This is a genomic window from Kaistella yananensis (genome assembly GCF_026107505.2).
GTDB lineage: Bacteria > Bacteroidota > Bacteroidia > Flavobacteriales > Weeksellaceae > Kaistella > Kaistella yananensis.
Genome location: NZ_JAPCHZ010000001.1, coordinates 57,672 through 173,014, shown reverse-complemented (window position 1 = coordinate 173,014; position 115,343 = coordinate 57,672). Strand labels below are relative to the sequence as shown.

93 protein-coding genes, 5 tRNA genes and 1 other RNA gene (2 of these 99 cut by a window edge) are annotated in these 115,343 nt (G+C 39.4%); 28 read left to right on the top strand and 71 right to left on the bottom strand.

From position 1 onward, the window contains the following. Positions 1-377: the 3' end of a TIGR03915 family putative DNA repair protein gene (locus OK344_RS00755; RefSeq protein WP_265142987.1), read on the top strand. The gene continues 388 nt to the left of window position 1, outside the view; 377 of the gene's 765 nt are visible here — the last part of the coding sequence; its start codon lies off the left edge, out of view; its stop codon occupies positions 375-377. A gap of 185 nt (positions 378-562) precedes the next feature. Here OK344_RS00755 and OK344_RS00750 read toward each other — a convergent pair whose 3' ends face one another. The 19 genes from OK344_RS00750 to rpsU form a co-directional block, all read right to left on the bottom strand. Next, positions 563-874 carry a DUF3467 domain-containing protein gene (locus OK344_RS00750; RefSeq protein WP_088468064.1) on the bottom strand — a complete coding sequence of 104 codons (312 nt, stop codon included), beginning with the start codon at positions 872-874 and terminating at the stop codon, positions 563-565. A gap of 96 nt (positions 875-970) precedes the next feature. Further along, positions 971-5,236 carry a DNA-directed RNA polymerase subunit beta' gene (rpoC, locus tag OK344_RS00745; RefSeq protein ID WP_265142986.1) on the bottom strand — a complete coding sequence of 1,422 codons (4,266 nt, stop codon included), beginning with the start codon at positions 5,234-5,236 and terminating at the stop codon, positions 971-973. A 109-nt stretch (positions 5,237-5,345) separates the two neighbouring features. Next, the gene (gene rpoB / locus OK344_RS00740; RefSeq protein ID WP_265142985.1) at positions 5,346-9,173 is read right to left on the bottom strand and encodes a DNA-directed RNA polymerase subunit beta; all 3,828 of its coding nucleotides are present in this window, start codon (positions 9,171-9,173) and stop codon (positions 5,346-5,348) included. Between the two features lie 703 nt (positions 9,174-9,876). Then, positions 9,877-11,100 (bottom strand): phage tail-like protein, encoded by a 1,224-nt coding sequence (locus tag OK344_RS00735; protein WP_265142984.1) that lies wholly within the window; start codon positions 11,098-11,100, stop codon positions 9,877-9,879. A 215-nt stretch (positions 11,101-11,315) separates the two neighbouring features. After that, on the bottom strand, positions 11,316-11,681 hold the full coding sequence (gene rplL / locus OK344_RS00730) for a 50S ribosomal protein L7/L12 (protein WP_123248719.1): 366 nt from the start codon (positions 11,679-11,681) through the stop codon (positions 11,316-11,318). Between the two features lie 53 nt (positions 11,682-11,734). Continuing rightward, on the bottom strand, positions 11,735-12,331 hold the full coding sequence (gene rplJ, locus OK344_RS00725) for a 50S ribosomal protein L10 (RefSeq protein ID WP_265142983.1): 597 nt from the start codon (positions 12,329-12,331) through the stop codon (positions 11,735-11,737). A gap of 13 nt (positions 12,332-12,344) precedes the next feature. Then, on the bottom strand, positions 12,345-13,037 hold the full coding sequence (gene rplA / locus OK344_RS00720; protein ID WP_253311839.1) for a 50S ribosomal protein L1: 693 nt from the start codon (positions 13,035-13,037) through the stop codon (positions 12,345-12,347). 11 nt (positions 13,038-13,048) lie between these two features. Next, on the bottom strand, positions 13,049-13,492 hold the full coding sequence (rplK, locus tag OK344_RS00715; protein WP_088468069.1) for a 50S ribosomal protein L11: 444 nt from the start codon (positions 13,490-13,492) through the stop codon (positions 13,049-13,051). A gap of 285 nt (positions 13,493-13,777) precedes the next feature. Beyond that, a complete protein-coding gene (nusG, locus tag OK344_RS00710; RefSeq protein WP_265142982.1) occupies positions 13,778-14,320 on the bottom strand; it encodes a transcription termination/antitermination protein NusG in 543 nt (180 codons plus the stop codon). Between the two features lie 14 nt (positions 14,321-14,334). Then, positions 14,335-14,538 carry a preprotein translocase subunit SecE gene (gene secE / locus OK344_RS00705; protein ID WP_088468072.1) on the bottom strand — a complete coding sequence of 68 codons (204 nt, stop codon included), beginning with the start codon at positions 14,536-14,538 and terminating at the stop codon, positions 14,335-14,337. Positions 14,539-14,551: 13 nt separating this feature from the next. Continuing rightward, positions 14,552-14,622 (bottom strand) — tRNA-Trp (locus OK344_RS00700). 53 nt (positions 14,623-14,675) lie between these two features. Further along, positions 14,676-15,863: an elongation factor Tu gene (gene tuf, locus OK344_RS00695; RefSeq protein WP_088468073.1), complete on the bottom strand. Its 1,188-nt coding sequence runs from the start codon at positions 15,861-15,863 to the stop codon at positions 14,676-14,678. Positions 15,864-16,180: 317 nt separating this feature from the next. Further along, a tRNA-Thr gene (locus tag OK344_RS00690) sits at positions 16,181-16,252 on the bottom strand. A gap of 48 nt (positions 16,253-16,300) precedes the next feature. Beyond that, a tRNA-Gly gene (locus tag OK344_RS00685) sits at positions 16,301-16,373 on the bottom strand. An 81-nt stretch (positions 16,374-16,454) separates the two neighbouring features. Next, positions 16,455-16,537: transfer RNA gene (locus tag OK344_RS00680), tRNA-Tyr, on the bottom strand. An 18-nt stretch (positions 16,538-16,555) separates the two neighbouring features. Next, positions 16,556-16,629, bottom strand: a tRNA-Thr gene (locus tag OK344_RS00675). A gap of 102 nt (positions 16,630-16,731) precedes the next feature. Continuing rightward, positions 16,732-17,022, bottom strand: a complete 291-nt coding sequence (locus OK344_RS00670) for an HPF/RaiA family ribosome-associated protein (RefSeq protein WP_088468074.1) — start codon at positions 17,020-17,022, stop codon at positions 16,732-16,734. Continuing rightward, positions 17,019-17,909, bottom strand: coding sequence for a tyrosine-type recombinase/integrase (locus tag OK344_RS00665; RefSeq protein ID WP_265142981.1), 891 nt, complete (start codon positions 17,907-17,909; stop codon positions 17,019-17,021). Before OK344_RS00665 ends, OK344_RS00670 begins: the two co-directional genes overlap by 4 nt. Positions 17,910-17,987: 78 nt before the next feature. After that, positions 17,988-18,185, bottom strand: coding sequence for a 30S ribosomal protein S21 (rpsU, locus tag OK344_RS00660; protein WP_088468076.1), 198 nt, complete (start codon positions 18,183-18,185; stop codon positions 17,988-17,990). Between the two features lie 86 nt (positions 18,186-18,271). Between rpsU and OK344_RS00655 the strand changes: the two genes are divergently transcribed. After that, positions 18,272-21,436, top strand: a complete 3,165-nt coding sequence (locus OK344_RS00655; RefSeq protein WP_265142980.1) for a UvrD-helicase domain-containing protein — start codon at positions 18,272-18,274, stop codon at positions 21,434-21,436. 49 nt (positions 21,437-21,485) lie between these two features. Here OK344_RS00655 and OK344_RS00650 read toward each other — a convergent pair whose 3' ends face one another. From OK344_RS00650 to OK344_RS00550, 21 genes are all read right to left on the bottom strand, one after another. Beyond that, positions 21,486-23,414, bottom strand: coding sequence for a DUF3858 domain-containing protein (locus OK344_RS00650; protein WP_265142979.1), 1,929 nt, complete (start codon positions 23,412-23,414; stop codon positions 21,486-21,488). Further along, entirely contained in the window at positions 23,414-25,300 is a 1,887-nt protein-coding gene (locus tag OK344_RS00645) for a DUF3858 domain-containing protein (RefSeq protein WP_265142978.1), read from the bottom strand. The genes OK344_RS00650 and OK344_RS00645 overlap by 1 nt, the downstream gene beginning before the upstream one ends. A gap of 17 nt (positions 25,301-25,317) precedes the next feature. Beyond that, complete coding sequence (locus OK344_RS00640; protein ID WP_088468080.1) at positions 25,318-25,827, bottom strand: ferritin; 510 nt, start codon at positions 25,825-25,827, stop codon at positions 25,318-25,320. A gap of 102 nt (positions 25,828-25,929) precedes the next feature. Next, positions 25,930-26,343 carry a hypothetical protein gene (locus tag OK344_RS00635; RefSeq protein ID WP_265142977.1) on the bottom strand — a complete coding sequence of 138 codons (414 nt, stop codon included), beginning with the start codon at positions 26,341-26,343 and terminating at the stop codon, positions 25,930-25,932. 66 nt (positions 26,344-26,409) lie between these two features. Further along, positions 26,410-27,414, bottom strand: coding sequence for a glycosyltransferase family protein (locus tag OK344_RS00630; RefSeq protein ID WP_265142976.1), 1,005 nt, complete (start codon positions 27,412-27,414; stop codon positions 26,410-26,412). Positions 27,415-27,545: 131 nt separating this feature from the next. Then, positions 27,546-28,082 carry a hypothetical protein gene (locus OK344_RS00625; protein ID WP_265142975.1) on the bottom strand — a complete coding sequence of 179 codons (537 nt, stop codon included), beginning with the start codon at positions 28,080-28,082 and terminating at the stop codon, positions 27,546-27,548. 117 nt (positions 28,083-28,199) lie between these two features. Then, a complete protein-coding gene (locus OK344_RS00620) occupies positions 28,200-29,144 on the bottom strand; it encodes a hypothetical protein (protein WP_265142974.1) in 945 nt (314 codons plus the stop codon). 252 nt (positions 29,145-29,396) lie between these two features. Further along, the gene (locus tag OK344_RS00615) at positions 29,397-32,054 is read right to left on the bottom strand and encodes a 4-alpha-glucanotransferase (protein ID WP_265142973.1); all 2,658 of its coding nucleotides are present in this window, start codon (positions 32,052-32,054) and stop codon (positions 29,397-29,399) included. 181 nt (positions 32,055-32,235) lie between these two features. Next, positions 32,236-33,702, bottom strand: a complete 1,467-nt coding sequence (gene cysS, locus OK344_RS00610) for a cysteine--tRNA ligase (RefSeq protein ID WP_265142972.1) — start codon at positions 33,700-33,702, stop codon at positions 32,236-32,238. A 37-nt stretch (positions 33,703-33,739) separates the two neighbouring features. Continuing rightward, on the bottom strand, positions 33,740-34,405 hold the full coding sequence (gene folE / locus OK344_RS00605; RefSeq protein WP_088468085.1) for a GTP cyclohydrolase I FolE: 666 nt from the start codon (positions 34,403-34,405) through the stop codon (positions 33,740-33,742). A 151-nt stretch (positions 34,406-34,556) separates the two neighbouring features. After that, complete coding sequence (sov, locus tag OK344_RS00600; RefSeq protein ID WP_265143593.1) at positions 34,557-41,582, bottom strand: T9SS outer membrane translocon Sov/SprA; 7,026 nt, start codon at positions 41,580-41,582, stop codon at positions 34,557-34,559. Between the two features lie 54 nt (positions 41,583-41,636). Continuing rightward, positions 41,637-42,221: a Holliday junction branch migration protein RuvA gene (gene ruvA, locus OK344_RS00595; RefSeq protein WP_265142971.1), complete on the bottom strand. Its 585-nt coding sequence runs from the start codon at positions 42,219-42,221 to the stop codon at positions 41,637-41,639. Between the two features lie 204 nt (positions 42,222-42,425). Continuing rightward, positions 42,426-44,717: an NADP-dependent malic enzyme gene (locus tag OK344_RS00590; protein WP_265142970.1), complete on the bottom strand. Its 2,292-nt coding sequence runs from the start codon at positions 44,715-44,717 to the stop codon at positions 42,426-42,428. Between the two features lie 92 nt (positions 44,718-44,809). Further along, the gene (locus OK344_RS00585) at positions 44,810-45,670 is read right to left on the bottom strand and encodes a BadF/BadG/BcrA/BcrD ATPase family protein (RefSeq protein ID WP_265142969.1); all 861 of its coding nucleotides are present in this window, start codon (positions 45,668-45,670) and stop codon (positions 44,810-44,812) included. 156 nt (positions 45,671-45,826) lie between these two features. Continuing rightward, positions 45,827-46,069, bottom strand: coding sequence for a NifU family protein (locus OK344_RS00580; RefSeq protein WP_265142968.1), 243 nt, complete (start codon positions 46,067-46,069; stop codon positions 45,827-45,829). A 65-nt stretch (positions 46,070-46,134) separates the two neighbouring features. After that, positions 46,135-47,238, bottom strand: a complete 1,104-nt coding sequence (locus OK344_RS00575; protein ID WP_265142967.1) for an Mrp/NBP35 family ATP-binding protein — start codon at positions 47,236-47,238, stop codon at positions 46,135-46,137. A gap of 82 nt (positions 47,239-47,320) precedes the next feature. After that, positions 47,321-48,637, bottom strand: coding sequence for a branched-chain amino acid transport system II carrier protein (gene brnQ, locus OK344_RS00570; protein ID WP_265142966.1), 1,317 nt, complete (start codon positions 48,635-48,637; stop codon positions 47,321-47,323). Between the two features lie 50 nt (positions 48,638-48,687). Further along, complete coding sequence (locus OK344_RS00565; protein WP_265142965.1) at positions 48,688-49,938, bottom strand: dicarboxylate/amino acid:cation symporter; 1,251 nt, start codon at positions 49,936-49,938, stop codon at positions 48,688-48,690. Positions 49,939-50,151: 213 nt separating this feature from the next. After that, positions 50,152-50,571 (bottom strand): SH3 domain-containing protein, encoded by a 420-nt coding sequence (locus OK344_RS00560; protein ID WP_265142964.1) that lies wholly within the window; start codon positions 50,569-50,571, stop codon positions 50,152-50,154. Positions 50,572-50,577: 6 nt separating this feature from the next. Beyond that, positions 50,578-51,057, bottom strand: coding sequence for a BON domain-containing protein (locus tag OK344_RS00555; RefSeq protein ID WP_088468095.1), 480 nt, complete (start codon positions 51,055-51,057; stop codon positions 50,578-50,580). A 177-nt stretch (positions 51,058-51,234) separates the two neighbouring features. Next, complete coding sequence (locus OK344_RS00550; protein WP_265143592.1) at positions 51,235-51,849, bottom strand: alpha-ketoglutarate-dependent dioxygenase AlkB family protein; 615 nt, start codon at positions 51,847-51,849, stop codon at positions 51,235-51,237. Between the two features lie 63 nt (positions 51,850-51,912). On the opposite strand from OK344_RS00550, the gene OK344_RS00545 reads away from it, so the two are divergent. Then, positions 51,913-53,769, top strand: coding sequence for a CocE/NonD family hydrolase (locus OK344_RS00545; protein ID WP_265142963.1), 1,857 nt, complete (start codon positions 51,913-51,915; stop codon positions 53,767-53,769). 136 nt (positions 53,770-53,905) lie between these two features. Here OK344_RS00545 and speB read toward each other — a convergent pair whose 3' ends face one another. Continuing rightward, complete coding sequence (gene speB, locus OK344_RS00540; protein WP_265142962.1) at positions 53,906-54,757, bottom strand: agmatinase; 852 nt, start codon at positions 54,755-54,757, stop codon at positions 53,906-53,908. A gap of 128 nt (positions 54,758-54,885) precedes the next feature. On the opposite strand from speB, the gene OK344_RS00535 reads away from it, so the two are divergent. The 3 genes from OK344_RS00535 (at position 54,886) to OK344_RS00525 (ending at position 57,267) form a co-directional block, all read left to right on the top strand. Beyond that, positions 54,886-55,095 carry a DUF5808 domain-containing protein gene (locus OK344_RS00535; RefSeq protein ID WP_265142961.1) on the top strand — a complete coding sequence of 70 codons (210 nt, stop codon included), beginning with the start codon at positions 54,886-54,888 and terminating at the stop codon, positions 55,093-55,095. A gap of 69 nt (positions 55,096-55,164) precedes the next feature. Continuing rightward, complete coding sequence (locus OK344_RS00530) at positions 55,165-56,550, top strand: alpha/beta hydrolase family protein (protein ID WP_265142960.1); 1,386 nt, start codon at positions 55,165-55,167, stop codon at positions 56,548-56,550. A gap of 57 nt (positions 56,551-56,607) precedes the next feature. Further along, on the top strand, positions 56,608-57,267 hold the full coding sequence (locus OK344_RS00525) for an HAD family hydrolase (protein ID WP_265142958.1): 660 nt from the start codon (positions 56,608-56,610) through the stop codon (positions 57,265-57,267). Between the two features lie 46 nt (positions 57,268-57,313). On the opposite strand, the gene OK344_RS00520 is transcribed toward OK344_RS00525, so the two are convergent. The 8 genes from OK344_RS00520 to OK344_RS00485 all read right to left on the bottom strand — a co-directional run bounded on the left by OK344_RS00520 (position 57,314) and on the right by OK344_RS00485 (position 65,498). Beyond that, a complete protein-coding gene (locus tag OK344_RS00520; RefSeq protein WP_265142957.1) occupies positions 57,314-58,705 on the bottom strand; it encodes a type III PLP-dependent enzyme domain-containing protein in 1,392 nt (463 codons plus the stop codon). 142 nt (positions 58,706-58,847) lie between these two features. After that, positions 58,848-59,495, bottom strand: coding sequence for a thiamine diphosphokinase (locus OK344_RS00515; RefSeq protein ID WP_265142956.1), 648 nt, complete (start codon positions 59,493-59,495; stop codon positions 58,848-58,850). After that, the gene (locus OK344_RS00510; RefSeq protein WP_088468102.1) at positions 59,458-60,027 is read right to left on the bottom strand and encodes a cob(I)yrinic acid a,c-diamide adenosyltransferase; all 570 of its coding nucleotides are present in this window, start codon (positions 60,025-60,027) and stop codon (positions 59,458-59,460) included. Before OK344_RS00510 ends, OK344_RS00515 begins: the two co-directional genes overlap by 38 nt. Before the next feature lie 40 nt (positions 60,028-60,067). After that, positions 60,068-60,208, bottom strand: coding sequence for a hypothetical protein (locus tag OK344_RS00505; protein ID WP_179285895.1), 141 nt, complete (start codon positions 60,206-60,208; stop codon positions 60,068-60,070). Positions 60,209-60,272: 64 nt separating this feature from the next. After that, positions 60,273-61,115: an alpha/beta hydrolase family protein gene (locus OK344_RS00500; RefSeq protein ID WP_265142955.1), complete on the bottom strand. Its 843-nt coding sequence runs from the start codon at positions 61,113-61,115 to the stop codon at positions 60,273-60,275. Positions 61,116-61,219: 104 nt separating this feature from the next. Next, positions 61,220-62,107: a ribokinase gene (locus OK344_RS00495; RefSeq protein ID WP_265142954.1), complete on the bottom strand. Its 888-nt coding sequence runs from the start codon at positions 62,105-62,107 to the stop codon at positions 61,220-61,222. Positions 62,108-62,225: 118 nt separating this feature from the next. Continuing rightward, on the bottom strand, positions 62,226-62,867 hold the full coding sequence (locus OK344_RS00490; RefSeq protein ID WP_265142953.1) for a DUF4241 domain-containing protein: 642 nt from the start codon (positions 62,865-62,867) through the stop codon (positions 62,226-62,228). Positions 62,868-62,879: 12 nt separating this feature from the next. Continuing rightward, positions 62,880-65,498, bottom strand: coding sequence for a valine--tRNA ligase (locus OK344_RS00485; RefSeq protein ID WP_265142952.1), 2,619 nt, complete (start codon positions 65,496-65,498; stop codon positions 62,880-62,882). 123 nt (positions 65,499-65,621) lie between these two features. On the opposite strand from OK344_RS00485, the gene OK344_RS00480 reads away from it, so the two are divergent. The 3 genes from OK344_RS00480 to OK344_RS13430 all read left to right on the top strand — a co-directional run bounded on the left by OK344_RS00480 (position 65,622) and on the right by OK344_RS13430 (position 67,832). After that, a complete protein-coding gene (locus OK344_RS00480; RefSeq protein WP_265142951.1) occupies positions 65,622-66,089 on the top strand; it encodes a DUF1573 domain-containing protein in 468 nt (155 codons plus the stop codon). A gap of 76 nt (positions 66,090-66,165) precedes the next feature. Continuing rightward, entirely contained in the window at positions 66,166-67,035 is an 870-nt protein-coding gene (locus OK344_RS00475) for a polyphosphate kinase 2 family protein (RefSeq protein ID WP_265142950.1), read from the top strand. A 2-nt stretch (positions 67,036-67,037) separates the two neighbouring features. Next, positions 67,038-67,832: a CPBP family intramembrane glutamic endopeptidase gene (locus tag OK344_RS13430; protein WP_407936692.1), complete on the top strand. Its 795-nt coding sequence runs from the start codon at positions 67,038-67,040 to the stop codon at positions 67,830-67,832. 27 nt (positions 67,833-67,859) lie between these two features. Here the strand turns inward: OK344_RS13430 and rnpB are convergent. Further along, positions 67,860-68,190, bottom strand: an RNA gene (rnpB, locus tag OK344_RS00470) — RNase P RNA component class A. Between the two features lie 96 nt (positions 68,191-68,286). On the opposite strand from rnpB, the gene OK344_RS00465 reads away from it, so the two are divergent. Then, positions 68,287-69,150 (top strand): mechanosensitive ion channel family protein, encoded by an 864-nt coding sequence (locus OK344_RS00465; RefSeq protein WP_265142949.1) that lies wholly within the window; start codon positions 68,287-68,289, stop codon positions 69,148-69,150. A 160-nt stretch (positions 69,151-69,310) separates the two neighbouring features. Here OK344_RS00465 and sucC read toward each other — a convergent pair whose 3' ends face one another. From sucC to OK344_RS00435, 6 genes are all read right to left on the bottom strand, one after another. After that, complete coding sequence (gene sucC, locus OK344_RS00460; RefSeq protein ID WP_265142948.1) at positions 69,311-70,504, bottom strand: ADP-forming succinate--CoA ligase subunit beta; 1,194 nt, start codon at positions 70,502-70,504, stop codon at positions 69,311-69,313. A 116-nt stretch (positions 70,505-70,620) separates the two neighbouring features. Beyond that, a complete protein-coding gene (locus tag OK344_RS00455) occupies positions 70,621-71,487 on the bottom strand; it encodes a DMT family transporter (protein WP_265142947.1) in 867 nt (288 codons plus the stop codon). Positions 71,488-71,489: 2 nt separating this feature from the next. Next, positions 71,490-71,750, bottom strand: a complete 261-nt coding sequence (locus OK344_RS00450; protein WP_265142946.1) for a hypothetical protein — start codon at positions 71,748-71,750, stop codon at positions 71,490-71,492. 9 nt (positions 71,751-71,759) lie between these two features. Continuing rightward, on the bottom strand, positions 71,760-72,302 hold the full coding sequence (locus OK344_RS00445) for a hypothetical protein (protein WP_265142944.1): 543 nt from the start codon (positions 72,300-72,302) through the stop codon (positions 71,760-71,762). Then, entirely contained in the window at positions 72,302-72,688 is a 387-nt protein-coding gene (locus tag OK344_RS00440) for a DUF423 domain-containing protein (protein WP_055042382.1), read from the bottom strand. The genes OK344_RS00445 and OK344_RS00440 overlap by 1 nt, the downstream gene beginning before the upstream one ends. A 179-nt stretch (positions 72,689-72,867) precedes the next feature. Further along, positions 72,868-74,196 carry a hydroxymethylglutaryl-CoA reductase, degradative gene (locus OK344_RS00435; RefSeq protein WP_265142943.1) on the bottom strand — a complete coding sequence of 443 codons (1,329 nt, stop codon included), beginning with the start codon at positions 74,194-74,196 and terminating at the stop codon, positions 72,868-72,870. A 93-nt stretch (positions 74,197-74,289) separates the two neighbouring features. On the opposite strand from OK344_RS00435, the gene OK344_RS00430 reads away from it, so the two are divergent. After that, on the top strand, positions 74,290-75,165 hold the full coding sequence (locus tag OK344_RS00430) for a DUF4846 domain-containing protein (protein ID WP_265142941.1): 876 nt from the start codon (positions 74,290-74,292) through the stop codon (positions 75,163-75,165). Between the two features lie 91 nt (positions 75,166-75,256). On the opposite strand, the gene OK344_RS00425 is transcribed toward OK344_RS00430, so the two are convergent. Then, positions 75,257-77,167, bottom strand: coding sequence for an ABC-F family ATP-binding cassette domain-containing protein (locus tag OK344_RS00425; protein ID WP_265142940.1), 1,911 nt, complete (start codon positions 77,165-77,167; stop codon positions 75,257-75,259). A gap of 145 nt (positions 77,168-77,312) precedes the next feature. On the opposite strand from OK344_RS00425, the gene OK344_RS00420 reads away from it, so the two are divergent. Beyond that, positions 77,313-78,143 (top strand): endonuclease/exonuclease/phosphatase family protein, encoded by an 831-nt coding sequence (locus tag OK344_RS00420; protein ID WP_265142938.1) that lies wholly within the window; start codon positions 77,313-77,315, stop codon positions 78,141-78,143. Between the two features lie 357 nt (positions 78,144-78,500). Here OK344_RS00420 and OK344_RS00415 read toward each other — a convergent pair whose 3' ends face one another. After that, positions 78,501-79,490 (bottom strand): zinc metalloprotease, encoded by a 990-nt coding sequence (locus tag OK344_RS00415; RefSeq protein ID WP_265142937.1) that lies wholly within the window; start codon positions 79,488-79,490, stop codon positions 78,501-78,503. A gap of 305 nt (positions 79,491-79,795) precedes the next feature. Beyond that, positions 79,796-82,387: an ATP-dependent chaperone ClpB gene (gene clpB / locus OK344_RS00410; RefSeq protein ID WP_265142936.1), complete on the bottom strand. Its 2,592-nt coding sequence runs from the start codon at positions 82,385-82,387 to the stop codon at positions 79,796-79,798. Positions 82,388-82,718: 331 nt separating this feature from the next. Here clpB and OK344_RS00405 point away from each other — a divergent pair, with 331 nt between their 5' ends. The 4 genes from OK344_RS00405 to hutG are packed head-to-tail and all read left to right on the top strand — an operon-like array spanning position 82,719 to position 86,018. Further along, positions 82,719-83,807 (top strand): 2Fe-2S iron-sulfur cluster-binding protein, encoded by a 1,089-nt coding sequence (locus OK344_RS00405; protein WP_265142935.1) that lies wholly within the window; start codon positions 82,719-82,721, stop codon positions 83,805-83,807. 51 nt (positions 83,808-83,858) lie between these two features. Then, entirely contained in the window at positions 83,859-84,116 is a 258-nt protein-coding gene (locus OK344_RS00400) for a hypothetical protein (RefSeq protein WP_088468122.1), read from the top strand. Between the two features lie 39 nt (positions 84,117-84,155). Beyond that, positions 84,156-85,097 carry a 1,2-phenylacetyl-CoA epoxidase subunit PaaA gene (gene paaA / locus OK344_RS00395; RefSeq protein WP_265142934.1) on the top strand — a complete coding sequence of 314 codons (942 nt, stop codon included), beginning with the start codon at positions 84,156-84,158 and terminating at the stop codon, positions 85,095-85,097. 9 nt (positions 85,098-85,106) lie between these two features. After that, a complete protein-coding gene (gene hutG, locus OK344_RS00390) occupies positions 85,107-86,018 on the top strand; it encodes a formimidoylglutamase (protein WP_265142933.1) in 912 nt (303 codons plus the stop codon). A gap of 68 nt (positions 86,019-86,086) precedes the next feature. On the opposite strand, the gene OK344_RS00385 is transcribed toward hutG, so the two are convergent. Next, a complete protein-coding gene (locus OK344_RS00385) occupies positions 86,087-86,740 on the bottom strand; it encodes a hypothetical protein (protein WP_265142932.1) in 654 nt (217 codons plus the stop codon). A 151-nt stretch (positions 86,741-86,891) separates the two neighbouring features. Between OK344_RS00385 and OK344_RS00380 the strand changes: the two genes are divergently transcribed. From OK344_RS00380 to OK344_RS00345, 8 genes are all read left to right on the top strand, one after another. Next, positions 86,892-88,805, top strand: a complete 1,914-nt coding sequence (locus OK344_RS00380; RefSeq protein WP_306400397.1) for a T9SS-dependent choice-of-anchor J family protein — start codon at positions 86,892-86,894, stop codon at positions 88,803-88,805. A gap of 301 nt (positions 88,806-89,106) precedes the next feature. Beyond that, positions 89,107-89,346, top strand: a complete 240-nt coding sequence (locus tag OK344_RS00375; protein WP_015807007.1) for an acyl carrier protein — start codon at positions 89,107-89,109, stop codon at positions 89,344-89,346. A 27-nt stretch (positions 89,347-89,373) separates the two neighbouring features. Further along, positions 89,374-90,618, top strand: a complete 1,245-nt coding sequence (gene fabF / locus OK344_RS00370; RefSeq protein WP_265142931.1) for a beta-ketoacyl-ACP synthase II — start codon at positions 89,374-89,376, stop codon at positions 90,616-90,618. 12 nt (positions 90,619-90,630) lie between these two features. Then, the gene (rnc, locus tag OK344_RS00365) at positions 90,631-91,395 is read left to right on the top strand and encodes a ribonuclease III (RefSeq protein WP_265142930.1); all 765 of its coding nucleotides are present in this window, start codon (positions 90,631-90,633) and stop codon (positions 91,393-91,395) included. Further along, entirely contained in the window at positions 91,364-91,837 is a 474-nt protein-coding gene (locus OK344_RS00360; RefSeq protein ID WP_265142929.1) for an IPExxxVDY family protein, read from the top strand. The genes rnc and OK344_RS00360 overlap by 32 nt, the downstream gene beginning before the upstream one ends. After that, the gene (pyk, locus tag OK344_RS00355; protein WP_265142928.1) at positions 91,830-93,275 is read left to right on the top strand and encodes a pyruvate kinase; all 1,446 of its coding nucleotides are present in this window, start codon (positions 91,830-91,832) and stop codon (positions 93,273-93,275) included. The genes OK344_RS00360 and pyk overlap by 8 nt, the downstream gene beginning before the upstream one ends. 99 nt (positions 93,276-93,374) lie before the next feature. Further along, positions 93,375-93,875, top strand: coding sequence for a hypothetical protein (locus OK344_RS00350; RefSeq protein ID WP_265142927.1), 501 nt, complete (start codon positions 93,375-93,377; stop codon positions 93,873-93,875). A gap of 393 nt (positions 93,876-94,268) precedes the next feature. Continuing rightward, the gene (locus OK344_RS00345; RefSeq protein ID WP_265142926.1) at positions 94,269-96,695 is read left to right on the top strand and encodes a hypothetical protein; all 2,427 of its coding nucleotides are present in this window, start codon (positions 94,269-94,271) and stop codon (positions 96,693-96,695) included. A 425-nt stretch (positions 96,696-97,120) separates the two neighbouring features. On the opposite strand, the gene groL is transcribed toward OK344_RS00345, so the two are convergent. The 6 genes from groL to OK344_RS00315 all read right to left on the bottom strand — a co-directional run bounded on the left by groL (position 97,121) and on the right by OK344_RS00315 (position 105,315). After that, positions 97,121-98,743, bottom strand: coding sequence for a chaperonin GroEL (gene groL, locus OK344_RS00340; RefSeq protein WP_265142925.1), 1,623 nt, complete (start codon positions 98,741-98,743; stop codon positions 97,121-97,123). 61 nt (positions 98,744-98,804) lie between these two features. After that, complete coding sequence (locus tag OK344_RS00335) at positions 98,805-99,158, bottom strand: four helix bundle protein (RefSeq protein ID WP_265142924.1); 354 nt, start codon at positions 99,156-99,158, stop codon at positions 98,805-98,807. A 28-nt stretch (positions 99,159-99,186) separates the two neighbouring features. Beyond that, entirely contained in the window at positions 99,187-99,465 is a 279-nt protein-coding gene (locus tag OK344_RS00330; RefSeq protein ID WP_265142923.1) for a co-chaperone GroES, read from the bottom strand. Positions 99,466-99,610: 145 nt separating this feature from the next. Further along, positions 99,611-102,184: a T9SS type B sorting domain-containing protein gene (locus OK344_RS00325; RefSeq protein WP_265142922.1), complete on the bottom strand. Its 2,574-nt coding sequence runs from the start codon at positions 102,182-102,184 to the stop codon at positions 99,611-99,613. Between the two features lie 99 nt (positions 102,185-102,283). Then, entirely contained in the window at positions 102,284-104,653 is a 2,370-nt protein-coding gene (locus tag OK344_RS00320) for a M1 family metallopeptidase (protein WP_265142921.1), read from the bottom strand. Positions 104,654-104,736: 83 nt separating this feature from the next. Further along, positions 104,737-105,315 carry a HupE/UreJ family protein gene (locus OK344_RS00315; RefSeq protein WP_265142920.1) on the bottom strand — a complete coding sequence of 193 codons (579 nt, stop codon included), beginning with the start codon at positions 105,313-105,315 and terminating at the stop codon, positions 104,737-104,739. 55 nt (positions 105,316-105,370) lie between these two features. On the opposite strand from OK344_RS00315, the gene OK344_RS00310 reads away from it, so the two are divergent. Then, positions 105,371-105,871, top strand: coding sequence for a DUF6702 family protein (locus OK344_RS00310; RefSeq protein WP_265142918.1), 501 nt, complete (start codon positions 105,371-105,373; stop codon positions 105,869-105,871). On the opposite strand, the gene OK344_RS00305 is transcribed toward OK344_RS00310, so the two are convergent. The 4 genes from OK344_RS00305 to OK344_RS00290 all read right to left on the bottom strand — a co-directional run bounded on the left by OK344_RS00305 (position 105,868) and on the right by OK344_RS00290 (position 108,947). Continuing rightward, positions 105,868-106,446, bottom strand: a complete 579-nt coding sequence (locus tag OK344_RS00305) for an acyl carrier protein phosphodiesterase (protein WP_265142917.1) — start codon at positions 106,444-106,446, stop codon at positions 105,868-105,870. The two genes, OK344_RS00310 and OK344_RS00305, sit on opposite strands and share 4 nt — an antisense overlap. A gap of 57 nt (positions 106,447-106,503) precedes the next feature. Continuing rightward, the gene (locus OK344_RS00300) at positions 106,504-106,857 is read right to left on the bottom strand and encodes a four helix bundle protein (protein ID WP_265142916.1); all 354 of its coding nucleotides are present in this window, start codon (positions 106,855-106,857) and stop codon (positions 106,504-106,506) included. A 121-nt stretch (positions 106,858-106,978) separates the two neighbouring features. Continuing rightward, positions 106,979-108,325: a DNA repair protein RadA gene (gene radA, locus OK344_RS00295; protein WP_265143590.1), complete on the bottom strand. Its 1,347-nt coding sequence runs from the start codon at positions 108,323-108,325 to the stop codon at positions 106,979-106,981. 94 nt (positions 108,326-108,419) lie between these two features. Beyond that, complete coding sequence (locus tag OK344_RS00290; RefSeq protein ID WP_265142915.1) at positions 108,420-108,947, bottom strand: YceI family protein; 528 nt, start codon at positions 108,945-108,947, stop codon at positions 108,420-108,422. Between the two features lie 240 nt (positions 108,948-109,187). Here OK344_RS00290 and pyrG point away from each other — a divergent pair, with 240 nt between their 5' ends. Further along, positions 109,188-110,795, top strand: coding sequence for a CTP synthase (gene pyrG / locus OK344_RS00285; protein ID WP_265142914.1), 1,608 nt, complete (start codon positions 109,188-109,190; stop codon positions 110,793-110,795). Between the two features lie 162 nt (positions 110,796-110,957). Then, complete coding sequence (gene yidC / locus OK344_RS00280) at positions 110,958-112,772, top strand: membrane protein insertase YidC (protein ID WP_265142913.1); 1,815 nt, start codon at positions 110,958-110,960, stop codon at positions 112,770-112,772. 267 nt (positions 112,773-113,039) lie between these two features. Here yidC and rnhB read toward each other — a convergent pair whose 3' ends face one another. After that, a complete protein-coding gene (gene rnhB / locus OK344_RS00275) occupies positions 113,040-113,651 on the bottom strand; it encodes a ribonuclease HII (RefSeq protein ID WP_265142912.1) in 612 nt (203 codons plus the stop codon). Positions 113,652-114,097: 446 nt separating this feature from the next. Between rnhB and OK344_RS00270 the strand changes: the two genes are divergently transcribed. Next, positions 114,098-115,343: the beginning of a SusC/RagA family TonB-linked outer membrane protein gene (locus tag OK344_RS00270; protein ID WP_265142911.1), read on the top strand. The gene runs 1,670 nt beyond the window's last position; the window shows 1,246 of its 2,916 coding nt (coding positions 1-1,246); it begins with the start codon at positions 114,098-114,100; its stop codon lies beyond the right edge, outside the window.

Here is a 115,343-nt window from a genome sequence, read left to right as displayed (position 1 = left end):
TGACAGCCTTTGTCCGTTTTGAAAAATTAAAGGATGATGTTTATTTTTCAAAAGTAGAGCCAGATTTTAATGTATTGCCTTTGGTATTGAATCATTTTAAAAACCGATATCAAGATCAAAAATGGATGATTTTCGATTTGAAAAGAAATTACGGAATCTTCTATGACTTGGTAAACGCAGATTTTTTCTATCCTGAAGAAGATCAAATTTTAATGATGAGAAATTCGCAAAACCTCCACCATGACGAAGAAAAGAAATACCAAAAATTATGGCAACGCTATTTTTTCAAAACCAATATTGTAGAAAGAAAAAACATAAAACTCCACGTTCAATGGTTGCCTAAACGCTACTGGAAGTATTTAACTGAAAAGTTCTGACGGTGAGATTTTTTTATCGCGATGGTAGCGCGTGCTAAATTTGAGAAGGTTTCTATTTCAAATTATTGACCATTTCCAACAGCGCCCTTTTACGAAAATTTAATTATTATCCATCACCATTTCAATGGGCAAAAAAAAATCCCAACCGTGAAGTTGGGATCTGTATTTTACAAAACGCCTTTGGCTTATGCCTGAACGTTATTTTGACCTACTACGAAAGGCTCAACCTCTTTAATTTCGCCAAATTGCTGCTCATAGTTCGCAACATTTTGTTGTAATGCATTCAATACTCTTTTTGCGTGCAAAGGTGCCAAGATTACTCTTGAACGAACGTTAGCTTGTTGCACACCCGGCATCAATTGAATAAAATCTACTACGAATTCTGAAGGTGAGTGGTTTACTAACGCAAGGTTACAGTAAACACCAGCAGCAATCATTTCGTTAAGGTTGATGTTGATGTTGTTTGGATCGTTGTTTTGGTTTTGGTTGTTGTCCATGTTTTTTTGAATATTTTAAATTATAAATTTTAGATTTTAAAAGGATTTTAGACTATGAATTCAATTTAAAATTCATAATCTAAAATCTATAATTACTTAATTGATGTCTTCGAATTCTTTCTTAGAGCCTACGATTACATTTTGGTAGTCTTTAAGTCCTGTACCCGCAGGAATTCTGTGACCTACAATTACGTTTTCTTTCAGACCGGTAAGATAATCAACTTTTCCGGAAACTGCTGCTTCGTTAAGAACTTTTGTAGTTTCCTGGAACGAAGCTGCCGACATGAAGGACTTGGTTTGAAGTGCTGCTCTTGTAATCCCCTGTAATACCGGTGTTGCGGTTGCAGGAAGTGCTTCGCGAACTTCTACCAAAGCTAAATCTTCACGCTTCAATTTAGAATTCTCGTCTCTCAATTCTCTTGCAGTAATCATCTGACCTGGTTTGAATACCTTGGAATCGCCAGCTTCAGTAACTACTTTCAGTCCGAATACTCTGTTGTTTTCTTCGAGGAAATCGAATTTATGTTCCAGCGCACCTTCCAGGAACTGTGTGTCGCCACCATCAACGATCGATACTTTCGTCATCATCTGTCTTACGATGATTTCGAAGTGCTTATCATCAATTTTTACCCCCTGAAGACGGTAAACTTCCTGAATTTCGTTTACCAGATATTCCTGAACGGCTGTTGGGCCTTTGATTTTAAGGATATCATCCGGAGTAATAGATCCGTCGGAAAGCGGCGCACCTGCTACAACGAAGTCATTTTCTTGAACAAGAATCTGGTTCGAAAGTTTTACTAAATATTTAGAGATTTCTCCGGTTTTCGCTTCTACGATCAATTCGCGGTTACCACGCTTGATTTTTCCGTAAGAAACTACACCGTCGATTTCTGTTACTACTGCTGGGTTTGAAGGGTTACGCGCTTCGAAAAGTTCGGTAACTCTTGGAAGACCACCCGTGATATCCCCGGATTTTGCAGATTTACGCGGGATCTTGATCAGGACTTTACCAGCCTTAATCTTTTCACCATCGTTCACCATCAAGTGGGCACCCACAGGAAGGTTATAAGATTTCTGCTCAACTCCTTTGGAATCTACTACTTTCAAAGTAGGTACGGCTTTTTTGTTTCTTGATTCAGAGATTACTTTCTCTTCGAAACCAGTCTGCTCATCGATTTCCAACTGGAATGAAATACCCTGGATGATATCCTCGTACTCTACCTTACCGGCAGATTCAGCAATAATTACCGCGTTATATGGATCCCATTTCGCAATAACATCACCTTTTTTCACTTTATCACCAGGTTTCACCAATAATTCGGAACCATAAGGAACGTTGGCAATCATCAATGGTGTACGTGCTGCATTGTCTGCAACCAAACGGAATTCCGTAGAACGTGATACCAGGATTTCTGCTTTTTTACCTTCGTCGTTTTCTGAAGTTACTGTTCTTACTTCATCCATTTCCACGATACCGTCGCGACGTGCAACAATCGATGGATTTTCTGAAATATTCCCTGCAGTACCCCCTTGGTGGAAGGTTCTCAGCGTAAGCTGGGTTCCAGGTTCACCAATAGACTGTGCTGCGATAACTCCAACTGCTTCACCCATGTGAATTGGTTTACCTGTTGCCAGGTTTCTACCATAACATTTCGCACAGATTCCTTTTTTGGTTTCACAGGTAAGCGGAGAACGTACTTCTACAGCTTCGATTCCTGCAGCTTCGATTTTCCTGGCTAATGCCTCGTTGATCAGTTCGTCTGCATTGGCGATCACTTCATCAGTATCCGGATCGTAAACGTTGTGAAGAGAAACTCTACCTAAAATTCTTTCGGAAAGTCTTTCTACGATTTCGTCGTTTTTCTTCAGCGGAGTAATTTCTGTTCCTCTTAAAGTTCCACAGTCGTTTTCGGTAATGATCACGTCCTGAGCAACGTCTACCAGTCTTCTGGTTAAGTAACCAGCATCGGCAGTTTTAAGAGCGGTATCCGCAAGACCTTTACGAGCACCGTGAGTGGAGATAAAGTACTCAAGGATCGAAAGACCTTCTTTAAAGTTTGCTACAATCGGGTTTTCGATAATTTCCGCTCCGGTAGAGCCTGCTTTTTGTGGTTTTGCCATCAAACCTCTCATCCCTGAAAGCTGACGGATCTGTTCTTTGGAACCCCTTGCACCGGAATCAAGCATCATATACACTGAATTGAACCCACCTTGGTCGGTTTTCATTCTGCTCATAATCATTTCGGTTAATCCTGCGTTGGTATTTGTCCAAACGTCGATTACCTGGTTATAACGTTCTGTATCGGTGATAAGACCCATGTTATAGTTCGCCTTGATCTCGTCAACGCTTTCTACCGCCTGAGCGATCATGGTTTTCTTCTCCGCCGGGATTACGATATCACCTAAACTAAATGATAAACCTCCTTTGAATGCGTTTGAATAACCTAAGTTCTTCATATCATCAAGGAACTTCACAGTCGTCGGGAAATCGGTATCCGCCAATACTCTACCAATAACATTTCGCAATGATTTCTTAGTTAAAAGTTCATTGATATATCCTGATTCTTTTGGTACAATCTGGTTGAACAGAATTCTACCCACCGTAGTTTCGGTAAGTTTTGTGGTGATTACGCCATCTTCTTTGATTGGCAATCTACATCTTACTTTAGCATTTAAAGAAACTTGTCCTTCTGCGTAAGCGATTTCTACTTCTTCCGGTGAATAGAAAGCTAAACCTTCGCCTTTCACCTTCATCGTATCTGTAGAATCCAATTGTTTGGTCATGAAATAGAGACCCAAAACCATGTCCTGAGATGGTACCGTAATTGGAGAACCATTTGCCGGGTTCAAGATGTTCTGAGAACCTAACATCAATAATTGAGCTTCCAAAATTGCTTCCGGTCCTAAAGGTAAGTGAACCGCCATCTGGTCACCATCGAAATCCGCGTTGAATGCCGTGGTAACCAATGGGTGAAGCTGAATCGCTTTACCTTCGATCATTTTCGGCTGGAACGCCTGAATACCCAATCTGTGCAAGGTAGGTGCCCTGTTTAATAAAACTGGGTGACCTTTCATCACATTTTCAAGGATATCATAAACAACAGGTTCTTTTCTGTCGATGATTCTTTTAGCTGATTTTACGGTTTTTACAATACCTCTCTCGATCAGTTTTCTGATGATGAACGGTTTGTAAAGTTCTGCAGCCATATCTTTCGGGATACCACATTCGTGAAGCTGTAAGTTTGGACCTACAACGATTACCGAACGCGCTGAATAATCCACACGCTTACCTAGTAAGTTCTGACGGAAACGACCCTGCTTACCTTTCAATGAATCTGAAAGTGATTTCAACGGTCTGTTAGATTCAGATTTAACAGCAGAAGATTTTCTTGTATTATCGAATAATGAATCTACAGATTCCTGAAGCATACGCTTCTCGTTTCTAAGGATTACTTCCGGAGCTTTGATCTCTAAAAGTCTCTTCAAACGGTTGTTTCTGATGATTACTCTTCGGTAAAGATCATTCAAATCTGAAGTTGCGAAGCGCCCTCCATCCAATGGAACCAATGGTCTTAGTTCTGGTGGAATAACAGGAAGAACGCGCATAATCATCCATTCCGGACGGTTGATCATTCTGGTGTTTGCACCACGGATGGCTTCAACAACATTTAATCTTTTTAGGGCTTCAGTTCTTCTTTGTTTTGAAGATTCGTTGTGCGCTTTGTGACGCAAATCGAAAGATAGAGTATCTAGGTCGATTCTTTTCAATAATTCTTCAACCGCTTCAGCTCCCATTTTGGCAACAAATTTATTCGGATCAGAATCATCAAGATATTGATTTTCAGCAGGAAGTGTATCTAAAATATCTAGATATTCTTCTTCTGTTAAAAATTCTTTGTCTTCGAAATCGGAACCGTCTGCTTTTTTAGCAATACCCGGCTGGATTACGACATATCTTTCGTAATAGATAATCATATCCAGTTTTTTGGAAGGTAAACCAAGAAGGTAACCGATTTTGTTTGGCAAAGAACGGAAATACCAAATGTGAGCCACAGGAACTACCAATCCTATGTGACCAATTCTTTCTCTACGAACTTTTTTCTCGGTAACTTCCACCCCACAACGGTCACAAACGATTCCTTTATAACGGATTCTTTTGTATTTACCACAAGCACATTCGTAATCCTTCACAGGACCGAATATTTTCTCGCAGAACAGACCGTCTCTTTCCGGTTTGTGGGTTCTATAGTTAATGGTTTCCGGTTTTAAAACTTCACCTCTTGAATCCTGAAGGATAGATTCGGGAGAAGCAAGACCGATCGTAATTTTACTAAAATTACTTGTTTTATTTTTATTTGACATTTTTTATTTTGATTAAAAGATTAAAAGATTGAAAGCTTTAAAAATAACTTTCGTTCTTATCGTCTTGGAGTTAATTAATGACTTAATTTTTTAATAATTAAATTTTAACTTACTCCTCCAATCTTATATCAAGGCCAAGACCTTGCAACTCGTGAAGTAATACGTTGAAAGATTCCGGAATACCTGGTTCAGGCATTGCCTCACCTTTCGCGATGGCTTCATAAGTTTTCGCTCTACCAATCACGTCATCCGATTTCACGGTAAGGATTTCTCTAAGGATATTGGATGCACCGAATGCTTCGAGTGCCCAAACCTCCATCTCACCGAATCTTTGTCCACCAAACTGCGCTTTACCACCCAAAGGTTGCTGCGTAATCAATGAATAAGGTCCGATAGAACGTGCGTGCATTTTGTCATCAACCATGTGACCGAGTTTCAGCATGTAAATTACCCCAACAGTTGCCGGTTGAGAGAATCTCTCGCCAGTTCCACCATCATAAAGATAAGTAGAACCGAATTCCGGAAGGCCTGCTTGGTTGGTGTACTCGGTAATTTGATCGATATTAGCCCCATCGAAGATCGGTGTAGCGAATTTCAATCCTAATTTCTGACCAGCCCATCCAAGAACAGTTTCGTAGATCTGCCCGATGTTCATACGTGAAGGTACCCCAAGTGGATTCAATACGATATCAACAGGAGTTCCGTCTTCCAGGAACGGCATATCTTCCTCGCGAACGATTCTTGATACGATACCTTTATTACCGTGACGTCCCGCCATTTTATCACCTACGTTCAGTTTACGTTTTTTTGCGATGTAAACTTTAGCTAGTTTAATGATACCTGCTGGAAGTTCATCACCAATTGAGATTGCAAATTTCTCACGGTTTTTAACACCCTGAATATCGTTGAACTTGATTTTGTAATTGTGAATCAACTGCTTAATTAATTCATTTTTATCAGAATCTACGGTCCAGTCTGCTCCACTTACGTTTACATAATCTTCAACACTTTGAAGTAATTTGGTCGTAAATTTCACTCCTTTTCCGATGATTTCTTCATCAAGATCGTTTTTCACACCTTGCGAAGTTTTACCGTTCACCAAAGTTCCTAATTTTTCGAGAAGGGTATTTCTTAATTCATCGAATTTCGCTTTGTACGTATTTTCGATTTCCTCAAGTTTCAGTTTCTCTTCGGATCTTTTCTTTTTGTCTTTGATGTTTCTTGAGAACAATTTCTTGTCAATTACAACTCCTCTTAATGATGAATCTGCTTTCAAAGAAGCATCTTTCACATCACCGGCTTTGTCACCGAAGATCGCTCTCAATAGTTTTTCTTCCGGAGTTGGATCAGATTCACCTTTTGGAGTGATTTTACCAATCATAATATCTCCAGGTTTCACGTCAGCTCCGATACGGATCATACCGTTTTCATCAAGATCTTTAGTAGCTTCTTCAGAAACGTTTGGAATATCAGCGGTCAATTCTTCCATACCTAATTTGGTATCACGAACTTCCAATGAATATTCATCCACGTGGATAGAAGTAAACCAGTCCTCACGAACTACTTTCTCGTTGATTACGATCGCATCCTCAAAGTTGTATCCTTTCCAAGGCATGAAGGCTACCACAAGGTTTCTACCTAATGCCAACTCTCCGTTTTCAGTTGCGTAACCGTCGCAAAGTACTTGCCCTTTCTGCACTTTATCACCTACTCTTACGTTTGGTCTCAAAGTGATGGTTGTACTTTGGTTGGTTTTTCTGAATTTGGTAAGTTTATAAGTTTTCGTCGCAGATTCGAATGATACTAAATCATCGTCTTCGCTTCTTTCGTATTTAATGGTGATCTTATCAGCATCTACGTACTCTACCGTACCGTTTCCTTCAGCATTAATCAAAATTCTGGAGTCTTTAGCAACTTGTTGTTCCAAGCCAGTACCTACGATTGGAGCTTGTGGCTTCAACAATGGAACTGCTTGACGCATCATGTTGGATCCCATCAATGCACGGTTCGCATCATCATGCTCCAAGAACGGAATTAATGAAGCGGAAATACCAGAAATCTGGTTCGGTGCCACATCGATCAAATCAACTTGTTGTGGCTCAACAACCGGATAATCACCATCAAGACGTGCAATAACTCTGTCGGTAGAAATAGTACCATCTTCGTTCATTTCCACGTTTGCTTGCGCGATTACTTTATCTTCCTCATCTTCAGCATTTAAGAAAACCGCAGGAGTTTTCAAATCTACTTTTCCGTTGCTTACTTTTCGATAAGGAGTTTCGATGAATCCTAAATTGTTGATTTTCGCATAAATTCCTAAAGAAGAAATCAAACCAATGTTTGGTCCTTCCGGAGTTTCGATCGGACAAATTCTTCCGTAGTGGGTATGGTGAACGTCACGAACCTCGAAACCTGCTCTTTCTCTCGATAAACCACCCGGTCCTAAAGCGGAAAGTCTTCTCTTGTGAGTGATTTCCGACAATGGATTGGTTTGATCCATGAATTGTGAAAGTTGGTTGGTTCCGAAAAACGAGTTGATTACCGATGTTAAAGTTTTTGCGTTTACCAAGTCGATCGGTGTGAAAATTTCGTTATCTCTAACGTTCATTCTCTCACGGATTGTTCTTGCAATTCTTGAAAGACCAACACCGAATTGTCCTGCCAATTGCTCACCAACAGTTTTAATTCTTCTGTTTGACAAATGGTCGATATCATCAACTTCCGCTTTGGAGTTTACCAATTCGATCAAGTGACGAACGATGGAAATGATGTCTTCTTTGGTTAAAACTTCCGTTTTTTCAGGAATATTTAAACCTAATTTTTTGTTCAATCTATAACGACCAACTTCTCCTAATGAATAACGCTGCTCGGAGAAGAATAATTTCTCGATAATTCCTCTTGCAGTTTCCTCATCTGGTGGATCTGCGTTACGCAACTGACGATAGATATACTCTACCGCTTCTTTTTCGGAGTTGGTAGGGTCTTTTTGTAAAGTATTCTGGATGATAGAGAATTCGTTTGAATTTTCTTTGTGAATCAAGATTGATTTCACACCAGCATCCAAAATAAGGTCTAAATGTTCTTTTTCAAGAATAGTTTCACGATCAAGGATGATCTCGTTTCTCTCGATAGAAACAACTTCACCAGTATCTTCATCCACGAAATCTTCGAACCAAGTGTTCAAAACTCTCGCAGCCAAAGTTCTTCCTTCTACTTTTTTCAACGCTGCTTTAGAAACTTTCACTTCTTCCGCAAGATCGAAAATTTGAAGGATATCTTTATCGGATTCGTACCCGATTGCTCTCAATAAAGTCGTCAACGGTAATTTTTTCTTACGGTCGATGTAAGCATACATTACGTTATTGATGTCAGTTGTAAATTCCATCCAAGATCCTTTGAACGGGATAATTCTGGAATAATACAACTTGGTTCCGTTGGCATGGTAAGTTTGACCAAAGAATACCCCCGGAGAACGGTGAAGCTGCGTTACGATAACACGTTCTGCACCATTGATGATGAAGGATCCCGAAGGAGTCATGTAAGGAACCGGACCTAAATACACATCTTGTACAACGGTCTGAAAATCTTCGTGTTCAGGGTCAGTACAATACAATTTAAGTCGGGCTTTCAAAGGAACTGAATAGGTCAGTCCTCTTTCCACACACTCGTCGATCGAGTAGCGCGGTGAATCAACCAAATAATCCAAAAACTCCAGTACAAACTGGTTTCTGGAATCGGTAATTGGGAAATTTTCTTCAAAGGTTTTGTAAAGAGTTTCGTTTACTCTCTGCTCCGGAAGGGTGTCCAACTGGAAAAATTCTTTGAAAGATTGGATCTGAATGTCCAAAAAGTCAGGAGTTTCAATTTTTCCTTTTGCTGCGGAGAAATTGATTCTTTCGTTTCCCTGAGTTTTAGCGACTGCTTTAGATTTACTCATAAAAATTTTAAAGAATGAGGGGTTTAAAAATATTTTGTTTTAAAAAATATCAGAAAAAAACCTATTAAGAGTAAGAGAAACAAGAAGATAGGCGCTAACAAATAGACTTGGCTCTTATCAAAAATGGGCTTATTCTAACTGCAACGCCGGTATATCTTTTCACGGAGTAGTGCAAAATATTTTTCTTGAATTTTGCTTTGGGCGGTAAAATGATATAAATACCTAAAACACGAAATCCCCTCCGGATCTACCGAAAGAGTTGAATTTCAATATTTTAGTGATTTATGTACAATGGTTAGCGCCAAAAGGAGTGCAAATTTACGAAAACCAATTCGATTTCACAAGTAAAAAACCATCTCCGAAGAGATGGTCTGTTATAAAGTTTAGGCTTACTGTTAAGATTATTTGCGCAAAAAAACTTAATTTTTTTTAAATATAAATCCATCTAATTAAGTTATGATGGACCTTTTAATTATATGGAAATAAGTATTTGTAACTATTATAACATTAAGTAATTACTACAGATTGCGGTCTAAATTTGTATGCTTCATAATAGCGCTAACATCAGTGCTGACAATCAATTTTTAAAAAATTAACTAATTTTTGCTAAACAATCATTTAACTTCGCTTTCGTTTTTACTGAAACATAGCAATTCATTTTATTGTGATAAGAATTTTTTATCAATGCTTTGTTCGTCTTTATTTAATATTTAGAGATAATATACCAGTTTGTTCCATTACTCTGCACGGTTATTCCACTGTTTCCAGCTGCACCGTTTAAAGGATAATTTGTAATGCTGGCACCGTTCAAAAAAATTGGAGAATAGATGGACATTGGAGTTCCGTCATAAACAATATGGTAGATTTTTCCAGGTGTATTAGCAGCGGGAGGCAGACTGATGTTGCCAGTTGCTAAAATAGTGTAGTCTGTAGATAAAAGCATTCCATTTTTAGACGCTATATTGTTATAAGAACCTGGCAAACCTCTAAAACTGCCAAGTACTCCATTATCATCTACTACTACCGTTTTAGTAGCTGTAAATGTTTGTGTTGGTTGAGGAACTACCGCCGTAGTAGCGGGCAAGGAAGATGCTCCGCCAGGAGTGGTATAGATACTGTTAGTGGCACCGGAAACTGGTAAATTTCTAATTCTGAGTGCTCCGCCAATATCTAATGTTTCTGAAGGATTTTTAACATTAAATCCGAAAAGGCCCTGATCTGTTATTTTAAACCCATAATATGTAGCTCCGCCGGCTCCGGAATGCGGAATGATATTAAAGGAATTACTCGTGAACATGTTGGGACTATTATCAACGCTAAAAATTAGACCCATATCACCACCATTAGAAATGGAACTGAAAGAACCACCTCCTAAATTTTCTGCAAATCCGAACCAGGGGTTAACACCATTAACAATATTGCGGTAAGAGCCGTAAATCATCATCCCGTTTGCGGATCCCACAGCGTCGTAGACTGATAAAATTCCATTGGTAGCGTTGCCGTTGACGCTCACTCTGCCCCTTTGATAAATATTCTGATTATTTGCCGTAGCCGGCTGTCCGGTATTCTGGTTATACCAAGGCTCCACATAATTAGCGGTAGAAGATAATTTTTGCCAAATAGTCCCGTCGAAATAATAATATCCTGCTGAAGTAACATTAATAGTTTGTCCAGCTGGAGAAGTATCCGGTAATGTGGCATACACAATGCTTCCGGTTTGAGCTCTTGTATAGTTTTTAGCGCGCAGTTGATTGCCCGTAATTCTTGGAGCTATGATACCATCAAGCTTCGCAGTATCAGCAGCAAATCCATTAACATCTAAAGTTGCAGCTGGAGTCGTAGTGTTGATTCCAACATTACCACTTTGCCCTTGCAGGAAGTGGATAGCCAGCGAAATAATTGAAATTGTGAATGTTTTTTTCATCATAAATTTTTCTTCAAAATTAATATTTTTTATAAAAGAAACAATGTAAAATATATGTAACCGCGCCTTAAAGTTTATAACTTTCAAAAATTCTTTTATCAACTGATCTGCGCTGCGTTCCATTTAAAACGTTACAGAGGTTTAATAGATAAAAGTTCAAGCAAAAAAAAAAGGAGATTGCATTGTAACAACCTCCTAATCTTCATCTAGTAAAAGAATTACTTCAATTCTACTTCTGCACCAGCTTCTTCTAATTGTTTTTTCAAAGCTTCAGCTTCGTCTTTAGAGATACCAGTTTTGATTGGAGCAGGAGCACCATCTACCATATCTTTAGCTTCTTTAAGACCAGCACCAGTTAAATCTTTTACCAATTTAACAACTGCTAATTTAGAAGCACCTGCTGATTTAAGGATTACATCGAATTCTGTTTTTTCTTCAGCAGCTTCACCACCACCTGCAGCAACAACTACAGCAGCAGCAGCTGGCTCGATTCCGTACTCATCCTTAAGGATAGCAGCTAATTCATTTACGTCTTTTACGGTTAGGTTTACTAGCGTTTCCGCTAAATTTTTTAAATCTGACATTTTGTAATGTTTTAATTTGTTGAACGATTTATTTTGATTTTTTTTGAGTCTAATTACTCTGCACTAGGTGCATCAGTAGCGTCAGCGCTAGCTTCTGGAGCCGCAGTTTCTTCTACTTTGGTTTCTTCAGCAGTTGGAGCAGCAGTTTCTTCGGCTTTTGCCTCTACAGTCTCCGGCTTGTTTTGAAGAGCAGAAAGTACGTTTCTGATTGGTGATTGAAGCAATCCGATGATCTCTCCGATCATTTCTTCTCTTGACTTGATGTTTACAAGCGTTGCTAAATTCTCGTCACCTACATAGAAATTTTCCTGCAGGTAAGCAGACTTTAATGCAGGGATTTCAGCTTTTTTTCTGAAGTTCTGGATCAGCTTAGCCGGAGCGTTTGCTGTTTCAGAAATCATCAGTGCAGAATTTCCTTTGAAAGTCTGGAACATTTCAGAGTAATCTACTCCTTCAATCTGCTCCATTGCTTTTTGCAAAAGGGTATTTTTTACAACTTTAAGGCTGATATTTTGTTTAAATGCCTGTCTTCTGAAATCTGAAGTTGCAGCAGCATTCATTCCTTCAAGACTTGCTACATAAACTACTTTCGCGTCCTGTAACAGATCTTTTAATTCTTGTATTACTAATACTTTATCTTCTTTTGTCATTGTCTTACAGATTTTAGTTTACAGATTTAGTATCAATTGCAATACCCGGGCTCATTGTAGAAGACATATAGATGCTTTTTACATACGTACCTTTAGCGGCAGTTGGCTTAAGCTTAATTAAAGTCTGCACTAATTCCTGAGCGTTCTCTTTAATTTTAGCAGCATCGAAAGATACTTTACCAATACCAGCGTGGATGATACCGTATTTATCAACTTTGAAATCGATTTTACCGGCTTTCACCTCTGCTACTGCTTTACCAATTTCCATGGTTACAGTACCAGATTTTGGGTTTGGCATTAATCCTCTTGGACCTAATACTCTACCTAATGGACCTAATTTACCCATTACTGCAGGCATGGTAACGATAACATCAACATCTGTCCAACCATCTTTAATTTTCTGTAAGTACTCATCAAGACCTACGTAATCTGCACCAGCTTCTTTAGCTTCTGCCTCCTTGTCTGGAGTTACAAGCGCCAAAACTTTTACATCTTTACCGGTACCGTGAGGAAGAGATACAACTCCTCTTACCATTTGGTTAGCTTTTCTTGGATCTACACCCAATCTAACTGCGATATCTACAGAAGCGTCAAATTTTGCAAAGTTTACTTCTTTGACCAAAGCAGAAGCTTCGTCAAGGCTGTAAATTTTGTTTTTTTCTATTTTGCTTAAAGCTTCTTTTTGCTTTTTAGTTAATTTTGCCATTTCTATTCGTATTAAGCGTTAGTTGGTTTAGTTCCTGTTACTCTCAATCCCATAGATCTTGCAGTTCCCGCGACCATAGATAGTGCAGAATCAACTGTAAAACAGTTAAGGTCTGCCATTTTATCTTCCGCTATTTTTTGAACCTGAGCCCAAGATACACTTCCTACTTTAGCTCTGTTGGGCTCGCCTGAACCTTTCTTCACTTTAGAAGCTTCCATCAACTGGATTGCAACGGGTGGAGTTTTAATTACGAATTCAAAAGATTTGTCTTCGTAAACTGTAATTACTACAGGTAAAACTTGTCCCGGCTTATCTTGCGTTCTTCCGTTAAATTGTTTACAAAACTCCATGATGTTCACACCTGCAGAACCCAAAGCTGGACCTACTGGTGGAGACGGGTTAGCAGCGCCACCCTTCACCTGAAGTTTAACCATTTTAAAGACTTTTTTAGCCATTTTTGTTTTTTAAAAAATTAAGAAATTTATGAATGTGGAAGCATTTATAAATCTGCAAAGCTGTAGTCTCACCATACAACTTTACATTTCGGACTGCAAAATTAAGAATTTATTTTGATTCTACAAGTGTAAGATGTTGATTTTTAGAAAGAATTTAAAAAAAGTAGCGTGTTACTCTTCTTAATTGCGTAATTATCCCTTCACACAGCAGCTTTAAGCATGATAATATCATAATTAAAAAAACCGCTCGTGATTGAGCGGTTTAAATTTATTATAATAATATTTTTACACTTTTTCTACCTGCATGTAGTTCAGTTCCATTGGTGTTTTTCTTCCGAAAATCATTACTGAAACTTCGATTTTCTTTTTGTCTTCGAAGATCTTCTCTACAGTTCCGTTGAATCCGTTAAAAGGTCCGTCGATTACTTTTACATTTTCACCAACCACGAACGGAATACTGGCTTCCACAGCAAATTCGGAGAGTTCATCCATTCTGCCAAGCATTCTGTTAACCTCAGATTTTCTCATCGGTACAGGATCGCCGCCTTTGGTTAAACTGAGAAATGAAATTACCCCGGGAATATTCTTAATGATGTGCGGAATTTCACCTACAAGATTCGCTTCAACCATTAAATAACCAGGATAATAAGGTTTTTCTTTCGGAACTTTTTTACCGTTCCTCATTTGGATTACTTTCTCCATTGGAATGACTACTTGGGTTACGTAATCTTCGAAACCAAGACGCTTCATTTCATTCTCAATATAGGCCTTCACCTTATTTTCCTGTCCGCTGATGGATTTCAGAACATACCACTTCAAGTCACTCATTTTGGAAAATAATTTTAATTGAACAGGTTGATGAAAATTGATATTACATTCGCAATAGATTTACTGAACAGTGAATCTATCCCAAAGGTAAACAAAGCCAAGATAATGGTTGCAATGGTAACCACAATTGTAGATGACTGTAAGTCTGGCCATTTTGGCCATTCTACTTTATCTTTGAATTCGGTATAAGAACCTTTTAAAAAATCAACTAAGCTCATTATTTATTTTTTGCACGGGCACAAGGATTCGAACCCTGATCAACGGTTTTGGAGACCGGTATCCTACCATTGGACGATGCCCGTAGATTAAAAAAGTCCCGTAAGTTTCCCTACGGAACTTTTATATTTATTAGATATTAATCTAAGATTTCAGTTACCTGACCTGCACCAACTGTTCTACCACCTTCTCTGATCGCAAATCTAAGACCTACGTTAAGAGCGATTGGCTGTAACAATTCTACAGTAATAGAGATGTTATCACCTGGCATTACCATTTCTACACCTTCTGGCAAGAAGATCTCACCTGTAACGTCTGTAGTTCTTACATAGAACTGAGGACGGTATTTGTTGTGGAATGGAGTGTGACGACCACCTTCTTCTTTAGAAAGGATATAAACCTCTGCTTTGAATTTTTTGTGTGGCTTAACAGAATCTTTCTTAGCGATTACCATACCTCTCTTGATGTCGGTTTTTTCAATACCTCTCAACAATAGACCTACGTTATCACCAGCTTCACCTCTGTCAAGGATTTTACGGAACATCTCAACTCCTGTAATAGTAGAAGTAAGTTTCTCATCACCCATACCTACGATATCAACTGGATCACCAGTGTTGATAACACCAGCCTCGATTCTACCAGTTGCTACAGTACCTCTACCTGTAATAGAGAATACGTCTTCGATTGGCATAAGGAATGGCTTATCCTGGTCTCTTACCGGAAGTTCGATCCAAGTATCAACAGCATCCATAAGTGCTTCTACCGTAGCAACCCATTTTGGTTCTCCGTTAAGAGCTCCAAGAGCTGAACCTTGAATTACTGGAGTGTTATCACCATCGTAATCGTAAGAAGAAAGAAGGTCTCTTACTTCTAATTCTACTAATTCTAACAATTCTGGATCATCAACCATATCCACTTTATTCATGAATACCAATACGTTAGGTACGTTTACCTGACGACAAAGAAGGATGTGCTCTCTTGTTTGAGGCATTGGTCCGTCAGTTGCAGCTACTACAAGGATAGCGCCGTCCATCTGTGCAGCACCAGTTACCATGTTCTTAACATAGTCGGCGTGACCTGGACAGTCTACGTGAGCGTAGTGTCTGTTAGCAGTTTCGTACTCAATGTGTGCAGTGTTGATAGTAATACCTCTTTCTTTTTCTTCTGGTGCAGAGTCGATAGAAGAGAAATCTCTTGCAGTACCGAATCCCTTATCAGATAATACTTTACTGATTGCTGCAGTAAGAGTAGTTTTACCATGGTCTACGTGACCGATGGTACCAATGTTCAAGTGTGGTTTGTTACGATTAAACGTTTCCTTTGCCATGATTTAATTATTTATTTAATTATTATTTAAATTTTCGGTGCGCAAATATAGTGAAATTTTGTATATTGAAAATCTTTTTTTAACAAAAATCCTCAACTTACAAATTTCGCAGCTTACGGCGCCATTTTCCAATTAAAATATTGGACTGCAAATTTAGGAAAAATTATTTATTTATAAAAGAGTGAATAATTAATTTACAGAATATTAACGCGGTGCACTCTTTTTTCAAATATAACATTGAATCAACATCAACACAAATTAACAAGCACAGCTTTAAAATAAAAAAAATCTCCTTTTTAGCAAGGAGATTTCAACAGAGCCAACTATGAGATTTGAACTCACGACCTCTTCCTTACCAAGGAAGCGCTCTACCCCTGAGCTAAGTCGGCAAAATTTTAAAAAAAAATCACAAGCCGTTGTTGGTTGTGATTTCTTTGAGCGGAAGACGAGGGTCGAACTCGCGACATTCAGCTTGGAAGGCTGACGCTCTACCAACTGAGCTACTTCCGCATTTTGTTTCCAAAATTGTTGGTAAACGGTTTGCAAATTTAAAACAAATTTTTAAACCAGCAAAACGTTTTTTATAAAATGTGGGGAGAGCAGGATTCGAACCTGCGAAGTCGTAAGACAGCAGAGTTACAGTCTGATCCATTTGGCCACTCTGGAATCTCCCCAATTTTACAAAAATAATGAGCCTCCAGAGGGACTCGAACCCACGACCTGCTGATTACAAATCAGCTGCTCTAGCCAACTGAGCTATGGAGGCAAATAGATTTCAAAAGAACGCTTATCTCTTTTTGCGAGTGCAAATATAAGGGAGTTTTTTTGAAATCTACAAATTATTTTGCTAAAATTTTGAATATTTTTTTTACGCCAATTCTTTTTTCTTGATTAGCAGCTTCTTAGCAACTTCAGCACATTGATCCAAACTTTCTTCAAAGCTCGCAGTTGTCTTCTTTACCACGATGTCGTCACCCGGAACCGCAAGAATGATCTCTGCAGTTTTATTTTCTTTGTCTGATTTGTTCTCAACTTTAAGGTAAACTTTGCATTCTACGATTTTATCATAATAGTTTTCTAGTTTGTTTAATTTCTTTTCAATATGTTCTTCGAGCGGTGCGTGTGGAGTCAATCCCATTGACTGTACTGAAATTTTCATAAATCTACATTTTTTTTGGCTCTAGGATGAGCACTGTTAAACACTTTTTTTAACTGTTCTATATTGGCACAGGTGTAAACCTGTGTGGAAGCTAATGATGAGTGCCCCATAATCATCTTCACTTTAGAAATTTCAGCCCCATATTCCAAAACGTGAGTTGCAAAACTGTGTCTTAAAATATGAGGGCTTTTTTTCTTCTTCGAAGTTACAAGACTAAGATAAGTATTAACTGTAGAATAAACAAATTTATCGTTCAGTTTTTTACCTTTCGTGTTGATGAAGAAGTATATCTTATCCGCCTCCAGCGGCTTTCTTATAAGCAAATATTCTGCCATCAGAGAGGAAAGTTTCTCCGAAATCGGAATCACTCTTGCCTTATTTCCTTTACCTATTACTTTCATTTCTCTCTTGCTGAAATCAACATTCTCCAACAAAAGATTTACGAGTTCTGCACGCCTGATTCCGGTTTGGTAAAGTGTTTCCACAATAAGTTCTTTCAACAGGCTTTTTTTCGCCGGTTTATTTGCTTCGAGCTGCTGATTAGCCATTTCCTCTTCAGAAAACGGAATCTGTTTTTCAGCATAAAATTTCAGTGACTGAATATTTTCGAGTGGCGAAGTTTTTATCTCGCCGACTTTCAGCAAAAAAAGATAGAAACTGCGCAGTGTAGAAAGTTTGCGATTAATTGACCGTTTGGCGATTTTCTTTTCACCCAGATGCACCATAAAATTGCGAATGATTTTTTTATCAACCATTACCAAATCCTCATGAGCCTCAGTCTGCAAAAGAAAAGCAGAGAAATCCTCCAGATCTTTTTTGTACGAGATGAGCGTGTTGGGAGAATACCGTTTTTCGACAGCAATATATTCTAGAAATCTTTCTAACATTATGGTATAAAACAAAAAATCACTTTCCAAATATAACTATTTGAAAAGTGATTTAGGTATTTCTTAAAGAAAAATTGTTTATGCCTGCTCTTCGCGGCTTGCATTTTTCTGCTTATAAGCAGCTTTCAGCTTTGCCTGTCTTGAAGTTACCGACGGTTTTAGGAACTGCTGTCTGCTTCTTAAAGCTCTTACAACTCCGGTTTTATCAAATTTTCTTTTGTATTTTTTTAACGCTCTGTCGATGGCTTCACCATCTTTTACTGGGATAATTAACATAATTTACATCTCATTTTGGACTGCAAAAGTAAGATTTTATTTTGGAATGACAAATTTTTTATTACTTTTAAAGATATTTATTTCTTATGCAGCAAAAAAATTACAGAGTCATCAATGCTTCCGCGGGTTCGGGCAAAACCTATGCATTGGTTCAGAATCTGCTGGCGATCTGTCTGAAACATCCTTCCCAGCCCGATAAAATAGGTAATATTCTGGCCCTGACCTTCACCAATAAAGCTGCAAATGAAATGAAACACCGGATTATTGACTGGTTGAAAAAATTTTCGATGCCGGGCTATGAAAGCAATCAGGACTTGATCAATATCCGGGAGAAACTGAAAAACGACGGTTATCATCTTACACTGGAAGATATTCATTTTCGTTCCAAAAAAATTCTGGATTATGTTCTGCATCACTACTCTACACTGAATATTGGCACTATTGATAAATTTAATTCACGGCTGGTAAGAAGTTTTTCTTATGAACTTGGATTGGCACAAAACTTTAACCTCGAAATCAATTCTGAACCTTTCCTGATAGAAGCCGTCGAGAAGATGCTCGAAGACATCGGAGCAGAAAATGAGATTTCTGAAGCCTTTATGGATTACGTAAACTACAGTCTGGACAATGATGAAAGGGTGAACCTGAATAAAACACTCTATACTTCCGCTAAAGAATATGTGCAGGATAAACATTATTTCCGGCTGGATCAAAACAAAGATTTCGATTGGCTTTCCTACGAAAAATCTAAGAAAAACCTCCGGGAAGACCTTAAAAACCTCAGAACGGATTCTATCAATATTATTGAAGAAGTCAACCAACTTTTAAAGGAAAAAAATCTTGAAGTTGCAGATTTTGCAGGCGGAAACAGCAACAGTATCGCAAAATTTTTCAATGAAGCCCGAAAGTATTATCATAAAGAAAGACCAGATTTCCCCATTCCTGCAAATGAGGAGGGCGCACTGATTAAATTTCAGGCCGGCGCCTCGGGTTCGGGCAAAAGCAGACAAAGCGATATTTTAGAGATTATTGATTATTTAATCAGTCAGCGGCGAAAACTCTTTCAAAACTATATTCTCACAAAGAAAAAAGAGAAAATACTGCAGGCAATTTTACCGCTGAAAGTGAACAAAGATATTCAGGATAAACTTGCGCAAATAGAAGAAGAAAATGATGTTGTACTTCTCTCAAAATTCAACATTCTGATTCATGAAAATCTTCGGGAAGAGCCTTCATCATTCATTTATGAAAAAGTAGGAACCAAATTCAGCCATTATTTCTTTGATGAATTTCAGGACACCTCATTTCTGCAGTGGCAAAATTTTATTCCGCTGCGCGATCACGCGACCTCTTCGCAGGACATGAGTTTTTCTTTGGTTGGCGACCCCAAACAGAGCATTTACCGTTTCCGGGGCGGAGATTCGCAACTCATGCTCGATATCATCAACAAAAAAGAAAAATCGCTTGTTCATGCGGAATTAGAAAATCTGGAAAACAATTGGCGAAGTGCCAAAAACATTGTTGATTTCAATAACCAACTGTATCTTTTCCTTTCCGGCAACACCCAGGCCGAGCATTGTGAGATCTTCGGAAGCGGATCCCAGCAGACTGCAAAATCTAAACTGGAAGGCAAAGTGCGGATCAACTTAATTGAAAACACTACGAAGAAAGTTTTCTACGAAGAAGTTGCCGAAAAAATGCGGGAAGACATACAACGTTGCATTGATAAAGGCTTCAAACTTTCGGATATTACCATTCTTTGCCGCGGAAATTTCGATATTTTCAGCTTTTCGCAGCTTTTAGGAAACGCAAAAATCACATATCAGGAAAAAGAAGATTACATAAAAACGATTTCAGAATCGGGCTTAACGCTTAATTTGTCATCAACTCTGCTGGCGCTGGCAGAATTTCTCAGATGGGAACAGAACCCTAAAAATTATCAGTTTCCGGTGAAAATGCTGTATTATCTGAAAGTTTTAGGAAGAATTGATGTTAAAGACTTCAGTGCTGAAATGATGGAAATGCTTACGCTGAAAAACAAAGCCGAAATGCAGGACTTCATCGCCAAAAAATATGATTTACAATTGAGCAGCAAAAACTTACTGCAGCTGAATCTTTATAATTTTGTCGAACATTTTCTGCAGGAATTTTCCGTAGAGAATAAGGAGACCGATTTTCTTTTCAATTATCTGGAAATGCTTTACGCCTATTCGCAAAACGCCGCTTCTACTCTGAAAGATTTTATCCGTTATTGGGACGAAGAGGCAAATGTCACCACAATTCAGGCTTCCGAAAATCTGGATGCAGTAAAGCTCATGACGATTCACAAAGCAAAAGGTTTGGAGTTTCCCGTAGTTTTTCTTCCAATGAAAAACGAACATAAAGATGCAAAATTCAGCAACTGGCTTGATATTGACGCTCAAAACGGCCTTTCGTCGGTAAATATCAATCCGTTCGGAAGAGAACTTGAAGCTTATGATGAAAACATGGCAAAGTTTAATCAGGAAAATATTTATCAGAATAAAATCGACCGCTACTGCCTGCAATATGTGGCTACAACGCGGGCGGTTGACGAACTGTTCTTTTATATCGAAAAGCCCAACAAGACAAGTAACAACCTTGAAATTTACGAATTTCTGGAGCCAAAAATCCCCAGGAATGAAAACGGCGAACCTCTTTCTTCTTTTGATTTATATAAAGTTGCTGACGAAAACCAACAAAGAAGGCAGAACGTTACAGTTAATGAAAACAGTACGAAACCCATTCTTTTTAAAAGCGGACAAAAAAGCAATCCGGACGCTATAAAAATTGCAACTCCCTCCAAGAATTACCAGAACAGGGTTGAAAAAGTGCGCACGGGGATTTTTACGCACGAAATTTTATCCAAAATTAATTCAGAACGAGACGTGGATCGCACCCTCGAATCCTATGTGTTGGAAGGAATTATTACCCTGGAAGAAAAAGAAGAGATTCATCACCGGATTTTAAGCATCATTAAAAACGAGAATTATTCGAAATACTTCACCGAAAATCAGGTTGTTATTAACGAAAAAGACATGATGATTTCTGAAAACGGCGAGTCGAAGATTTACCGGCCAGACCGGCTGATCGATACCGGGAACGGTTACATCATTATCGATTTTAAGACCGGCGCTGAACAGGAAAAACATCTTGTGCAAATAAACGAATACAAATCTATACTCGAAAAACTCGGTAAAAAAGTTTTGGAAACCCAACTGATTTATGTATAAAAAAATCCTGTCTCAGAAAGCGAGACAGGATTTTATTTACATCTAAAAATTACTTCTTTACCGCAGTTATCACCTGTGCTTCCTGTTTGGTGATATTATCGAAAATCTGCGTAAATGCTGGATAATATTCTTTCGGGAATACTGAATCGTCAACCTGAGTCGTGGTCTCAACTGTCAACTTATTTCCGTTTTGCGTAACCTGATACGTGTATTGGAGTGCATTATCCTCTGTACGAAATTTCTTCGATTTAGGCACATTTTCAAAAACATAGCCATCCGGGAGGGTAATCGTCACCTTTTTAATTTTGTCGTAAGCTGAATAAAATTCAAGCGGTGCAATTCGCGGCTCTTTTTGGTCGAAGTTATGTGTCTGGGAATAAAGAAAAAGCAAAGGATTAAATACCATTTTCCCACCCAACACATCAACAAAAGTATCTGAACTGAAATCGAAACTGGTTTCAAAATCGTTATTTTCCTGAAGGCCGTGTTTCAAATTCGTAAAATTGAAACGGTAATCGTCTTTATAGGATTTTGCAAATTTTTCTTTGTCCTCCGTAAATCTTTGGTTGGCCACCATTGAATACAGTTTTGTGTCACGGTCCGAAAATTTACCTTCAAAAGTGCCATCCGGTAAAAGTTTGGCATCAACAGTCAGCAAAGTTTTACTGGTTTCAGGGTAAAGGATATTAATTTGCTGTGCAGTTTTTTCACCCATAATGATGCCGTAATAATTGAGGGCTTTAGGTGCTACCATATTAATTTCGCTCTGTTTTACGGTACCATCGGCAAGGTAAATTTCATCTTTATCTTTAAATGAGGCCAAAACATAATTCAACTGTGCGATTGATGGGTTATAGGCAAGCAAAATCCCCTGATTTACTGTAGAAAGCACCACAGGATCTGCATTAATACCCGCATTTTGTAAAAGCATCGTTAACAGGAGATTGATTTCTGCGGTATTTCCAACTTTGGTATTGATCAGGTTTTTGATTCCTTTATCGCAGAATACTGCATCTTCTTTGTTCCATGTATAATTTTTATGAACAAATTTCAGGATTGCATTTGCGCGCTCCAGTGTTACCGGAATCGATTTTATTTCTTGCGGAAGCAGATCTTTCACCAAGTTGGTTTTCTTGAGTTCTGCACCAAAATCATCGTTTGCATAAAGTCTTTCCTGAATATCCTTCCATGTGTTTGCATAAGAATTATATACGTTATTAAAAAGCGTGGAATTAAGTTCTGCCTTAATGGAAGTTTTGTAATTGTCGTTATTTAAAACATATTTCTCTTCTTTATATGGCGCAACCTTCTCATAAGCAAATCTATACGTTTGATATTCATTACCATAAAGCGGTTTTTTCTCTACCAGCCTGTGAGTTGGGTTAAGACTTCCTTTGTAATTAATGGTATAACCTAGTGGGACAGGGGCATCCAGAACATATTCTACATACCGGATCGGGATTTCCTCCTCAATAATAATCCGGGGCATAGATCCCAGGAATGGAGTGATAATGCTGTAAGAATATTCAACAACAGACCCGTTTTTCACATTCGCAAAAGCAAATTTGGTAATATCGTAGTTTCGGTCTTCGGTGGATTTGTATTTTTCGTCCTTAGCGATTTTTGTGCTTACTGTTTTTCCATTTTCGTGGTTATAAGTATTTGCTTTGAGGTCGGCTAAAGTTTCGCGAGTACCTCGGCGGTCATCATAAATACTTACCTTGTGATCCAGATAATCTGAGGCATTGTCTTTATTATAAATTTTAATCCTGCTGAATACTTTTTGGTGCAGTGTTCCGTCGTAGTCAATCCGGAAATGTACGGACCGGTAAAGGATTTCTGCGGGCGCATCTGAAACTTGTGTAGATTTTTCGCTTTTCAGATCTTCATCTGAAAGTTTTGGATAAGTTAGGAATTTATGTTGTGCACCCAACAATCCTGTTACTGAGAATGCAAAACAAAGTAGAATTTTCTTCATTATTGTTTTGTTAGTAAGATTTTAGTATTGTCGCGGCTGGCTGTCTGTTTGCGGAACGCCAGGTATTCTTTGTATTTTTCTTTTGGATAGAGTCCTTTGTTGATCGTTAAAACTCTTTTTACAAGCAGTTTACCATCTTTCGTTGTGAAATCAATGGTGTAAGAGCCAAATTCAGTTGTAATTGAAGATGATTTTGGGATTTCAGCAAAAATATAGCCTGCCGGAATAATGTATTCTATTTCATAATCATCCTGGAAGGGAAATGAATTCTCGAAGGGAAGTTTCCTTTCATCATTTGAACTGAGCATTACCGCCTCATAAAACGGCATCACCGGAAAGAAAAGATCATTGCCAATTTTTTTTGAGAATCCGTTAGCTTTCAGGGAAAGGTCGTAACCGATTTTGCCTTCATCTCTGTCGTTTTTCAGGTTATTCACCTTCAGATCATCAATTTTTAAATTGTAATGACGATTTTTAAGAGCTTCCCGGATTTCATCGTTTTTTAAACCTAAAAGCCTCAGATTGCTGTCGTACTGTCCGCCGGAAAACTCAAACCTTGCATCCGAAGAAATCGCTCCATCATCTCCAAGTAAAATTTTGGCATTCAGTTTTTCCATGCTCTGTTCCGGTTTGTACACGGGCGTATCAACAATCTGAATTCCGTCTTCTTTTACTGCCAGAACATTGCGGTGATGAGAAGTAAAACTCAGGTGATTAAATGCATGCTGCTGCGAGGTATTTTCGAGCCAAATGGTTTCTTTCTCTGTTGGAACCATTAAAATGGCATGGTTACCCGACATTCTGGGAAAATCTTTATCGAAAGTAATGACAGAATAATCATCATAAATCACCGAAAAATAAGAATTAATTCCGGCAGCTGCAAGCAGCGTGCGCATATAATTGGTAAGTGCCTTGCAGTCGCCGTATCCTTTTTTGCTCACTTCCGCAGCCGGCATCGGTTGCCAACCGCCGATCCCCATCGCAATCAGAACATAACGGGTTTTGTTCTGCATATACTGATAAATGGTTTTTACTTTATCAGAAGTGGTTCCCGATAGATTCAAGGCCTGCACTTCTGCCCTGATTTCCGGTGTAATTTCTGATACTGGATTAATAAGCTGGGTATAGTACCATTTCCCAAAGCTGTTCCAGTCGGTCATATTACCCTCTTTACCTTCAAGTGTAAACTTTTCCGGAGAAAACTCCACCTGAGGAACTAAATAGCTTATGCTGGGTGCAAGATCTTCATGTTTAATGGCTGGGATATTCTCGTAAGAATATTTCATCACATTTCCTTCCGTGGAGTGTGTGAGTTTCGCCAGAGGCCGATCGGTAACCTTTGTACGTATATTGATTCCAGAAGTATTATGCACGGTGAATGTTGACTTTTCAACCGACATGTCGTACGAAGTAACCGGCCTGAAATAATTTAGATACACCGTATTGGAAGTTGTAGTTTCATAATACGATTTTACGGTATAAGGATATTGCGAAGACATGGGCCTTAAAATCAAAATCCTGTCATCAACATACAAAGCGGCGCTTGGATTATTGGTATAATCGTTGAAATCTTTTTTCGAATAGGTTTTGCTGAGTTTCCCTGCGGCATCATAAACCTCTACTTTTATACTCCCGACTTTAGTATTGGGATTGTATGGTATTAATACGGTGGAAAATTCGTCTCCGGCACTGTTGAGAATTGTAACAGCATGGGTTTGTTTAATATGCAGCTCTTTAACTGATTTCAGCACATAATCTTCAGCACTCTCGCGAACGACTGCATTAGCATTTTTTAGAAGATTTTCGGGAATTAGTGACGCATTATAATCCTGAGCAAGAAGGGTAACGTACAGCAGTGCACACCACAGTATGTAAAATTTTTTCATTAAAAATTATTTTGTGATTAATTCCCTGCATCCGGCACAAACACGCGCTGCTTAAGTTCCTGATCAAAAAGATACATCGCCGACGGATTATCGTACACCATTTTTATTTTGGTGACAAGCTGCGAGGCGTTTGCTTCTTCTTCTACCTGCTCATTTACAAACCACTGCAAAAAGGAAACGGTTGCAAAATCGCCTTCTTCATTCGCGTTTTTCAGAATATTGAAAATACTTTTGGTCACAATTTTTTCATGCTCCAGTGCTTTTTCGAAAATTTCTTTTGCATCGGTAAATTCATGCGGTGGTTTTGGTATTTCGCCCAACACAATTTCTGCACCTACATCAATCATATAATCGAACATTTTATCTGCATGCATGAGTTCTTCTTTGCTCTGAACGCGGAAATAATTTGCAATACCATCCAGATCCCGGGCAGAAAACCATGCCGACATGGATAAATAATATTGAGCAGCATACTGTTCCTTAGCAATTTGGTCGTTTATTAACGCACCAATTTTTGTACTTATCATAATAATGTCTTTTTACCAAATATAGATAATAAAAGGGTATGGACATAAAAAAAGCGAAAAAAAATAAATTTTTCCGCTTCCCTTAAAAATTAAAATTATGAACTATTTTGTAGCAGACATTTTTTTCATTTGATGCTGCTGCATTTTCTGTCTTTTATTCTGCATGTTCTGCTGTTTTTTAGTTTCCCACTTTTGGTATTGCTCCGGAGTTAAAATTTTCCTCATTTCAGCATTCGATTGTTCCTGTCGGGCTTTCATAGCCTCCATTTTTGCTTTTCTTTGTTCCTGCATCTGTGAAGCATTTTGTTTTCTCTCGGCCATTTTCTTATCCTGCAGCGCTTTAATCTGAGCTACCTGCGCACTGGTAAGATTAAGTTCAGCCTGCATCATCTTCAGTTTTTCCTGTCTTTTCTGCTCCATTTCTGCTGGATCTTTTTTATTCATCATCGGCGTTTGCTGGGCCATTGCAAAAGTTCCCATCACTACGAAAGCTGCACTAAAAACAATTTTTTTCATTTCGATATTTTTTGTTTGTTATTTGATGGTTTGATAAATTAAAACTGATCAGGTTAAAGATTTTAATCATAATTTTTTGTTAAAGCTTTCATAACCATACTTTTCTATTATATTTCTTATGATATATTCAGTTTCGTCAGGAAAGGAAATCTTTATAGGTTCAATGGAGGCTACCCAATTTTTTAATTTTTCCAGAAAGGTATTTTCTTTCCAAATAACGGGAATGCCGAGTTTCTCTAAAGCCAATGCATTGCACTGCTGCTCATATTGATGATACATCGGCACTACAAGTAACTTTTTAGCGAGATGCAGTGCTTCAGCCGGACCTTCGAAACCGCCACCGGTTAAGAGTCCTTCACAGCTGGCTAATGATTCCTGAAACAAATCATTATTTATTGGGAATACTTCCGCATTGTGCTTACGGTAGTGATGTTTTGAATGTTTTGAGAAAATCTGCCAGTTCGAACCTGGGACTTCTTTCACTTTATCGAGAATAAATTCATCGGAATAGGCGGGAAGATAAACGGTGTAATGACCTAAATTCTGTGGTTTCAGATTACGTATTTCAGTTCTGATGACAGGAGTGTGGATATAGTCATCGTACCTTTCAAAATGAAATCCAATATAGTCTGTGGCTGGCGCGTAATGATCCATAATTACTTTCCCCCAGTGAAAACCATTGATTTTCGGGGTTTTAGCTGATAAATACGCTGACTGATGGCTCATGCCCAAAGATTTTTTTCGGTAGAGTTTACAACTCCACGCACCTACCGGCTCAAAATCATTAATCACTAAATCGTATTCGCGTACCGGAAGATTTTTCACGTCTTTAAGAAACTGTTTTAAATTAAAACGTTTCCAAGTCTCCCGAAAGTCGACTCCGCCTTTGTTCCCGAAAACAAATCCAAATCCATCAAATCTGTATTTTACTTCGGCATCGACATCAACTTCTGCCTGGGTTCCACTGATGAGTATATCTACTTCACCGTATTTTTTAAGATAAGGTATAATCTCGCGCGCACGGGTTACATGACCGTTTCCTGTGCCCTGAATCGCATATAAAATCTTCATCTAACAAATTTACAAGTAAATGAAATCCACAATGTTGAAATATGGAAAGTTCACAAATATTTAAAACAAAAGAGAGAGCATCGGTTTGCTCTCTCAAAATATTCTATGATTATTCTGTCTTTAGTTTGACATTACTTTGACTTTCCTTTACCCTGCGAATTTCCTTTACCCTGCGAATTTCCTTTAACATAAAGGTGCGAACCGTCGTTTAACTTTTTTCTTCTCTCGTATTCCTGCATCGATTTGGTATTTACCCCATTATTTGTAACCGATTTTCTCGATTTAATAGTGTTGTACTTCTTAACCTGCGTGCTTTTATAATTGTTTTTATTTCTGTTATAAACCGCTACAGGATTCTGACCTTTATAGTATTTGTTCTTGAATTTTTCATATTTCGCCGGTCCCATAATTCGTTCGATGGATCTGTAACGGTCGACTCTCCATTGGTCAGGGTTACTACCGTACGCGCGGTTCCATGAGTTATAATCCGAGTACTGATTATTTAATGCAAATAAGTCTGCTTTTTGCTGCGGACTCAGCAATAAATTTGCTGCGACAGTCTGCCAGTTTATATCGTTAATACTTCTTCTGTAATCATTATAATAATTTGACTGCGAATAACCCAAACTGAAGATTCCTAAACTTAATATTGTGATTAGCTTTTTCATTTTAATGTTTTTGTTGTTATCTCTACAAATATTTCCATTACTGTGCCAAAAATAAAATAAAGAAAGCAGTTCCTTTTGAAACTGCTCTCCATCACTACTAACACTAAAAACTAAAAATTATAAAGAGGTAAGTCTCTGACCGGGGATTCGGGCTGTATTTCCCGGTGTTGCTGTTCCCGGAGTCTGATTTCTCAGACTTCCGGAATTACTTTCTATCTTTCTCTGTGGGTCTGTATTTCTTATTCCGGAGTTATTGTCTCTGAACCCACCGTTATTTCGAGGTGTTTCAGTCTGTGGCCGGATCTCATTATTTCTTGTTGTACCGTTGGAAATCAGTGGCGCAGTTCTCACCGGTGCCTCATTTCCGTTTCGGAAGCCGTTATTCTCTGTTCTTTTGTTTAAGTCTCCGTCATTTCTGAATCCTTCTTTCCTTTGCGCATTATTCCAGTTACCGTTTCCTGTTCGTGGGGAATTTTGGAAACCAATGTTCTGTCTCGGATTCGCCTGATGATATTTCACTTTGTTAATTCTATAACGATTTACGTTAATATTTCTGTACCGTGGGACTACATAAACATGCGTTACGTAATGCTGTCTTCTGTAGTTTTGCCAGTAATTCACCGGATTGTATCCGTTGTAATAATTATTCTGGTAGATGACATAAACTCTGGGACCTAAAATTCTTTCGAGTGCATAGAATCTGTCATAATACCATCGGTCCGGATTATAACGGTAATATGAATTCCAGGAAGCGAATGTCGGAAACTGGTCATTCAAAAACATGATTTGACGAATTTGCCATGGCGACAGGCGATACTGAGAGAAAAACCTGCTCCAGTTTACATCATAAATGCTTCGCTGGTAGTCTCTGTAATAACTCTGGTAGAGATCGTTTCTGTAATAATCAGATGGATATTCGTAATAATAATCTTCCGGAAAATAAAATTCGTCATCGTAATCGTCGTAATAACCATTATTGTTGTTTGGATAATAATCCGGATAATTCTGTGCGGAAATCAATGTTGCAAAAAACACCGAAAGTCCAAAAAGTATTTTTTTCATTTTTTTTAAACTGTCTTTAAGCTGTTCACTACAACCTATTAGAAAAGCATGCCAACTTTTATGTCCAAAATCCTTTCAAACGCCTTTAAACAGGGGTTTTACGGACTTTTCATATTCTTTTGATTAAAATAAAAAAAAGAAGTTAAAGCAAAAACTCCAACTTCTTTAATAAATATTATAAACTCCTGATTTTCAACAGATAAAAGTTTTATTTCTTTTCTGTCAAAAATTGTTATTTTTTTTATAAAAAATTTACGCCCGATTAGCATCAGAAATCCAATCTGCGATTTTTCGGTTGAAACCTTCCTTATTCAAAAGGCTTTCTAAACTCAAGTGCATTCTGTACCGCCAGTAATGCGGAAATACAGCAGGATTATTAATTCTTTCCTCATCCATATTCGCACTAGTCAACTCATGATCAGTCGCCAGAAATTCCTGAATCGGAAAAATCGCTAACATCGCATCGTTATAAAGATGCTGTTTCATAATGATTTCGGCCAGCTGTGGCTCAAGGTTCCATGGTGCAGTTCCCGGCTGACCCAACTGCTGGTTAAAATACTGTTGGGTTAAATTACGGTCTTCGTGCCACCACTGGCGAAGCGTAGAACTGTCGTGCGAACTCGCCGTTACCACATTAAGATAAGAAGCATCTTTAGGATTATACCAAGGGATATTATCCGATGGCATTCGCTGTACTTTGAGGGCTGTAATTCCCAGTCTGTCCATCACCTGAGGAACAGATTCCGGAACTAAACCTAAATCTTCACCGCAAATCAGCATATCGGTGGCATTAAGAATTACGGGTAATTTCTCCATTGCTTTTTCATACCACAGCCCATCCTGTCTTTTGAAGAAATAATCGATATAGAGATCATAAACCGCCTGTTTTTCCCAATTTGGAAGATGAGTAAATGACGAGGTTTTATCAATATTAAACCTCGGGTGATATACTGTTTCCCCGTAAGCATTTTCTTCAGGGAGGAAGAGCACGTTCGCACAGAGGGAAATCAATTTTTCTTCTGCCCAAGGATGCGGATTAGTTTTAAAATATTCTGTGAGTTTTCTTTGGGTATCAAATTCTTCCTTGAAAGAATAAGTCCCGTCGAAATGATTATTCATAAACTGGTTATGAATATTATCTCTTTCATCACCAAATTCATCCCAAAGAATTTGATCATTGATGAAAGGCTTACAATACCGGTCGTAATAAAAAGGCAGATGCCTGGCATTGAACTCCTCCATCCTTACCGGAACAGCCGGATAAAAATATCCTAAAATCCCCTGGGTTGCGCTCATCGGCATACGCCAGATTCTGAAAAACCCAAGGATATGATCAATCCTCATCGCATCAAAATACTGCTCCAGTGCTTTGAAACGGTTCTTCCACCAACGGTAACCGTCTGCTTTCATAGCTTCCCAGTTGTACGTCGGGAACTCCCAGTTCTGGCCCAGTTCGGTGAACTGATCTGGTGGTGCACCGGCCTGAAAATCCATTCCGAAAAGTTCCGGCTCGGTCCAGGCTTCCACAGAATATCTGTAGATTCCGATCGGTAAATCGCCTTTTACCGAAATACCGAGACTGTGAGTATAATCAATGGCATCTTTCAGCTGAAGATGCAACTGATACTGTACCCATGCATGCAGCATCGACGACTCGAAATCCTTACTTTTTGGACTGAAAAACGGAGCTATTTTGCCTGCGATATATTTCTTATGCGTTTTCCAGAGGTTGAAATTTGGCGTTTTATATTTGTCGCGCTGTACACAGAAAGCAGCGTAAGGCAAGAGCCAGTCCTCATTATCTTTTATAAATTTTTTGAAACTTCTGTCGTTCAGGATTTCAGTCTGATGAAGATTAAAAACTGCCTTAACAAACTTCCACTTCCCTGAAATCATTTTTTCATAATCGATGAGGCTTAATGAATTTAACTCTGTTTTCTCTTTCTCATATTCCTCAACGAGTTCTTTCGGCAAAGCATATTCTAAATTCTCGACAGAAAGATACTGCGGGTGGAGCGCGTAAACAGAGATCGCTGCGTAAGGATAAGAATCTGTCCACGAATAGTTTGCTGTGGTATCGTTGATCGGCAAAATCTGCAGAAGGGAAAGATTCGTTTTTTTCGCCCAGTCGGCAAGGTTTTTTAAATCCGGAAATTCGCCTACCCCGAAACCGTTTTCTGTTCTGAGCGCAAACACCGGAACGGCAACGCCGGCTGCGTGGTACATCTCGAATGATTTAAACCTGAAAAAATGATCGGCTTTAATCTGCAGAATATTTTTTTCCGGGTTTGGTACTGCCCATCGGTTATCTCCGTATTCCAGATCGAAAATCTCGCCGGAATGCCGGTCGCGGAGCCCGTATTTGTACTGAATCATCTGATCAGAAACAATTTCAACCGCTGCTTCCCAAATTCCGAAATCGGTTTGAGCCATGTTTACGGATCCATTTTTATCCCAATTTCCAAGCGCGTCACAATTTCCAAGAATTACAAGCTGCCAGCTCTGATGATAAATTGGAGCTTCTAACCGGAACAAATGGGTATGTCTTTTTAAAACTGCATTTTTTTCGGGTTTGAAACCGCTGAATGTATTTTTAAGAATTTTGTTGTTAAGATAATTCTCCGGAAAATTCTTCAAATTCCACACATCATAAATTACAAATTCGTCGTAGTTATGAGGTAAATTTAAACGGTGTAAAGAAAATTCTTCGTCCAGAACAGCCTGTGATTCATCTACAAGCGTATATTTATACGTAATACTTTTCGAAAAATAATCAACCTCTGCAATCCAGTTTCCGTTATCGGTGTATCTTAAAGGATAAATTTTATCTTCGGTTCCTTCTTCCATCACCAAAACCTGAAGATTTTCTCCCATTTTGGTGCGAAAATTAATATTGAAATACAGTTTCATAACATGGAATAATTTGATGACGCAATTTATGAAATTTCAATAATTTTTAAGGTCAAAATCTTAAATATTTTTAAAGGCTTATATACTGAAAATCAAATCAATACAAATCTAAATTTTCAAGACACAAAAAAACCTTTCCGGCGTTGAGCCAAAAAGGTTTTTAAACTGTATTTTTCTAGAATTAATTCAGAGAATACGTCGTTCCGTCTCTTCCGTCTTTCAGCTCAATACCTTCGGCCAACAAGCGGTCGCGAATCTGGTCCGAAAGTTCGAAATTTTTGGATTTTCTGGCCTGATTTCTAAGTTCAATTAAAATCTGCAAAGTTTGATCGAGTTTTTCATTGTTGTTTTCCTCAACATTCTGAAGTCCCAAAACATCAAGCACAAAGCCGTTCAACAGCTGTTGAAGTTCTTTTAAATCAGCTTCATTAATGGTTTCTTTCTCATCTTTAAGTTTAAAGATAAAGTTTACCGCTTCGAATAGATATGAAATAAGAATCGGGGAGTTAAAATCATCCGTCAACGCTGCGTAGCATTTTTCTTTCCAGGCAGATATGTCGAAACTTGAAGAATCTGACATTTTAAACGCAAATCCTGAAACAATTTTCATGGCTTCCATCAATCGTTGAAAACCTTTTTCGCTCGCCACCATGGCTTCGTTGGATATATCGAGAACGCTGCGGTAATGCGCCTGTAAAAAATTAAAACGTACAATCGCCGGATGGAAAGGCTTTTCGAAAAAATCGTTTTTACCGGAAACAAGTTCCATCGGGAGGATATAATTTCCTGTAGATTTACTCATCCGCTGTCCGTTCATTGTAAGCATATTCGCGTGTAACCAATAATTTACGGGTTCAGTACCGTTGCAGGCTTTGCCTTGTGCCACTTCACATTCGTGGTGAGGAAATTTAAGATCCATGCCACCTCCGTGAATGTCGAATTTTTCACCTAAATACTTCGTCGACATGGCAGTACATTCCAGATGCCAGCCAGGAAAGCCTTCGCCCCAGGGAGAGTTCCAGCGCATGATATGTGCAGGCGAAGCAGCTTTCCAAAGTGCGAAATCCTGAGGATTTTTCTTTTCGTTCTGTCCATCGAGATCGCGGGTATTTGCAAAAAGTTCTTCAATATTTCGTCGTGAAAGTTCGCCGTAATTCAAGCCGCGGCTGTTATACTCCAAAACATCAAAATAAACAGAACCGTTGCTTTCGTACGCAAAACCTTTGTCCAGTAACTTCTGGGTCAGCTCAATCTGTTCCAGGATATGTCCTGTTGCTGTAGGCTCAATTGTTGGCGGAAGCAGATTGAAGGTATCTAAAACTTTATGAAAATCTACAGTGTATTTCTGAACGATTTCCATCGGTTCCAGCTTTTCGAGACGCGACTGTTTCACAAAACGGTCGTTATCTACATCGCCGTCGTCGGTTAAATGTCCTGCATCGGTAATATTTCTTACATACCGAACTTTATAACCCAAATGAACAAGTGAGCGGTAAATAAAATCGAAAGACATAAAGGTACGCACATTTCCGAGGTGAACATTGCTGTAAACCGTAGGCCCGCAGACATACATCCCGACATTTTTATCGTGGATGGGTTTGAAGATTTCCTTTTCGCCGGAAAGCGAGTTGTATATTTTAAGTTCCATTTTAAGAATGTGGTTTAAAAGGTAATATTTGAATCTGTTAATCAAATTTTGCGTGACTGCCTACGTAATGCAGGAATTCCTGTCTCGTAATCGGATTGGTTCTGAAAATTCCGCTGAGTTCTGCTGTAATCGTAGAACTTGCAGTGTCTTTAATCCCGCGGCAATTCACACAAAGGTGTTTCGCGTCGATGATACAGGCTACATCCTTTGTTCCTAAAGCCGTTTTCAGGGCATCTACAATCTGCATTGTGAGTCGTTCCTGAACCTGCGGACGCTTGGAGTAATAATCTACAATCCTGTTGATTTTTGACAGACCGATTACTTCGCCGTTCGAAATATAGGCAACATGCGCTTTCCCGATGATTGGCAGAAAATGATGCTCACAGAATGAATACACCGTAATGTCTTTTTCAACCAACATCTGCCGGTATTTGTACTTATTAGAGAAGGTTGAAATACCCGGTTTGTTTTCCGGGAGCAGTCCACCGAAAATCTCATTCACGTACATTTTGGCCACCCTTTTCGGGGAATCCTTCAGTGAATCGTCGTTCATATCCATTCCTAAAGTTTCCATGATCTGATGAAAATGGTGCTGAATGATTTCTATTTTTTCCTGTGGGGATTTTTCGAAAGCATCTGGCCGCAACGGCGTGTGATCTTTGCCCGTAAACAGGTCGTCGTCGTTATCTATATCGTGATTCATAACTTTTAATGAAACCACAAAATTAGGGATTTAATTTTTGATTTTTGTAATTAGTTTAACACCAGGCGCCACACCGATTTTCAATTATAGCTGATGATTTAGATTTCTTTAAATAAAAAACTCAGAACCGTAATTCTGAGTTTTAATCTTTTTAGAAACCCCCACCGCTTCCGGCAAAGGTAAATGTCGCCGTTAAACCGGCCCGTACCGTAGACAGCGGGAAGGCTGTAGAGATTTTGTATTTGGTCAACAACTGGTCATAGAAGAATCTGATGTTGAAATTCTGCGACATGTTGTAATCCGCCGAAAGTTTGATACTCATCATCCGTTGACCGCCTGTTACCTGCGAATCGTTCTGAAGGATATTGGTGATTCTGGTCTGGCTATCTCTGAGGGAGAAATCTCCGCGGATGTTCAGGTCGCTTTTCAGGGTTCTTTCTTTTCCTTTAAAGTTCATCTTCATTTTAAGGTCTTTCAGGATATATCCAAATCCAAAAATATATTCGTTGCCCGCATCTTCTGTAAGCGTATGGTTCACAAGACCCAACATAAACATACGGTCGCGGTTATACTGCGCACGGAACTGCATGTTGTTTCTCATGGTAACATCGGCTCCGATCAGCGGTGCGAAAGCTTCTACATAACCAACCTGCGAGAATGTATACGGGTTGAACTCGTTTCCGAAAGCATCAGTCTGCGGTGCTGTGGGATTATTCTGAACATTATAATAATCCACACTCGACTGGATTCCTGAAGCCGTGTACGTAGAACTATAACCGTGAAGGATATCGAATTTCGAGAACTGGCTGTTTACGAAAGGAATATTCTTCAGTCCGGAATACGTTACACGCCAGTTCGGCAGCGGGAAGCCAGATTTTTTTGGATCCGTAAGTTCTCCGTTCACCGTTTTGCCTTCTACGGCAGCCTGGAATGCAGGAATCAAAATATAGGCATCACCTAAACCTTTTCCGCTGGCAAAATCAACCGGATTGTATACGCCTCCCGACTGCAAATAAATCTGTCTGGCGTTTTCGTACATGGTATCGTAAATACTTTTCCCGTCGGTAAATGCAGTTTTGAATGTCCACGCAGTTCTTGAATATGAAATCATATCGGTACCGAACGAGAACTGGAATCCGTTCGCTGGGTTAGAATCTGCATCAACGTTATAACCGCCCTGGATGAAGTTGCTGTTATAATTCTTCAGGAAATTCACATCAATTCTGAAATCATTCACCGGCATAATCTGAACATTGGCAAGGAAATTTCGGTTCTTCAGCTGCGTGTACGGATCATTCATGTAAGGCGAATTCGAAAGCCAGCCGTTTTCAATCACTGTTCTGCGGATATCTGCCTGCGACCCAAGAAGGAAACCATAAGTCGGTCCACCCAAAGTCTGCCCGTAACCGTACCAGTTTGGTGCTGAAAGCAAGCCCGGAAGCACGGTTCCGTTGTTTTCGTTATAGGAAACATCAAGCTGCTTGATCGAAGTTAAAGCATACGCAATGCTCTGAACCGGATTCAGTTTATTCTTGAATTTATAAGACTTAAAGTTTCTTTTCGCGTTTTTCTTTTGCCATGCCAAATTGTAAACATTGTTCAGGGAATCGATTTCCTGTTTACGTTTCTGCATTTTGGTATTGATGTTCTGGAAATACTTGAACTTACCGAAGAATTTAGGAATATCAACGCTCGAAGTTGCTACAATATTATTGGTGTTCTGGCCAATACTTCCCAAACTTTCGGCAACATTGGTTTCTGGGTTCACAAATCCTGTCATCACGGTACTTCTCGCATTCCAGTTATAGGTAAATCCGTAACCAAGCTCCGCGTTAATAAAGTCGAGATAAGGCAAATACTCGAACGGGAAACGGTAATTCAGCTGAACACGGTGGTTGTAAAGTACCGGTCTTCCTGCACGGAATGGGTCTGCGAAAATCGATTTGGTGTTCATGTCATTTACACTCAAATTGTCATTCAGCGTACGCATTGCTGAATTGATTTCCAGTTTTAAAGATTTGGTGAAATTAAATCCTAAACCGTATTGCCAGCCGAAATAGAAGTTTCTGTTTCTGATCACATCAAAATCCTGACCTGTATTTCCGTTAAGAATCGCTTCAATATTACGGAATTCAAGTTCGTTATAATTTCTGTCGATTTCAGTTCTGAACGAAAGTCTTGTAGGAACCGGATTGAAGTTCACTTCTTTTATAAATCTCAAATATTTATACGATTTCGCAGTGTCGCTCACTATTTTATTAAACGGTCTCAGCACCCATGGTTTGAAGTTATAATTGTAATCAATATAGCCTCTTAAATACTGGCGGTAATTTTTCTTCGTGTAAACATCTCGGTAATAATCATCGTTGTACACCGTAGTTAATGAAAGGTTTTCCACATCGTAAAACTTAGGTTTTTTGTTGGAATCCATTCTTTCTTTGCGCATGTTTACCACACCGATGCTTCTCTGCTGGGTATAAGTTCTCGCTACTTTCTTCAACTGATCTTTGTTTGGTGCCTCTTCGAAAGTTACGTCATTATCCAACGGATTGTATTTCGGATCTTCGATGGTTTGGGTGTAAGAATAATTTACAGGAATCTTCATTCCCACTTTTTCAGGCAGGAATTTATCTACATTCACCGTCGTATTTACATTAAATGCTGACAGTGTAGACTGTGCCCTTTCGGCCGGTTTTTGTGAAATTCCGCCAAAACCGATTGTAGAGTACGACGCATTTGCATTTACTAAAGCAAAATCCCCCAGGTTAAAGTTAACACTTGCATTCCCGGCATAACCGCCTTTGTTCTCGATTTCAGAAAGACGGATCTCATTCACCCAAAGTACAAGGTCTTTAGAATTCACCTCATCCTTGTTCCGCACACCGAGCATGATGGTGGTGACATTACCCAGACTTGGGCGACCTTTAATGAAGATTTTCTTATTAGGATCAAGGGTTGAATATTCTACATCCTCTGTTCTGTCATCAATCTGAATCTGCGAATTGCCATCACGGCGAAGTTTCGCATCCACAAAATTCTGAATCAAAAGATCCACTGAATTTTCTGCAGGCCAGATTTCCATTGGCGAAGTGGCATTTTTCGGCGTGTAAGTTAAAGAGGTTTCGTATTCGTAATAGTTATCTGTCGCATCGCTACCGAAACGGATGAAGAATTTCGCATTCGGATCCAGTCCGTTACTTTGCGCACCTGCCCTCACATCTTCAGCGTGTACAAAAAGTTCAAGGTTTTTGTAACGTCTCATATCCAAAGCCACATTTTTGAAAACCCCGCGCGATGTTTTAGGCTCAATAGGCGCAGTTTTCATGTAAAGTGAAGCTTCGTTCTGTCTCTGTGCACCAGCATTTCCGCTTAAAACCTGTCTTTCGATCCCGGGAGGAAGAACATAGGGAGGCTGGTTCAGGCCGTTTTCTTCCAGGTTTACACTACCCACATCGAGGTTTTTGTTGTCTACAGGATTTACACCTTCAGTATCTGTAGTATTGGTTGCAATATCTTTGGTGTATTTTCTCCAGTCGCTTCTTACCAAATCCAAAGTTCCGAAACGGAGTGTTGCAGTTTGGTCAAATCCTGTTAAAAGCATTCTTGCAAAACGGACATTGTTGAGGATTGAAAGGTCTTTTACGCCTCCTTCATTGGCTCCCTGATCAAACTGAGAAACCGGTACTCGGAAAAGATACCATTTATTGGATCCGGTTTGCCCGTTCTGGAATTTTACTTCCACCTCCTTTTCATCCACGATAAATTTCTGTCCTACAGCAAGGCTGGATTTGTCGAGGTTAATGGTGTATTGGGTATAATTTTCGTTCTGATCTAAATTGTAATCGCGGTTTACATCTTCTGCATCAGGAGTCTGTGTGGCCACTTCCAAGGTGTTGCTCTGGGAGTTTCCTTCCGGATTACGGAAATATTTATAACGTTCCGTAAGCGAAGAAGCCTGCGTTCCCTGAAATTTATCGGAAAGGTAAAACACAAAATCATCGGAAGCCGGATCCGGAGTATTAAGTACAGGATTAAAGAAGGTGGTTCCGAATTTCGCTGCTTCACCCTGGGCATCCAAACCGTCGTAACCTAAATCCTGAGCGGTTCTTTCTTCATTTTCCGTAGAAAAAGCGTACAGAATCGGGAATTGGTTCGGTTGGCTACCCCAGTTTGTTGTCGTTGTATTTGCCGGAACATTCGGAGTCGGCAAGCCGTTTTCGTACTGCAGTTTTCCGTCTTTCAGTACATCTTCTGACACGTTTCCTAACTGAAGCAAAAGTTTAGGATTTGCACCCAGATTGTTTCCGTCCGCATAAGGATCCATCATCCAGAATTCAACGTATTCAATGTTTGAGTTGATAAAATTGGATACCGAAATCGGACGCATCAATCCCGCCCATCGTTCCTGTGTGCTTTCGCTGTTCGGGTTTAAGTTATAAGGTCCTCTCTCGGTCGGGAAATAAGTAATATCGAACGTGTTGGTATAAAGCTGCTCGCCCGCAACGAAATCCCGCGAATTGTATAATTCCTGAGTCTGAACCCTTCTTGAAGCATGATTTGAAACCGCCTGAGCATTGATTCCGTTTGGTGCTTTGCCACCAATTCCGTAAAATCTTGGGTCGATGTTGTACCAAGTCATTAAACCTCTTCCGTTGCCATGTGCCAGGTTATCGTTTAAAGTTGAATTCGAAAAATATGGCTCCGGATTTTTCTCAGGCTTAGATGCCAAACTCCACATGGCAGGTTCCTTTAAAGATATCTTGGATGTTGTCTGTTCGAAATCATCGATGTAAGACTGGTCGCCAATGCCTTTGTTCTGCCCCGGAATCAGGTAAGCGCCTTCCGCCAAAAAACTGAAGTTTGATGGAGCTTCGGTATTTACAAACGGTATTTTATCGGTAAGCCGAGTAAGGAAAGGCAGCTCATTATTATATAAAACATTGAAGCCTGCCATGGTATTGTTCACGGCTTCCTGACCGAAGTTTACCTTTTGGGTTAAAGGAGTTTCGGAGTAATTTACCACGGTTCCGCCGATCGTTAAATGTTCATTGAACTTTCGCTCCAGATTAAGGCCTAAAAATCTTTTCCTCTGGGTATTGAAAGTCAGTTGGTTTTCCAGGGAAATATTAATCGCCTGGCCAGACTGTTTCACGGTTTCATTAATTATATTCACCGTTCCGAGCATATAATCTACCGTATAATCAATCCCTTCCTGAAGCTGTACTCCGTTTGCCGTAACTTTCACCGATCCCTGCGGCACATTAATCGCGCCTAAAGAAATCCCGGTACCCTGCGAACCTTTATAACGGCCTTCGAGCGTATATCCTAAAGCCAGGCGGTTTTCGGATGCAACATTTTTGAACTGGTTATAAAGTTCGTTGAAGACAAATTTCGGGTCACTGCTTCCTAAGACACTCTGTAAATACGCACCGAAAGGTTTCGCCTTCGTAAAAATAATTTTTCCGTTTTCCGGATCTACGGTAATTCCCGGAACAAAATCGAAAATTCCGTCTCCGGTTGTTGTTCCGTTCTCCTGAAGGTCATTGTTCATATTGAGACGGTCCCAATTCAAGAGTTTCAGAAGATTGGTATCCTGCACCGGAGTATTGGGCAGGTAATTTACTTTTCCGTTTTGTGGATCCCTCAAATAAACATTCAGTAAAAATCCGTCCTGACTGATGTCGTTTGAATTTAATGCGTAGATATTCTTCATCATCAAATCCCACATCGGTGTCGTGGTTGTGGTTTTTATATTCGATTTCAGAAGCTTGGTGATGAGAACGGGACTTTCTTCTGAAAACTCCCCGACTTTATACACTTTATTGTCTCCGTTGAGCGTATAGGTATAGGCAACCGTTAAAAGCTGATTATCATTAAGCCTTTGGTTAAGTGATAAATAGCCTAACTGCGGGTGATATCTGAATTCGTTCTGGTTAAGCTTTCTGGCTTTTCTGTTGAAGATAAACTGCTCCCCATCGGTATAAGTCTCCGGAGAGCCGTTGGCGTTAGGAAAAGACTGTCCGTTGATGGCATTGTAAGCAGTATTTACATCGCGGATTCCGGCTCCGAGACTTACGATTCCCTGATAAAGATTATTCTGCGAGTTGTCGGGAAAACCCGAAACCCCTTCACCCAAATCACGGATCCCTAAAATTCCCTTCTGATCCTGAAGATTACCCGAACCCTGATCCAAAACCCAGGCTTCAATCCTTGTAATACTGATTCTGGAATTGATCTGAGGATAATTAAGCAATGCATTATCGTAAGAATTAAGGAAATAATGCCCAAGATAGTAATGCTGATTATCTTCATAATCGATTGCGTTGAGTTTGAACGTATTCATTACACCACCGCCCTGCGCGATAATGTTACGTGCTTCTCCCTGTTGCTGGGAAAACACAACTGTTCCGGTAGTTTTACCCAACTGAAATTCAGTCTTTAAACCAAACAGTGATTCGGAACCACGAATAAGGCTTGTAGAAAGCGGCATATTGACGTTACCGAATTCTACTCTTTTAATAATTTTATCTTCCCCGCCGGTTGTTTTATCATTTAAGCCTTTGCTTTGCAGATCCTTCCAGGTTCCTTTTGCCTGCCAAACCAGATTCATCCGGTTTTCGAAAGCGAACCCACTTTGAGTGTCGTAATTAGCTTTAAGCTGCAGATTTTCACCTACTTTACCTAATAATCCCAACTGAATCCGTTGCTGAATATCAATCGCAAAATTGGTTCTGTTCTGAGGTAAAATTAAAGGATTGTCAATTTTCTGGTAAAGCCCACCAATATCGAAAGACGCGAAACCCTGTGGAATAATTTCGATTTTATTTCCGCCGAATATGGATTCGAAAAGTCTGTTCTTGATATTCAGACTAGGAAGGAGTCCTTTTTTCTCTGCATCGGTTTGGTCTTTTCGGTACCCAAGATTGTTAACCGACGATTTTTCTTTGTAATACTCACTCAGCTGATTATTGAGCATGTACTGGTAATACTCCGCCGAAGTCATTGAAACGGGATTACCAACCACCATATTCCCGATTTTGGGATAGAGAAAATACATGCCGCTGGGAACATCATAAAATGCTTCGTAACGGATAGGGTTTGGCAATGAAAAATCCTGTCTTACTGAACTGCTGTCCGATGGTTTTACCTGTGCGAAAGTGTTCGCAAAAGAGACCATCAGAAATAATAACAGAAAAAACTTATGCTGAAAAAAATTATTCTTCTCCAAATGTTAAATGTTTTTTAAGATTTGCTTTACAAGATCCTCGACTGACAGATCCGGATTTTGCTTCAGGAAACGATCGGCAATCTTCTCGCTCATTTTTTTGGAAATACCCAAAACCTCTACTGCAGATAACGCTTCTTCTTTTACTTTATTATTTACAAATGTAGAAATATTTTCCTCAGAAACCCTGAATTTTTGGACTTTATCACGCAAATCCACAATGATTCTCTCGGCAGTCTTCGTACCGATTCCCTTTACTTTTTGAAGCAGCAAACTGTTATTATTCATAATTGCGGCAGCGATTTCTTCCAGGCTCAGTGAAGACAGCATGATGATGGCAGAAACTGGCCCTACTCCGTTAACAGAAATTAACAGGTTGAATAAATCTTTTTCTAAAATACTGTTAAATCCGAAGAGCAAATGGGCATCTTCACGGATAATCTGCTGTATATGCAGAAATGTAGGCTGCCCTAAAACCAGTTTTTCGGAAGTCTGCAGACTGATCCCGACAAAATAACCAACACCATTTACATCGATAACGACTGAGGTAGGATTATGTTCCTGTACAATACCCTTGAGCGTATAAATCATTATTTATGTTTTGAAGAAGCCAAATATAAGATTTTTAAAATTTTAAACCCTATTGATTTCAGCTTTCCAACAAAAGACATATTTTTTTGCCGGCTTTTATTAAATGAAGAGTAAAACCATGGATGTTTTACAATAATGAAATAAAAAAAACCGCGGAAAGTCAAGATTTTCCGCAGTTGTTCAATACAATTATGTAATCCTTTATTACTTTTTCATTTCCTCTCTTTTCTGAGCATCCAGAACGGCGATTGTCGCAAGGTTTACGATTTCATCTACGCTTGCACGCATTTGAAGAACGTGAACCGGCTGTTTCAGACCCATTAAAATTGGCCCAACAACCTGCGCCACCTTCATCCCGCGGATGATTTTGTAAGAAAGGTTCGCACTTTCCAGATTCGGGAAGACAAAAACGTTTGCCGGTGTAGTACCGAGTTTGGAGAAGGGATAATCAGAAAGATGGTCTGAATTCATCGCGAAATCCGGCTGTATTTCACCATCTACAATCATTTTCGGATATTTCTCATGAAGTATGGCTACCGCCTCAGCTACTTTTTTCGAAGTTTCAGAAATTCCGGCGAAATTCTCAAACGATAGCATAGCAATTCGTGGCTCGATAGCGAAAGATTTCACGACGATTTCAGACATTCTTGCGATGCCTACCAGGTCCTGAGCAGTCGGGTTCTGAACAACTGAAGTATCCGCAAAGAAAATCGGTTTTTTCTCCGTTAAAATCATCATCATGGAAGAAACTTTATCTACCCCTTTTTCTTTTTCAATGATCTCAAGAACAGGTCTTAAAGTAGAAGAATAGTTTTTGGAGAAACCAACGATCAGTGCATCCGTATCACCGTTTCTCAACATCAGTGGGCCGAAATAATCACGCTGGCGAACAAATCTTTTCGCTTTGTATTCGTTCATGCCTTTGCGCTGGCGAAGCTTCCAAAGATCTTCTCTGTATTTTTTACGGTTTTCTTCCTGATCATCGTCTGCAGGATCCACAATCGGAACATCGATTTCGATCCCGAATTTCTTCATCTGCTCTTTGATGTATTTTTTCTCACCCAAAAGTATCGGTTGTGCAATACCTTCTTCGTAAAGAATTTGTGCAGCTTTCAATACATTGTATTCTTCAGCGTTTCCGAGGGTAACTCTTTTCGGGTTCGATCGCGCGCGGTTCTGCATCATTCGGATGAGTTTTTCGTCGCGGCCCATTCTGTCGAGAAGACTATTCTCGTAATCTTCGAAATTTTCAATCGGCTTACCGGCGATCCCGCTTTCCATCGCAGCTTCGGCTACTGCCATCGATACTTTGGTAATCAGTCGGTTATCGAAGGGTTTAGGAATAAAATATTCTCTTCCGAAACTTAAATTTTTTAAGTTATAAGCTAAAATAACCGCTTCCGGAACTGGCTCTTTTGCTAAGTTTGCAATTGCATGAACTGCCGCAAGCTTCATTTCTTCATTAATTCCCCGCGCCTGCACATCGAGCGCGCCACGGAAGATGTAAGGAAAACCAAGAACATTGTTTACTTGGTTAGGATAATCGCTTCGGCCGGTGGCCATGATGGTATCTTTTCTGGTTTCCATTGCCAGGTCGTACTCGATCTCGGGATTTGGATTTGCCAAGCCAAAAACGATAGGACTTTCTGCCATTGAAAGCAGCATTTCCGGTGTCATTACATTGCCTTTTGAGAGTCCAACAAACACATCGGCTCCCTTCAAAGCATCCGAAAGCGTTTCCAGATCAGTTTGTGCGACAAAATCGATCTTTTCGGAAGTTAGGTTTTCTCTTTTATGATTGATGACTCCTTTGGAATCGCACATCAGGATATTTTCTTTTTTAAGACCTAATTCCACATAAAGTTTTGTGCAGGCAATTGCCGCAGCTCCGGCGCCATTAACCACCATTTTCACGTCATCGATTTTCTTTCCGGCAATTTCGAGGGCATTAATTAAAGCAGCTGCAGAAATTATGGCGGTACCGTGCTGATCATCATGCATCAGCGGAATATTGAGTTCTTCTTTCAGACGCTGTTCGATGTAAAATGCTTCAGGAGCTTTTATATCTTCAAGGTTGATTCCGCCAAAAGTAGGAGCAATTCCTTTGACAATCTCGATGAATTTGTCGGGATCTTTTTCATCGATTTCAATATCAAAAACATTGATATCGGCGAAAATTTTAAACAAGAGGCCTTTACCTTCCATCACCGGTTTTGAAGCTTCGGCACCAATGTCGCCCAATCCTAAAACGGCAGTTCCGTTAGAAATTACGGCCACTAAATTCCCTTTTCCTGTATAATCGTAAACTGTTTTGGGATCCTTTTCAATTTCCAGACATGGGATGGCGACACCCGGGGAATAAGCTAAGGAGAGGTCGCGCTGCGAAGAGTGCGGTTTTGAAGGAATGACTTCGATCTTTCCTTTCGGTTCGGTCTTATGATAATCGAGGGCTGCCTGGTTAAAGTTTTTCTCGTCTCTGTTTGTTTTGCTTGACATAATTTTTGGTTTTTCAATATCAGAAACCGGTTTCCCAGATTCTGAATAAGATTTCTGAATAAAATCTCTGCATTAATAATTTTTTCCGGCAGTTAGTTTAACTCCAGAATGTACTTTTTGTGGTAATCCACTAAACTTTCGATTGGTTTCTGCACTACTTTCCCAACGGTTAAGTTAAGTTCTGCGGCGGCGGCTCTTAAAATATCTTCATAAATAAAAGCGATGTAGCCAATAAAATTGATTTCAACCTTCCCTGCTTCGGGATAAGGAAGCACCTGATAATCGAGGAAATTCTTCATCTCATCAAAAACCATATTCTGAAAATAAGGGTGCTTTTTGCGTTCTGCAACAAACTTGTTGAATTCGCCCAAATAAGCATTCGCACGCGGGTTATGATACATTCTTCTAATCGCTTCTTCGATGGTAAGATGATAGGTGCTGATGAAATCGTTTTCTAAATCTTTCGGCAGTTTTTTCATGAAAAAACGTCTTAAGAGATGTTTTCCGAGCGCGCTTCCGCTTCCTTCGTCACCGATTAAAAATCCCAGAGAAGGCAAATCGGTTCTGATTTTTTCACCGTCGAAATAGCAGGAATTGGATCCCGTACCGAGAATACAGATTATGGCGGGAGTACCGTTGTAGGCTGCATAGGCTGCGGCCGTCATATCTTCTTTTACCGTAATTTCGGCATTAGTAAAAGCTTTGGTAAACTCATCGGCTACCTTTTTTTTATTATCGGGTGTTCCGCAACCGGATCCGTAAAAAAAAACTTTTTCGATATGATTTTTAAGGAAGAACAGTTCCTGATTCTTATCAATTTCCTGTAGGATAAACTCAGGATTAATGATATTTGGATTGAATCCCAGTGTTGTGGTTTTCAGATTGGGTTCCCCGGTATTTTCGAGAATTACCCAGTCGCATTTCGTGGAGCCGCCGTCGACAATGGCAATCATATACTGTATCGTTTAATCTGCTAAAATATCAATTTTATTTCAAACACTTTGTTATTTACCGCACAATTTTCTGTGTAGAAAACTTAAAAAAAAGTTGGTCATAAAAAAAGCAATTCAAATAACGAATTGCCCGATTTATTACTGAAAACCCAATGATTATTCCACACTCAGCACTTCTACAATTTCGGGAGCAAACTGCTTAATGGTGTTTTCAACGCCCAATTTCATGGTAGAAAAACTCATGGGGCAGCCGTTGCAGTTCCCCTGAAGCTTTACATAAACTACATTGTCTTTAAGATCTACCAATTCGATATCGCCGCCGTCTTTATTAAGAAACGGCCGGATGCTCTCGAGTGCTTCGAGTACTTTGGTTACGGTTTCTTCCTGTTTTGTTTCCATTATTAATTTTTTGGCTGATAGGTTAAAGGTTCAAATAATAACATGAATCCCAATCAGTTTCCTATTTATTTTTTTGGTGAGCAACCTGCCATGGTTGTAATTTTCACGGCTTCGGTTGGCGGAAGATTTTTGTTTCTTTCCACTAAACTTTCAATCATATTCTGCGCTACAGTTTTATAAATTTCTGTAATTGCAGCTCCTTCCTGCATTGCAGCGGGACGGCCAACGTCGCCTGCTTCTCTGACACTCTGGATGATTGGGATTTCTCCCAACACCGGAATTCCTAAATCTTCTGCAAGATATTGTGCGCCCTGGTTCCCGAAAATATAATATTTGTTATCCGGCAATTCTTCTGGAGTAAAGTATGACATATTTTCAATTAAACCTAAAACCGGAATATTGATGCTTTCCATCTGGAACATCGCAATCCCTTTTCTTACATCAGCAAGAGCGATATGCTGCGGTGTACTTACTATAACAGCTCCGGTTACCGGCACTTCCTGGATAATTGAAAGATGAATATCACCAGTTCCCGGTGGCAGGTCGATTAAAAGAAAATCGAGTTCTCCCCAAGCCGCATCACGAATCATTTGGTTTAAAGCTTTGCTCGCCATAGGTCCGCGCCAAACCACTGCCTGGTTTGCCCCTGAGAAATAACCGATTGAAAGCATTTTTACGCCGTAATTCTCCACTGGTTTCATCAGATTTCTACCGTCTATTTCAACAGAAATTGGTTTTGCTCCCACCGTGTCGAACATGGTAGGAACAGACGGTCCGTAAATATCTGCATCTAAAAGCCCTACTTTGAAGCCCATTTTCGACAAAGTTACAGCAAGATTGGCAGCAACCGTAGATTTGCCTACGCCACCTTTTCCGGAAGCCACGGCAATGATATTCTGTATTCCCGGAATCTGTTTCCCCTTGATTTGGTTCTGCTGAACTTCGGAGGGTTCGGGAGAAGCAATTTTAAGTTTCAAAACTACATCTTCACCAAATTCTGAAGCAAAAGCCTGTTTCATGGCAGCTTCAAGTTTCTTTTTTTCGTGCATTGCGGGTGAATGCGCCGTCATATCAATATATACATCATTTCCCATCACCTGGAAATTGTGCACTAAATCATCAACTTCTATCTCTTTCAGAAATAACTGAACTTTTTCTTTCGTCAACATAATTTTTTACTAAAAATTGAATGACAAAAATACGCAAATTTTTCTGTAATTTAGAATGAATAAAAGTTAGATTGAACTGACATCAATCACTATTAATTGATTTAAAATGCTTTTTCCGACCGGAATTAATGGCTGCAGTAATAAAGAAAACCAGGAATGACGGGATTAGCCAGCCTAACTGATGTTGGGATAAAGGGAGCCAACTATTTATTTGTTCAACCGGTTCAGAGAAAATATTAAAGTACTGAAAGACAGAAAGTGACGCCACCAATGCTGCAGTAACCACTGCCGCGACAAACGGTGTTTTAGAAAATATAATTTTCCCGAAGAACAACAATGTTAGAATCAGTGCGAAGGTAATCGGATAGACAAAGGCCAGAATCACCACGGCATAATCGATGATTTCTTCCACGCTTTTCACCGAAAAATAAGCGGAAACCAAACAGGTTATCACCACGCCCACTTTATAATTTATTTTCCCGAACGTGAATTTCTCAAGAAAGCTGCCCATTGCAGAACTAAGTGCAATCGCAGTGGTAAGACAAGCCAAAGCTACCGCAAATGAAATCACCACGGTGCCGTTTTTACCTAAAACTTCATTCGAAATATGGAGCAAGAGGTCGGTTCGGGATATATTTTCCGACATAGGATAACCCGAGTGCGCGCCCAGATAAATTAAACCTCCATAGATAAACAGCAAAGCCGCCATAGAGATTAATCCCGCCGCTATGGTAATTTTAAAACGGTCGTTACTGTTCGTATATCCTTTATCAATCGCAGCAGAAATAATAATTCCTGCGAAAATAACCGACGCCAAAACATCCAATGTCTGGTACCCTTCATGAAAAGCAAAAACAAATGATTCCTGAGTACTTATGCCGGTGATTTTAGAAACATCAGGCGGATTCATAATGCCCATCACCACAAGAATTCCCAAACTTAAAATAAGAAAAGGAGTAAGAAAATTTCCGATGATATCTACAATTTTCGATTGCGAAACCGATAAAAATATCACAACCGCAAAAAAGACGACAGAGAAAACAACATTATTAAAGCCCGGAAGAAGCGGTTTTATCCCGATCTCATAGGTCGCAGCGGCAGTTCTTGGAATTGCTACAATGGGACCGATACATAACATAATGAGAGACGCCAAAACGGTTACGATAAAAGGATTAACCTTTCGGCCGAGATCCGTAAATGATGTACCGAAAAGCACCACGGTAAGCACACCCAAAAAAGGTGCAATAATTCCTGTGGTGAAAAATCCAGCAACAGCAGCGAACCATTCGCTTCCAGATTTCAATCCGATAAAAGGAGGAAGAATTAAATTTCCAGCTCCAAAAAACATCGCAAAAAGTGCAAAACCCAAGGTTATCGCCGGCCCGAATTTATTTTTCATTGCAATATGCAGTTCTCTGTATGATTGAATTTTATCGTTTTTAGGAATTCTTATAAATCTCCACCATGATTATCCAGCTGGCCTTCCCATTTGGAAACGGAAGAAGTAGCAAGAGCATTTCCTAAAACATTCGTCATGCTTCTTCCCATATCGCAAAAGTGGTCGATAGGCAATATTAAAGCGATACCTTCCGGCGGAATGCCGAACATGGTACAGGTTGCCACAATAATTACAAGACTCGCTCTGGGTACTCCTGCGATTCCTTTTGAGGTAAGCATTAAAACCAAAAGCATGGTAATTTGCTGTCCCAAAGTCATATCGATTCCGTAAATCTGTGCAATGAAAATCGCGGCAAAAGTCATATACATCATACTTCCATCGAGATTGAAAGAATATCCGAGTGGGAGAATAAAAGATACAATCCGGTTGTTACATCCAAATCTTTCGAGTTCTTCAACCAGTTTTGGGAACACAGCTTCGGAACTTGTAGTTGAAAAAGCAATTAATAAAGGAGCTTTAATCCTGCGTAAAAGTTCGAAAAGGCGGTTTCCTAAAATCAGATAACCTACAACAAGTAGAACCAACCATAAAATACCAAGGGCAAAAAAGAAGTCACGCAGATAAATTGCATACACTTTAAAGATTTCGAACCCATTTGTCGCTACAACTGCAGCGATTGCACCCAAAACTCCAAGTGGCGCGAACCACATGATGTAACCAACCATTTTCAGAATGGCGTGAGCAGAGATATCAAGCGCACGGACGATAGGTTTTGTATATTCTTCGCCCATATTTGCTAAAGCAACACCAAACATGATTGAAAACACTACGATCTGCAGAACTTCATTGGTTGCAAAGGCATCGAATAAACTTTTAGGAATAACATGTTTTACAAACTGCTCTAATGAAAGTCCCTGACTGTTTGCAACGACTTCGCCGGCATCGCCAGCCGCCGGAATCGGAAGCTGCATTACCTTGCCCGGCTCAAGCCAGTTTACTAAAACAAGTCCTATCGTAAGTGACACGAGAGAGGCTATTATAAACCAAAGCATTGCTTTTGTGCCTACCCGGCCGATCATCTTAATATCACTCATCTTGGCGATACCCACCACCAAAGTTGTAAATACCAGCGGAGCGATAATCATCTGCACCAAACGGATGAAGACGGTTCCTAAAAGTTTAATGTTTTTCGAAAATCCTTCGGAACTTTCAGGGTACTGGGTATGCACGATCCCGCCCATTACAACTCCTAATATAAGCGCAACGATAATGGCGATGAACAGTTTGTTTTGTCCTTTCATGTATTTTGTTTTTTTGAAGAATCGTCTGAGGCGATCTTGGGAAAGAGGTTTTGTAAGAATTACAAATATATGTTTTTTTATGGAAAACTATCAACAATGCCCAATATCAAACAGACATCCTAAAAGACGTAACGCATCATTACCAAAACAAAAAACCTCTGAAAAATTCAGAGGTTCCAATATACTGCAATAATAGCGTATTGTTTAAATATTTTATGCTCTTAAATATCTTGCATAAGCATAACCTTCTTCTCCATCGGCGGTTCTTACTTTCCACCAGTCGTCTGACGTCTGCTCTACCAAAGTTACAGATTCGCCTTTAGCAGCTTTACCTACGATAGCACCGTCTGTTGAAGGTTCCTGTCTGATATTAAGGTTAGAATCTTCTGTAGCAACGGTTAACGTAGAACCTGATGCCAAACCTGCCACCTGAACATCAACATTTATATCCGAAGCGGAATAAGTAGAATCTATTGCGCCAAGGGCGTTCCACACTGCATCTTTTGCTGCGGTAGAAGCGGCGCTTCCTGACACATATAGAATTCCGTCCTGTTCTACTACCTTAAGATTGGATACTCCAGCTGACTGAGCAGCAGAGATTACTCCTGCGTATTTATCCTGTAATGCACTCATAACTGATTATTTTACGGTGTAATTATAATTAACTTTTCCGGCCTGTAAAGCATCAACCGACATTTTGATTTTTCTCGCCTGTTCCGGAGAAACATTTCCGGTGAGGGTTAATTCGCCGTTAATCACTTCTACCTTAACCGAAGGGAAATCCTTAACCGCGTCGGTTACTTTCTGCTGAACTGCAGGATCAACAGCAGACACTGTTTCTACCACCACAGGAGCTTCTATAGTCGCCATATCCATTACATCCTTAATACCCGGGATTGCTTTTAAGGAAGCGATCATTGCATCTTTTGAAGCCTGATCTGCGAACGTTCCGCTTAAGTGCGCAGTTCCGTCTTTTACTTCAACGGATGCTGTTGGGTTAGAGGTTACTACTGTTGTAGCCTGGGTTTGGAGTTCTGCATCTGTAACTTTCTTTTTACAAGAGATAGAACCGAACGATACTGCGAGCGCTAAAGCCGCCATTGCGATTGTTTTTTTCATAGTGAATTTATTTAATGTTAAAATTGGTTCTCAAATTTAAAGATAAAACCTAAGTTTGATTCTTAATTAAATACTAAAGTTTTCTTAAATTTCTGAGATGCCCCTCCGATTCGGTAAAATCCCCGAGGCATATTCTGACTGTATTATTCTCAAATATACATTTTTAAATTTAAATTTTCAAACTTTCTCTTGAATGGTGCGAAATGTAAGATTTACCCTCGGCGCAGTCACTCTTTTTGTTGGCGGAAGTCGATGGAGCCAATACGACTGTGTTTCATCTCTCATGACCAGAAGGCTTCCGTGCGCCAAAACCAATTCAACTTTTTCGCCGGTTACTTTATGTTTGAACGAAAATTTTCTTTCGGCCCCCAAACTCAATGAGGCAATTGCCCCGTTTTTTTTAAGGTCCTTTTCCGCATCGCTGTGGTACGCCATTCCTTCGTCTCCGTTATGATAAAGATTCAGCAGGCAGGAATTGAATTTCTCTCCTGTTTTTTCCTCGACAAGTTTCTTCAAAGCAAGAAGTTCTTCGGTCCAGGACAAGGCTGTTTTTGTGGTTTTGGAATAAGTGTACTGAAAACCTTCGTCACCATACCACGCCACTTTTCTTTTAGTAACAATCTTTTTTCCAAATATTACGGCTTCATCATTTTTCCAGGCAATATTTTCTAAGAGCTTCCAGTAAAAAAAATCTGCTTTATCCGCATCCAATATTTTGCCATAATAATTTACTGTTCCATCTTTTGGAAGTAAATTAACATCTGAGTCATCAAGATTTCCGAATAAGCTCATCATAGAATTATTTACAAATCAAATTTCTGATTTTTTTTATACATTCGTTCAAAATTAGTCTCAATGAAAAAACTCTTACAGATTCTTCTCATTTTCTGCTTCATCACGTTGTTTGCGCAAAACAGAGCCGATAACACATTCGTAAAAGAAAACTTTATTAAAAAAGAGGTGTATATCCCCATGCGCGACGGTGTGAAATTATTCACTTCAATTTACATTCCGAAAGACATTTCCAGAACAAAAAAATATCCTTTTATCATGCAGCGTACCTGCTACAGCGTTGCTCCATACGGCGAAACTGAATACAAAAGTTCTTTGGGCCCGAACAAATATTTAATGAATGAAAAATATATTTTCGTTTATCAGGATGTTCGTGGGAGGTACATGAGCGAAGGAACTTTCACCAACATGACACCGCAAGTCGAACGAAAAAGCAAGAAGGATGTTGATGAAAGTACTGATACCTACGACACGATTGACTGGCTCCTGAAAAACATCACCAACAATAATGGCAAAGTAGGACAATACGGAACTTCCTATCCCGGATTTTATACCGCTGCCGGAATTTTGGCTGATCATCCCGCATTGGTAGCATCTTCACCTCAAGCACCGATTTCCGATTTTTGGAATGATGATTTTTTACATAACGGTAAATTCATGCTCGGATATTTCCGCACTTTCCCGGTTTTTGGCGTACAAAAAACCAAACCTGAAAAAGAAGGTTGGTATATGGATTCTTTCATAAAACCTAATTCAGAAGACGGCTTGAAATTCTACCGTGAACTCGGAACTTTAAAGGACGGCTACGAAAAATATTACAAGGATAATTTCTTTATGACGGAGATTATGAATCATCCAAACTATGATGAATACTGGCAAAAAAGAAGTCTTCTTCCTCACTTAAAAAACGTAAACCATGCGGTAATGACCGTTGGTGGCTGGTACGACGCTGAAGATTTATTCGGACCATTAAACATTTACAAAACAATTGAAAAAACCAGTCCGAAAGCCAAAAATACCATCGTGATGGGACCATTTTCGCACGGTGGCTGGGCAAGGGAAACCGGAAAACATTTCCATAATGAGATTTATTTTGGAGACAGCATTGCCACCTATTATCAAAAGAATCTGGAAACGAAATTTTTCAGTCATTACCTGAAAGGAAATTCCAAAACCGACGCCGGCCTGCCCGAAGCTGTTCTTTACGACACTGGAAGTAAGGCATGGAAAGAATTCGCCCACTATCCTCCGAAAAATGCCCAGAAAATCAACTTTTATCTAGCTAACGGAACTTTGACCGAAAATCCATCGGCAAGTTTTTCTGAATATTACAGCGATCCCAATAATCCTGTTTTGAGTTCGGACAATTTGAAAGATTTCAATGGATTTACGCCAAGAAATTACATGAGCGAAGACCAGCGTTTCGCTGTGGGAAGACCGGACGTTTTGACTTTCACAACAGAACCGTTGACGGAAGATCTTACTTTCGGTGGTGAAATCATGGCAAAACTTAACATCGCATCCACTTCTACTGATGCAGATTTTGCGGTGAAACTCATTGATGTTTATCCTGAAGATTTCAAACCTGCGGAAAAGAAGGACGGCGTTATTTACGGGAATTACCACCAAATGGTAAGAAGCGAAATTATGCCGGCAAGATTCCGCAACACGCGCGAAAAGCCTGAAGCATTGGTTACCAACCAGAAGACAGCAGTGAATTTCCGACTTCAGGATGTGGTGCATACCTTCAAAAAAGGACACCGGATTCAGATTCAGATTTCAAGCACGTGGTTTCCGCTGTTTGTTGTAAATCCTCAGAAATTTTTGGCAAATCCGAACCTTGCGACAAAAGAAGATTATACAAAAGCATTCATTAAAATCTTCGGCGACAGTTCTATAGAAGCCGATATTTTAAAATAATTTCGTTTTAAAACATAAAAAAATCTCTTTCAACGAATTGTCGAAAGAGATTTTTATTTTTTACCACAAAACGCACTAATTAATGTCTGTATTTAATGAATCTTGGTTCTTGATTCTTTTTTCTTTCTTCTTTCTTCTACTTCGAAATATGATAATACGCCAACATTTTATAATATAATTTTGCAGCAAGGAAAGCCGTTGGTTTTGGCATCGGCGAATCCATTAATTCTACAATATCAAAGGCAACTACATTGCATTTTTCAAAAACTTTTTTAAGCAATTCCAACGTTGGATACCACTGCAAACCGCCCGGTTCTGGAGTTCCTGTGGAAGGCGCAATCGATGGATCAAATGCATCCAAATCGATGGTGATGTAAACATTTCCAGAAACTTTTGCAAGAACATCATCAATCCAATTTGGGTTGCTGTGGATTTCATGTGCCCAAAAACAATTTCCTTCTTGTACATATTGCATTTCTTCTCTATCTCCAGAACGAATCCCGACTTGTACCAAATTATGTTTCTGACTCGCTTCAAAAACCGCACAAGCATGATTGGAAGTGGAACCGTGAAAATCCGGACGTAAGTCGGTGTGTGCATCCAGCTGAAGAACCGTAAGATTTTCAAACTTTTCGCCTACCGCGCGAATAGATCCAATAGAAACCGAATGTTCCCCACCAAAAAGGGTGAAAAGTTTCCCTTCCTGGTTCAGCAATTCTTTGGTTTTTTGGTAAACTGCTTCGGTCATAGCTTCAGGAGAAGAATTCTCAGATATTTCTCCGGCTAAATAAACGCCTTCCAAATAGGGTTCTGTTCCTGTTTCAATGTCATACAATTCCATATTTTCGGAAGCATCAAGAAAAAGTTCCGGGCCTTTGTCGGCACCTTTCCCCCAGGTTGAAGTTCCGTCGTAAGGAACGGTTACGAGCACTACTTTTGACGATTCTAACTGAGCGTTTTCTTCCGGAATTCCAGCATATGTCTGCATAGGATATTTAAATTTTTAGGTTGAATATTTAAGATTTCAAAGATAAAAAAAACGGTGGTAACTCATGGCAGTTTTCTCACGCGTCCGATTTCTAAAAAAAATGATAACTTTATGCAAAACTTCATGTGATGGAAACAAATAATATCGAAAACAAAAACGGAAAGTGGATTTGGGGAATTTTTTACTACAATAAAGAAGACGACAGAATTTTCCCTCCAAAAAGAATTCCCTGGATGGGTTGGACCGTGAATTTCGCGAACTGGAAATCGATCGCAGCTTTAGTTACAATGATTGCTTTTTTTTCTTTTGTATTATTCATGATATATAGAAGCAAGTGATATTTCAAAATGTTGCTTTGTCACAGCAATTGAACTTCAAACAACTTTACTTTTATTAATATTTAAAGTATGATAACAAAATTTTTAATCTTCACCTTAATCATGTTTTTTTCGAATATTTTTGGTCAGGAAATTACAGGTTCTTGGCAAGGTGAACTCGATGTTCAGGGAAATAAATTGCCTTTGATCATTCATATCGAAAAAGACATTAACGGTTATAAATCAAATTTTGACAGTCCGCTTCAAGGTGCAAAAGGAATTCCATTTCAGAAAACAGTTTTTCAAAATAACATATTGACTTTAGATGCTTCGAACCTCGGAATTATTTATACCGGGAAATTCGGTAACGATAAAATCGACGGTACTTTTTCACAAAGCGGAATGACTTTACCCTTGGTATTAATTAAAAAGAAAGGAGAAGAAACAGTAATTGATCGTCCACAAACACCAAAACCACCTTATAATTATGATATTGAAGAAGTGAGTTTTGAAAATGCGACCGATAAAAACATTTTGGCAGGAACAATTTCCCAACCAAAAAACTTCGATAAAAACGCTCCTATTTTAATCATGATTACAGGAAGCGGCGCACAAAATCGGGACGAAGAACTTTTCGGGCACAAACCTTTTGCGGTAATTGCCGACGATTTTGCAAAAAAAGGAATCGCCACATTAAGAATGGATGACCGTGGAACAGGCTTGTCATCAAAAGGGAAAGAAAGCGATACTTCTGAAAATTTCGCAACCGATATTAATTCGGCTGTTGAATTTCTGAAAGGGAAAGGTTATAAAAACATTGGATTAATTGGACATTCAGAAGGCGGAATGATCGCACCAATCGTAGCAGATAAAAATAAGAATGTAAAATTTCTGGTTTTGCTGGCTGCACCAGGAATTCCTACCTCAGATCTATTGCAGAAGCAATCTTATGATATTGGGAAAAGTTCCGGGGCATCAGCATCTACACTCGAGACCAATAAAGCCGTGAATCAAAAGATCTACGAGTTCGTAAAAAATTACAACGGTAATAATTTAAAAACTGATTTAAAACCTATTTTAATCTCCGAATTCAAAAAATTTCCGAAAGGTGAAATCCCCGCTGAACAAATTGAAACAGTGGCAGAAAAGCAAGCATCTCAAATTTCCAATCCTTGGTTTCAGTATTTTATAAAATTTAATCCTGGCGTTTATTTATCTAAAATTAAAATCCCAGTTTTGGCAATCAACGGAAGTCTTGACCTACAGGTTTCCGCAAAAGAAAATCTTGCCGGAATAAAGAAATCCTTAGAAAAAGCAGGAAACAAAAATTTTGAAGTAATAGAATTTAAGGGATTAAATCATCTTTTTCAAACGGCAAAAACAGGAAATCCAGCCGAATACGGACAAATCGAAGAAACGATATCGCCGAAAGTTTTAGAGAAAATGACAGCGTGGATTTTACAAAATAAGTTTTAAAAGATGTAGAAACTTTTAGAAGAAAAATACTTTTCCTTACTTTTACTAAAAATAAATATGCCTTTAAAAGCAGTTCTTTTCGATATGGACGGTGTGATTGTGGACACAGAGCCACTGCACCGCAAAGCGTATTTCAAAATGTTTGAAGATTTTGGAATAGAGGTTTCTGAAGAACTTTACACCAGTTTTACTGGCGCTTCCACAAAAAAAGTCTGTAGTACACTGACGGAAACCTTTAAACTCGATGAAACGCACGAAGATCTGGCCGCCATTAAAAGGAACTATTTTAAACATTATTTTGATACAGACCCTGATTTCGATTTAATTCCCGGCGTAAAAGATTTGATTGTACATTACTATGAAAACGGCATCAAACTCGTTTTGGCATCTTCCGCTCACATGAATACCATCAATTGGGTATTCGAAAAATTTGACCTTGAAAAATATTTTGTCGGAAAGATAAGCGGCGCTGATCTTCAGGAATCTAAACCTCATCCGGAAATTTTTATCGTGGCCGCGGAAATGGCCGGTGAAGGCAAAGAAAACTGCATGGTGATAGAAGATTCCACAAACGGAATTGAAGCTGCATATTCCGCAGAAATTTTTTGCGTGGCTTACCAGAGTGCGCATTCAACCCATCAGGTTTATGACAAAGCCAGCCTGCTGGTTTCAGATTTTACCGATATTGAATTTGAGAAAATTTCTAAATATTTCTAATAAAATTTAAAAAAAAGGAGCAAACTCATGTTGCTCCTTTAGTTTTCTAGTAACCTAAAAGTTTTAAAACTTCATCCGGTTTCTGCTCTTCCCGGAAGACTTCGTAGGTGAAATTCCCGTCCTCGTCTTTGTTAATGAGGATATGCCTCGGCTGCGGCATCAAACAGTGATGAACGCCACCATATCCACCAATGGTTTCTTGGTATGCACCTGTGTGGAAAAACCCGATGTATAGCGGCTTTGTATCACTGAAAACCGGCAGATAAATCGCATTGGTGTGCTGCTCCGAATTGTAATAATCGTCGGAATCGCAGGTTAAGCCACCCAGGAAAACCCTTTCGTACGTATCTTCCCAACGGTTAAGCGGCAACATAATGAAGTGTCTGGAAATTGCCCATGTATCAGGCAAAGTCGTCATGAAAGAGGAATCAATCATGTTCCACTTTTCTCTGTCGTTCTGGCGTTTCTGTGAGATAATTTTATATAAATGGCCGCCACTTTCTCCAACAGTAAAACTACCAAACTCGGTATAGATATTAGGTTCTTCTACGCCTTCTTCCTCACAGAATTTCTTAATCTGAGAAACAATTTCGTTCACCATATATTGGTAATCGTAGTCGAAATTCAAAGACGTTTTAATAGGAAAACCACCACCGATATTCAGGGAATCCACCTCCGGAGCGATTTTTTTCAGCCTCGCATACACGCGAAGACATTTATACAATTCGTTCCAGTAATACGCGGTATCTTTAATTCCGGTATTGATGAAAAAGTGAAGCATTTTCAACCTTGCATTGGGATGTTCCGCAATTTTCTGGCTGTAATACGGGATGATATCTTTGTAACCAATTCCTAATCTGGAAGTATAAAATTCAAATTTCGGCTCCTCTTCAGAAGCAATACGAATTCCGATATTAAAAGTGGTATCAATGCTTTCAGTCAGTTTATCCAATTCGCGGTAATTATCAAGAATCGGGATAATGTTTTGAAAACCGCTGTTAATTAAATCTGAGATTTTCGCCAGATAATCGTCGGTTTTAAATCCGTTACAAATCACCTCAACGTCTTTGCCGTACTTGCCTTTTTCGTAAAGCGACCTGATGATATCCATATCATAAGCTGAGGAGGTTTCCAGAGAAATATCGTTTTTCAACGCCTCTTCTACTACAAAAGCAAACTGGCTCGATTTTGTACAATAACAATAAGTATAGCCTTTTTTATAATCGTTCTTTTCAATAGCTTCTTTAAACCAGGCTTTCGCACGCTGAATATTGGTGGAAATTTTTGGCAGATAATTAAACTTCAAAGGCGTACCAAACTTTTCGACGACCTCCATCAAAGGAATATCATGAAACTGGAGCGTATTTTCCGAAACGTTGAATTCTTCGGTTGGAAAATACAAAGTCTGATCGATAAGTTCTGAATATTTAATTTTCATTATTGGGTAATCGTATGTAAGTGTTAAAACTGCAAAGTTGGTAAAAAAAGTTGGTTTTCAGCGAAAAATTAAGGAGTTTTTGGAGTCGATGCTCATCATAAAACAATGAAAATCACAAAACAAAAATAAGCAGAATTTACGATTAGTGCGCGACAAATATGACCAGATCACCTTCTTCATAATGTATAATAACCGTTTCTTCTGCAGCGAAATTTCTGGTACCGATTCGCTTTGAAAGGTCCAAATTTTCGTTTGTCAGCGGCCAGTTTAAACCTTCAGTAGTAATATTCTCTGTAACCGGAAAAGGATAAAGCGAAACTGTTTTTCCTTTCACATTTTTTAAAACCAAAGTTTTAGGTGCGAAAAAATAGGTTGAAAACTCATCAAAAAAAGTGATTTTCAATTCATTTTTAAAGAGGAAAGCTACGGTTAAGTTTCCGAGAAAATGATCCATTTCGCCGCCGCTTGCACCATAAACATCAACTGTTGAGATGCCTTTCTCCCGGATGATTTCTAAAGATTTCTGGAAATCTGTTTTATCCTGATCGGGCGTGAAAATAAATTTTTCATCGTAAAGCGCCTCATCACTTCCGGTATGCGAATCGAAATCACCGGAAATAAAGTCGAGCTTTTCCAACGGAAAATTCTTGTCTTTTAGATAGTGAAAAGCCCCGTCGGAACAGGCAATAAGCGAATAACCAGCGGTATCGGGAAGATCTTCGGGCGGTATCCCGTTAATAAAAAGCAGGGCTTTATCGGTCATTGGGATTCCAGTATTCTTCGGATTCATTATTGATTTTCGACATATATCTTGCCAACACAAACAGGTAATCCGAAAGACGGTTCAGATATTTGATGAGTTCTGGCCTCACTTCTTCGGATTCATTCAGAAAAACCAAACTGCGTTCGGCTCTTCTGCAGACGGTGCGGCAAATATGTAGGGAAGTTGCGGCTTTTCCACCGCCCGGAAGAATAAAATACTGCAAGGGCTGCAGTTCTTCCTCAAAAGCATCCATCCAGTTTTCGAGTTCTTCGATTTCGGTATCAGAAATCATTAATGCCAAGCGCGATTTTCCGTTGGCTAAAGTTAGTTTATCGGTAGGCGTAGCTGATTCGGAACCTACCGTAAAGAGATCGAACTGAATTTTCCTGAGCTGTGCCAAAACTTTTTCATCTTTAATTTCAGTTTTTGCAAAACCAATAAATGAATTGAGCTCATCTATTGTTCCGTAGGATTCAACTCTCGCTGAGGCTTTGGAAACTCTGGTTCCGCCATATAAAGCCGTTTCGCCTTTGTCACCCGTTTTGGTGTAGATTTTCATAAATTAAGTTTTAATAAAATTGATTTTTGTTTGTAGAATATCAGTCAGTCCATTTTTTAGATTTCTTCATGTACCTGACCATATCATCAAAAACGCCCGCTACTTTATCATTGAACTCAAAATCATTCAGTTGATCGAGTTTCTCGCGGAAAACTTCATCATTATTTTGTGTTTTGGACATGATCTTTATTTTTTACTCATTCAAATATAAAGATTGCATCGCATTATCTGTACAGAATTCCGAATTATTGAATTTTATCAAGTATAATCTTCCATAAAATAAGGTTATAGCTTCTGAAGAAATTGATATGCCCCACCTGTTTTTTTGGGGATTCCGAGACTTTTATTTCCCGGTAGGTTTTCTTCATATTAGGATATGAATTGTTCATCAGACTCTCCATTCCCTTCATCGTCACCCACGAATCGTCTTCTGCGTGAATGATAAAAGCTTCCTGATTTAAATCCTTCGAGTAATCTTTTTCAATTTTTTCATAAAGCCTGCCGGTGGATTTTTTATTGAGAATCAAGGTGCGCCAGTCATAAGCGCTTCCTTTTGGTAAAGATTCTCCCAAACCAAACCGGTGCGCCGGAAAATATCCCTTTAAAATTACCGTTACCGGAACAGCAATGCCAAATCCCAGCGCTGCAGTAACCGCAACCCGCCAGGAAAGATGACCGATATATGCATCCTGGGTTGAGACGAAAATGAATTTTTTGAAAATTACTGAATCTTCATTCATCCCCAGAATCAGTGCTCCAACGGAATGACCGAGACAGAATTTGGTATAATCCGGATAATTTTCTTTAATGAAACCGGTTATGGTTTTGAAATCTCTAGTTCCCCAGATTCGCATGGACGCTTCGAAACCTTTCATTTTCCTGGGCTTTGACTCACCGATTCCTCTGTAATCATAGGTAATTACGGTGAAACCCTGCGTTGCCAGATATTTAGCAAAAGAAAAATAAACCTGCTGTCTGACACCCGTGGCCGAATTTATGACCAAAAGCTTCCGTTTCGGAATTTCGGGCTCAAAAATCTTTACCGATATCGGAAACTGATCCGGAGTCTGTAGAACTAATTCTTTCATTCCAAGCAAATTCACTGAATTTTAGTGAAAATCAAGCTCTAAATTTACTGAAATATTGATGAAAAGAAAGGTTTAAAAGTATGCCGTCAATAGCAATTTTACGGTCACGAGAAGTCTTTAAGGTATGGAAGACCGCGCTGTGAGCCTCTGTTTTTTGTTACTTTCAGCGAAACATCATTCCCGAATTTTACCGAGTCATCCACAGTATTTCCGTGACAAAGTGCAATTGAAAGACCGGAAACAAAAGCATCGCCCATTCCCAGTTTATGCAGAACAGAATCGTGATCGTTTCGGTAATATTTCATTTCGGAACCATTGAAATATGTGGTTGAATTAGAATCATCGCGCACAAAAAGTTTGTTAGGATACTTTTTGAGGATATCTTCACGTTTCTCTTCGCCAAAAACAATGGATAGCTCGTTGCTTTTGGCCACGATAAAACTTGCATTTTCCAGAACGTTAGCAGAAAGTTCTTTTGCAGGTGAAGCGTAGATGCCCACTTTCAAATTATTTTTCTTGGCTAGCTCTACGGTAAACTCCACCACATCCATCGGAATTTCAAGCTGAATCAGCACCAAATCAGCCGTCTGAAAAAACTTTTCACCTTCGGCAACATGCTCCGGTTTCAAACAATAATTTGAAGCGGGAACTACAACGATAGAATTTACGCCGCCCGCTGCGGTTACGTACGCCGTTCCGGAAGCTGCCTGTTCTGTTTCTGCCACAAAACCTACGTTAACTCCTTCATCAACTAAATTTCTCAGAATTTGCTGACCAAAGGGATCCATGCCCACACAGCCGATGAAATACACACTCGCACCGAGTCTTGCGGTTCCTACGGCTTGGTTTGCACCTTTGCCGCCAAAAAAACTTTCAGACCGCAGTGCCATCACCGTCTCATTGGGCTGAGGATGATGCTCCGTATTAAGAACCAAATCGATGGAGGAACTGCCTACAACAATAATTTTCGGTTGCTCAGAAGTGATATTCATTGTTTCTCTGGAAATTTAAATATTGCAGAAATATTTCAACAGCATTTTCGGATTAAGATTCTGCTGACTGCTTAACAAAACTATTCTTTTAATTGCAGATGAAGAAATTATTTAACTTTTAATTAACGCCGATTTCAATGAATTCCGATACAAGTTTTACCGGCTCACCATCAATACCGAAACCGATGTAGCTTGCATAAAATCCTTCGCCATAACCCGTTTCAAAAGCGAAAATATTTCCGGCCTTATCTTCGTCCGGTTTCAGGAATGCAAACTGATCGATGGCTCCGTTTTCATCAAAAAAATATTCGTGGAAAAATTCTTCGTAGATTCCCATGAACTCTGCACCCTTTCTGTGGAAAAGCCTTTTTTCAAGATGATTGAGGCAATCCTGCGTTTCTGCATCCATAAAACAGCCCATACCGCTTTCAACTGGATAACCGAAGATTTCTTCACCTTGCAGTTCTTCGATATTCTGTCCGTCGGTTGTAGCGAGTTTCCACTCAGAAATCTGGGCGGCGCTGAAAACAATTTCCACGTACGCAATACAGTTGCTTTCTCTTTCTTTGTGAACCAAAACCGGAAACTCACCCTGAGGGAAATTCACTTTAAAAGATGCCATATCGTTCGTGATCAACGGATCACAGGCTACGATGCTGCCGGTAGAAAGGTGAATTTTACCCGCATCGAAAGTTTCGATTAAAGGACTTTCAACAAAATTTTTGTTGAAGAGTTTAGCGATATTATCAAGATGAGTCATCTGTGAGTTGGTTTAGAGGGTTTTGAGTTTTTCCTCAAGCAAGGCAATTTTATCCTGTGCGTCTTTCTGTTTTTTGCGTTCAGCATCTACAATTTCCGGTTTCGCATTGGCTACAAATTTCTCGTTTGAAAGTTTTTTCTCCACGGAAATCAGGAAGCCTTTCAGGTATTTTAACTCTTCTTCGGTTTTGGTTTTTTCTTCTGCCAAATCAAGGTTCTCACTTAAAGGAATTGAAATTTCCGTTCCGCCAACCAAAAAAGTAAAGCTTGGCTTGTCTGTTTTTGTGGCGAAACTGATTTCAGAAACATTTGCCAGTTTTTTTACCAGATTTTCATTGCTGATCGCTTCGGCATTGGTGAAAATTTCCACCGCTTCTCTTGGCGAAATTCCTTTACTCTGGCGGTAATTTCTTACACCGGAGATCATTTCTTTGGATGTTTCAAAATTTCGGATCAGATCTTCACTGTAAGGATGTGATTTTCTTTGTTGAGTAATTACCAAAGCATTTTCGGGTGAACGTTCTGCAATATTCTGCCATAATTCCTCAGATAAAAACGGCATGAAAGGATGCAACAATTTCATTAACTCCTCGAAATAAGCGATGGTCTGGTCATAAACTTCCGTAGAAATCGGCTGACCGAAAGCAGGTTTCACTGCCTCCAGATACCAAGCACAGAAATCGTCCCAGATCAATTTATAAACAAGATGTAAAGCATCTGAAATTCTGAACTTCTCAAACTGGTCGGCAATTTCGGCAATGGTTTTATCCATTTGGTTCCCGAACCACTCGATTGCCTGTCTGTCGGATTCGTTGGCTTTAATGTTTTCGTCTTTCGACCAACCTTGGGTCAGTTTATAGGCGTTCCAGATTTTGGTAGCGAAATTACGGCCCTGAAGCATCAGTTCTTCATCGAAAAGCAAGTCGTTTCCAGCTGCGGAACTCAATAGAATTCCTACGCGAACTCCGTCGGCGCCATATTTTTCGATGAGTTCAATTGGATCCGGTGAATTGCCAAGTGATTTCGACATTTTCCGGCGCTGCTTATCGCGTACAATACCTGTAAAATACACATTTTTGAAAGGAACTTCGTTTCTGTATTCCAGTCCTGCCATAATCATACGGGCAACCCAGAAGAAAATAATATCCGGACCGGTTACCAAATCGGAAGTTGGGTAATAATAGTCGATTTCTTTATTTTCGGTATCCAACATTCCGTCGAAAACGGAAATTGGCCACAGCCAAGAAGAGAACCACGTGTCGAGGGCATCTTCGTCCTGCTTTAAATCTGAAATTTTTAAATCTGAATTTTGGGATTTCTGCTTCGCCAACTCCAGCGCTTCTTCAATGGTTTCGGCAACGACGAAATCGTTTTCTCCTTCACCATAAAAATATGCAGGAATTTGCTGTCCCCACCAAAGCTGGCGGGAAATATTCCAGTCGCGGATGTTTTCCATCCAGTGTTTGTAGGTATTTTTGAATTTTTCTGGGTGGAATTTAATTTCATCATTCATTACCACATCCAACGCAGGCTTGGCGATTTCAGACATTTTCAGAAACCACTGAACGGAAACTTTCGGTTCGATCACCGCACCGGTTCTCTCTGAAGTTCCCACTTTATTCACATAATCTTCAGCTTTCAGCAAAAGTCCTTTTTCTTCAAGTTCTTTCGCGATGGCTTTTCTTACTTCGAAACGGTTTTTTCCCGCGTAGTGAAGTCCGTGAGCGTTTAAATTTGCGTCATCATCCAAAGAATCGATCATGGCCAGGTTATGACGTTTACCGATTTCGTAATCGTTGGTATCGTGGGCAGGAGTAATTTTCAAAGCTCCGGTTCCGAATTCGATGTCCACATAATCATCCTCGATAACGGGAATTACGCGGTTTGCGATAGGAACAATTACGTTCTTGCCTTTTAAGTGCGCATATCTTTCATCATTTGGATTGATGCAGACTGCGGTATCGCCGAAAATAGTTTCCGGGCGCGTTGTTGCAACAGACAGGAATTCTTCAGTTCCTTCAATTTTATATTTTAAATAGTAAAGCTTCCCGTTCTGCTCCTTAAATATTACTTCTTCGTCGGAAATATTTGTTTTTGCTTCCGGATCCCAGTTCACCATGCGGTATCCACGGTAAATTAAACCTTTATTATACAAATCCACGAAAGATTTGATGACCTGCTGAGAAAGCTTAGGCTCCATCGTAAAACGCGTACGTTCCCAGTCGCAGGAACAACCCAGTTTTTTCAACTGCTCGAGGATGGTTCCGCCATATTTGTCCGTCCAGTCCCAGGCGTGTTTCAAGAATTCCTCTCTGGTGATATCAGATTTATTGATTCCTTCAGCTTTCAGTTTTGCCACAACTTTCGCTTCTGTCGCGATGGATGCGTGGTCGGTTCCTGGAATCCAGCATGCGTTGAAACCCTGCATTCTGGCACGTCTTACCAACACATCCTGAATGGTATTGTTCAGCATGTGACCCATGTGAAGGATTCCGGTAACGTTTGGTGGAGGAATCACGATGGTATAAGGCGGTTTCTCGTTTGGCTCGGAATGGAAATAATTATTTTCAAGCCAGTAACTGTACCATTTATTCTCGGTCTCCTGTGGGTTATATTTTTCTGAAATCTGCATAGGATCTTTCTTTATCTTAGTACGTGCAAAAATAGGCAAATAAAAAAAATTATTCAGGTATTGAAATAATTTTTAACTTTGTCCTTCAATATTTATCAAAACATCAATATAACATTTAAAAATATGAAAAAATTATTTGCAGGTTTGTTTTTAACCGCATCATTCGCAATGGCTTCAGCACAATCAATTTCTTTTGATAAAACAACATATGATTACGGAACTGTAAAAACCGGCGCTGACGGACACAGAATGTTCACTGTAAAAAATACGGGCGACAAACCCCTTATCATTTCCAGAGTACAGGCTTCTTGCGGATGCACTACACCGGAATGGAGCCAAGACCCGATTATGCCGGGCAAAACCGCACAGATTAAAGTGGGTTATAATACAACAATCGTAGGACCTTTCACAAAGATTATCGAGGTATATTCTAATGATCCGGAAAACAGCAGATCGGTAATTACCATTAAAGGAACTGTAGACGGCAACGCTGCCGTAGAGGCTGTAGCGGTAGCAGCACCTGCCGCAGAATTATCTGCAAAAGCAGCACCTGCACAAGCTAAGAAAAACGTAAAGAAAGCTGCGAAATAAGCAAGTTCATCAAATTAAATCATAAAATCACTTCGTTACTGGAGTGATTTTTTTATTTTTAAGGAAAATAACAGATATGGATTTAGATTTCAGCGATAACTTTATCGCCAAAGGGAAAATTTCAATAAAAGAATTAGCCACCAAATACAAAGGCGATTTAGATAAGGAAGCTGGCAAAAAAATGCTCTTGGACGAAAAAATAAAGCTCCGCGAACTACAGGAAAGGTTGTATGCAGATTCCGGAAAATCTTTATTAGTAGTACTACAAGCGATGGATGCAGCCGGAAAAGATTCCCTGATCGAGCATGTTTTCGGCGGAGTAAATCCGCAGGGCTGCGAAGTACACAGTTTTAAAACGCCAAGTTCGAAGGAATATTCTCATGATTTTTTATGGAGACATTACCTCGCTCTTCCTGAGAAAGGAAAGATCGGCATCTTCAACAGGAGTCATTACGAAAGTGTTTTGGTTTGCAAAGTTCATCCGGAATATAACTTGAATGAAAAAGTTTGGGATTCCGTTTCTGATTTTGATGATAAATTCTGGGAAGAACGCTACAAAAGCATCAGAAATTTTGAAAAACACCTCTCCGAAAACGGCACTACCGTAATAAAAATTTTCCTTCATATTTCTAAAGAAGAACAGAAAAAAAGATTTCTCGACCGTATTGATGAGCAGGACAAAAACTGGAAATTCTCCATGGGAGATTTGCCTGAACGCGCCCTATGGGATGAATACATGAAGGCTTACGAACGCGCCATCAACGAAACTTCGAAAGATCATGCGCCGTGGTTTGTCATTCCCGGTGATGATAAATGGTTTGCGCGAGTTGCGGCGATACAGATTATTATTGATGCACTGGAAGGAATGGATCTGAAATTCCCGAAACTTTCGGAAGCTGACCAGAAAGAGCTGGAGGGAGCAAGAAAGCAATTGGAAAGCGAATAGAGATGACGATTTGGAGAGCGATTTTTGTAACAGTTTCTTTCGTTGTTATTTTAGAGATATTTCAAATAATCCCCATTTTACTGATTGAGGTTTTTGACTTGACCGCTGAAAAACATCTAGTACCAATCGAAATTATTTCCACAAGCCTAAATTTACTATCTTTTTATATCTATTACCGATTATTCATTAAATCCCCACTGATAGAAACCAACAAAATTCGGACTGTACACTTTTCATCAGTCTTCTTAATTTTCTTTATTGTAGTAGGAATAATACTGTTCAATAAGATTTTTATTAATGGATACAATTACATTTTTAATCACAACTTTACGGTCATAAAGAGTACTCAAAAAATTTCTGAGTTCAATAGATCTGCTTACTTTTATTTATTTTCCTCAATTATAGCTGCACCAATTATTGAAGAAATTGTTTTCCGAAAGTTTATTTTCATGCAATTGCTGCAGAAAAACTCTCTCTTAAAAGCTATACTTGTTTCCAGTTTCTGCTTTTCAATAATTCATTTTCAGGATCTTAGCAATCTTTTGCCAACCTTCGTTTGGGGCATCTTTCTATCAGTAATATTTTATCAAAGCAAAAATATTATTTATCCCATCGTTACTCATTTTCTTAATAATGTAATCGTATCAATATTTGCCTTTTATAACAATACAATTCCAACGTATTTTCAGGAAATAAAATTCAGTTTGTTGTATTGGTTCATCACCCTTTCGGGACTTGCGATCGTGATTATTTCAATGAAAGTATTCATTAATAAAACCAAAAAAGCAGAAACCTAAATTTCTGCTTTTTTTGTTTCATTAAAAACCACAAGAAAAACTGTAAGCCGGATTCTGTAGATTCGCCGAAGCGAAAATGCCTGTTATTTATCTGCGCTTTACATTGCTGCAAAGCTTTAGCTGTTTACCCCTCGGTTTTTGGAGCGAGCAACTCCTATTTTTCATTGCTGAAAAAAATCCGATATACTTAACATTGCACCGCAAAGAGTTTACCTGATTTCACTATAAATTAATATACATCCTTTCTGTTGCACTGGTCCTGATCTTGCGACCGACGGGTGTTACCCGCTTTGCTGCTCTGTGGTGTCCGGACTTTCCTACCCCAAAATAAAGTGGAATCAACAGGCCGTTCTTCTTGTGGGCGACAAAGATACTGAAAAATCAAGTCTGCAATTATGTTTATGTGGTAAGATTATTGCTTGCTGAAATCTCTTAAATTTGAATATATTTGAAAATGGAAGAAGTTACCCAGTTAAAATATGTAGACATTGTTTATAATGTACTCGAAAGATGGTACCTGAAATTTGCACAGGTCACCCCTAATATCGTTGTAGGACTTATCGTTTTTACCCTCATCCTGCTCATGAGTTCTTACCTGAGCAAATTGGCTGTAAAGGTTTTTCACCGTTTTTTTCCCAAGAGCAAAAATAACTCTATCGTCACGTTAATCGGGATTTTTAAATTCCTTATCATTCTCATGGCCGCATTTATTGCCTTTGAGATAATGGGACTTGGTGGTTTTGTGCTGAAGTTCCTCGGAAGTTTAGGTGTTGCCGGGGTGATTGCGGGTGTGGCTTTAAAGGATCTGGTGTCATCGATGTTTTCGGGGATACTGATTGGTATTGACAAAGCTTTTGCGGTGGGCGATTATGTTTCGATTAAAGGAATTTCCGGAGCAGTTGAAAGCATTGGTTTTCTGACCACGAAAGTTATCACCGATGAAGGAAAGAAAGTCTACATCCCAAATCAGCTGATTTTCAGTGCACCGTTTATCAATTATTCGGCTTCTTCGCACAGAAAAGTTTTTATTGATCTTGAAATTCCCAATAATGAAGATTTAGAGAAAGCTAAAAAAGTGATTGTGGACGAAATTCACACTTTTGATTTTGCGGAAAACAAAGACAACGCCGAAGTTATCTTCCTGAAGCAAAGTCTCGGAATTTTCTATCTTGAAGCAAGATTTCAGATGAAAACGGGCGAAAAGATAGCGCATGTCCGGAGTGAGGCACTTTTAAGGATCAAGAAAAAATTGGATGACAACGGAATTCAGCTTGCGACACAGACTCAGATTGAGACCGGAAATTCGGTTCAGGAATAATTTTGTTGAATCCCGAAACCCTTAGCCCTGATTGAAACGGCATCCTTTTTTGAGGAGGCACGACGAGAAAAAGATACAGTGGAAAGCAGGTTCCCGGCTCCTAAAAACAAAAAAATCCGTTCAAAATTAACTGAACGGATTTTTTATTTATCATAAAATCTTATTGACCTAAAACTTCTTTTACTTTATTGGCAGCTTCTTCCAAAGTGATCGCTGAATGTACAGGAAGACCTGAATTGTCGATCAATTGCTTTGCTTCAACAGCGTTGGTTCCCTGAAGACGCACGATTAAAGGAACAGGAAGGCTTCCCATGGCTTTGTAAGCATCTACAACACCCTGTGCAACACGGTCGCAACGTACGATACCACCGAAAATATTGATCAGGATTGCTTTTACGTTAGGATCTTTAAGGATGATTCCGAAAGCTTTCTGAACTCTTTCTGCATCAGCAGTTCCACCCACGTCCAGGAAGTTTGCAGGGTTACCGCCTGAAAGTTTAATGATATCCATCGTAGCCATCGCCAAACCAGCTCCGTTTACCATACAGGCAACGTCGCCATCAAGTTTCACGAAGTTAAGACCAGCTTCGCCAGCTTCTACATCGGTAGGATCTTCTTCTCTTGTATCTCTTAATGCTGCCAAATCTTTGTGACGGAACAGTGCGTTGTCATCCAAAGAAACTTTAGCATCTACCGCGATAATTTTATTGTCTGAAGTCTTCAGAACCGGGTTGATTTCGAAAAGAGAAGCGTCGATTCCTACGTAAGCGTTATATAAATTGGTGATGAATTTTGTAAAATCTTTGAAAGCATCTCCACTTAAACCTAAGTTGAACGCGATTTTTCTTGCCTGAAAGCCTTGCAGACCGACAGCAGGATCAATTACTTCGTTATGAATTAAATGAGGTGTTACTTCTGCAACGTGCTCAATATCCATCCCACCTTCGGTAGAATACACGATCATATTTTTCCCCTGAGCTCTGTCTAAAAGAATCGAAACATAAAATTCTTTAGTTTCAGTTTCTCCCGGATAGTACACATCTTCAGCAACCAAAACGAAGTTCACTTTTTTACCTTCAGCAGATGTTTGTGGAGTTACCAGCTGCATTCCGATGATGTTTCCTGCGTTTTCTTTGAGTTTTTCAATGTTCGGGGAGAATTTTACGCCTCCGCCTTTTCCACGACCACCAGCATGAACCTGAGCTTTTACTACCCAGCCCTCGTTTCCGTTCAGTTCTTTTAATTTATTTGCTGCATCTACTGCTTCCTCAACATTGTTTGCGACAAAACCTCTCTGGATGTTTACTCCGTACTTTGCCAAAATCTCTTTAGATTGGTATTCGTGAAGATTCATAATATTTTAATTAGATTTTTATTTTTTTAAAAGATTTACAAATTTAAGAAAATTTGAGAAGATAATGATTGAACCTGAGCAAATTTTTATTTTAAAACCGTTTTAAAAATTTACTTCTACACCGTTTCCGGTTTTGTTTTTTCATAAAAGGTTGTGGCGATTCCTGCCAGGATAATAATACTTCCCAGCATTTGAACCGGTGTAATCTTCTCACCAATAAAAACTGCAGCTAAAAGCGCGGCAAAAATAGCCTGACTGAGTAGGCTCAGTGAAACCCGTGTCGCCCGCATGTGCTGGGTCGCATAACTGATGAGAATCCACGCAATTAACTGACATACAACCCCCTGCACCAAAAGGGAAATCCACGCTTCATTTGAAAACCCGACAAAATCCTCGCCGAAAGCAAGATTTACGAAAAAGAGAAAAACGGTGGAGAAAATCATGCTGTACGCAATAAAAGTAATCACTTCAACCTTTTCCAAAACCGTTTTGCTTACTAAAATATATAAAGCGTAAAGCAATCCCGATAACATTCCGAGGAAAAAAGCGGCGTCTAAATTCATTTCCACAATCGTGTCAATACCAACGAAAACCATCATTCCCAGTAAAGCGATGCATGTTCCCAGCCAAAAGCTTTTCCGCGGTCGGTAATTCAGAAAAACAAAGGAAAAAACGCCCACCCAAATCGGTGAAAGATTCGTGAGCAGCGTAGCCTGGGTTGCTGATGAGTGCTGAATCGAGATATTCCACACGGCAATATCTGAGGCGAAAAGTACTCCGCATATCCCCGTAAGGAACATCAACTTAAAGTTTTTAAAACCAAGTTTCCCTTTGTAAAGTGCGATAGGGAAAAGAATAACCCATGCAATTGCCATGCGGTAAAATGCTGAAATAAGTCCTGAAGTAAGGTTCATGCGAACGATCACGGGAAATATGGAAATGCATAAAATCCCGACGAATAATGCGATTCTTGCTTTGCTCATTTTTAATATTTTCTGCCAATTTCCTTGCAGATTTCTAAATAATGATCTGGCATTTTCGAAAAATAATTTGTTTCGTAATATTCATCCGTATGCGGAATATAAATACTGTACTTTTTGCCTAAAGGAATAAGCGGGATGAAAAATAAAGTGATGTAATTTTTGAATATTTTAACCTCGGCATTCACCAAAAAACCATTTTTATTGATTTTTATGGTTTCCTGACCGACTAATTTTTTGGTGTTTCCTGCGATGAAAAAGAACATAAACTTCTATTATAATTCCACAAAAGAATTCGCAATATTCATAAATTCATTAAGATTCCTGTTGCGATCCTTTAATTCACTCCACGAAATGATTTGATAATAATGTGCGGGCGTTTCCACCACTGTGAGGTGATAAAAAAGATCAGCCTCTGTTTGATCAGTACCATCGGTTAATGTACCTTGCACTAACAGCTCCACTGCATCTTTATTGTCGATTTTCAACTTTCTTGGTGCGGAAACTGTTCTCTTGGCATTTTCAGCTAATCCATCAATCAAAGACTTTGCATAATATTCGCCTGCTTCTGCAATATCTGCAAACGCAACCTGAAGCGAAGTCAGATGCTCCTTTTCAGTCTGAATAATGACTACGTATTTATCATTCACCGCATTGGTAAATTGTGCAAGTGCGAAATCATTCAGGTCATAGCTTTTTACGTAAGTGGAAGGCACTGCAATTTTTATTGGATTACCTACTTTATATTCTTTCATTTGCTGTGCAGAAAAAACTCCAAACAACAGCACGCAAATAATGGCAAGTTTCAACTTCATCATTAAATTTTATTCTTCAAAAAATAAAAAATCAGCATCGCCCATGAAACAATCATCATCAGTCCGCCAAGTGGTGTAATGGGTCCCAAAAACTTAAAGTTTAAACCGTTTATTCCATTAAACGCCAGCAGATAAATACTGAATGAAAAAATGAATGTTCCGGCAATCATTAAAATTGAAATCCATTTTTCTGTTGGTGTTTCGAATTTCAGAATATATCCCACAATCAGTAAAAACAACGCGGAATACATCTGATAACGAACCCCGGTTTCAAAACTGGTGAGTTTTTCCACGGATAAAATTTTCTTTAATGCGTGCGCACCGAAAGCACCTAAAATAACGGAAAACAGCCCGTAAACCGCGCCGACAACTAATGTAAATGTCTTCATATTATAATTCTCCTTTTTGATTCATGATAAAGATTTGTGCCACCATGGACAAGATACCAATTAAAACAAACATCCACCAAAACCGCTTCGATTTGGCAAATCCTTGCTCTTTCGTAAGTTTCAGAAATATGCCGAAAATGAATAGCAAAAACCCTAAAAATAGCTGAAACATCTCTGTATTATTTATTTCTTAAATGATTAAATTCATTGATGACTTCGTGATGCGAAACGGTTTTGTCTTTAAAATAGTTCACAAAGTGATTTTTCTCTTCCTCCGTTGCGCCCAACTGATTCAGGATATTCAGAAGATGCATTTTCATATGTCCTTTTTGGATTCCTGTAGTCACCAACGATCGCAGGGCAGCAAAATTCTGAGCCAATCCGGAAACCGCCAAAATACTCATCAATTCCTGCGCAGAAGGTTTTCCTAAAAGTGCCAAAGAAAATTTCACGAGCGGATGAAGATTCGTCAAACCACCTACCACTCCAACTGAAATCGGCAGGTCAATCCAAAACCTAAAAATTCCGTTATCGATGGTACAATGCGTCAAACTACTGTATTTTCCGTCTTTTGCTGCGTACGCATGCGCACAAGCTTCGGTCGCCCGGAAATCGTTTCCAGTTGCAATCACCACAGCATCAACCCCGTTCATAATTCCTTTGTTGTGCGTGGTTGCGCGGAATGGTTCAATTTCGGCAATGGTTACGGCGCGTTTAAATTTGGTTGCAAATTCTTCATTGGTAATTCCGCTGTCGTCGTTCAGATCTTCAATTTTACAGGAAACTTCAGCTCTTACGATACAATCTGGAGTGAAGTTTGACAAAATATTCATCACAATTTGCAAAGAATCTTTTTCTTCCTGTGTAAAGGTTTCTTCTTTCGAAACTTCCTCTTTTAAAGTCTTTCCAAACTGCTCCAAACAAGAATTGATAAAATTGGCACCCATGGAATCCACCGTATCGAAACTAGCTTTCAGTTGGAAATAATTTTCCATATCGGCCGTTTTGTCGATCAATCGGATATTGAGAATTCCGCCGCCGCGATTACGCATGTTTTTGGTGATTTCTTCGGTGGCTTCAAACAGTTTTTTCTTCAGTTTAAAATTGAAGAAATGCTGAAGTTTATGAGGTTCAACATCAAGAATAAAATGGGTATGACCTAACTTTTTAGTATTGATAATGGTCGTTTTAAAACCGCCTTTATCAATCCAGAATTTGGCTGCTTTTGAAGCTGCTGCAACCACAGAGCTTTCCTCTACTGCCATTGGTAGCGCCAGTAATTTCCCATCGATAAGAAAATTTGGCGCGATTCCGTAAGGCATATAAAAATTGGAAATCGTATTTTCGGAAAACTCTTCGTGAAGCTTTTGAAGTGTATCGTCGTTGTTCCAGTATTGCTGTAAAATCTGCTCGTAACTGCGGTCGTCATTAAGATATTCTTTGATGAGCCAATCGATTTTTCTTTGTTTCGAAAGTTTAGAAAAACCTTCTACAGGACTGTGATTCATGGAATTTTAATTTGAATTTCAAAGATAGGAAATTCGTTCGGATGTAGAGCAGAAATGAGGATCGCACCCCGGAAATTTACTTATCTTTAATTGATGAAAACACCACTTCTTTCTGCATTATTATTTCTGGTCTTAAGTTGTAATAAAACAACGGATAATTCACCTAGAGACAACAGCAATGCAGGTTCTGAAAGTTTAGAAACAGCAACTTCCATAAAAATAAATAAAGATAAAAACACGGTCAGGGAAAGATTTCCGGCACCACATGGTTACGAATATTCGACCGCAGGACCATCTTCCTTTGCGGAATACATTGAATCTTTTCCACTGAAGACATACGGATCTCCGATTCTGAAATATGACGGAACAGAAATCGCAACACAATATCTGCACGAAGCTATTTTTGATATCGATACTGGAACAAAGGATTTGCAGCAATGTGCCGACGCGCTTATCCGGCTGCGGGCAGAATATTTATTTGAATTAAAAAAATACGACGAAATTAAATTTCATTTTACCAGCGGAGATTTAATGACGTGGAACGACTACAAAAATGGAACCCGCGCATTTGTGAATGGAAATTCCGTACAGTTTAGAAAAACAGAAAAATTCGATGATTCAAGGGAAAATTTGCGGAAGTATCTGGATTTGATTTTCACTTATGCCGGAACCATTTCATTAAATAATGAAACCAAGCCTGTTTTGAAAACGCGGGATTTAAAAACGGGTGACATCCTGATTACCGCAGGAAGCCCGGGCCACATTGTTTTTATTGCAGGTGTTTCTGAAAATCAAAAGGGTGAAAAACTTTTTTTGCTGGCAGAAGGCTTTACACCGGCGCAATCGATCCATTTACTGAAAAATCCTTTTGATAAAGAAATATCACCGTGGTATGATTTAGATGTAAAAGCTGCCGAAACAAAAACAGCCAGATATTACTTTAAACCAAACAATTTTAGAAGTTTTTAATCAAATCCCGAAGTAAGTTTTTATCAACCGACCAGCACAAAAAAAATCACCGGAAATTTTCGGTGATTAATATTTAACTGTTTAAAACTGTTTAATCCAACTGAGTTCCAAGGAATTCCCATTCCTGCAGCGCAAGGTCTAAATCGGCTTTTTTCGTATTGTACAGTTCCAGCGTTTCTTCAGAAGGATTTTCTTTTGCGAAAGTCGCTTCCATTTCTTCGATTTTCACTTCCAGTTCCGATATTTTCTCTTCGATTTTCTTAATTTTATTCTGGATATTTTTTTGATCTTTGGAAACGATGACAGGTTTCTTTTCGATCGGCTTTTCTACAATCGGTTCGTTTCTCAGTTCCTGCAATTTCGATTTTTCGGCGGAAACCTCGCGGATGCTTTCTTTCTGGCGGAATTCCAGATATTCATTCACATCGCCGAGGAATTCTTTCATTCTTCCATCGCGGAATTCGAATATTTTATCCGTTAATCCTTGTAAAAACTCCCTGTCGTGGGAAATCACAATCAGCGTTCCTTCGAATTTCTGCAAAGCCAGTTTAATAATTTCTTTGGATTGAATATCAAGGTGGTTCGTCGGCTCATCCATAATCAACGTATTGAACGGGCGCAACAAGAGTTTACACAACGCCAAACGGTTTCTTTCTCCACCGGAAAGTACTTTGGTTTTTTTCTGCACATCTTCACCTTGGAAAAGGAAACTTCCGAGCAAATCTCTTACTCTCGGTCGCGTCTCTTCAGTGGCGGCATCTTCAGCTTCTTCCAAAACTGTTTTGTTCGGCGTGAGAACTTCTTCCTGATTCTGCGCGAAATAACCAATATTCACGTTATGTCCTAAATCCCACTGGCCGGAATAATCTTTAATTTCGCCGGCAAGGATTTTTGCCAGCGTGGTTTTTCCTTGTCCGTTTTGTCCTAACAACGCAATACGGTCGCCACGCTCCACAAAGAAATCAACTTTATCGAAAACTTGTTTGTTTCCATAAGATTTCCCAAGATTTTTGGCCTCGAAAATTACTTTACCCGGCACAATAGACTGCACGAAACGAATATTGAACTTCGATACATCTTCGTTATCGATTTCGATTCGCTCAATTTTATCGAGTTTTTTAATTAAAGACTGCGCAAAAGAAGCTTTCGTAGCACTCGCCCGAAACCGGTTGATGTTATCCTCCATCTGTTTGATTTCGGCATCTTGGTTTTTCTTAGCTTGAGTTAATTTCTCTTTACGCTCCTTACTCAGCTCCAAATATTTGGTGTAATTGGCTTTATAATCGTCAACTTTTTTATTATTAATGTCGAAAGTTCGGTTACAAACCGAAGTCATGAATTGCTTATCGTGGCTCACCAAAACGATTGCACCAGGGTAATCCTTCAAAAATTCTTCCAACCAGATGATGGATTCCATATCGAGGTGGTTGGTTGGCTCATCCAGAAGCATCAAATCGTTTTTCTGAAGAAGTAGCTTAGCCAATTCAATTCTCATTCGCCAACCGCCGGAAAACTCGTCGGTAATTTTATTGAAATCATCTGCCTTAAAACCCAATCCCAACAGCACTTTTTCTACATCACCTTCCAGATTATAGGCATCGTGATGCATTAAAAGATCGTTCAGTTCGGTCATCCGGTGAATTAAATTTTCATAGGAATCGCTTTCGTAATCCGTTCTCGTTACCAGCTGATGATTTACCTCATCGAGTTCATTTTTCATTGCATTGATCTGCTCAAAAGCCTGTAAAGTCTCGTCCCAAACGGTTCTACCCTTCACAAAATCAAGATCCTGTTTCAGAAAACCGATCGTAATGTTTCCTTCAGGAACAATGTTTCCTTCGTAGAAATTAATTTCGCCGGTGAGCATTTTCAGAAGCGTAGATTTTCCGGCTCCGTTTTTTCCAACGAGTCCAATTTTATCATCTTTTTTAATGGTGAAATTTACATTCTGAAAAAGATAATTACCTGAGTGATGAAGACCTAAGCCCTGAACTGACAACATATATAGTAAGCAATTAGTAATGAGTATTTTCGAGGTGCAAAAGTAAGTAAAAAGTTATTGAATTGCCCGATTTTAAGAAAATACCGTGAATTTCAGGAAAAACGCCTTAAAACTTTTAACTTTATCTCCTGTAAATTGAACTAAAATGAAAAATTTAATCCTCCTGCTCACAACATTTTTGTATATTAATTTTAATGCGCAAAATTTAAATGTGATGACTTTCAACATTAGGCTTTCTCTCGATTCTGACAAAGAAAACTCCTGGGAAAACAGAAAAAATGATGTTATACAGCTTTTAAATTATTATCATCCCGATGTGTTTGGTGTTCAGGAAGCGGTTCCGCAACAGATGACTGAACTTAAAACAGGCTTAAAAATTTATGATTTTGTCGGCGTGGGACGTGATGACGGTGCTAACAAAGGTGAATATTCTGCCATTTTCTACAATACAGAAAAGTTACAGGTTTTGCAGTCTGGAACCTTCTGGCTCAGCGAAACTCCCGATCAACCATCCAAAGGCTGGGACGCGGCTTATAACAGAGTTTGCACCTATGCCTTATTTAAAACGAAAAAAGGCGGCAGAAAATTCTGGGCTTTCAATGTGCATTTCGATCACGTAGGAAATATTGCGCGTGAAAATTCTTCAAAACTAATTCTGGAAAAAATAACCACCCTCAATCCAAGAAATTTTCCTGTGGTTTTAACAGGCGATTTTAACCTTACAGATAAAACAGAGCCGATTAAAATTATTTCGAAAACAATGAGCTACAGTTTCTACAACTGCAGAAAACCTCATTATGGCCCGACAGGAACTTTTACAGGTTTTGATGTAAACACTGTTCCTAAAGACAGAATCGACTATATTTTCACCAAAGGACTCAGCTGCCAATCCATAAGAACCATTAATGACCGGAGAGAAAACCTGCTCTACCCATCGGATCATTTTCCGGTTTTGGCTGAATTAAAATTCAGATAAAAACACGCAAAAAAAATCCACAGGATGACTCCCGTGGATAAACACAAATGATGAAAAAAAATTTATTCTTCCGCTGTTATGGCATTAGAATACAACAAAGAAATATATAATTTCTGAGATAACAAAATTAATCTCGAATTATTTACTCACAATGATTCATTAGATTGAAAATCAATAAAATAAAGAATTCACCGCATGTAACAGCGGATACAATTAACCCGAAACGAAAATTTATTTCAGGAAAAACCAGACAAATAAAATCAATAATGATGAAATTTCATTTGTGTTCAGATTGTAATCTTTATTCCATAAAAAAACCTGCCGGATTTCGGGCAGATTCATTTTTAAATATAATTATTAATAAAGTCTAAGTCCGGATCTTGCACCCGACGCATTTGTAATGGCCTGCATTCTGGATTTCTGTCCTGCAGAGAACATATACATTGCAGCATCATCAACATAATCCATATAATTCATGAACTGTATGGAGCGGTTTACACCACCACAAAGGTCGTACTGCGGATAAGTCGGCTTCCCGAAGTTTTTATCCTGTTGTGTCGGGGTATCGTCAACAAAATCTGTCGCACAGTTACCGTCGCCCCAGATATGACGCAAATTGAGGTAATGCCCAACTTCGTGAGTTGCTGTTCTTCCCAGGTTATAAGGTGCATTGGCAGTAGTTCCAAAATATTTGCCGGCAATCACCACGCCGTCATTCCAAAGACCAGCCGATTCCGGGAAAGTTGCATAACCAAGTACGCCGCCCATATCACCTACAACCCAAATATTGAAATAATTCGCAGGCTTATAAGCATCCTGACCTTTCGATGATGATTTTTTCATCGCATCATTTGTTCTCCACGAACGTACGGTGGTAGATTTACGGATCACGCGGTCTAAACGGAATTTTATTTTGGTATCACCCGCTGCTACAGAAGTAAATTCAGCTGGAATTTTGCTTACATCACTGTTTGTACCTCCAAAATCTTTGTTTAAAGTCGCAATTTGCGAGGCAATCTGTGCATCTGAAATATTTTCAGCAGACGTTCTGTAAAGAACGTTCACTACGACAGGAATTTCAACTGTACCATCAGCAAGAACCCTTCCCATCTTGAGGTCGTCGATAAACTTAGCCGTTTTGCTTTCATTCTCTACAAACTTTGCCATCAACGTGGGATTATTGGCCAAAGCTTCTTTCCTGATGTCTTCAGAAGGACACATTCTTTGGGTTACAGCACTACCCGAAGTCAGCGCATCGGTATCTTCCTGATTAGACAGATGATCTTCACCCGCATTACAAGCGGCAAGCATTGACAAAGCAAATGCGCCTACTAAAAGTTTTTTCATTCTCCAAATTTTTAATTTTTGTAAAAACGAATTTATAGAGTCGAAAATTACTGCACAATAGTTTTATTATAAATAAATTAAATTTGTAATCATTTTTATTTTAAATAAATGGTTTACAGTATTTTATTTTTCATCAAATAGTCATTATTTTTAGATTTTAAGCAAATACTCTATTTAACTATGCAATGCATTAAACCTAATGAAACAAAATAAACATTACACTTTTATTAAAAATAATAACGATTATATGAAGATAAAAAAAAGCGACCGTAATCGATCGCTTTATCTGTCAAAAATTTTGGTATTTATTCCGTCGGCCTGAAAACCAGTCCAGTCTCGTCGAAATAATCTAATGTAATTCTGTCACCATCGTTTATGGCGCCGGCTAAGATTTCTTTGGAAAGTTTATTCAAAACTTCTTGCTGCAAAACTCTTTTGAGCGGTCTAGCTCCGAAACTCGGATCATAACCTTTATTCATAAGGTAATTAATCGCATCATCCGTAGCCGTCATAAAAATACCGCGTTTTTCCAGCATTTTATTAAAACCGCGCAACTGGTAATGAACAATTTTGCCGATTTCTTTTCTGTTTAATGGCTGGAAGAGGACAACCTCATCAATTCGGTTCAAAAACTCCGGTCTTAAAGTCTGTTTCAGCAGTCCGAAAACTTCGTCTTTTGTTTTTTCTACGATTTCCTCCACATTATCATCGCTGATATTTTCAAAATTCTCCTGAATCAGATGAGATCCTAAATTGGAAGTCATGATGATGATGGAGTTTTTAAAATTCACTACCCTACCTTTGTTATCCGTAAGCCTTCCGTCATCCAGAACCTGGAGCAAAGTATTAAAGACATCGGGATGCGCTTTTTCAATCTCGTCCAAAAGCACTACCGAGTATGGTCTTCGCCGAACAGCTTCGGTTAACTGTCCGCCTTCATCATAACCCACATATCCCGGAGGTGCACCCACCAGTCTTGAAACCGAGTGCCTTTCCTGATACTCACTCATATCGATTCGGGTCATATTATTCTCATCATCGAAAAGATATTCTGCTAAGGCTTTCGCGAGTTCAGTTTTTCCGACACCGGTGGTTCCCAAAAACAGGAATGAACCAATCGGTTTTTTTTCGTCATTCAATCCCGCTCTGTTACGGCGGATCGCGTTTGCGACAGATTCTATCGCTTCATCCTGACCAACAACTCTTTTATGAAGTTCATCTTCCAGATGCAGCAGTTTTTCGCGTTCCGACTGCAATAATTTTGTAACCGGAATTCCGGTCCATTTAGAAATGACTTCAGAAATATTCTCTGCGGTAACTTCTTCTTTAATCAACTCGTTCAGATTGTTCTGCATTTCCAGTTCGAGTTTCTCCAGATCAGCTTCTTTTTCTTTAATTTTTCCGTACTGAATTTCAGCAACTTTTGCGTAATCACCTACTCTGGACGCGCGTTCAGCTTCAAGTTTCAAGGCTTCAATTTCTTTCTTAATCGAAGTTAAATCTTCTGATTTCTGTTTTTCTTTGAGCCATTTTGCATTGATTTCGTTGCGCTGTTCAGAAACCCTTGCGATATCTTCTTTCAGGTGATTGATTTTAATCTCATTGCCCTCTCTTGAGATCGCAGCAAGTTCAATTTCCATCTGCATTAGTTTACGGTCTAAAACATCGAGCTCTTCGGGTTTTGAATTAATTTCCATGCGGAGTTTGGCAGAGGCTTCATCAATTAAATCAATGGCTTTATCCGGTAAAAACCGGTCAGAAATATAGCGTTGAGACATTTCTACCGCCGCGATAATGGCTTCATCTTTAATTCTGACTTTATGGTGCGCTTCATATTTATCTTTAATACCGCGCAGAATCGAAATGGCCGATTCGGTATCAGGTTCTTCAACCATCACTTTCTGGAATCGTCTTTCAAGTGCTTTATCTTTCTCAAAATATTTCTGATATTCATTTAAGGTCGTGGCGCCTATTGCACGAAGTTCACCTCTTGCCAACGCTGGTTTCAGTATATTCGCCGCATCCATCGCACCTTCACCCCCTCCGGCTCCTACCAAGGTATGAATTTCATCGATAAAGAGAATAATCTGCCCATCAGATTTAGTAACTTCGTTAATGACTGATTTCAGCCTTTCTTCGAATTCGCCTTTATACTTTGCGCCGGCTATTAAAGCACCCATATCAAGTGAGTACAATGTTTTATCCATGAGATTTTCAGGAATATCGCCGGAAATAATCCGGTGTGCAATTCCTTCAGCAATGGCAGTTTTACCTACACCCGGTTCACCGATAAGAATCGGATTATTTTTCGTTCTTCTGGAAAGAATCTGCAGAACCCTGCGGATTTCTTCATCGCGACCGATTACGGGATCCAGTTTTCCCTCCGCCGCAAGTTCGTTGAAGTTTTTAGCGTACTTATTTAAACTCTGATAGGTTTCTTCGGAACTTGCGGACGTAGCTTTCGAGCCTTTACGGATCTCCTTAATCGCAGTTTCCAGACCTTTTTTCGTAACGCCCATGTCTTTCAGCATTTTCGAAACATCAGAATTTACTTCGAGAAGCGAAAGCCAAAGATGCTCAATGGTTACAAACTCGTCGCCCATTTTCTTGGCTACATTAGGAGCATCGAGCAAAACACGGTTAGCGGATTGCGAAAGATAAATATTTCCGCCTTCCACTTTCGGAAGTTTTTCGATATTTTCACGGTTTCGGTCCCGAACCAAACTTAGTTCAGCCTCCGATTTTTTCATTAAAAATTCAGAGATATTTTCGTCAACCTGAAAAATTCCTTCCAACAAGTGTTGTGGTTCAATGCTTTGGTTGCCAAATTCCATGGCAATTTGCTGCGCTTTCTGTATAGCTTCCTGCGATTTTACAGTGTATTGGTTTAAGTTCATAGTATTGTGATTTTATTTTTTTTTAAATTCAAAACAATAAAAAACCCATATAAATTTACGAATTCTCGGGTATGTTTTAAAGTTTTTTTATCAAACAGTATTCAACAAAAATCGTTCTGTTAAATTTTTTAGTGGTTTTTCAGGACATAATTTCCGTTTTTAACAAATTGATACCGTGAACATTAAGACAATATTACCGATTTAAGTATGAACAGCGTCACCCTCAAAATCATCATTAAATCATTCCGCCAGCCGTTTATCTCTTTTTTTACCATTCAAAAAAAAAGTATATTTGTTGAACTCACCTTTATAGAGTTATTTTTTACAAAATATGCATCATTTTCATCTGTTAAAAGCAGCCCGGGTAAAGAAGGAAACGAATGATTCCGTAAATATCGGTTTTGAAATCCCTCAAAACCTGAGGCACGAATTTGCCTTTAAGCAAGGCCAATATCTTAATGTCCGTTTCGTTTTCGGGGACGAAGATCTTCGGAGATCCTATTCAATCGTGAATGCACCGAGCGAAGGGAACACCGAACTCGAAATCCTTGTAAAACATTTGGATGGCGGCAAAGTTTCCACTTTCCTGAATAACGAACTGAAAGAAGGCGACCAGGTAGAAGTATCTGCACCAATGGGACATTTCTACACGCATTACCATCCTTCAAACGAGAAAACCTATATCGGGTTGGCAGCCGGCAGCGGAATATCGCCGGTACTTTCAAACCTTAAAGAAGCGCTTTATCAGGAACCGAAAAGCAATGCATATTTATTTTTTAGCAATAAAAGCATCAACGACATTATTTTTAAGAAAGAAATTGATGAATTAGCTGCAAAATTCGGTGGAAGACTGAAAATTATCTATCTTCTTTCCCGGGAAAAGCATTCTGAAGACGAACTTTTTGAAGGAAGAATCTCAGCAGAAAAACTGTCGCAGCTTTTCGGGAGATTTCCCGAAATTCCCGTTCAGGAATCGACGTACTTCATCTGCGGCCCGTCTGAAATGATCAAAGATATTTCCGGATATCTTAAAAATGATAAAAAAGTACCTTCACTGCAGATTATGTATGAATATTACGCCGCACCGGATGACGATGAAAACGCAGAAATGAGCGATGAATTCAAGGCCATCCCAAATATCGAAAGTATGGTAACTTTAATTATTGATGACGATGAATATTCTTTTCATCTCAATTCAAAGAAAAAAAGCATACTGGATCAGGCGCTGCACGACAAACTTCCCGTTCCTTTCGCGTGCAAAGGTGGCGTATGCTGCACCTGCAAAGCCCAGGTTATGGAAGGCGAAGTATTTATGGAAAAGAATTTCGCGCTTACCGAGGACGAAGTGGAGCGCGGATTTGTACTGACCTGCCAGTGTCACCCGACTACCAATGTGGTGATGCTCAATTATGATGTATAATTCAAGGAAAAAAGATTTCGCAAACTTTTTTACCTCTAAAAATCTACAACAATGACAAACTGGAAATTTGCAAAATCCGTTGACGAGAACGAAGAATTTAAAATCGAAGGACTCAACATCTGGAATCATTACTGGCATTGCGTTAACAAAAAAGTAGAAGTAAAAGGTCCTGATAACGGCAACGTTTACTTCTTCAAGGAATACCAGATTGAAGGCAACGACAAAACCATCAGTTTTGTAGCAGGGGAATTTATCGATTCCAAAGTAGGGATTTATCTTAAAGATGATTTAAGCGAAGGGAAATTATAGCGTTACACGCACAAGTTGCGTTATTTTAAAAAATTAAAAATGGATCAGGAAAAATTTTTAGCATACGTTCAGGCAGAGAATAAGGTAGAACCAAAAGATGTAATGCCCGATGATTACAGAAAATTACTGGTGCGGCAGATTTCTCAGCATGCCCATTCCGAAATCGTAGGAATGCTGCCGGAAGCCAACTGGATTACCCGTGCACCATCGCTGCGCAGAAAAATGGCTTTGATGGCAAAAATTCAGGATGAAGCAGGGCACGGACTATATCTGTACGCCGCAACAGAAACCCTGGGCAACGGTGAAGTTGTTGCAGATCGCGACTCCACATACAACGATATGCTTTCCGGAAAAGCAAAATACTCCAGCATCTTCAATTACCCTGCGCTTTCATGGGCAGATATCGGGGCAATTGGCTGGCTGGTTGATGGAGCAGCGATTATGAATCAAGTCATGCTGATGGGAAATTCGTACGGACCTTACTCCAGAGCAATGGTCAGAATTTGCAAAGAAGAATCTTTCCACCAAAGACAGGGATATGAAATTTTAATGACGCTTTGCCGGGGAACTAAAGAGCAGAAAGATTTAGCTCAGGAAGCACTGAACCGTTTCTGGTGGCCGGCTTTAATGATGTTTGGCCCAAATGATGATGCCTCGCCCAACTCCCAGAAATCTATGAATTATCGGGTAAAAAGAGAAAGCAACGACTCCCTGAGACAGCGTTTTATTGACGTTACCGTGCCGCAGGCAGAATTTTTAGGCCTTAAAATCCCGGACGAAAAGCTTAAATGGAATGAAGAAACCCAACATTACGATTTTGGTGAGCTGCCTTGGGATGAATTTATGGAAGTTTTAAAAGGAAACGGACCATGCAATAAAAAACGTTTGGAAACAAAAAGAAAAGCACAGCGTGAACATTCCTGGGTGAAGGAAGCAGCGATGGCGTATGCGGAGTCAGAACGTATAAAGTCTGCAGTTTAAAAAACAACAATGATCTGGCAAGGACGTTTTGACGGCGAAGACCCGCTTTATCACCGGATATTCCAAAGAGTTTCTCTGGAAAACGATTACGATTCGATTTCACCGAACGATTTCGTTTTACACGGATTTGCTGTAGACGAAGGCGTGAGAAGAAACAAAGGAAGAGTTGGCGCTAAAGACGCTCCGAATCTCATCCGGAAAAATATGTCGAATTTCCCCGTTGTCAGTCCTGAATTTTCACTGAAAGATTTCGGAAATATCACCTGTGAAAACGGAAATCTTGAAGGCGCCCAAAATGAACTGGCAGAAAAAGTTGCAGAAGTTTTGAAAAGGAACGGAATATCTGTCGTTCTCGGCGGTGGCCACGAAGTTACATTTGCGCATTATTCAGGAATCAGGAAAGCCTTTCCGGGAAAGAAGATTGGAATCATCAATATCGACGCTCATTTTGATAACCGTGAACCCCAAGCAGGAATCGGCGCCAGTTCCGGTACCGGTTTCTGGCAGATCGCTCAGGAAGGCGAAATCAATTCGCTTCATATTGGAATTCAGAAAAACTCCAACACTCTTAAACTTTTCGATACCGCTCATCAGTACGGTATGAAATATATCCTGGCGGACGAACTATTTTTCGAAAACCTTCCGGCAGTGTACACCAGAATTGATGAACTCATCAGCGCGTGCGATGTGTTGTATCTCACGGTTTGTATGGATGTTTTTAATGTTGCCATTGCGCCGGGTGTATCCGCCGCAGCTTATAACGGCATCTTTGCCGATGCAGCTTTTATGCATTATTTCAAACACATTCTTAAGAGTGAGAAACTTTTAGCCTTCGATATTGCAGAAGTAAATCCTGTATTTGATCTAAACGAACGCACCGCAAGACTTGCAGCAAGTTTAGCAAACGAATGGTTTATTTAATTTTTTTAATAAAAAAAAAGCTATTCAATATTTAGAATAGCTTTTGTATTTAAAGATCTATTTAGTTTCTATTTGTAGTACACATCAGCCGCCAAACCCATATATTCTCCACACATTGTTTTTTCTATTCGATATGATATCGCATATAAATTTTTGTTATATTGTGATGAAAAGTTATCGATCTCATTAAACAAAGCGTGCATAACGATAGTAGCTGTTTCAGCTGAGATTTCATTATCGGGATAAAATGTCCCGTAATTACCATTTAAGTAAATACTAGCCCTACTAATACTGGTATCACCTACGAATTCGGGAAATCCCAAAGAGGAACTCTTAGGATAAAATTTAATCTTGTCATTACTCAGATTATAATAATTTGATATTTTTGTGTAAAGAACGTAAAAATACATGTAATTCTTTGCTGGATTTGTTCCGTTATTATATCCATACCACTTTGGTGAGTCAATAATAGGATAATTATTTGGCGATGTGGTATATGATTGTAAAGATGATAAGGTCGTTTCATCTTGCGCTAAACACATTGTGCTAAAATCTTCTGTTAAGTAATAAACAATATTAGGGGTAACTAAATTTTTATTTACTTCTGACTTAGATATGTTAATCCCTGTTAAATTTTCTTCATCTCTAACATCTGATGCACAAGAAGAAATAATCATAGCTACAAGACTCATAGAAATAACTTTAATGTAATTCTTTTTCATAAATTTTTATTTTTGAGATTAGAAACAAAGATAGAGAAATAATTAAATATTTATCAAACAAATTGTCTTTTATTGAAAAAAAACTCAATATATTGAATTGTTTTCATATTTTAGTACCATTAAAATAATTGTTTAATTAAATTCAAGACCTATGAGAAAAAAATTATCTTTTTGCATGCTGGCTTTAACGTCATGCATGGTTTTCGGCCAATCTTCGAAAACAATTGAGAGACAGGTATCGAAATACCCGTCTACTACAAATAGTGGAAAGGTTAAAAAGTCTAATGCGACTTCTAGTGCACTAGCATCATTATCAAATGGCGCTAAGTCTGCGGTACAGGGAAAAGCAACTGTTTTCCAAGAAAACTTTGATGGAAGTGGACCAGGCTTCGAAGCATGGACCGTACTGGATGTCGATGGAAAAACACCCGCTACTGCTGTTAATTTTATTACTACAGGATGGAACAGAATTGACAAACAAGGTGCAAACGGTAATTTTGGCGGACCAGCTGGAGACTATGCCGCTATGAGTACATCATGGTATACACCTGCCGGAACATCCAATGACTGGTTAATAACTCCTTCAATTGCGATTCCAGCGGGAACTTCTACTTTTAAATGGGACGCTAAAGCACAGGATGCAGATTATCCAGATGGGTACAAATTGATGTTGGCTCCCAATGGAGGGAACACCGTTGCTGATTTTACAGTTGAATTATACAGTACACCTGGTGAAGATGCTGCATGGGTTACTAGAACAGTAAATACTTCAGCTTATGCAGGTACGAACGTCAGACTTGCGTTCGTAAATAATTCAACTGACATGTTTATGCTTTTAGTTGACAACATTTTGGTGGATGCAGTTGCTGCACCAGTTACAGGATGCCTAACTGCAACCAATGGGCAATACCCTGCAGCGACCTTTACCCCTAACTGTAACGGAGCAGTGGGTAACATAACTACTGTAGCATGGTTGAACGAGTACTCTAAGGTAAATGTAACCGCTGGTACCGAATATACCTTCTCTACTTCAAATGCGTCGTATTTTATCACTATTGGTGATGAAGCTGGAACCGCTGTTTTAGCATCAGGAACAGGATCGGTGACATATACCCCAACAGCAAACGGTGTTGTACGTTTTTACTCTCACCTTTCAAGCAATTGTGATGGAACCAGCTCTAGCCACACAAGATCAGTTAAATGCGGAACACCTCCGCCACCGCCTGTGGAACCTGATTATGGTTGTGACCAAACTTATTCAGGCGTACCAGATACCGCGCATAATATGACAAAGAATTTAGCCTCTGCAACATATATGGTAGCCAATGACTTTTTTGTTCCTAAAGAAAGCGAAACCTATAAATTGCAGTCAGTGAAATTTGACATCGTATCTCAGGCAGCAGCAGGTGCATCTGACATTACTTCTTTCGATGTGAAAATATTGGCAGACAGTGGATCTAATACTCCAGGAACTACTGTGATTACAACGATGACTGGAGTAACTCCTACTAATGTACTCACACTACCAGATACTTTTGCCAGTCTCCCAACCTATAGAATAACCCTTGATCTAGGCAACTTCGAACTTCCTGTGAATGCAGCAAATGACACTAAGTACTGGATCGCAATAACAAGTACATCTGCCTCTCAAATCAGTTCCTACTGGATTGGTTATAAATATACAGAAGGTTGGGTAACCTCTTCTAATTATCAGTCAGCAGACAGTGGCGCCACTTGGACACAGCCGGTATCAACCACAACTCCAGGACTACATTTCGACGGTATGATGATGATCGACGCAGAATGTGCTACCGCTGCTGTAAGCGAAGCTGGAGCCAAAGAAGTTTCCTTCTATCCAAACCCCGTGAAAGACATCCTTACCATCAACTCGAAGAAAACCATCGAAACGGTACATGTTTACAATATTGCAGGACAAAAGATGCCAGTTCCTTCGAAATTGGTTAACGGTAAACTTGATATGAGCAAGATGGCTCCAGGAACCTATATCATCAGCACCATCCTTGAAGGAGGTAAAAATGAATCATTTAAGGTGATCAAGAAATAACACATTAACATTTTAAACTATGAAGTGGCCCGATAATTTTTATCGGGCCATTTTCATGCCTTAAAAACACAAGATACCAAACAAGACAACCGGAAAACATTCCCAACATGAAAACTACCATCTAACGGCATAGCTGGAAGCACTAACGCATTCTTTTGCTATAGAACAACACGGCTAAATTATGGAAGCAAAACAACGCCTCAAACACCAAATAAAAACGTAAATATTTATAAAAAAACTGCTATTGATAAAGAATTTTATATATTTGCACCAATTAACAACTAATTAAAATTAAATTACTATGTCAGACATTGCATCAAGAGTAAAAGCGATTATCGCGGACAAACTCGACGTTGAGGAAACAGAAGTAACTCCAGAAGCTAGTTTCACAAACGATTTAGGAGCAGATTCTTTGGATACTGTAGAACTTATCATGGAATTTGAAAAAGAATTCAATATTCAAATCCCTGATGATCAAGCAGAAAAAATTACAACTGTAGGTCACGCTATTACTTATATTGAAGAAGTGGTGAACAAATAATATTCTATCAACAAGAATCTAAAATTTATGGAATTAAAAAGAGTAGTTGTAACCGGTTTTGGGGCAATAACGCCTATTGGAAATAATGCCAAAGAATACTGGGAAAGTCTTATCAAAGGCGAGAGCGGAGCCGCTCCTATTACTCTTTTTGATGCCTCTCAATTCAAAACCAAATTCGCCTGCGAGGTAAAGAATTTCAATCCACTCGATCACTTTGATAAAAAAGAAGCGAAGAAAATGGATAGAAATACCCAATTGGGAATTGTTGCTGCCAGAGAAGCGGTGGAACATTCCGGTATTCTGAACGGCGAACTCGATAAAAACAGAGTCGGGGTAATCTGGGGTTCAGGAATTGGCGGTCTCGAGACATTCGAAAACGAAGTTCTGGGCTGGGCAAATAGCGATATCCCACGTTTCAACCCCTTCTTTATTCCTAAAATGATTGCGGACATTACCGGTGGCCAGATTTCTATCGAATACGGCTTCCATGGTCCCAATTACACCACAGTTTCTGCCTGCGCATCATCTGCCAATGCACTCATCGATGCTAAAATGCTGATCCAACTCGGTAAGGCTGATGTAATCGTGTGCGGTGGTTCTGAAGCTGCAGTTACAGCAAGCGGAGTTGGTGGTTTTAACGCCATGATGGCACTTTCTACCCGAAACGACGATCCGAAAACTGCTTCCCGACCTTTTGATAAGGACAGAGACGGATTTGTACTCGGTGAAGGAGCAGGTTCCATTATTCTTGAAGAATACGAACACGCGAAAAAACGTGGTGCTACCATCTACGCCGAACTGAAAGGCGGTGGAATGAGTGCAGACGCGTATCACATGACCGCACCTCACCCCGATGGCCTTGGCGCTTACCTGGTCATGAAAAACTGTCTGGAAGACGCTGGGGTAACTGCTGACGAAGTAGATCACATCAATATGCACGGTACTTCTACTCCATTAGGCGACATCGCGGAATCCAATGCAATCTCTAAATTACTCGGGGATCATGCGTACGATATCCAGATTAATTCCACAAAATCAATGACAGGTCACCTGTTGGGTGCAGCAGGAGTTATTGAGGCAATCGCCGCTCTAAACACCATTATACATAACATCGTTCCGCCAACCATCAATCATTTTACTGATGATGAAAAAATCGACAGCCGCCTGAATTTCACCTTCCACCATGCCGTGGAAAAAGAAGTGAATGTGGCAATGAGCAATACTTTCGGCTTTGGCGGCCACAATGCGTGTGTACTTTTCTCCAAAATCTAAACAAAGAATTCTATGGAGTTAAAGAAATATTTTCCTAAATTCCTAGTTAACAGAAAAAAAAACCTCTCCGAAAAAGATTACTATCTAAGCACTGAGATCAGTAAAATTACAGGTTGCAGCGTTCAGAACATCAGTCTTTACCGGGAAGCTTTTTCTTTAAAAACATCATCCTCAAAAAAAAACAATTACGAGAGACTCGAGTTTTTGGGCGATTCCGTATTAGGTGCAATCATTTCCTGTCATCTTTTTTCAACGTACCCCGATGCGAACGAAGGGTACCTTACCCAGATGAAGTCGAAGATTGTTAACCGCAAAAACCTGAACAAACTGGGCGACGAACTTTGTTTAAAGAAATTTCTACAGAATGATTCTCCAAGTACACTGAGCGAAAATATTTCAGGGAATCTTTTCGAGGCTTTAATCGGGGCACTTTATCTCGATGTAGATTACGAAACCTGTAAAAAAGTGGTTCTTGAAAGGCTTTTGACCCCAACGGAAATCAACAAACTCGAAAATAAAATTGTAAGCTACAAAGGTTTGCTGCTGGAGTGGAGCCAGAAAAAGAAAGTATCAATACGCTACGAAACCTGCGAAGAAATGCAGGTCAACAAAAACCTGGTCTTCCGAAGTTATGTATGGCTGGACGATGAAAAAATATCGAATGCCACAGAAACCTCTAAAAAGAAAGCCGAAGAAAAAGCTGCCCAAAGAGCATTTTATATTTTAAACAAAAAACAAAGTATCCTTGAAAACGCAAAAGATCCTGCTGGATATTGACAACGAAGAAGAAGAAATTACCGTAGGGCTCGTACGCCTCGTAAAAGATGTACCTGCGCACGAACTTTTTTATCAACTCAATTCGCAGAATACTTTTAACTTTTCACGCACTGCAGACCTTACCTACCACGGCAATTACAACGATTATTTTTTCCCGAGATTTCAGGCGTTCCACCGCGATTCCGAGCTGTGCATTCACTTTATCGCCAACCGGTCATCGCATTATCTTCAGAAGAAAATCCCACAGGAATTATTTTCTGGCGAAACCGAAACCATGTTTCTGCTCGATCATTCTCAGGATGTAGATTATATCATGAAAACATCCGAGCCATTTGATGATTTTTCCTTAATTTTGCTCCCTGAAAATCTGTTATTCCAAATACAGAATTTCAACCTAAGCCCTGCCGAGGAGCTTTATCAATTAATTCAATACTATGAATAAATATCTAAAAAAAACAAAAATTATCGCCACCCTGGGGCCGGCTTCATCCGATAAACAAACCATGCTTCAGCTCATCCAGGCTGGCACCGATATTTTCAGAATAAATTTTTCTCACGCCGATTACGATTTAGTTAAAAAAAACGTACAAACCATTCGTGAGCTCAACCAGGAACACGGTTTTTCTGTCGGAATCCTTGGCGACCTGCAGGGCCCGAAACTCCGCGTAGGTGTTGTAAAAGAAGGCTCGTACCTTAACCCGGGAGACATCCTTACCTTTACCAACGAAAAAATCGAAGGAGATTCTACAAAAGTTTACATGACGTATCAGAAGTTCCCGCAGGATGTGAAAGTTGGTGAAAGAATCCTTATCGACGATGGTAAACTGGTTTTAGAAGTTATTGAAACCAACAACCTAGATACTGTAAAAGCGAAAACCATCCAAGGGGGTCCGCTGAGCTCCAAGAAAGGCGTAAACCTACCGAATACCAACGTGTCGCTTCCGGCACTTACCGAAAAAGATATTAAGGATGCCAACTTCATGCTCGATCTGGAGCTGGACTGGATTGCACTTTCCTTCGTGCGCCACGCTCAGGACATTATCGACCTGAAGGAGCTTATGAAGAACCACCCTACCAACAAACAGAAAACGCCAATCATCGCGAAGATCGAAAAACCTGAAGGCGTAAAAAATATCGAGCAGATCCTGCAGGAATGCGACGGACTGATGGTAGCACGTGGAGATTTGGGTGTGGAAGTTCCTATGGAAGAGGTACCCGCCATCCAGAAAAACCTGGTAGAAATAGCCAGAAAATACGCCAAACCGGTAATCATCGCTACCCAGATGATGGAAACCATGATAACCAGCTTAACGCCAACCAGAGCCGAGGTGAACGACGTGGCAAACTCGGTACTCGATGGGGCTGACGCGGTGATGCTTTCCGGAGAAACTTCGGTGGGTAAATATCCGGTAGATGTGGTGAAAAACATGTCGAAGATTGTAAAGAATATCGAAAAGACCCATTTCTACCAAACCAAAAACTCGCCGATCGAACACGAATTCAATTGTGTGGATGAGCGTTTTATTACGAACAGAATCTGCCTGGCAGCCGTGAGGATTGCAAAAACCGCCAATGTAGAAGCCATTGTTACCTTAACCTATTCGGGTTACACGGCGTTCCAGATTTCGGCGCATCGGCCAAATGCCAACATTATTGTGTACAGTTCGAACAGGCGTGTGCTTACGATGCTGAACCTGCTTTGGGGCGTGCGTGCGTTCTATTACGATATGCAGAAATCTACCGACGAAACCATTATTCAGGTGAATATGCTGGCGCACACCAACGGTTTTGTAGAACAGGGCGATTTCGTGATCAACCTGAACGCTACACCGGCTTACGAAGGCGGTAAAACCAACACGCTGAGATTAACGACGATTTAGAAATCGTTACGATATTTATAAAAATCCGTTCAATTCGTTGAACGGATTTTTTTGTTTAAATAAATTTATTATTTTTATCGTAATGTAAAACACAAAGTTATGCCTATTACCAATTTAAACAATGCGCACCTTACCCCAGCTCAGGTAACCGCCGCACAAGATGCCCTAACTCAACTGGAAAATGCACTCGCAGTGCTTACGGTCACCCTTACCCCTGAAGAACGCAGCACCTATGGCAGTGTGAATGAGCAGAACAAACTGCTGGTGAACAAAGTATGGGACTACCGCCGCAACTCGCCCAACCTTTCGGTACCCGATTTGGATTGGGAAGAATTTGAAAAGGATTACAACAGCCGACAGGTGATGGAAAATCTTCAGTACCGCCTGGATGCACTTTCGGAAAGAATAAAAAACGCAAAAATTCTGCACGATTACGACAATTACCAAAGCGCGCTGGATGATTATGCCTACACCACCTACAAAGCCGGCTCGCAGGCACCCGGTTACGAGACCAAGATGAATGAAATGAAACAGTTTTTTAACCGCTCGGGTAAAGGTAAAGAAAAGCCCGCTCCAGACACCAATAACCCAACCCCTTAAAACAATCCCCGGCATCAGCTGGGGATTTTTGTTCCCGCAAATATCGATCAATGCCCACGAATGCGGTCTCACCGTGCATAGATGCGGGTCTAAGGTTCAAATTTGAGGTTCCAAGGGTCAAATTTGAGGTTCGTGTGTTCAAAAATGGGGCTGCAAGCCTCAAATCTGGGGTTCCGTGGCTAAAATTTGGGGTTCGAGACCTCATTTTTGGGGCGCAGAGCCTCAAGATTGGGGTTCAAGACCGCAAGTTTGGGGTTCCGAGCCTCATTTTTGGGGTTGAAGACCGAAAATTTGGAGGCTTGGCGTCCATTTGGGCGGTTCGGGGCAAATAATTATCTTTACGCTATGGCAAAATTCCAGTAAAATTTATTTTATTAATAAGACTACACAATAATGTATAAAGGCATACGAGAAGAAGAATTAAAGAATAAAGTAGGAACCGATTGGTTTAATGACTATGACACGACAGAAATCATTGGAAACATTGATTTCTGTGTTTTTCCAAAGCAGGCTAGCTTGTTCGAAAGAATTCCACTTCTCTGGGCTGAAGCAAAAACTGGTGACTTTGCATTAACGACAATGTTTGTTCAACTTATATTAACCATAGGAAAAGCTAGAACCTTTGACAAGACTATTCCACCCGCCTTTTTAGGAGCGTTTGATTTTAAAAAAATTGCATTCCTTCCATATCTCAATATTCAGGATATTTTTTACATGAATGATTTTAACTGGAATGTTACGCCCAGTAATCATGACACTAAAGAATTCAAACTAATAAAAGAAAGAATCGAGAAAACTCTTGGCCAGCATTCCTACGTTTACTATTATAGCAAAGATGAAAAGGAATTAAAAACCTTTATTAAAAACAATATTGCAAAAGCATCGCAAGTAAGCAAAATAAAGATTGGTAAAAACAACTTCTATCCAATATATCTAAGATGGCTTGAGTATGTGAAGCCAATTATCGATGTTAATTGGGAGGACTTAGGAAAAGCCAATATTCTGGACAGCGATTTTTACCTGGCCGACCTCTTTGTAGATGATAAAGACACTAATAAAATTGAGGATGACCAAAGTATACGAAGTAATCTGTTTGTTATCTTTCAGAACCAAGGCTATAAGATTGCAAAGGAGAATATCCGCCAATTGTTTGATGCTACGATTACTATTCGTAATAAAGAAACCTATTCTCAATTTTGGAAACGATATAAAAGACCGCCAATAAAGGAATTTCAGAGCTATATTATTGAGCGGCGAGACTTATTAGTTCCGCAAGACATCAGAGAACGCAAAGGGGCATTTTTCACACCCAGAAAGTGGGTAGAATTATCTCAAAAATATATAACGGATTATTTGGGCGAAAACTGGCAGGATGAATACTATGTTTGGGATTGTGCTGCAGGTACGGGCAATTTACTGGCAGGTTTAACCAATAAATATAACATTTATGCAAGTACGCTGGATCAAGCAGATGTAAGCGTTATGCAGCAGCGTATTGAACATGGCGCAAACCTTTTGAAAAGTCATGTTTTTCAATTTGATTTTTTAAATGATGACTTTACTAAACTACCCCAAAGTTTACAGGATATTATAAACGATCCTGAGAAGCGTAAAAAATTAGTAATATATATAAATCCTCCATACGCGGAAACAGGAAGTACAAAACATAAGGAGTCGAAAGCAGGAGTCTCAAATGAAACAATGATTCATAAAAAGTTGTTCGACAAAATGAGTACATTTTCTAAAAGAGAGCTATATGTGCAATTTCTTATGAGAATAAATTCTGAAATTCCTACTTGCAAGATTGCAAATTTTTCAACTTTGAAAAATTTGCAATCTTCCTACTTCATTGAATTTCGCGAAATGTTTCGAGCGAAGCTCGAAAAAATTTTTTTAGTTCCTGCTGACACTTTTGACAATGTTAGGGGAAAATTTCCAATCGGATTTTTCATATGGGACAGTGAGAAGAAAGAACGGTTTGAAGAAATTATAGCAGATGTATATAATGCAAACGGCGAGTTTATAGACCAGAAGAAAATATTTAGCTATAATAATGAAAAATATATAAACGACTGGCTTCGCCCTACCTGGAATAATATTGTAGGTGAGATTGGGTTTCTAGCATGCAACAGTAATGATTTTCAAAACCAAAATGGTATTTTCATTGAGATAGCCAAAAAAAATAAAACATCTACATATTTTAAACCGATTGCATTATCGAATTTAATAGAGTCATCAATATATTATGCGGTCAGACACTGCATACCAGCAACATGGTTAAATGACAGAGATCAATTTCTTCATCCGAATGACAACTGGAAAGTAGATAATGAATTTCATAACGATTGTTTAACTTATACTCTTTTTAATAATGATATTCAGAGCCTATTTGGAATTAATCATTGGATTCCTTTTACGGAAATGGAAGTTGATGCCAGTGAAAAATTCGCAAGTAGTTTTATGACCGATTTTATTAACGGTAAATTAAAAGCTGTAACCGCAGATGAAAAATTATTTGCAGAACACTTACAGATTGGCGTATATGATAATACAAAACGTGAGTTTTCTGATGAAGCAAAAGCAGTTTTTGATGCAGGCCGGGAACTTTGGAAATACTACCACTCACAACCCGATGTCAATGTAAATGCTTCTCTGTACGACATCCGAGAGTATTTTCAAGGCAGAAATGATAAGGGAAGAATGAACTCCCGAAGCTCTGATGAAAAATATACTGAACTTATTGGTGATTTACGAAGGTCATTAAATATTCTCGCACAAAAAATTACACCAAAAATCTACGAGTACGAATTTTTAAAGTAAGAACTGCCAACCGGAAGAGCGGGAAATAATATTTTCGATCTTTGCAGAGGAGAACTTTAAATAATTGCCGGACTCGTTTAACCGGTTGAGTTATTTTCAGGTCTCTTTTTTTTAAACTAAGAACAAAAAATCCCGGTTCATCACTTAACCGGGATTTTCTGTGGTAAAAACTTTGTCAAAGTTTTGAACTTTGACAAAGTTGTATTTGGAATCCCGAACCCCTTAGCCCTGATCGCAGCGGCTACCCCACAGTGAGGCCGCGGAGCGAAGCGGAGCGGCTGAGCGAGGAGTAATAGCGAAGAGCAGGTTCCCGGCTACAAAAAAAACTCCGCTCAGAAAATTCTGAACGGATGTTTTTTTTACTGTATGCTGTATGCTGTACGCATAAAAGCATATCGCTTAAAGCTTATGGCTTACGGCACTACTTACATCATGCCCGGCATACCGCCGCCCATTGGCATTGCTGGTTCGTCTTTTTTCACTTCGGTGATTACACATTCTGTGGTAAGGAGCATGCCTGCAACAGAAGCTGCGTTTTCTAACGCTACACGCACCACTTTGGTTGGGTCGATGATTCCTGCTTCGTACATGTTAACATACTCGTCGTTTTTCGCATTGAAACCGAAATCTCCGCTTCCTTCTGATACTTTAGCTACGATTACGGAACCTTCACCACCTGCGTTGGCTACGATTTGTCTCAACGGCTCTTCGATCGCTCTTTTCACGATTTTGATACCGGTAGTTTCGTCCAGGTTGCTGCCTTCTACGTTAATTGCAGAAATGGCTCTTACCAATGCCACACCACCTCCGGGAACAATTCCTTCTTCAACGGCAGCTCTGGTTGCGTGCAAGGCATCATCAACACGGTCTTTTTTCTCTTTCATTTCAACTTCGGAAGCGGCACCTACGTAAAGTACGGCTACGCCACCAGCTAATTTAGCCAGTCTTTCCTGCAGTTTTTCGCGGTCGTAGTCTGAAGTTGTAGATTCCATCTGTGCTTTGATCTGGCTTACGCGGCCTTTGATGAGGCTTTCTTCACCCGCACCGTTTACGATGGTTGTATTGTCTTTATCGATGGTTACTTTCTCAGCAGTTCCCAGCATATCCAAAGTAGCATTCTCCATAGTGAAGCCTCTTTCTTCCGAAATTACCTGCCCGCCTGTTAGGATCGCGATATCTTCTAACATTGCTTTTCTTCTGTCGCCGAATCCCGGTGCTTTTACCGCTGCGATTTTTAAAGAACCTCTTAATTTGTTCACTACTAAAGTCGCTAAAGCTTCGCCCTCAACTTCTTCAGAGATGATCAATAGAGATTTTCCTGCCTGTGCAACCGGCTCTAAAACCGGAAGCAATTCCTTCATTGAAGAGATTTTTTTCTCTACCAAAAGGATATAAGGATTTTCTAATTCAGCAACCATTTTCTCAGGGTTGGTCACGAAATATGGAGACTGGTAACCTCTGTCGAATTGCATACCTTCAACTACATCTACTGTAGTATCAGTTCCTTTTGCTTCTTCCACAGTAATTACCCCTTCTTTACCTACTTTTCCGAACGCTTCAGCGATTAAAGTACCAATGGTATCGTCGTTATTCGCAGAAATAGAAGCTACCTGCTTGATTTTTTCTGATGAATCACCTACTGCCTGAGACTGAGATTTAAGGTTTTCAACAACAGCAGTTACCGCCTTATCGATTCCTCTTTTCAGATCCATTGGGTTAGCGCCTGCTGCTACGTTTTTCAGACCTTCGCGAACGATTGCCTGAGCTAAAACAGTTGCTGTTGTAGTTCCGTCTCCTGCAATATCATTGGTTTTGGAAGCCACTTCTTTCACCATTTGTGCGCCCATGTTTTCTACACGGTCTTCAAGTTCGATTTCTTTTGCAACGGAAACTCCGTCTTTAGTAACATGTGGTGCACCGAAAGATTTTTCGATGACAACGTTACGGCCTTTAGGACCTAAAGTTACTTTTACTGCATTAGCCAATGCATCCACGCCTCTTTTCAGGGCGTCTCTTGATTCGATATCAAATTTTATTTCTTTTGCCATTTTTTTTAATGCTTTAAGCGGGACGCAGGAGGCAGGAAGCCTAATGCAAAACCGCTGGTTTTTATTCTAATAATTTTTTTCTGAGTTGAATTAATTTTTGTCGGAGAAGATTCAATTGAATTGCAATTGGTTCAAATTCTGATTCTGAGATGAAATTCAATTCTGTTGATAAGAATAAAAGATATTCTGTTTCATTTAACGAACCGATACTTATATCAATAGACCTTCCGAATTCTTTGTCGGTTAAACGTCCGCAACCTTCTGCAATATTGGTAGGAATTGAAACTGATGCTCTTCGAATCTGAGAAGTTAATCCGTAGATTTCTTCTTTCGGAAATTTTGAAATAAGAAGATAAATTTCTTTAGTTAATTTATGACCAATTTCCCAAACCTCATATTTTCTGTAGTTTCGCATCCTGCTTCTTGCCTATTGCTTACTGCTTTTACCCAACAATTCCCAATAGATCACCTTCTTTTACAATTAAATAATCTTTACCATCCAGTTTTAATTCAGAACCTGAATATTTTCCGTAAAGTACTTTGTCGCCTACCTGTACAGTTGTTGGCTCATCTTTTTTGCCCGGACCTACTGCCACAACAATACCTTCCTGTGGTTTTTCTTTTGCGGTGTCGGGGATAATGATTCCTGATGCGGTAGTAGTTTCCGCAGCAGTTGGCTCTACCAGAACGCGGTCTGCTAATGGTTTGAAATTTACTGACATATTTTTTAGGTTTAAATTATTAAATACTGAACTGTTTTTCTCTAAAACAGTGCCAACAAAAGTAATCTGAAAATCTGTCATTCACTGTTAAACTAATGTGCAATTTTGGCAGAAAAAAATCACTCTTGTCGAGAGTGATTTTCAATTATCTATTTTTTACCAATATCCAGCCTTGTTTTTTAGAAGGCGTTTGAGAATTTGGTTCTTTCCATTGCATGTAAAACCAATAAGAGTCGGTTTTTATCGGTCTTCCGTTTAACTTTCCGTCCCAAATGAATTGGTTATTCGCATTTCCTTCAAATATTTTATTACTGTAACGATCAACAATAATAAGCTTTGGTTCCTCCTTCAAAAGCAAAGTTGAAAGATCTAAAACATCATTTATGCCATCACCATTAGGTGTAATCACGTTATGCATTTCAATAATACTGAACTCTAATATTGTTTCGCAAGTATCTGTTGAATTGATTTCAATGGTATGAAGCCCACCTTCCAAATCATTTAGTACAATTGAATTAGAACTGGTTGATTGCCACAAACCATTATCAACACGATAGTTGAATGGACTTATACCTCCGGAAATACTAATTTCTGCATCATTTTCCTGAATATTAATAGTTGTCATCAGTGGCGCTGAACAAACTGGGCAACCATTTGAATCAACAGGAATTCCCAAAGGAGTGTTTGGGCATTGGTCTTTGTCGTCAGTCACGCCATCGCCATCTTCATCACCATAAACTGTTATAAAATTCGTTACAGTACAACCAGTAGCATTTCCCGCAGAATTTCTAGGAATAATTCTGACAAAATATTGAGTAGAATAATTCAAATCATTTGGAAGATTGAAAGTGGTGACATTCCCCACATTTTGATTGATAATATTCCACGTTCCTGAAACCGTTCCAATTTGCAGAATGTAGGAAGTTGCACCAGTAACGGCTGTCCACGAAAAGTTTGTTGCGATGCCAATATTCGTTGCACCGTTTGCTGGAATTGTTGCTGCTGTACAAGCTGGAACAGTAATTGGTTGCGCCTCGGTTATAAAATTTGTCACAGAACATCCAGAAGCTGATCCTGCCGAATTAGAAGGAATAATTCTGACAAAATATTGAGTAGAATAATTCAAATCATTGGGTAAATCGAAGGTGGTTACATTTCCAACATTCTGATTTAAAATATCCCACGTTCCTGAAACCGTTCCAATTTGCAGAGTGTAGGAAGTTGCACCAGTAACGGCAGTCCACGAAAAGTTTGTTGCGATGCCAATATTCGTTGCACCGTTCGCTGGAATTGTTGCTGATGTACAAGCCGGAACGGAAGGTGTAATTATTTGCTGCAATTCATAAGCTCCGTAATCTACCGCAATTCCGAATAATCGAGGATTACCATTCAAATCTGTTGAAGCTGTAGCATTGGTCGGGGATACCTGAATGTAAAGAGTGTTATTTCCAGCATTAATAGCTGGGCTGCTTGTTTGAAGAGTAAAATTATTGGTGTTATTGACAAATTGAGGATTTACTCCAATCATATTGTTCGTTCCTAAATTATATTCTTGAACGATGTTTCGTCTGATGTCTTTTTCACTACCATCATTTGAATTTATACCAGTAGACGGAGAGATGTCCGAAAAATAGTCTGCAGCTTTGGGTGTATTTCCATAAAATATGGAATTGTAAATATGGGTTGAAGAATTGAAGAATTGGCTTGGAGAAAATCGAGAGTGAATGATGGCGGTGTTGTTATTGTTCACAAAAGTGGAATTGGTTACGGCTAATTCTTCCCTGTTGTAAATCGCTCCACCCAAGTTACTTGCATTGTTGTTTATGAAAAGTGAATTGCTGACTTTCAAAAGTTTGTCATTGTGAATTGCACCTCCACTATCATCGGCTGTATTGCCACTAAAAAAAGAATTGGTAAGGAGAAGATCATTACTGTTTATATGAATTGCCCCGCCATTATCATCACTATGATTATTTACAAATCTACTTCCTTCTATTTTGAAATTTTCACCCCAAGAATAAATTGCACCACCGCTTCTGGAGGAACTGTTGTTGATAAATCGGCAATTACGAATGGTTACATCTTCATCCCAATTGTGGATAGCACCTCCACCGTTTGAATTGATGGTTGTGATGATATGGGTATTGTTTTCAAAAGAGCAATTTTCGATCACTTGCCCTCCTCCAAACCAAATGAAAATTGCTCCGGCACCTCTTTCTGCTGTAAATCTATTGTTTAAAAAGGTACAATTTCTAATGATTTGATCATGACCGGCCAACCGTAAAGCTCCACCGCCATCATTGGTTGTATCTACTGTTCCGGTGACAAATCCGTTTCTGAAATGGATCCCATCAATGATTCCGTTATTGGATGAAAATCGCATAATTTTCACGGTATTTTGTCCGTTGAAGACCGTGGTATTGTTGGTCCAATCTCTTTGATTGAGTGCAGTTTCATTTCCGGCAAAACCACCATAAATAGAAATGTTGGAAAATGAAACCAAAAGGGTGGAAGAAACCGGGTAGTTTCCTTGTTTTACCCAGATTTGGGAATTGGAAGAAGCATTTGCAATTGCATTCTGTAACGATGAGGCATTTGCCCAAGAAGAACCGTTACCAGAACCACTTGGCGTTGGGGCAACACGAATAACTTGTGCCTGTGACCACAGTGATATAAAGGTAAAGAGTACTATATGAAACCTGAATAATTTTTTTCTCATAAGGAATACGCAAAATTAAGCAATACTATTCTCAAGAGAATTTACATATGTTAAGTATTAAAAAAAAAACTGGAAAACAATTCCAGTTTTTTTTCAAAATTATTTCTTTCCTGCGGCCTGCATTGGATTTACCTGTCCTTGTGCGGCGCCTCTTGCGGCAGCTTCATTTTTCTGTTTGAAGACTTCAAATTTGGAAGCCGGCGCAGGAATTTCGCCCCAGAAATTGTTTGAGGTGTCGATATCCGCAGTCTCTCTCATCGGGTCAAGCTGAATGGATTTCAGTTTTTTATCGAAATAATACGTTTTAGAAACTTTCTGCTCGTTCTTTCGCCAGATTTGGGCTGATGATTTATCGGTGAGTTTGGTCCCGTCCTCGAAAGTAAATTCAAGAATTATCGGCATTACTAACCCGCCTTTGTTGCTGAAATCGATCTGGTAAGCCATAACATTCTGAAGTTGCGCTTTGTCTTTAGAACTTACTTTCTCCATATTGTCGACTTTCATGGAATATTTCTTCGTGTCATCAACTTTCTCCATTCCGCGGTTATATCTCCAGTAAAAATCCTGAGTGCTCTTGTCTTTGTCGGTATAAAATTCAATGTTCTTATCGTTTCGGTTTCTGATTTTAGAAATATCCTCGAAATCATTCTGCAAAGGCTTTTCGACAGTGTAACTGATTTCCCGTGATTTCGGAGCGGCATCAAAATCAGGTGTAGCCACAGTTACTTTATCAATGGAAATGTCTACCGCATCGGTTCCGTAGAACCAGCCACGCCAGAACCAGTCGAGATTTTCACCACTTGCATCATTCATCGTTCTGAAGAAATCTGCCGGCTCAGGATGTTTGAAAGCCCAACGTTTTGAATAAGTTTTAAACGCTTCATCAAAAAGTTCTCTTCCCATGATGGTTTCGCGCAAGATATTAAGACCTGTAGCCGGTTTTGCATAAGCGTTCGGACCGAAATGAATAATATTCTCTGAATTTACCATGATGGGCTCAAGCTGATCTTTCGGCAGTCTCATATAATCTACAATCGTGTGCGCCGGACCTCTTCTTGAAGGGAATTTATTGTCCCATTTTTCTTCTGTTAAGTATTCTACGAAAGTATTCAAACCTTCATCCATCCAACTCCACTGTCTTTCATCGGAATTAATGATCATCGGGAAGAAATTATGTCCCACTTCATGAATGATTACGCCGATCATTCCGTTTTTGATTCCTTCGGAATAGGTTCCATCTTTCTCGGTTCTTCCGTAATTGAAACAGATCATCGGATATTCCATACCGTTTGCCGCCTCAACAGACTGCGCCACCGGATACGGATAAGGCACCGTGAATTCTGAATATGTTTTTATCGTGTGCGCTACTGCCTTTGTAGAGAATTTACGGTAAAGATTATAGGCTTCTTTCGGATAGAGACTCATCGCCATTACTTGGTTATTGTTTTCGGGAATTACAACTTTCATCGCATCCCAAACGAATTTTCTTGAAGAAGTCCAGGCGAAATCACGTACATTTTCTGCTTCGAAAACCCAAGTTTTTCTCTGTTTTGACCTGTTCTTTTCGGCTTTTTTCGCTTCTTCTAAAGTCACAATTTCCAGCGGTTCATTTGCAGTCTGTGCCTGCTTCCAACGCTGCAGCTGTGCCGGTGTTAATACCTGCTCGAAATTTTTCCCAACGCCCGTCGATGCCACAATATGATCCGCAGGAACGTTCATCGTTACTTTATAATTCCCGAAAACGAGTGCAAATTCGCCTCTACCGGTGAACTGGTTATTCTGCCAGCCTTTGAAGTCGCTGTACACGCACATTCTTGGAAACCACTGGGTGATCGTGTATAAATCGTTGCCATCTTCCGGAAAATATTCATAACCACCTCTTCCGCCCATCGTCATCCGGTTCGGAATGTTATAGTTCCAGTCGATTTTAAAGACGAATTTTTCACCTTTTTTCAAAACTTTAGGCAAATCAATCCGCATCATGGTTTTATTCACCACATACTTTAAAGGTTTTCCGGAAGCATCGGTTACTTTCTCCAGATTCACGCCGTATCCGTTATTTTTTTCAGGCAGATCAGTGACTTTCAAACGCTCGGTAGTGGTTTGTTTGGGGATAAATGAAGAATCATGATAGCCCGCATTATTTATAGAAGACTGCTCATTTTCATCGAGTTGAAGCCACAAATAATCCAGATCGTCGGGAGAATTATTATAGTAAGTAACGGTTTCTGAGCCCTTTAAATTTCTTTTATCCTCATCAAGATAAGCTGTAATTTCATAATCGGCCCTGTTCTGCCAATATCCCTGACCTGGCGCCCCGGAAGCAGTGCGGTACACATTTGGTGTCGGCAGAATTGTGCCGAGTTGCTCAAACTTATTGCCGTGATTGCTGTTTGGATTGTTTTGAATATTCTGGGCGAAAATTCCAAATGGAATAAAAAGTGATATAAAGACGGATTTGAACTTCATAGTTAGTTTGTGATATGATACAATAGTCATCAAAATTAAGAAATCGTTACAGAAAACAGACTATAATTGTAAACTTTTACAGATTAAAACGGAATTCTTTCTAAAGTCATTTTTAAAGACAGCGCAAAAACCCCTGAAGAGATAAACATAATCCAGTCTTTTCGGTTAACTTTAAAAAGATTAGGCAAAACAAACTGTATGATTAAAATACCTGCTACCACAGCGATCTGACCTAGCTCCAATCCAATATTGAAACCTAAAAGCGGTACGAAAATATGCTGTTCATTGGCAATCATCATTCTTGCGGTGTTGGCAAATCCCATCCCGTGAATCAATCCAAAAAACAGAGCAAGATAGAAATTCATTTTCATGAGATTACTCTGCCTGTTGCGCATCAGAATATTATCCAGAGCGGTGATGACAATGGTAAGTGGGATTAAAAATTCCACCCACTTCGCCGGCACACGTACGATATCGAAGACACTTAAAGCCAAAGTAATTGAATGACCTATGGTAAATGCAGTGATAATCCAGAAAATGTTTTTCCAGTCCTTTACCGCAAAAACTGCGACCAAAACCAATACAAAAAGCTGATGATCCAGCGCATCCAGTGAAATAATATGTTCCCAACCCAGATTCAGATAAAATAAAAAATCATTCATATACCGCATATTTTTAGCGGCACGATAATACAAAATTTATTTCTATTTTTGAACCATGCAAAAGTTATTTTTCATCCTCTTTTTTTCGGTTTTCGGCCTCAGCTCAGCAAGCGAAATTCATCCTTATCACGTTGGCTCAGTGGAATTTAATTACAATTCCAAATCAGAAACGTTCGAGATCAGCGGAAAGTTCTTTCTGGATGACCTGGAAAATGCTTTGAAGGAAAAATACGGCAAAGCGGTACACTTTAATTCCGAGCAATATAAAACTCAAATCAACAACTATCTGATAAAGTACTGCGAAGAATACCTAAAACTCAAAGTAAATAACAAATTCCTAAAAATTAATTATTTAGGCTACGAAGAAGACAGCGAATCGGTGAATATTTACCTGGAATCCGATAAAGTCATTCAGCCTAAAAAAGTGGAAACTGCGGTAAGTTTTCTCTATAATCTTTTCGATGATCAGCTGAATATCGTTCATATTATTGTCAACGGAAACCGAAAAAGCCAAAGATTAAATTATCCCGACCGTTATCTTTACCAGAACTTCTAAGAACGGAATTCTGCATTAATTTTCTGTACTTCCGACACGAGATCAGGAAAAAAATGATCAAAATGATACTGAAGTTGAGGTTTGTGGTTCAGAAAAACTTCAAAAACTGCCAGATTTTTATTCAGATACTTCGCTTTGTTAAGGACATTCCGGATCGAAAATTCAATTCCCCAGTCTTCGCGGTAATTATAAAGCCAATTGTCTTTTTCCATGCTGTCGAGCATTCTCAGCAAATTTGGCGGCAATAATTCTTCGTGATTTCTCAATACGCGGTACACTTTTTCTGAATGCGCTTTTAAAGCCTTATCAGGTATAGAGTTGGCGAGAAAATAATCGAAACTTACATCCACAAAAGCACCGGCATACAGTCTCACCAACGGACTGAATATTTTCTTCGCTTCATGAATTTCCGGATGAGCATCGGTAAACGTATCGATGGCGCGGTGTAAAGTGATGCCCTCTCCTATTTTTTCCGGAAACGAAAAACGGTCTTTGTTCCTGATGAAATCCTGCAGAAACTGCCCGACAATCTGTTCATCGGTAAAAGTGAGGTAAGAATGGGCGAGGAAATTCATAATTTGCAGGATGAGGGATGAAGGATGAATGATGAGGTTGGGAGTTTGGTGGAATGTTTATTTTAAATTTTGCTTTTTAGTGAGGATGATACTTTTAATTATCTTTAATAAAGAAGTTGCCTTTTCATTCAGTTCTTGAAATTTACTTTGTGAAATATAACCTGATGCTGTCAAAAGTTCCAGCCAGTACAGGGATTCATCACACTCCTTCTGGGCAACGGCGTTTTTATGGATAAAATCTGCCGGCGACTGTGCATTTTTAGCCTCGCGAAGATTCGCTCCTATAGAAGTTCCGGATCGCAATAACTGCTTACTCATCACCAATTCTTTCTTTTCGGAAACTAAATATTTATAAAGTTCAATAATATCCAAAGCAAACTGGAAACTCAATTCACGGACTATATCACCCATACCTTCAATTTTTTATAAATTATTTCTGTACTGTAAACACCACTTCATACTACATACCTTATTCTTCATACCTAATACTGATACTCCAAACCTCATACTCCATCCTCCAAACATCCTATTTCTAAAAAAGATATTCATGAAAATCCTCAATTTTACTTACTTCAACAATCGTAATTCCGAACTTCTTTTTTGGAATTTTATTTAAATTCGAAACAAAAATCTTTTCATAGCCCAGTTTTTCAGCTTCCGAAATGCGCTGTTCGATCTGCGACACCGGACGGATTTCTCCACTCAACCCTATTTCTCCCGCAAAACAGAAATGTTCGGAAATCGCAATATCTTCGTTGGAGGAAAGTACCGAAGCTACCACAGCCAAATCCAGCGCCGGATCATCGGTTTTGATGCCGCCGGTAATATTCAGGAAAACATCTTTCGCGCCCAGCTGGAAGCCTGCACGCTTCTCTAAAACCGCCAGAAGCATATTAAGCCTTTTCGAATCGAAACCCGTACAGCTTCGCTGAGGCGTTCCGTAAACTGCCGTACTTACCAGAGCCTGAATCTCGATGAGCATCGGGCGGTTTCCTTCTAAAGTTACTGCGACAGAATTTCCGGAAAGTTCTTCAAATTTTTTGGTGATGAGGATTTCTGAAGGATTTTTAATCTCTTTTAAACCCTGGGAAACCATTTCATAAATCCCAATTTCTGAGGTAGAACCGAAACGGTTTTTGTTCGCACGTAAGAGTCTGAACAAATGATTTCGGTCGCCATCAAAATTCAGAACAACATCAACCATGTGTTCCAGGACTTTCGGGCCGGCTATTTGACCGTCTTTGGTGATATGTCCCACTAAAAACACCGGCGTGTTGCTTTCTTTAGCGTATTTGATGATTTCATTCGAACATTCCCGGATTTGGGAAACGGTACCGGGCGAACTTTCGATGAGCTGGCTTTGCAGCGTCTGTATGGAATCGATGATCACAAAATCCGGCTTCAGTTTTTTAGCTTCGTGAAGAATCTTTTCCACTGAAGTTTCAGTAAAAAGATAACAATGCGGATTCTGAAGTTCTGTGAGCCGGTCTGCACGCATTTTAATTTGAGATGCGCTTTCTTCGCCGGAAACGTAAAGAATTTTCTTCTTCATCTTCAGCGCAAGCTGCAATAATAAAGTCGATTTCCCGATTCCCGGTTCCCCGCCGATTAAAGTAACCGAACCCAGAACGATTCCGCCGCCCAGAACACGGTTCAGTTCTTCGGAGGGTGTTTTAATCCGCGGCTCTTCGTTGGTTTCAACTTCGATGATGTTGATGATATGCTGCTTGGAGCGGTCGGTAAAACTTTTCACAGGAGTTTTCTCTACAATTTCTTCCACCAGAGTATTCCATTCGCCGCAGTTTTTGCACTGTCCAAGCCACTGTGGGTATTGCGTCCCGCAGTTCTGACAGAAATATGCCGTTTTCACTTTTGCCATGTTGCGAATTTCCTGCTTTTTTTTCAATTACGCAGATTTTAGCCAAAAAAAACAGCCGCTTCGCAGCGGCTATCCTGATGAAAAATATTTTATATTAGTTCGCAACAATATTCACAGTCACTTTAATCGCATCACCGGTTTTTACACCCATGAATCCAGGTCTCGCCATACCGAAATCAGATAATTTAAGATTTTCAGTCCCTGTAATATTATAAGATGCGCCGTTTTTAACAACATTTACTGGGAAGCTTACATCTTTGGTAACTCCGGCAATGCTAAGTTTACCAGCTAAAGTACCTTTACCAACGGCTAAGGAAGCTGCGGTAAAACTGATGTTCGGCGCTTTATCAGCTTTCAGGGCATCGTAAGCTTTATTATCCATCATTTTACCTTTGGTACTTTTCAGGTTTTTTGCGGGCATACTGAATTTTATGTTGGTAATAGCGTTTCCGCTAACCGTACCGCTGAAGTTAGCTGCAGAGGCTGTCATCGTCCAGTCATGCATCGGAGAAGTTCCGTCAACAGCGATTTTTGTAGATTTACCTGTGATGTTTTGTGCATTTACAAAACTAAAAAAGGTAACAGCGAACAGGAGCATTACGGATTTAAGAGTGTTTTTCATTTCTTTAATATTTAAGTTAATATTTAATTGTTTTCTGTTTCTTGGACCTATTTTCTAGTGTAAAGTTAAGCGCATTTTTTCGTAATTAAAAATGACATTTCTCACCCCAATCAATCTTTAACTATTTGAAGACCAACATATTGAAAATTTTTCAATTATCCACCTTAATTTACATGACTTTCGACAGGATTAATTTGTCCCATGTTTCAAATTCGCTTAACTTTGCACAAACCTAATCTAATGAGTAAAAAGAACACGAAATACATCTTCGTTACAGGAGGTGTTACTTCATCTTTGGGAAAAGGAATTGTTTCCGCTTCTTTGGGACTTCTGCTAAAATCCCGCGGTTACATTGTCACCATCCAGAAACTTGACCCCTATATCAACATCGATCCCGGCACCTTAAATCCCTACGAACACGGCGAATGCTACGTAACGGAAGACGGCGCTGAAACCGACCTGGACCTCGGGCATTATGAAAGATTCCTGAATTCCGCCACCTCCCAAAACAATAACGTTACCACCGGTAAAATTTACCAGACCGTAATTGAGAAGGAAAGAAAAGGAGATTTCCTGGGAAAAACCGTGCAGGTCATCCCGCATATTACCAATGAAATTAAGCGCAGAATTAAAATTCTTGCAAAACAGAACTATGATATCATTATCACCGAAATTGGTGGAACGGTAGGCGATATAGAATCGCTTCCTTATATAGAGTCGGTTCGCCAGCTGAAATGGGAACTAGGCGAAAACAATTCTATGGTGATTCACCTTACTTTGCTGCCTTACCTTTCAGCAAGCGGGGAACTGAAAACAAAACCATCTCAGCATTCTGTAAGACAGTTAATGGAAAGCGGAATTCAGGCAGATGTTTTAGTTTGCCGGACTGAGCACAAAATCCCTAAGGAACAGCGCGCCAAACTTGCCCAGTTCTGTAATGTGCCTTTGGCAAATGTAATTGAATGCCGAGATATGGAGACGATTTACGAAGTTCCGCTTCATCTCCAAAAACAGGATTTTGATGATGTCGTCCTTAAGGAACTTGACTTAAAATCAGATTCAGAAGCTGATTTAAAAGACTGGAAAAACTTCCTGAAAAGATACCAGAATCCTAAAAAATCTGTGGAAATCGCGCTTGTCGGCAAATATGTCTCACTTCAGGATTCCTATAAATCCATTGCTGAAGCATTTATTCATGCCGGTGCTGATCTGGAAACCGAAGTGAAAATCCGTTGGGTTTACAGTGGCGATCTTACGGAAGACAATATAAAAGAAACTTTATCCGGAATCGACGGTATGCTGATCGCTCCAGGTTTTGGCGACAGAGGAATCGAAGGAAAAATTTCAGCCGCAAGATATGCCCGCGAAAATAATATTCCGCTCCTGGGAATCTGTCTCGGAATGCAGATCATGACCATCGAATTCGCCCGAAATGTCTTAGGATACAAAAAAGCCAACTCTATGGAATTCGACACTTCCACTGGAGATCCGGTGATTTCTTTAATGGAAGAACAGAAAAATGTGGTCGACAAAGGCGGAACCATGAGACTGGGCGCCTGGAAATGTACCTTGAAACCAAATTCCAAAATGTTGGAAATCTATGGTTCTAAAAATATTTCCGAAAGACACCGCCACCGTTACGAATTCAATTCAGAATACAAAGAAGAATTCGAAAAGAACGGCCTTCTCCCGACCGGACTGAACCCTGAAACCGGTTTGGTAGAAACCCTGGAACTTAAAAACCATCCGTTCTACATCGGTGTACAATATCACCCGGAATACAAAAGTACTGTAGCATCGCCTCATCCGCTTTTTAAAGCGCTGATAAAGGCAGCAACCAAAAAATAAAACCGAAGAGATAAAAGACAAAATGTTTTTTATCTCTTTGTTTTTAAATGAGTTGACAAAAAATTCTACATTGCCAAAAAAATCAGTATTTTTGTCAGCCAAAATTAAAGGGTAAGAACGGTTAAAATTCCAACCCGATAATCCAAACAATCAATTAAAAAGATGCAACAAAATAACGGTTTAGATAAAAATCAACTGATTAGTTTCGCCCTGTTTTCCATGATCCTTATTGGAGCGATGTTTTACTTCCAAAACAAACAGGCTACCGAGCAACAGCTTTTAGATGCCGAAAACAAGGCAAAAACCACCCAAACCACGATTGCCAACAATACCAAACCCGCTGTTGTTACCAACTTAAACGACAGTGTGAAAACCACCTCCATTCAGCAGGTTCAGTTGAAAAACAAGGAACTGAGCTTGGGAATTTCTACTTTGGGCGGACAGATTTCTACCGTACAGCTTAATGAATACAAAGCTTATAACCCGCAAAGCGACATCAACGACAGGGATCTTTTAATATTCGACAGGAACAACTCGTCTTACGGTTTTCAGTTCAAAGACAAAACAGGCAAAACCTTCAACACAAAAGACCTTATTTTTACACCGACACAAAGTGGCAACACCGTGACGATGCAGGCCAATGCAAACGGTGCGGTGATTCAGTTTATTTATACCCTTCTTGATAAGTATACTGTGGATTTCAATGTGAAAACACAGGGATTAAATCAACTGGTTGCGGACCAGAAAGCAGATTTCGTTTGGGATTTCAATGCCCGCGGTTTAGAAAAAGGCCGTGCCCAGGAGCAAACCCATACTGAATTCAATTATTCATTTAACAATTACAAGAGTTTTGATTATGACGGCAGAACCGAAATGGACGAGCCGGATGAAACCCTGAACTGGCTTGCCATAAAACAGCAGTTTTTCTCTGCTGTGATCGAACCGCAACACGGTTTCAAAAACTCTAAAGGTTCTCAGGAAATGGTAGAAGAGGGTGAGTTTCTTAAGAAATTCAACTTCAACGGCCAGGTTGATTTGGCAGGAAACGAATTAAATCAAAATTTCAAATGGTACTTTATGCCTTTGGATTTGCCTTTATTAAAATCGTATGACAAGAACTTCGATGAATTACTGCCTTTGGGCTGGTCATTTATCGGAAGCATGAACCGCTGGTTCTTCATCCCTATGTATAACCTCATCTCCAGTTGGGGACTGGCTGCAGGCTGGGTAATTTTCTTAATGACGATCATTGTGAAGATCATTCTTTCGCCGGTAATGTTCAAACAGCACAAACTGAGCGCGATGATGCGTGTTATCCGTCCGGAAATTGATGAAGTAAACGCAAAATTTAAGGATGCAGATCCTTTAAAAAAACAACAGGAAACGATGGCAGTTTACCGGAAAGCCGGGGTAAATCAGATGGCGGGATGTTTGCCAGCCTTGCTGCAGATTCCGATTTTCTATGCGCTCTTCCGTTTCTTCCCGAACATGATCGACCTCAGAGGCAAAAGCTTCTGGTTTGCCAAGGATTTAACGGCTTATGATGATGTAATTAAACTGCCCTTCCATATTCCGTTCTTAGGCGAGCATTTAAGTATTTTCGCAATTGCGTGTACGGTGGTAATTTTGATTTATACGGTAATGACTTCCGGAAACATTCAGCAGCCACAGCAGGAAGGAATGCCGAATATGAAAGTGCTGATGTACATCTTCCCGATTACCTTCCTTTTCTTCCTGAACACTTCAGCATCCGGACTTTCATGGTATTATTTTGTATCGAATGCCATTAACATCTTAATCATCCTTGTCATTAAATACTGGATTCTGGATGAAAAGAAAATCCATGCACAGATACAGGCCAACAAGCAGAAGGAACCTAAAAAAGAAGGTAAGTTCCAGAAAAGAATGCGCGAAATGATGGAACAGGCGCAGGAACAGCAAAAAGCCCAACAGCAACAGGCTAAGAAAAAGAAATAAGATTATCTTATTATACAAGACAAAAAAGCGGAATTGATTTTCCGCTTTTTTTTATAGCCATATTTTAAGGTCATTCATCATTCACCCTCAAAAGCTTCAGGTTTTCTTTTACGTAAGTCCAATATAAGTCCAATATAAGTCCAATATAACACTAATAAAACATTGAGTCATAGTGGAGTTATAATGAACTTATAATTGATTTAGATGGTAGCTTAGTGTAGGCTGACTAAATGAATATACCCGCAGAATCAACTAAATGTTTTGGACTTAGCCCGCGTAAGAATGCTCACCGCAAACCCTGTAATCCAGTCGGAATGATCTTCGATGATGGATGGTGGGACCGTATTTGTTCAAAGCTTCCTGATGCTGCTTTGTAGCATAACCCATATTGGTAGCCCAGCCATATTCCGGAAACTCTTTGTGAAGCGCGATCATCAGCTTGTCTCTGTAATTTTTTGCCAGAATTGATGCGCATGCAATCGAGAGCAGTTTGGCATCTCCTTTTACAATACATTCGTGTGGAATAGATTGATAGGGATGAAATCTGTTTCCATCAACCAGGATAAGTTCCGGGCGGGTTTTGAGTTGATCAAGCGCATGATGCATTGCCATGATACTTGCATTTAAGATATTGTGAACATCAATTACTTCCGGGGAAACTTCGGCGATCGAATATTCCACCACATGATCTTTGATGTAGGAATCCAACTCCATCCGTGTCCTGAAGGTTAGTTTTTTCGAATCATTAACCAAAGTATGTGTAAAATTCTCGTGAATAATAACACTCGCAGCCACCACAGGACCGCACAGGCAGCCTCTGCCGACTTCATCACAGCCTGCTTCTATATAATGTTCTGACCATTTTTTAAGCAAATCCATATAAAACGAACAAAATTTATACTCAATAATCGTTTGTAAAATTACAATTATTACGTAAAAACTAACTAAATTTTTCGCCGTGGAGGGACAATTAAGGGATTCTACAGTTCGAAAATTTGCTTTTTAAACACATTTCACACAAACCAGTTTAACTGTAAAAAACTTAAAAGTTCTATAAGATTAACGTAAATTAACTTAATTTTCATTGCATAGTTAATATAAAAAGATTGCTATAAACGATCATAATTTACTATTTCACTTAAATCCGCATGATATTTATCGTAAAAATGATGCACATTTTGATAAATTCACACATTTGTAATAATTGTTACATTAAATACAGCAACGCAAGATATTTATTAGATTATTAAGAATTAATTAACAAAATATTTGGTCATATTGTGAAAGTTTTGCACTTTTGTCCCAATGAAAAAATTTAATTTGATATGAAGAAACTAACAACAAGCGTTGTAGCTGTAGTTTTAACCTCCTCATTTGCTTTGGTAAATGCACAGGTTGACACTGCCAGAACGCAGGATATCGAAGGCGTTGTAGTAACGGCTTTAGGTATTAAAAGAGAGAAAAAAGCGTTGGGTTACCAAGCTCAAGAAGTTAGCGGAAGTTTATTGACGGATTCCCGCCAAACGAATGCTGTAAGTGCATTGTCCGGAAACGTAGCGGGGGTACAGGTTACAGCTCCTACTGCAATGGGCGGCTCTACCAAAATTACCATTAGAGGTATTAACTCTGTAGTAGGAAATAACAACCCTTTGATTGTTATTGATGGGATTCCTTTAGATAACTCGAACTATAACGGGGCTAACACAGTAAACGGCGGCGGTGGTAGAGACTACGGCAATGCCTCTGCCGATATTAACCCGGACGACATTGAGTCAGTTACAGTTCTTAAGGGTGGTCCCGCTTCTGCTCTTTATGGCTCAAGAGCTTCGAACGGTGTAATTATGTACACTACCAAAAAAGCGAAATCCGGCAAAACCGAAATTACTCTCAACACTGGTTTGACCATGGAGTCAATTAATCAGATGATTCGGTTACAAAATGAATACGGTGGAGGTGTAGGCGCTACGTTACCTAAGGTTACCATTAACGGAAAAAGCTACAACGTGGCAAGATATAATGTTGACGAATCCTGGGGGCCAAAATACAATCCAAGTTTATTATACTTACCTTGGAATGCTTTTGATCCAGAATTTGCCAATGATTATTTAAAAGAAATTCCTTGGGTGGCACCACAGCATGATGTAGAGGATTTCTTCAGAATGGGTGTTACTTATAATAACGCACTATCGCTAGCAAAATCTTTTGAAAACACTAATGTTCGGGTGTCTTTCGCAAATGTTAAGACCGAGGGTATTGTTCCTAATTCTAAGCTGGAGCGTTCTTCATTAGGTTTTAACATGGACAGTAAATTGACCGATGATCTAAAGATGAACGGTACATTTAACTATGTAATTACCAATGGATTTAACAGACCTGAGCAAGGATATGGTGATAACTCTGTTTTTCAAAAGTTTTTCCAGTGGGGTCAAAGGCAGCTCGATATGGCTGCTTTAAGAGACTATAAGATGCCAAACGGCAGACAGAGAACATGGAATAGAACTTCTGCTACCAACCCAACCCCTGCTTATTCTGATAACCCATATTGGACTGTATACGAAAATACGTCGGATG

Coding starts and splice junctions, on each gene's coding strand:
- OK344_RS00645 (WP_265142978.1), bottom strand. CDS start 25,300: ATGAAAAAATTTTACATACTGTGGTGTGCACTGCTGTACGTTACCCTT.
- OK344_RS00305 (WP_265142917.1), bottom strand. CDS start 106,446: ATGAATTTCCTCGCCCATTCTTACCTCACTTTTACCGATGAACAGATT.
- OK344_RS00375 (WP_015807007.1), top strand. CDS start 89,107: ATGTCAGACATTGCATCAAGAGTAAAAGCGATTATCGCGGACAAACTC.
- OK344_RS00555 (WP_088468095.1), bottom strand. CDS start 51,057: ATGAAAAAAACAATCGCAATGGCGGCTTTAGCGCTCGCAGTATCGTTC.
- OK344_RS00640 (WP_088468080.1), bottom strand. CDS start 25,827: ATGATAAGTACAAAAATTGGTGCGTTAATAAACGACCAAATTGCTAAG.
- OK344_RS00290 (WP_265142915.1), bottom strand. CDS start 108,947: ATGAAAAACACTCTTAAATCCGTAATGCTCCTGTTCGCTGTTACCTTT.
- radA (WP_265143590.1), bottom strand. CDS start 108,325: ATGGCAAAAGTGAAAACGGCATATTTCTGTCAGAACTGCGGGACGCAA.
- OK344_RS00635 (WP_265142977.1), bottom strand. CDS start 26,343: ATGAAAAAAATTGTTTTTAGTGCAGCTTTCGTAGTGATGGGAACTTTT.
- OK344_RS00350 (WP_265142927.1), top strand. CDS start 93,375: ATGCCTATTACCAATTTAAACAATGCGCACCTTACCCCAGCTCAGGTA.
- OK344_RS00575 (WP_265142967.1), bottom strand. CDS start 47,238: ATGTTGACGAAAGAAAAAGTTCAGTTATTTCTGAAAGAGATAGAAGTT.
- OK344_RS00465 (WP_265142949.1), top strand. CDS start 68,287: ATGGAAGAAGTTACCCAGTTAAAATATGTAGACATTGTTTATAATGTA.
- OK344_RS00325 (WP_265142922.1), bottom strand. CDS start 102,184: ATGAGAAAAAAATTATTCAGGTTTCATATAGTACTCTTTACCTTTATA.
- OK344_RS00650 (WP_265142979.1), bottom strand. CDS start 23,414: ATGAAGAAAATTCTACTTTGTTTTGCATTCTCAGTAACAGGATTGTTG.
- OK344_RS00525 (WP_265142958.1), top strand. CDS start 56,608: ATGCCTTTAAAAGCAGTTCTTTTCGATATGGACGGTGTGATTGTGGAC.
- tuf (WP_088468073.1), bottom strand. CDS start 15,863: ATGGCAAAGGAAACGTTTAATCGTAACAAACCACACTTGAACATTGGT.
- OK344_RS00545 (WP_265142963.1), top strand. CDS start 51,913: ATGAAAAAACTCTTACAGATTCTTCTCATTTTCTGCTTCATCACGTTG.
- hutG (WP_265142933.1), top strand. CDS start 85,107: ATGATCTGGCAAGGACGTTTTGACGGCGAAGACCCGCTTTATCACCGG.
- OK344_RS00300 (WP_265142916.1), bottom strand. CDS start 106,857: ATGGGTGATATAGTCCGTGAATTGAGTTTCCAGTTTGCTTTGGATATT.
- OK344_RS00620 (WP_265142974.1), bottom strand. CDS start 29,144: ATGAAAAAAATACTTTTTGGACTTTCGGTGTTTTTTGCAACATTGATT.
- OK344_RS00485 (WP_265142952.1), bottom strand. CDS start 65,498: ATGCAGATTTCAGAAAAATATAACCCACAGGAGACCGAGAATAAATGG.
- OK344_RS00735 (WP_265142984.1), bottom strand. CDS start 11,100: ATGATGAAAAAAACATTCACAATTTCAATTATTTCGCTGGCTATCCAC.
- OK344_RS00670 (WP_088468074.1), bottom strand. CDS start 17,022: ATGAAAATTTCAGTACAGTCAATGGGATTGACTCCACACGCACCGCTC.
- rplK (WP_088468069.1), bottom strand. CDS start 13,492: ATGGCTAAAAAAGTCTTTAAAATGGTTAAACTTCAGGTGAAGGGTGGC.
- OK344_RS00385 (WP_265142932.1), bottom strand. CDS start 86,740: ATGAAAAAGAATTACATTAAAGTTATTTCTATGAGTCTTGTAGCTATG.
- yidC (WP_265142913.1), top strand. CDS start 110,958: ATGCAACAAAATAACGGTTTAGATAAAAATCAACTGATTAGTTTCGCC.
- OK344_RS00400 (WP_088468122.1), top strand. CDS start 83,859: ATGACAAACTGGAAATTTGCAAAATCCGTTGACGAGAACGAAGAATTT.
- rnhB (WP_265142912.1), bottom strand. CDS start 113,651: ATGGATTTGCTTAAAAAATGGTCAGAACATTATATAGAAGCAGGCTGT.
- OK344_RS00665 (WP_265142981.1), bottom strand. CDS start 17,909: ATGTTAGAAAGATTTCTAGAATATATTGCTGTCGAAAAACGGTATTCT.
- OK344_RS00750 (WP_088468064.1), bottom strand. CDS start 874: ATGGACAACAACCAAAACCAAAACAACGATCCAAACAACATCAACATC.
- OK344_RS00420 (WP_265142938.1), top strand. CDS start 77,313: ATGAAAAATTTAATCCTCCTGCTCACAACATTTTTGTATATTAATTTT.
- paaA (WP_265142934.1), top strand. CDS start 84,156: ATGGATCAGGAAAAATTTTTAGCATACGTTCAGGCAGAGAATAAGGTA.
- OK344_RS00565 (WP_265142965.1), bottom strand. CDS start 49,938: ATGAAAGGACAAAACAAACTGTTCATCGCCATTATCGTTGCGCTTATA.
- pyrG (WP_265142914.1), top strand. CDS start 109,188: ATGAGTAAAAAGAACACGAAATACATCTTCGTTACAGGAGGTGTTACT.
- OK344_RS00550 (WP_265143592.1), bottom strand. CDS start 51,849: ATGAGCTTATTCGGAAATCTTGATGACTCAGATGTTAATTTACTTCCA.
- rpoC (WP_265142986.1), bottom strand. CDS start 5,236: ATGTCAAATAAAAATAAAACAAGTAATTTTAGTAAAATTACGATCGGT.
- OK344_RS00425 (WP_265142940.1), bottom strand. CDS start 77,167: ATGTTGTCAGTTCAGGGCTTAGGTCTTCATCACTCAGGTAATTATCTT.
- OK344_RS00435 (WP_265142943.1), bottom strand. CDS start 74,196: ATGAATCACAGTCCTGTAGAAGGTTTTTCTAAACTTTCGAAACAAAGA.
- clpB (WP_265142936.1), bottom strand. CDS start 82,387: ATGAACTTAAACCAATACACTGTAAAATCGCAGGAAGCTATACAGAAA.
- OK344_RS00505 (WP_179285895.1), bottom strand. CDS start 60,208: ATGTCCAAAACACAAAATAATGATGAAGTTTTCCGCGAGAAACTCGAT.
- OK344_RS00315 (WP_265142920.1), bottom strand. CDS start 105,315: ATGAATGATTTTTTATTTTATCTGAATCTGGGTTGGGAACATATTATT.
- OK344_RS00480 (WP_265142951.1), top strand. CDS start 65,622: ATGAAAAAATTATTTGCAGGTTTGTTTTTAACCGCATCATTCGCAATG.
- OK344_RS00500 (WP_265142955.1), bottom strand. CDS start 61,115: ATGAAAGAATTAGTTCTACAGACTCCGGATCAGTTTCCGATATCGGTA.
- OK344_RS00585 (WP_265142969.1), bottom strand. CDS start 45,670: ATGATTGCCATTGTCGACGGCGGCTCCACGAAATGCGACTGGGTAATT.
- OK344_RS00615 (WP_265142973.1), bottom strand. CDS start 32,054: ATGAAACTGTATTTCAATATTAATTTTCGCACCAAAATGGGAGAAAAT.
- rplJ (WP_265142983.1), bottom strand. CDS start 12,331: ATGACAAAAGAAGATAAAGTATTAGTAATACAAGAATTAAAAGATCTG.
- OK344_RS00445 (WP_265142944.1), bottom strand. CDS start 72,302: ATGATGAAGTTGAAACTTGCCATTATTTGCGTGCTGTTGTTTGGAGTT.
- OK344_RS00625 (WP_265142975.1), bottom strand. CDS start 28,082: ATGAAAAAGCTAATCACAATATTAAGTTTAGGAATCTTCAGTTTGGGT.
- OK344_RS00510 (WP_088468102.1), bottom strand. CDS start 60,027: ATGAAAATCTACACCAAAACGGGTGACAAAGGCGAAACGGCTTTATAT.
- OK344_RS00450 (WP_265142946.1), bottom strand. CDS start 71,750: ATGTTCTTTTTCATCGCAGGAAACACCAAAAAATTAGTCGGTCAGGAA.
- rplA (WP_253311839.1), bottom strand. CDS start 13,037: ATGGCAAAATTAACTAAAAAGCAAAAAGAAGCTTTAAGCAAAATAGAA.
- OK344_RS00590 (WP_265142970.1), bottom strand. CDS start 44,717: ATGTCAAGCAAAACAAACAGAGACGAGAAAAACTTTAACCAGGCAGCC.
- OK344_RS00630 (WP_265142976.1), bottom strand. CDS start 27,414: ATGAAGATTTTATATGCGATTCAGGGCACAGGAAACGGTCATGTAACC.
- ruvA (WP_265142971.1), bottom strand. CDS start 42,221: ATGATTTATACGCTCAAGGGTATTGTACAGGAACATAATCCTACCTCA.
- groL (WP_265142925.1), bottom strand. CDS start 98,743: ATGGCAAAAGAAATAAAATTTGATATCGAATCAAGAGACGCCCTGAAA.
- OK344_RS00405 (WP_265142935.1), top strand. CDS start 82,719: ATGCATCATTTTCATCTGTTAAAAGCAGCCCGGGTAAAGAAGGAAACG.
- OK344_RS00345 (WP_265142926.1), top strand. CDS start 94,269: ATGTATAAAGGCATACGAGAAGAAGAATTAAAGAATAAAGTAGGAACC.
- rnc (WP_265142930.1), top strand. CDS start 90,631: ATGGAGTTAAAGAAATATTTTCCTAAATTCCTAGTTAACAGAAAAAAA.
- OK344_RS00415 (WP_265142937.1), bottom strand. CDS start 79,490: ATGAAAAAACTTTTAGTAGGCGCATTTGCTTTGTCAATGCTTGCCGCT.
- OK344_RS00475 (WP_265142950.1), top strand. CDS start 66,166: ATGGATTTAGATTTCAGCGATAACTTTATCGCCAAAGGGAAAATTTCA.
- pyk (WP_265142928.1), top strand. CDS start 91,830: ATGAATAAATATCTAAAAAAAACAAAAATTATCGCCACCCTGGGGCCG.
- rpsU (WP_088468076.1), bottom strand. CDS start 18,185: ATGTTAATTATCCCAGTAAAAGATGGTGAAGCCATCGACAGAGCGTTA.
- OK344_RS00320 (WP_265142921.1), bottom strand. CDS start 104,653: ATGAAGTTCAAATCCGTCTTTATATCACTTTTTATTCCATTTGGAATT.
- OK344_RS00515 (WP_265142956.1), bottom strand. CDS start 59,495: ATGAATCCGAAGAATACTGGAATCCCAATGACCGATAAAGCCCTGCTT.
- speB (WP_265142962.1), bottom strand. CDS start 54,757: ATGCAGACATATGCTGGAATTCCGGAAGAAAACGCTCAGTTAGAATCG.
- OK344_RS00380 (WP_306400397.1), top strand. CDS start 86,892: ATGAGAAAAAAATTATCTTTTTGCATGCTGGCTTTAACGTCATGCATG.
- cysS (WP_265142972.1), bottom strand. CDS start 33,702: ATGGAACTTAAAATATACAACTCGCTTTCCGGCGAAAAGGAAATCTTC.
- sucC (WP_265142948.1), bottom strand. CDS start 70,504: ATGAATCTTCACGAATACCAATCTAAAGAGATTTTGGCAAAGTACGGA.
- OK344_RS00455 (WP_265142947.1), bottom strand. CDS start 71,487: ATGAGCAAAGCAAGAATCGCATTATTCGTCGGGATTTTATGCATTTCC.
- OK344_RS00560 (WP_265142964.1), bottom strand. CDS start 50,571: ATGAGTGCATTACAGGATAAATACGCAGGAGTAATCTCTGCTGCTCAG.
- OK344_RS00580 (WP_265142968.1), bottom strand. CDS start 46,069: ATGGAAACAAAACAGGAAGAAACCGTAACCAAAGTACTCGAAGCACTC.
- folE (WP_088468085.1), bottom strand. CDS start 34,405: ATGAATCACGATATAGATAACGACGACGACCTGTTTACGGGCAAAGAT.
- OK344_RS00495 (WP_265142954.1), bottom strand. CDS start 62,107: ATGAATATCACTTCTGAGCAACCGAAAATTATTGTTGTAGGCAGTTCC.
- OK344_RS00535 (WP_265142961.1), top strand. CDS start 54,886: ATGGAAACAAATAATATCGAAAACAAAAACGGAAAGTGGATTTGGGGA.
- rplL (WP_123248719.1), bottom strand. CDS start 11,681: ATGTCAGATTTAAAAAATTTAGCGGAAACGCTAGTAAACCTAACCGTA.
- OK344_RS00335 (WP_265142924.1), bottom strand. CDS start 99,158: ATGCGAAACTACAGAAAATATGAGGTTTGGGAAATTGGTCATAAATTA.
- OK344_RS00520 (WP_265142957.1), bottom strand. CDS start 58,705: ATGAAAATTAAATATTCAGAACTTATCGATCAGACTTTGTATTTTCCA.
- OK344_RS00530 (WP_265142960.1), top strand. CDS start 55,165: ATGATAACAAAATTTTTAATCTTCACCTTAATCATGTTTTTTTCGAAT.
- rpoB (WP_265142985.1), bottom strand. CDS start 9,173: ATGAGTAAATCTAAAGCAGTCGCTAAAACTCAGGGAAACGAAAGAATC.
- brnQ (WP_265142966.1), bottom strand. CDS start 48,637: ATGAAAAATAAATTCGGGCCGGCGATAACCTTGGGTTTTGCACTTTTT.
- OK344_RS00655 (WP_265142980.1), top strand. CDS start 18,272: ATGCAGCAAAAAAATTACAGAGTCATCAATGCTTCCGCGGGTTCGGGC.
- sov (WP_265143593.1), bottom strand. CDS start 41,582: ATGGTCTCTTTTGCGAACACTTTCGCACAGGTAAAACCATCGGACAGC.
- fabF (WP_265142931.1), top strand. CDS start 89,374: ATGGAATTAAAAAGAGTAGTTGTAACCGGTTTTGGGGCAATAACGCCT.
- OK344_RS00310 (WP_265142918.1), top strand. CDS start 105,371: ATGCAAAAGTTATTTTTCATCCTCTTTTTTTCGGTTTTCGGCCTCAGC.
- OK344_RS00330 (WP_265142923.1), bottom strand. CDS start 99,465: ATGTCAGTAAATTTCAAACCATTAGCAGACCGCGTTCTGGTAGAGCCA.
- OK344_RS00430 (WP_265142941.1), top strand. CDS start 74,290: ATGAAAACACCACTTCTTTCTGCATTATTATTTCTGGTCTTAAGTTGT.
- OK344_RS13430 (WP_407936692.1), top strand. CDS start 67,038: ATGACGATTTGGAGAGCGATTTTTGTAACAGTTTCTTTCGTTGTTATT.
- OK344_RS00440 (WP_055042382.1), bottom strand. CDS start 72,688: ATGAAGACATTTACATTAGTTGTCGGCGCGGTTTACGGGCTGTTTTCC.
- nusG (WP_265142982.1), bottom strand. CDS start 14,320: ATGAGTGACTTGAAGTGGTATGTTCTGAAATCCATCAGCGGACAGGAA.
- secE (WP_088468072.1), bottom strand. CDS start 14,538: ATGAGCTTAGTTGATTTTTTAAAAGGTTCTTATACCGAATTCAAAGAT.
- OK344_RS00490 (WP_265142953.1), bottom strand. CDS start 62,867: ATGACTCATCTTGATAATATCGCTAAACTCTTCAACAAAAATTTTGTT.